This window comes from Aquirufa beregesia, from assembly GCF_011090385.1.
Classification (GTDB): Bacteria; Bacteroidota; Bacteroidia; order Cytophagales; family Spirosomataceae; genus Aquirufa; species Aquirufa beregesia.
Map to the genome: position 1 here is coordinate 1 of NZ_SEWW01000008.1, position 115,343 is coordinate 115,343.

The 115,343-nt window shown below is 39.2% G+C and carries 98 protein-coding genes and 1 tRNA gene; 44 read left to right on the plus strand and 55 right to left on the minus strand.

The features are described 5' to 3' along the window. From EWU23_RS11335 to EWU23_RS11345, 3 genes are all read right to left on the minus strand, one after another. Positions 1-2,773, minus strand: a 2,773-nt coding sequence (locus EWU23_RS11335) for a beta strand repeat-containing protein (protein ID WP_166232253.1), incomplete at its 3' end; no start/stop codon positions are given. A 183-nt stretch (positions 2,774-2,956) separates the two neighbouring features. Then, a complete protein-coding gene (locus EWU23_RS11340; RefSeq protein ID WP_166232255.1) occupies positions 2,957-4,162 on the minus strand; it encodes a helix-turn-helix domain-containing protein in 1,206 nt (401 codons plus the stop codon). A gap of 596 nt (positions 4,163-4,758) precedes the next feature. Next, positions 4,759-6,138 (minus strand): 3-oxoacid CoA-transferase, encoded by a 1,380-nt coding sequence (locus tag EWU23_RS11345; protein WP_166232257.1) that lies wholly within the window; start codon positions 6,136-6,138, stop codon positions 4,759-4,761. A gap of 322 nt (positions 6,139-6,460) precedes the next feature. Between EWU23_RS11345 and eat the strand changes: the two genes are divergently transcribed. The 10 genes from eat (at position 6,461) to EWU23_RS11395 (ending at position 18,813) form a co-directional block, all read left to right on the plus strand. Further along, positions 6,461-7,786, plus strand: coding sequence for an ethanolamine permease (gene eat, locus EWU23_RS11350; RefSeq protein ID WP_166232259.1), 1,326 nt, complete (start codon positions 6,461-6,463; stop codon positions 7,784-7,786). A 15-nt stretch (positions 7,787-7,801) separates the two neighbouring features. After that, positions 7,802-9,157, plus strand: a complete 1,356-nt coding sequence (locus EWU23_RS11355; RefSeq protein ID WP_166232261.1) for a glutamine synthetase family protein — start codon at positions 7,802-7,804, stop codon at positions 9,155-9,157. A gap of 21 nt (positions 9,158-9,178) precedes the next feature. After that, on the plus strand, positions 9,179-10,324 hold the full coding sequence (locus EWU23_RS11360; protein ID WP_166232263.1) for an iron-containing alcohol dehydrogenase: 1,146 nt from the start codon (positions 9,179-9,181) through the stop codon (positions 10,322-10,324). Positions 10,325-10,327: 3 nt separating this feature from the next. Next, positions 10,328-11,041, plus strand: coding sequence for a gamma-glutamyl-gamma-aminobutyrate hydrolase family protein (locus tag EWU23_RS11365; RefSeq protein ID WP_166232265.1), 714 nt, complete (start codon positions 10,328-10,330; stop codon positions 11,039-11,041). 3 nt (positions 11,042-11,044) lie between these two features. Next, a complete protein-coding gene (locus tag EWU23_RS11370) occupies positions 11,045-12,412 on the plus strand; it encodes an aldehyde dehydrogenase family protein (RefSeq protein ID WP_166232267.1) in 1,368 nt (455 codons plus the stop codon). Positions 12,413-12,443: 31 nt separating this feature from the next. Next, the gene (locus EWU23_RS11375) at positions 12,444-14,456 is read left to right on the plus strand and encodes a beta-L-arabinofuranosidase domain-containing protein (protein WP_166232269.1); all 2,013 of its coding nucleotides are present in this window, start codon (positions 12,444-12,446) and stop codon (positions 14,454-14,456) included. Positions 14,457-14,660: 204 nt separating this feature from the next. Next, the gene (locus EWU23_RS11380) at positions 14,661-15,704 is read left to right on the plus strand and encodes an NAD(P)-dependent alcohol dehydrogenase (RefSeq protein ID WP_166232271.1); all 1,044 of its coding nucleotides are present in this window, start codon (positions 14,661-14,663) and stop codon (positions 15,702-15,704) included. Positions 15,705-15,795: 91 nt separating this feature from the next. After that, positions 15,796-16,875: an efflux RND transporter periplasmic adaptor subunit gene (locus tag EWU23_RS11385; protein WP_166232273.1), complete on the plus strand. Its 1,080-nt coding sequence runs from the start codon at positions 15,796-15,798 to the stop codon at positions 16,873-16,875. Further along, a complete protein-coding gene (locus EWU23_RS11390; protein WP_166232275.1) occupies positions 16,872-18,131 on the plus strand; it encodes an ABC transporter permease in 1,260 nt (419 codons plus the stop codon). Before EWU23_RS11385 ends, EWU23_RS11390 begins: the two co-directional genes overlap by 4 nt. A 1-nt stretch (position 18,132) precedes the next feature. Beyond that, positions 18,133-18,813, plus strand: a complete 681-nt coding sequence (locus EWU23_RS11395; protein WP_166232277.1) for an ABC transporter ATP-binding protein — start codon at positions 18,133-18,135, stop codon at positions 18,811-18,813. Here the strand turns inward: EWU23_RS11395 and EWU23_RS11400 are convergent, their stop codons facing one another. From EWU23_RS11400 to EWU23_RS11420, 5 genes are read right to left on the minus strand one after another with little or no spacing between them, the layout of a single operon-like run. Beyond that, positions 18,814-19,863 (minus strand): acyltransferase, encoded by a 1,050-nt coding sequence (locus EWU23_RS11400; protein WP_166232279.1) that lies wholly within the window; start codon positions 19,861-19,863, stop codon positions 18,814-18,816. Then, entirely contained in the window at positions 19,850-21,979 is a 2,130-nt protein-coding gene (locus tag EWU23_RS11405) for a xanthine dehydrogenase family protein molybdopterin-binding subunit (RefSeq protein ID WP_166232281.1), read from the minus strand. Before EWU23_RS11405 ends, EWU23_RS11400 begins: the two co-directional genes overlap by 14 nt. 2 nt (positions 21,980-21,981) lie before the next feature. Further along, positions 21,982-22,467, minus strand: coding sequence for a (2Fe-2S)-binding protein (locus tag EWU23_RS11410; RefSeq protein WP_166232283.1), 486 nt, complete (start codon positions 22,465-22,467; stop codon positions 21,982-21,984). Positions 22,468-22,498: 31 nt separating this feature from the next. After that, on the minus strand, positions 22,499-25,582 hold the full coding sequence (locus tag EWU23_RS11415) for a 3-keto-disaccharide hydrolase (protein WP_166232285.1): 3,084 nt from the start codon (positions 25,580-25,582) through the stop codon (positions 22,499-22,501). A gap of 5 nt (positions 25,583-25,587) precedes the next feature. Further along, on the minus strand, positions 25,588-26,844 hold the full coding sequence (locus tag EWU23_RS11420) for a Gfo/Idh/MocA family oxidoreductase (RefSeq protein ID WP_205753169.1): 1,257 nt from the start codon (positions 26,842-26,844) through the stop codon (positions 25,588-25,590). 396 nt (positions 26,845-27,240) lie between these two features. On the opposite strand from EWU23_RS11420, the gene EWU23_RS14095 reads away from it, so the two are divergent. Continuing rightward, positions 27,241-27,585 (plus strand): cupin domain-containing protein, encoded by a 345-nt coding sequence (locus EWU23_RS14095; RefSeq protein ID WP_235942209.1) that lies wholly within the window; start codon positions 27,241-27,243, stop codon positions 27,583-27,585. A gap of 15 nt (positions 27,586-27,600) precedes the next feature. Further along, positions 27,601-27,849: a hypothetical protein gene (locus EWU23_RS14100; protein WP_235942210.1), complete on the plus strand. Its 249-nt coding sequence runs from the start codon at positions 27,601-27,603 to the stop codon at positions 27,847-27,849. A gap of 128 nt (positions 27,850-27,977) precedes the next feature. Here the strand turns inward: EWU23_RS14100 and EWU23_RS11430 are convergent, their stop codons facing one another. From EWU23_RS11430 to EWU23_RS11465, 8 genes are all read right to left on the minus strand, one after another. Beyond that, on the minus strand, positions 27,978-28,529 hold the full coding sequence (locus tag EWU23_RS11430; RefSeq protein ID WP_166232287.1) for a LutC/YkgG family protein: 552 nt from the start codon (positions 28,527-28,529) through the stop codon (positions 27,978-27,980). Next, positions 28,526-29,893 (minus strand): lactate utilization protein B, encoded by a 1,368-nt coding sequence (locus EWU23_RS11435; RefSeq protein ID WP_166232289.1) that lies wholly within the window; start codon positions 29,891-29,893, stop codon positions 28,526-28,528. Before EWU23_RS11435 ends, EWU23_RS11430 begins: the two co-directional genes overlap by 4 nt. Next, positions 29,880-30,596 carry a (Fe-S)-binding protein gene (locus EWU23_RS11440; RefSeq protein WP_166232291.1) on the minus strand — a complete coding sequence of 239 codons (717 nt, stop codon included), beginning with the start codon at positions 30,594-30,596 and terminating at the stop codon, positions 29,880-29,882. Before EWU23_RS11440 ends, EWU23_RS11435 begins: the two co-directional genes overlap by 14 nt. Beyond that, on the minus strand, positions 30,587-31,978 hold the full coding sequence (locus EWU23_RS11445) for an FGGY-family carbohydrate kinase (RefSeq protein ID WP_166232293.1): 1,392 nt from the start codon (positions 31,976-31,978) through the stop codon (positions 30,587-30,589). The genes EWU23_RS11440 and EWU23_RS11445 overlap by 10 nt, the downstream gene beginning before the upstream one ends. 1 nt (position 31,979) lies before the next feature. After that, positions 31,980-33,251: a TIM barrel protein gene (locus EWU23_RS11450; RefSeq protein WP_166232295.1), complete on the minus strand. Its 1,272-nt coding sequence runs from the start codon at positions 33,249-33,251 to the stop codon at positions 31,980-31,982. Positions 33,252-33,266: 15 nt separating this feature from the next. Continuing rightward, positions 33,267-35,390, minus strand: coding sequence for a bifunctional aldolase/short-chain dehydrogenase (locus EWU23_RS11455; RefSeq protein WP_166232297.1), 2,124 nt, complete (start codon positions 35,388-35,390; stop codon positions 33,267-33,269). Positions 35,391-35,465: 75 nt separating this feature from the next. After that, a complete protein-coding gene (locus tag EWU23_RS11460; protein WP_166232299.1) occupies positions 35,466-36,800 on the minus strand; it encodes an amidohydrolase in 1,335 nt (444 codons plus the stop codon). 129 nt (positions 36,801-36,929) lie between these two features. Further along, complete coding sequence (locus EWU23_RS11465) at positions 36,930-37,853, minus strand: sugar phosphate isomerase/epimerase family protein (RefSeq protein WP_166232301.1); 924 nt, start codon at positions 37,851-37,853, stop codon at positions 36,930-36,932. Positions 37,854-38,004: 151 nt separating this feature from the next. Here EWU23_RS11465 and EWU23_RS11470 point away from each other — a divergent pair, with 151 nt between their 5' ends. Next, the gene (locus tag EWU23_RS11470; protein ID WP_235942211.1) at positions 38,005-39,240 is read left to right on the plus strand and encodes a replication-associated recombination protein A; all 1,236 of its coding nucleotides are present in this window, start codon (positions 38,005-38,007) and stop codon (positions 39,238-39,240) included. Here EWU23_RS11470 and EWU23_RS11475 read toward each other — a convergent pair. Both EWU23_RS11475 and moaC read right to left on the minus strand, forming a co-directional pair. Then, positions 39,237-39,896, minus strand: coding sequence for a thiamine diphosphokinase (locus EWU23_RS11475; RefSeq protein ID WP_166232305.1), 660 nt, complete (start codon positions 39,894-39,896; stop codon positions 39,237-39,239). The genes EWU23_RS11470 and EWU23_RS11475 overlap by 4 nt on opposite strands. 1 nt (position 39,897) lies before the next feature. Then, positions 39,898-40,371, minus strand: coding sequence for a cyclic pyranopterin monophosphate synthase MoaC (moaC, locus tag EWU23_RS11480; RefSeq protein ID WP_166232307.1), 474 nt, complete (start codon positions 40,369-40,371; stop codon positions 39,898-39,900). A gap of 88 nt (positions 40,372-40,459) precedes the next feature. On the opposite strand from moaC, the gene EWU23_RS11485 reads away from it, so the two are divergent. Genes EWU23_RS11485 through EWU23_RS11495 form a run of 3 tightly spaced genes read left to right on the plus strand, consistent with a single transcriptional unit; the run spans position 40,460 to position 43,642 of the window. Next, positions 40,460-41,617, plus strand: a complete 1,158-nt coding sequence (locus tag EWU23_RS11485; protein WP_166232309.1) for a molybdopterin molybdotransferase MoeA — start codon at positions 40,460-40,462, stop codon at positions 41,615-41,617. A 2-nt stretch (positions 41,618-41,619) separates the two neighbouring features. After that, positions 41,620-42,642 carry a dipeptide epimerase gene (locus EWU23_RS11490; RefSeq protein WP_166232311.1) on the plus strand — a complete coding sequence of 341 codons (1,023 nt, stop codon included), beginning with the start codon at positions 41,620-41,622 and terminating at the stop codon, positions 42,640-42,642. Next, positions 42,635-43,642, plus strand: a complete 1,008-nt coding sequence (locus tag EWU23_RS11495; RefSeq protein ID WP_166232313.1) for a pyridoxal phosphate-dependent aminotransferase family protein — start codon at positions 42,635-42,637, stop codon at positions 43,640-43,642. The genes EWU23_RS11490 and EWU23_RS11495 overlap by 8 nt, the downstream gene beginning before the upstream one ends. Positions 43,643-43,655: 13 nt before the next feature. Here the strand turns inward: EWU23_RS11495 and lgt are convergent, their stop codons facing one another. Together lgt and EWU23_RS11505 are read right to left on the minus strand one after the other, a co-directional pair. After that, entirely contained in the window at positions 43,656-44,486 is an 831-nt protein-coding gene (gene lgt / locus EWU23_RS11500) for a prolipoprotein diacylglyceryl transferase (protein ID WP_205753170.1), read from the minus strand. Positions 44,487-44,563: 77 nt separating this feature from the next. Further along, the gene (locus tag EWU23_RS11505; protein WP_166232315.1) at positions 44,564-44,707 is read right to left on the minus strand and encodes a hypothetical protein; all 144 of its coding nucleotides are present in this window, start codon (positions 44,705-44,707) and stop codon (positions 44,564-44,566) included. Between the two features lie 204 nt (positions 44,708-44,911). Here EWU23_RS11505 and EWU23_RS11510 point away from each other — a divergent pair, with 204 nt between their 5' ends. From EWU23_RS11510 to EWU23_RS11550, 9 genes are all read left to right on the plus strand, one after another. After that, on the plus strand, positions 44,912-46,084 hold the full coding sequence (locus EWU23_RS11510) for a PepSY domain-containing protein (RefSeq protein WP_166232317.1): 1,173 nt from the start codon (positions 44,912-44,914) through the stop codon (positions 46,082-46,084). 63 nt (positions 46,085-46,147) lie between these two features. Beyond that, positions 46,148-46,720 (plus strand): hypothetical protein, encoded by a 573-nt coding sequence (locus EWU23_RS11515; RefSeq protein ID WP_166232319.1) that lies wholly within the window; start codon positions 46,148-46,150, stop codon positions 46,718-46,720. Between the two features lie 198 nt (positions 46,721-46,918). Then, positions 46,919-47,665 carry an NIPSNAP family protein gene (locus EWU23_RS11520; RefSeq protein ID WP_166232321.1) on the plus strand — a complete coding sequence of 249 codons (747 nt, stop codon included), beginning with the start codon at positions 46,919-46,921 and terminating at the stop codon, positions 47,663-47,665. A gap of 49 nt (positions 47,666-47,714) precedes the next feature. Continuing rightward, positions 47,715-48,659 carry a glycoside hydrolase family protein gene (locus tag EWU23_RS11525; protein WP_166232323.1) on the plus strand — a complete coding sequence of 315 codons (945 nt, stop codon included), beginning with the start codon at positions 47,715-47,717 and terminating at the stop codon, positions 48,657-48,659. Beyond that, on the plus strand, positions 48,659-49,696 hold the full coding sequence (locus EWU23_RS11530; RefSeq protein ID WP_166232325.1) for a glycosyltransferase family 2 protein: 1,038 nt from the start codon (positions 48,659-48,661) through the stop codon (positions 49,694-49,696). Before EWU23_RS11525 ends, EWU23_RS11530 begins: the two co-directional genes overlap by 1 nt. Positions 49,697-49,771: 75 nt before the next feature. Further along, positions 49,772-52,825 carry a PVC-type heme-binding CxxCH protein gene (locus EWU23_RS11535; RefSeq protein ID WP_166232327.1) on the plus strand — a complete coding sequence of 1,018 codons (3,054 nt, stop codon included), beginning with the start codon at positions 49,772-49,774 and terminating at the stop codon, positions 52,823-52,825. Between the two features lie 3 nt (positions 52,826-52,828). Next, positions 52,829-53,758 carry a hydroxypyruvate isomerase family protein gene (locus tag EWU23_RS11540; RefSeq protein ID WP_166232329.1) on the plus strand — a complete coding sequence of 310 codons (930 nt, stop codon included), beginning with the start codon at positions 52,829-52,831 and terminating at the stop codon, positions 53,756-53,758. 63 nt (positions 53,759-53,821) lie between these two features. Further along, on the plus strand, positions 53,822-54,109 hold the full coding sequence (locus tag EWU23_RS11545) for an autorepressor SdpR family transcription factor (protein WP_166232331.1): 288 nt from the start codon (positions 53,822-53,824) through the stop codon (positions 54,107-54,109). Positions 54,110-54,165: 56 nt separating this feature from the next. Then, a complete protein-coding gene (locus tag EWU23_RS11550; protein ID WP_166232333.1) occupies positions 54,166-54,723 on the plus strand; it encodes a hypothetical protein in 558 nt (185 codons plus the stop codon). Here EWU23_RS11550 and EWU23_RS11555 read toward each other — a convergent pair. Genes EWU23_RS11555 through EWU23_RS11565 form a run of 3 tightly spaced genes read right to left on the minus strand, consistent with a single transcriptional unit; the run spans position 54,720 to position 57,568 of the window. Then, complete coding sequence (locus EWU23_RS11555; RefSeq protein ID WP_166232336.1) at positions 54,720-55,985, minus strand: MFS transporter; 1,266 nt, start codon at positions 55,983-55,985, stop codon at positions 54,720-54,722. The genes EWU23_RS11550 and EWU23_RS11555 overlap by 4 nt on opposite strands. Continuing rightward, complete coding sequence (locus tag EWU23_RS11560; protein WP_166232338.1) at positions 55,966-56,757, minus strand: hypothetical protein; 792 nt, start codon at positions 56,755-56,757, stop codon at positions 55,966-55,968. Before EWU23_RS11560 ends, EWU23_RS11555 begins: the two co-directional genes overlap by 20 nt. Next, entirely contained in the window at positions 56,744-57,568 is an 825-nt protein-coding gene (locus tag EWU23_RS11565; protein ID WP_166232340.1) for an MOSC domain-containing protein, read from the minus strand. Before EWU23_RS11565 ends, EWU23_RS11560 begins: the two co-directional genes overlap by 14 nt. A 118-nt stretch (positions 57,569-57,686) precedes the next feature. Here EWU23_RS11565 and EWU23_RS11570 point away from each other — a divergent pair, with 118 nt between their 5' ends. Further along, positions 57,687-59,006, plus strand: coding sequence for a TolC family protein (locus EWU23_RS11570; RefSeq protein ID WP_166232342.1), 1,320 nt, complete (start codon positions 57,687-57,689; stop codon positions 59,004-59,006). Here EWU23_RS11570 and EWU23_RS11575 read toward each other — a convergent pair. Next, positions 58,977-60,788 carry an ABC transporter ATP-binding protein gene (locus EWU23_RS11575; protein WP_166232344.1) on the minus strand — a complete coding sequence of 604 codons (1,812 nt, stop codon included), beginning with the start codon at positions 60,786-60,788 and terminating at the stop codon, positions 58,977-58,979. The two genes, EWU23_RS11570 and EWU23_RS11575, sit on opposite strands and share 30 nt — an antisense overlap. A 90-nt stretch (positions 60,789-60,878) precedes the next feature. Between EWU23_RS11575 and nusB the strand changes: the two genes are divergently transcribed. The 6 genes from nusB to EWU23_RS11605 are packed head-to-tail and all read left to right on the plus strand — an operon-like array spanning position 60,879 to position 66,353. Then, entirely contained in the window at positions 60,879-62,042 is a 1,164-nt protein-coding gene (gene nusB, locus EWU23_RS11580; protein ID WP_205753171.1) for a transcription antitermination factor NusB, read from the plus strand. 1 nt (position 62,043) lies between these two features. Continuing rightward, on the plus strand, positions 62,044-62,343 hold the full coding sequence (locus EWU23_RS11585; protein WP_109323430.1) for a YtxH domain-containing protein: 300 nt from the start codon (positions 62,044-62,046) through the stop codon (positions 62,341-62,343). Between the two features lies 1 nt (position 62,344). Further along, positions 62,345-62,782, plus strand: coding sequence for a DUF1573 domain-containing protein (locus EWU23_RS11590; RefSeq protein ID WP_166232348.1), 438 nt, complete (start codon positions 62,345-62,347; stop codon positions 62,780-62,782). 17 nt (positions 62,783-62,799) lie between these two features. Then, positions 62,800-63,090: a preprotein translocase subunit YajC gene (gene yajC / locus EWU23_RS11595; protein WP_166232350.1), complete on the plus strand. Its 291-nt coding sequence runs from the start codon at positions 62,800-62,802 to the stop codon at positions 63,088-63,090. 4 nt (positions 63,091-63,094) lie between these two features. Beyond that, positions 63,095-64,516, plus strand: coding sequence for a dephospho-CoA kinase (gene coaE / locus EWU23_RS11600; protein ID WP_166232352.1), 1,422 nt, complete (start codon positions 63,095-63,097; stop codon positions 64,514-64,516). Between the two features lie 40 nt (positions 64,517-64,556). Continuing rightward, the gene (locus EWU23_RS11605; protein ID WP_166232354.1) at positions 64,557-66,353 is read left to right on the plus strand and encodes a DNA polymerase III subunit gamma/tau; all 1,797 of its coding nucleotides are present in this window, start codon (positions 64,557-64,559) and stop codon (positions 66,351-66,353) included. Here the strand turns inward: EWU23_RS11605 and EWU23_RS11610 are convergent. The 13 genes from EWU23_RS11610 to EWU23_RS11670 form a co-directional block, all read right to left on the minus strand. Continuing rightward, the gene (locus EWU23_RS11610) at positions 66,350-66,655 is read right to left on the minus strand and encodes a helix-turn-helix domain-containing protein (protein ID WP_166232356.1); all 306 of its coding nucleotides are present in this window, start codon (positions 66,653-66,655) and stop codon (positions 66,350-66,352) included. The genes EWU23_RS11605 and EWU23_RS11610 overlap by 4 nt on opposite strands. A 155-nt stretch (positions 66,656-66,810) precedes the next feature. Continuing rightward, the gene (locus tag EWU23_RS11615; RefSeq protein ID WP_166232358.1) at positions 66,811-67,347 is read right to left on the minus strand and encodes a DUF1697 domain-containing protein; all 537 of its coding nucleotides are present in this window, start codon (positions 67,345-67,347) and stop codon (positions 66,811-66,813) included. Positions 67,348-67,734: 387 nt separating this feature from the next. Continuing rightward, positions 67,735-68,169 (minus strand): nuclear transport factor 2 family protein, encoded by a 435-nt coding sequence (locus EWU23_RS11620; protein WP_166232360.1) that lies wholly within the window; start codon positions 68,167-68,169, stop codon positions 67,735-67,737. A gap of 47 nt (positions 68,170-68,216) precedes the next feature. After that, complete coding sequence (locus EWU23_RS11625) at positions 68,217-69,476, minus strand: glutamate-5-semialdehyde dehydrogenase (protein WP_166232362.1); 1,260 nt, start codon at positions 69,474-69,476, stop codon at positions 68,217-68,219. A 13-nt stretch (positions 69,477-69,489) separates the two neighbouring features. Next, a complete protein-coding gene (locus EWU23_RS11630; RefSeq protein ID WP_166232364.1) occupies positions 69,490-72,552 on the minus strand; it encodes a BamA/TamA family outer membrane protein in 3,063 nt (1,020 codons plus the stop codon). Between the two features lie 48 nt (positions 72,553-72,600). Beyond that, positions 72,601-73,641 (minus strand): NAD(P)/FAD-dependent oxidoreductase, encoded by a 1,041-nt coding sequence (locus EWU23_RS11635; RefSeq protein ID WP_166232366.1) that lies wholly within the window; start codon positions 73,639-73,641, stop codon positions 72,601-72,603. After that, positions 73,628-74,314 (minus strand): (d)CMP kinase, encoded by a 687-nt coding sequence (gene cmk, locus EWU23_RS11640; RefSeq protein WP_166232370.1) that lies wholly within the window; start codon positions 74,312-74,314, stop codon positions 73,628-73,630. The genes EWU23_RS11635 and cmk overlap by 14 nt, the downstream gene beginning before the upstream one ends. After that, positions 74,307-75,029, minus strand: a complete 723-nt coding sequence (locus EWU23_RS11645) for an alpha/beta fold hydrolase (protein WP_166232372.1) — start codon at positions 75,027-75,029, stop codon at positions 74,307-74,309. The genes cmk and EWU23_RS11645 overlap by 8 nt, the downstream gene beginning before the upstream one ends. Before the next feature lies 1 nt (position 75,030). Then, a complete protein-coding gene (locus EWU23_RS11650; protein ID WP_166232374.1) occupies positions 75,031-75,555 on the minus strand; it encodes a hypothetical protein in 525 nt (174 codons plus the stop codon). A 2-nt stretch (positions 75,556-75,557) separates the two neighbouring features. After that, complete coding sequence (gene clpX / locus EWU23_RS11655) at positions 75,558-76,811, minus strand: ATP-dependent Clp protease ATP-binding subunit ClpX (RefSeq protein WP_166232376.1); 1,254 nt, start codon at positions 76,809-76,811, stop codon at positions 75,558-75,560. Positions 76,812-76,813: 2 nt separating this feature from the next. Further along, a complete protein-coding gene (locus EWU23_RS11660; protein ID WP_109323446.1) occupies positions 76,814-77,521 on the minus strand; it encodes a ClpP family protease in 708 nt (235 codons plus the stop codon). 141 nt (positions 77,522-77,662) lie between these two features. After that, positions 77,663-79,003, minus strand: coding sequence for a trigger factor (locus EWU23_RS11665; protein ID WP_166232378.1), 1,341 nt, complete (start codon positions 79,001-79,003; stop codon positions 77,663-77,665). 67 nt (positions 79,004-79,070) lie between these two features. Continuing rightward, positions 79,071-79,155: transfer RNA gene (locus tag EWU23_RS11670), tRNA-Leu, on the minus strand. A 303-nt stretch (positions 79,156-79,458) separates the two neighbouring features. Here EWU23_RS11670 and EWU23_RS11675 point away from each other — a divergent pair. After that, positions 79,459-81,150, plus strand: a complete 1,692-nt coding sequence (locus EWU23_RS11675; RefSeq protein ID WP_166232380.1) for a sodium:solute symporter — start codon at positions 79,459-79,461, stop codon at positions 81,148-81,150. Here EWU23_RS11675 and EWU23_RS11680 read toward each other — a convergent pair. Both EWU23_RS11680 and EWU23_RS11685 read right to left on the minus strand, forming a co-directional pair. Beyond that, positions 81,134-81,709 carry a peptidylprolyl isomerase gene (locus EWU23_RS11680; protein ID WP_166232382.1) on the minus strand — a complete coding sequence of 192 codons (576 nt, stop codon included), beginning with the start codon at positions 81,707-81,709 and terminating at the stop codon, positions 81,134-81,136. The genes EWU23_RS11675 and EWU23_RS11680 overlap by 17 nt on opposite strands. A gap of 46 nt (positions 81,710-81,755) precedes the next feature. Continuing rightward, complete coding sequence (locus tag EWU23_RS11685; protein WP_166232384.1) at positions 81,756-82,967, minus strand: MFS transporter; 1,212 nt, start codon at positions 82,965-82,967, stop codon at positions 81,756-81,758. Between the two features lie 270 nt (positions 82,968-83,237). On the opposite strand from EWU23_RS11685, the gene EWU23_RS11690 reads away from it, so the two are divergent. From EWU23_RS11690 to EWU23_RS11700, 3 genes are read left to right on the plus strand one after another with little or no spacing between them, the layout of a single operon-like run. After that, positions 83,238-84,377: a Gfo/Idh/MocA family protein gene (locus EWU23_RS11690; protein WP_166232483.1), complete on the plus strand. Its 1,140-nt coding sequence runs from the start codon at positions 83,238-83,240 to the stop codon at positions 84,375-84,377. Between the two features lie 11 nt (positions 84,378-84,388). Next, positions 84,389-85,534, plus strand: a complete 1,146-nt coding sequence (locus tag EWU23_RS11695) for a Gfo/Idh/MocA family protein (RefSeq protein ID WP_166232386.1) — start codon at positions 84,389-84,391, stop codon at positions 85,532-85,534. A gap of 5 nt (positions 85,535-85,539) precedes the next feature. Next, a complete protein-coding gene (locus tag EWU23_RS11700; RefSeq protein ID WP_166232388.1) occupies positions 85,540-86,592 on the plus strand; it encodes a sugar phosphate isomerase/epimerase family protein in 1,053 nt (350 codons plus the stop codon). Between the two features lie 245 nt (positions 86,593-86,837). Here the strand turns inward: EWU23_RS11700 and dnaG are convergent, their stop codons facing one another. From dnaG to kduD, 8 genes are all read right to left on the minus strand, one after another. Beyond that, positions 86,838-88,802 (minus strand): DNA primase, encoded by a 1,965-nt coding sequence (gene dnaG, locus EWU23_RS11705; RefSeq protein WP_166232390.1) that lies wholly within the window; start codon positions 88,800-88,802, stop codon positions 86,838-86,840. Positions 88,803-88,806: 4 nt separating this feature from the next. Next, a complete protein-coding gene (locus EWU23_RS11710; RefSeq protein WP_166232393.1) occupies positions 88,807-90,045 on the minus strand; it encodes a NupC/NupG family nucleoside CNT transporter in 1,239 nt (412 codons plus the stop codon). A 23-nt stretch (positions 90,046-90,068) separates the two neighbouring features. Next, on the minus strand, positions 90,069-92,357 hold the full coding sequence (ppk1, locus tag EWU23_RS11715) for a polyphosphate kinase 1 (protein ID WP_166232395.1): 2,289 nt from the start codon (positions 92,355-92,357) through the stop codon (positions 90,069-90,071). Positions 92,358-92,364: 7 nt separating this feature from the next. Beyond that, on the minus strand, positions 92,365-92,577 hold the full coding sequence (locus tag EWU23_RS11720) for a hypothetical protein (protein WP_166232397.1): 213 nt from the start codon (positions 92,575-92,577) through the stop codon (positions 92,365-92,367). 4 nt (positions 92,578-92,581) lie between these two features. Next, complete coding sequence (gyrB, locus tag EWU23_RS11725) at positions 92,582-94,549, minus strand: DNA topoisomerase (ATP-hydrolyzing) subunit B (protein ID WP_166232399.1); 1,968 nt, start codon at positions 94,547-94,549, stop codon at positions 92,582-92,584. 140 nt (positions 94,550-94,689) lie between these two features. Next, complete coding sequence (gene purH, locus EWU23_RS11730) at positions 94,690-96,210, minus strand: bifunctional phosphoribosylaminoimidazolecarboxamide formyltransferase/IMP cyclohydrolase (protein ID WP_166232401.1); 1,521 nt, start codon at positions 96,208-96,210, stop codon at positions 94,690-94,692. Between the two features lie 181 nt (positions 96,211-96,391). Beyond that, the gene (locus EWU23_RS11735; protein WP_166232403.1) at positions 96,392-97,564 is read right to left on the minus strand and encodes a glycoside hydrolase family 88 protein; all 1,173 of its coding nucleotides are present in this window, start codon (positions 97,562-97,564) and stop codon (positions 96,392-96,394) included. 90 nt (positions 97,565-97,654) lie between these two features. Beyond that, the gene (gene kduD / locus EWU23_RS11740; RefSeq protein ID WP_166232405.1) at positions 97,655-98,410 is read right to left on the minus strand and encodes a 2-dehydro-3-deoxy-D-gluconate 5-dehydrogenase KduD; all 756 of its coding nucleotides are present in this window, start codon (positions 98,408-98,410) and stop codon (positions 97,655-97,657) included. Positions 98,411-98,593: 183 nt separating this feature from the next. Here kduD and EWU23_RS11745 point away from each other — a divergent pair, with 183 nt between their 5' ends. Beyond that, entirely contained in the window at positions 98,594-98,806 is a 213-nt protein-coding gene (locus tag EWU23_RS11745; RefSeq protein WP_166232407.1) for a DUF2188 domain-containing protein, read from the plus strand. 2 nt (positions 98,807-98,808) lie between these two features. Next, positions 98,809-99,429: a hypothetical protein gene (locus tag EWU23_RS11750; RefSeq protein WP_166232409.1), complete on the plus strand. Its 621-nt coding sequence runs from the start codon at positions 98,809-98,811 to the stop codon at positions 99,427-99,429. Positions 99,430-99,462: 33 nt separating this feature from the next. On the opposite strand, the gene EWU23_RS11755 is transcribed toward EWU23_RS11750, so the two are convergent. Then, on the minus strand, positions 99,463-100,308 hold the full coding sequence (locus tag EWU23_RS11755; RefSeq protein WP_166232411.1) for a helix-turn-helix transcriptional regulator: 846 nt from the start codon (positions 100,306-100,308) through the stop codon (positions 99,463-99,465). Between the two features lie 131 nt (positions 100,309-100,439). Between EWU23_RS11755 and EWU23_RS11760 the strand changes: the two genes are divergently transcribed. After that, on the plus strand, positions 100,440-101,420 hold the full coding sequence (locus EWU23_RS11760; RefSeq protein ID WP_235942212.1) for a phytanoyl-CoA dioxygenase family protein: 981 nt from the start codon (positions 100,440-100,442) through the stop codon (positions 101,418-101,420). Here the strand turns inward: EWU23_RS11760 and EWU23_RS11765 are convergent. Further along, entirely contained in the window at positions 101,408-102,754 is a 1,347-nt protein-coding gene (locus tag EWU23_RS11765) for a glycoside hydrolase family 88/105 protein (protein ID WP_166232413.1), read from the minus strand. The genes EWU23_RS11760 and EWU23_RS11765 overlap by 13 nt on opposite strands. Before the next feature lie 127 nt (positions 102,755-102,881). Beyond that, positions 102,882-105,728, minus strand: coding sequence for a PQQ-dependent sugar dehydrogenase (locus EWU23_RS11770; protein ID WP_166232415.1), 2,847 nt, complete (start codon positions 105,726-105,728; stop codon positions 102,882-102,884). A gap of 168 nt (positions 105,729-105,896) precedes the next feature. Between EWU23_RS11770 and EWU23_RS11775 the strand changes: the two genes are divergently transcribed. Next, positions 105,897-106,322 carry a YybH family protein gene (locus EWU23_RS11775; RefSeq protein ID WP_166232417.1) on the plus strand — a complete coding sequence of 142 codons (426 nt, stop codon included), beginning with the start codon at positions 105,897-105,899 and terminating at the stop codon, positions 106,320-106,322. Here the strand turns inward: EWU23_RS11775 and EWU23_RS11780 are convergent. From EWU23_RS11780 to EWU23_RS11795, 4 genes are all read right to left on the minus strand, one after another. Next, entirely contained in the window at positions 106,303-106,917 is a 615-nt protein-coding gene (locus tag EWU23_RS11780; RefSeq protein ID WP_166232419.1) for a low molecular weight phosphatase family protein, read from the minus strand. The genes EWU23_RS11775 and EWU23_RS11780 overlap by 20 nt on opposite strands. A 70-nt stretch (positions 106,918-106,987) precedes the next feature. Beyond that, the gene (locus tag EWU23_RS11785) at positions 106,988-107,845 is read right to left on the minus strand and encodes a diacylglycerol/lipid kinase family protein (protein WP_166232421.1); all 858 of its coding nucleotides are present in this window, start codon (positions 107,843-107,845) and stop codon (positions 106,988-106,990) included. Between the two features lie 9 nt (positions 107,846-107,854). After that, a complete protein-coding gene (locus EWU23_RS11790) occupies positions 107,855-108,283 on the minus strand; it encodes a CBS domain-containing protein (RefSeq protein ID WP_166232423.1) in 429 nt (142 codons plus the stop codon). 109 nt (positions 108,284-108,392) lie between these two features. Further along, entirely contained in the window at positions 108,393-109,127 is a 735-nt protein-coding gene (locus EWU23_RS11795; RefSeq protein ID WP_166232425.1) for a dioxygenase family protein, read from the minus strand. A gap of 163 nt (positions 109,128-109,290) precedes the next feature. Between EWU23_RS11795 and EWU23_RS11800 the strand changes: the two genes are divergently transcribed. The 4 genes from EWU23_RS11800 (at position 109,291) to EWU23_RS11815 (ending at position 114,288) form a co-directional block, all read left to right on the plus strand. Continuing rightward, positions 109,291-110,007 (plus strand): SDR family oxidoreductase, encoded by a 717-nt coding sequence (locus EWU23_RS11800; protein ID WP_166232427.1) that lies wholly within the window; start codon positions 109,291-109,293, stop codon positions 110,005-110,007. A gap of 79 nt (positions 110,008-110,086) precedes the next feature. After that, entirely contained in the window at positions 110,087-111,403 is a 1,317-nt protein-coding gene (locus EWU23_RS11805; protein ID WP_166232429.1) for an MFS transporter, read from the plus strand. After that, positions 111,400-112,350, plus strand: a complete 951-nt coding sequence (locus tag EWU23_RS11810; RefSeq protein WP_166232431.1) for a carbohydrate kinase family protein — start codon at positions 111,400-111,402, stop codon at positions 112,348-112,350. The genes EWU23_RS11805 and EWU23_RS11810 overlap by 4 nt, the downstream gene beginning before the upstream one ends. A gap of 6 nt (positions 112,351-112,356) precedes the next feature. After that, a complete protein-coding gene (locus tag EWU23_RS11815; RefSeq protein ID WP_166232433.1) occupies positions 112,357-114,288 on the plus strand; it encodes an amylosucrase in 1,932 nt (643 codons plus the stop codon). Between the two features lie 16 nt (positions 114,289-114,304). On the opposite strand, the gene EWU23_RS11820 is transcribed toward EWU23_RS11815, so the two are convergent. Beyond that, a complete protein-coding gene (locus EWU23_RS11820) occupies positions 114,305-115,195 on the minus strand; it encodes a sugar phosphate isomerase/epimerase family protein (RefSeq protein WP_166232435.1) in 891 nt (296 codons plus the stop codon). Positions 115,196-115,343: the final 148 nt, after the last annotated feature.

Here is a 115,343-nt window from a genome sequence, read left to right on the forward strand (position 1 = left end):
TCAAGCCTAAGCTTGTCAAGTTCGCTACTCCACTCGTAAAGTCGCCTGCTTGATTCAACACGTTGTTCACTCCTGAGCCTAAACCTGTGATTGCTCCAGTTAACGTGCTCGTTACTGTTACATTATTCGTATTGGCAGCAAAAGTTGTGACCGTATTGCCATAGGCATCTTGGGCTGTCAAGGTATTCGTTCCAGTAAAGGCTGTGCCGTTAATCTGTGGACTCGTTAAGCTAACAGTTAACTTGTCAAAAGCTGCTGCACTCACTATGACACTTAAATTATCCCCGCCAGTTGAACTGATGGAACCATCAGTCACTGAAACTGTAGCCGATTCAGCCTTGTACAAAGACATAGGCACAGAAGAAGCCACCCCATTGGTGAATGTAATTACCGTTCCTGTTCCAAAATTAATGTCAGCCGCATTTTTATCAGTAACAGTAGGATTAGTCGCTGGGTTAGTAGAAATATTAGCTCCAGAAAAAGTCAAAGATTTATCACCTGTATACGATGTGGCTACGTTACCACTAACATCATAAGCCGTTAAGGTAATATTTTGACTACTTCCTGCAGTTTGAGTACCCGTACCTGTTATAATTAGCTTAGTCGCTACTCCAGGATTCACCACAATAGACCCACTGGTTATGGCAGTTCCTGAAGCAGGAGTAAATGTAAATGTTCCCGTTCCACTGGTACCCGTATAAATCATACCTTGGGTTGTCAAATCTGCCACCCCACTGGCAAAATCTCCTACTTGATTCAATACATTATTAGCCCCTGAACCTAAACCACTTACGGTACCTCCTAAGGAATTGGTCACCGTAACATTATTGGTAGAAGCATTGAAACTGGTTACCGTATTTCCATAGGCATCCAAAGCCGTTAAGGTATTGGTTCCAGTAAAAGCAACCCCATTGGTTTGAGGAGTGGCTATACTGCTGCCCAACTTGGTCATGGTAGACGGGCTGACGACAATCGACAATCTATCTGCACCAGCTGCTGATAAGGTACCATCAGTAACAGCTATCAATGCAGTTTCCGCATCATATAACTTTAAGGTCGTAGTGGCAACACCAGATGCAAAACTATCTGCGGTAGTTGAACCAAAAGCTATATCGGCCGCCGAACTATTTGCTGCTGTTGGAGCTGTTACTGGGGCTGTTGAACTAGTCGCTCCTGAATACGTTAAATTTTTAGCGCCTGTGTAGGCTGTAGCTGTATTTCCGTAGGTATCTTGGGCCGTAATAGTAATCGTTTGACTTCCTCCTGCTGTTTGAGTACCTGTTCCCGTTACTACTAATTTGGTGGCGGTACCAGGTGTTACCGTTAAAGTAGCCGTTTCTATGACATACCAACCAACGGCATTTTTCAATTCACAATTAAAAACAGTTGACCCATCATTCGTATCAGAAACAGTTACTGCCGCTTTTCCCGTATTACCACCAGAACCAGCGGTAGTACCCGGGTTTGTTCCTGTAATGGTAGCCGTTCCAGAAGTTGAACTAAAGGTTGCTGTGATTCCATTAACGTTGGTACCTCCTGTATTTTTAGATTGTGCTGTTAAGGTTGTAGTTACACCTGCACCTCTACTTGTATTTGATAAAACCAACGTTGACCCCACCCCAATGGCTGCAGAAAATGTTTGTACAGTAGTACCTTCACTACCATTAGCGAAGGTATAGGCTGTACTTGCTAATAAGTTTGTGGTTGAATTAGGTAATTCCAATAAATACCCCGCTGTACCAGTACCACCCGTTAAAAAACCCATAACCGAGTTGGCAGGCGTAGCTGCCGTCATCTGGTAATTGATTGTACCTGTAATGGATGTTACTCCATTCCAAAATTTAGCCGAAATTGACCCCGTAGCAACATTCCAGGCATTTGCAATAGTAGCCGTTTCCAATCGTAAAGGTGTATTGGTCGATTTCGCCGCCCCAGTTGTCCAGGTTGTTCCACCGCCTGAAGCCGTAGTCGCAGGCCAAGCTTCTAATAAGTACACCCCTGCATCTTCTACAAAGATATTTTTTCCAGCAATAATAATCTTGTTGTGGTCATTACGTACCAAAACAGTTTCGACGTACCTTTCGGTAACGTCTAATTTCAATACCCGCACAGCAAATAAATCCCCCTCATCACCCGGCGAATCATCTAAACCATTTAAATAATCATCAATGGCATGACCATATTCTTGAAATAATAAAGAAATCATTTGAGAATCCGTGGCTTCTGGGTACAAAAAGTTACCCTGCCCTTCCGAATACTCTTTATTCATATAAATGCGTGGACGACCGTCTGGACCGATAGAACTATAACTGGCCATGGCACCATGCATGTTTTCCCATTTCACAAATTGAATAGGCACATACAATCCATTGCCTAAAACCAAATTTTTCAAGGCTTCTGCTTTCTCATCAAAAGAAGCATCCATCTGCTTACGCTTGCCTGGAAAAAATGCAAATAATTGATCGCGATAATTAGCCTGTGTGAAAAATGACCTCAAATGAAAATCAACACCATTTTTTGCTTTCGATACTCTTTTCCTGACCAAGGTATAATCTAGACTATCTGCTTGATCAACAAATATGTCTTGAGCATAAGGCATGAAAGCAGCATTAGAATAAGAAGCAGAAACTGGCGAAAAGTTACGCTGGGCAATTAAATCAACATGACTAAAGAATAAAAATAGGCCAATAAAGATCCCTAAGGCAGATTTACCTTTTAACGAAGTTTTTTCAGAACAAAGTAGAAAAAGAATTTTAGTAATTCTTTGTAGCATAAATTTAAATAATAGAACACAAACACACTAGATGAAGACTTTCCTATATTCTTTCTTCTAATGTAATTCGGTATAGGTCTGATGAATAATAAAACACTAATGAATAACCGCAATTAAACACTTTAAAGTTACTTATAATTTTTGAGCAGGACACATAAAAAAATACATAACATGTTCTCAATTTTAAATTCCACTCTTCATATCTTTCAAATATTCAGAAGGAGTTTTCCCTGTATTGTATTTAAACGCTTTAACAAAATTAGATCTTGACAAAAAACCAGAAGAATGTGCTAAGGCCTCTAATGTGTTCTGTTGAGCTCTTCCCGATTGAATCAAGATGATAATATGCTTAACCCTCAACTCATTTTTCCAATCATTAAAACTCACTCCCAAATGATTGTTAAAATAATAAGATAATTGATAATAAGGTATTTTAGTATCCTCAGCGATCATAGATAAAGAAAATCTACTTCTCAAATAAGGTTCATCTACACAATATTTAGCTATTTGATGACCAATTTCCTCTAAACGGAAATAAGGAACTTCATAGGCCGTAGAAACCACAGCTCGTTTCACCGGAGGAGCAAATGTAGACAATACTAAATCGCTCTGAGCACGAGATGTGCTGTGTTTTTTCTTTTTATATTGTGGACTAAACAATACATATGGAATAAATAAAATGGACAAATTCTGTAAGGAATAAACCCAATATTTAATATCAAAACAAATTTGCAAAACCAAAGGACCCAACAAGTTCTGTTGTGACTTCCTAAGCTCAATAGTATTTATCAGTACTAAAAGAGAGGCTGTATTCAGCAAAATATACAACACTATTATTAAAGCAATCCAAAGAATACTTACTTTATGTGTCACAAAGTAATTCTTTATCCTGCAACGTTTATACAAATAAAAACCCGCATACAAGAAATACCCAATGGTAAATATGGGCCTAATCATGGACTGAACAAAAGTGGGGACAAACAAATATTTTGCATCATACAATGCCTCAGAATGTTCTGCTATTTTGTGAGCCAAAATCAACTTCTCGTCAAAAGAAGAAAATAAATGAGGTAAAATATTGAGGAAAAATACCCCTGCAACCACAGCATGTAACCAATCCCCCGGAACTAGCCTCTCCCTACCAATAATAACCTTAACGAATAGAAAGAAAACGGGGCCCATTAGGAAATATAAAGGGCTAAAATTAATAGCAAACAAAGAAATCATGAATTCTGAACGAGGCGTACTAGTCACATCATGAACGATACCAAATACACTCGTTAAGAAGTAAAAAATGGCTAAAAGTATCTTAGCATAAGCCTTGCCCTCTCGATAAATGTAGAGCAGAAGCGCAACGACCAATCCTAAAAAAGAGAGATTTAGTATCATGAAAAATTATAGAACACGGAACAGTTTTAATATTTTTTTTAGAACACGGAACAGCCTATTTGAAAGACTTATTACAAAAGTAGGATGAAAAAATTTAAATACAAGAACTTTTAAACTATTTTTTGTTCTCAATTTCAAATTAACTACCCATATATATAATTTTTCAACTATTAAATATAATATTTTCAAACAAGTATTATATTTTCAAAAAACAGGAGAAAAATAATTTAAACTTTATTTTACAAAATTTTAAAAAAAACAATCCAATTTCGGCATTATAAGAGACAAAAAAACATATATCCCTTTCATTGACTACAACGATATAGGATGTATTTTTTCCAAATTCAATCCCAATGAATATCAAACGAACTTCTCATTTCATAAAAACTCGCCTAAATTCTAAGCCCTGAGAATCGCGTATTTAAAAACAAACTGAACATTCATTCGAAATAGCAAAATCTCAAGCGCATCAAATTATGACCAAAACTAGAATAGTTTGCAGATTCCCTTACTTACTTTCTATTTTTGATTATCGTAAATAATTAAATATTTAACTAAATAAACAATAAACTAACAGGTTTCTGTAAGTTCCTGAATCACAGAATGATATCCATTTCTCTTATCTCACCCCGAATAATTAACTCAGCCTCAGTAGCCGATTGAATTTGCTCCACACTTATACCCGGTGCGCGCTCTACCAACAAAAAGCCTCCTTCCTGCAATATATCAATGACGGCTAAATCCGTCACCACCCGACGAACACAAGCCTTTCCCGTTAAAGGCAAATCACAGGATTTCAATAGCTTAGATCGACCGCTTTTGCTTTGATGTAACATCGCCACAATGATATTCGGTGCAGACGCCACTAAATCCATGGCTCCCCCCATTCCCTTGACTTGTTTACCCGGAATTTTCCAATTGGCTAAATCTCCTTTTTCTGACACTTCCATACCTCCTAAAATCGTCACGTCTATATGTGCCCCACGAATCATAGCAAAACTATCCACTGAACTAAATAAAGATGCTCCTGGGATCATCGAAATGGTCTGTTTCCCCGCATTAATCAATTCTGGATCTACCTGATCTTCATCAGGAAATGGCCCTATGCCTAATAAACCATTTTCCGACTGCAGAATTACCCGCATACCCTTCGGAATGTAATTGGCTACCATAGTCGGAATTCCAATCCCCAAATTGACATAGTCTCCATCCTTAATTTCTAATGCCAAACGCTTGGCAATGATTTCTTTTTGAGAATCCTGAACTGATAAATGAACTAAATCCTTGGTCGTGGTGCGATGTTCAATTCTTTTTTGATAATCTTTTCCCTGAAAAATCCGCTGCACATAAATACCTGATACATGTATCTCATCAGGATCCAATGCACCTAATGGAAGTAATTCTTCCACTTCCGCAACGGTAATTTTCCCAGCTTGAGCCATCATAGGATTGAAATTTCTGGCCGTACCATGGAAAATCAAATTGCCTTCCAAGTCTCCTTTCCATGCTTTCACGAGCGCAAAATCAGCTGATAGCGCCTCTTCCATCAAATAATCTTTCCCTTGAAATGTTCGTATTTCTTTGCCTACAGCTACCTCTGTACCTACACCAGCAGGAGTAAAAAAGGCGGGGATACCTGCCCCCGCAGCGCGAATTCGCTCAGCCAAAGTTCCTTGTGGAACTAGTTTCACTTCCAAATCCCCTGATAAAAGCTGTTCTTCAAATACCTCATTTTCCCCAATAAAGGAGGAAATCATGCATTTTATTTGTTTGTTCTTCAATAATATTCCTAAACCAAAATCATCTACGCCTGCCTCATTGGATATACAAGTCAAACCCTTGACACCTTTATTGCTTAGCTCAGATATGGCATTTTCAGGAATACCAGCTAGACCAAAACCTCCAACCATAATCGTAGCTCCTGATGGAACATCAAACAATGCCGATTGCGCATCTTTAAACACTTTATTCTTCATACCTACCGAGTTTAAGCTACAATACTAAAGAATAAAGCTTATGATAAAAATGAAAAACCAAGGTTTTGACCCCTTCAATGGGAGACATTCATCAGGTTTTGTAATCCCAAAATCTGCTTCACGCCGCAAACGCTGTCAAGGTTCTAAACCTTGACAGCGTTAAACATTCCTGCGTGAAACGATTTTCCATTCATATAAATTGTCCAACAAATTGATAATGAAACGGGCAAATAAACATCCTAGAAGCAAATTTGTATTTTGAGCTTTGGACATATTTTTTTAACTTAAAGTCTTATTACTTATTGCCTCTAAAACCTTTATAATGAACCCAGAAAAGGAACCTGGATTAAAAAGAACCTTAAGCCCACTCATGTTGTGGGGACTAGGTGTCGGATATGTCATATCAGGCATGTATTTTGGATGGAATCTTGGACTAGAAAAAGGAGGAACGCTGGGTCTTGGACTAGCTACCCTATTGATCATTCTATTATATACCACATTTACTTTTTCTTATACCGAACTAGCCTGTGCTATACCTAAAGCTGGTGGAGGTTTTGACTATGCGGGTAGAGCTTTAGGACCAACCTGGGGATTTGTGGCTGGAATGGCCCAAACCATTGAATTCATCTTTGCCCCTCCTGCCATCGCATTCGCTATTGGGGCATATTTCAATTTGTTTTTCCCTCAAATACCCATCATTAGCATTGCCATTGCCTCGTATTTTTTGTTTACCGCACTCAATGCTTATGGGGTCAAAGCAGCTGCCATTTTTGAATTAACCATCACCATACTAGCTGTGGGAGAATTATTGCTTTTCGCAGGGATAACCTTACCAGCCTTTGAATTAAAACACCTTCAAAGTAATCCTCTACCCCATGGCTGGTCTGGTTTTTTTGCAGCCATCCCTTTTGCCATTTGGTTCTTTTTAGGGATCGAAGGAGTTGCTAATGTGGCCGAAGAAGCCATCAATCCTCAAAAAACTATATTAATAGGTTTTGGATCCGCTATTTTGACCCTAGTACTTCTTTGTATGTTAACCTTTTTTAGTTCCATTGGTGTCAATGGATGGGAATCCATTGTCTATCAAGCAGATGGCTCCTTATCAGACTCTCCCCTTCCTTTGGCATTAAAGCACGTAGTAGGTGACAGTAATCTATTGTATCATTTATTGATTTCGGTGGGCCTATTTGGCTTAATTGCATCCTTTAATGGCATCATTTTAGCTGCTGGACGGTCAACCTATGAATTAGGCAAAGTCAAAGCTGCCCCTCCTTTTCTTGGTCGTGTTCATTCCAAATTCCAAACGCCTGCTAATGCCTTAGTAGTCAATATGTCTTTAGGTATTCTAGCACTTTTAACCGGAAAAACGGCTGAAATAATCACCATTTCTGTGTTTGGGGCCTTGACTCTTTACCTTATCTCTATGGTTTCTATTTTAGCGCTTAGACGTAATGAACCCGAACTCGAAAGACCTTTCAAAACCCCCTTTTTCCCCTATTTCCCGTGGATTGCGCTCATCATAGCAGGCATATCCATGATCTCCATGATGTATTACAATCCCATTCAAGCGGGCATTTATTTCCTGATTTTACTAGGCACCAGTATCATATATCGATTTTTTGGCCCTAAATTGACCCATAAACCCTAATTTTCAATTTAGAAAATGACCTCTACCGAATTAAACAACTATTTATCTGCCCATCCTACCTCGAAAGTAAAAATTGCTTTCACGGATATCGATGGGATTTTGCGTGGCAAATACATTTCCACCGAAAAATTCTTATCCATTCTTGAAAAAGGTACCACATTCTGCGATGTCGTTTTTGGCTGGGACGCTGCGGACGTATTGTATAGCCAAGGCAAAAAAACAGGCTGGCATACCGGTTTCCCTGATACTCCGGCTCAATTGGATTTAAGTACTTTTCGACAAATCCCTTGGGAAAACAACCTACCCTTTGTACTGGGAGATTTTCTAGAACAAGATGGAGCACCTTCAACGGTTTGCCCTCGACAATTATTGAAAAAAATCATCTCAGAAGCTCAGGCCTTACATTTTACGCCCATATTTGCGCAAGAATTTGAATGGTTCAATTTTGCTGAAACGCCTGATTCTGCCCAAGATAAGAATTACAAAAACCTGAAACCCTTAAGTCCAGGTATGTTTGGATATTCAGTTTTGAGAACCACGCTGAATAATCCTTTTTTCGATGATTTATTTGAATATCTCAAAGCCTTCAATGTTCCCATAGAAGGTCTACATACTGAAACGGGGCCTGGTACCTATGAAGCGGCTATTGCTCACTCAGGTGCCTTAGAAGCTGCCGACAGAGCCGTTTTATTCAAAACTGCCGTTAAGGAAATTGCTTATAAACATCAAATCATGGCCACTTTTATGGCCAAAATTGATGAAAACTTACCCGGCTGTGGCGGTCACGTTCATCAAAGTCTGTGGGATGCCGAAGGCAAAACGAATCTCTTTTACGATGCCCAAGACCCCTATCATTTAAGTAAAACGGCTAAACATTATTTGGCAGGAATCCTGCATTGTTTACCCCATATTTTACCCATGTTTGCCCCCACCATCAATAGCTATAAAAGGCTAGTGGAAGGCGCCTGGGCTCCAACCACCCTTACATGGGGACTAGACAATAGGACTGTAGCTTTACGTGTGTTAAGTGCAGGAGCCAGCTCGGCCCGCATAGAAACCCGTGTCATAGGGGCAGATGTCAATCCTTATTTAGCCATTGCTGCCTGTTTAGGTGCTGGATTATATGGCATTAAACATCAATTAGACCTGCAAGAACCTACCACAGGAAATGGTTATTTAGATTATTCCCATGGAAGTATCCCGCATACCTTAATTGACGCAACCAAAAACATGCAGCAATCAGCCGTAGCAAATGAAATCTTTGGCCAAGAATTTGTGGAGCATTTTACCATGACAAGAACCTGGGAATGGCAACAGCATTTAAAGTCTGTAACCGACTGGGAATACAAACGTTATTTCGAAATCATTTAATCAAGCCTATATTTTAAACACATGTCTTCATCCATTATACAGTATAATTTCCCTACAACCATCCGTTTTGGTGCAGGAGCCATCAACGAAGTAGCCGATTATTTAATAAAAAATGATCTCAAAAAGCCTTTGGTTGTAACAGACCCTGTGGTGGCTAGTTTGGATTTTTTCAAATCCTTTATTCAATCGCTTGAAAAGAAAAACATCTCGGTAGAAGTCTTTTCTCAAATTCATAAAAACCCGGTAAAATCCGACGTTTACTTAGGTGTAGATTCCTATGATGCCAACCAAAGAGATTCCATCATTGGAATCGGTGGTGGAGCTGCTATGGACGTGGCGAGAGCCATGGTATTACGAGTAAACCACCGCGAAGACCTATTTAAATACGATGATTTGATTGGTGGAGATATCTATGTCACCAACGACGTTCCTCACTTTATAACGATTCCAACCACCGCTGGAACAGGTTCAGAAGTGGGCCGAAGTGCCATCATTGCCGATGACATCACACATCAAAAAAAGATTCTATTTTCCCCTAAATTATTGGCTAAAACAATTTTTGCTGATCCCATGTTGACCATGGATTTACCCCCAACCGTGACAGCAGCAACAGGCATGGATGCCTTAACGCATAATTTGGAGGCTTATGTGGCTAAAATGTCGCATCCGCTGTGTGAAGGAATCGCTTTAGAAGGAATTTCTTTGATTGCTAAATCCATGGAAAAGGCGGTTAAAAGCCCCGACATTGAATCCAAAAGCAATATGCTCATAGCTTCCTTAATGGGCGCTGTAGCCTTTCAAAAAGGTTTAGGAGTGGTTCACTCCTTAGCTCATCCGATGTCTTCATTATTGGATACCCATCATGGATTGGCCAATGCGGTCAACCTACCCTATGGTATGAAATTTAACATTGCTGGTTTTGAGGAAAAATTCCGTCGCATCGCTCGTACTTTGGAAATCAAAGATGAAAGTGGAGAAGGTGTCGTAAATTTCTTATTTGACTTGAATAATCGAATTGGAATCCCTCATAAATTACGTGAAGTGGGTGTAAAAGAAGAGCATGTAGAGACCTTAGCAGATTTAGCCATTGCCGACTTTGCTCATCCCAACAATCCAAAACCGGTTAGTCGAGAAGATTTTAAAAACCTGTATTTAGAAGCTTTGTAAGTCATGAAAATCCGTTTGGGCATCAGTTTTAGTAGTACTAATTTCCAAAATTACCGCAAATGGTTTGATCCAGAAGTCCATGCCGGGAAAGTAGAGCTACTGGAACTGAATGCTGACTCTAGTACGCTTTCTGATTTTGAATCATGCGATGCTTTTGTTCTGAGTGGTGGATGTGATATAGATACCGAACTCTACCAAGGAGAAGTTAATTATCCACATAAACCTGAGGAATTCGAAACCGAAAGAGATCATTTTGAAGCATCAATTTATCTGTTTGCTAAAGAACATCAAAAACCTCTTTTGGGGATTTGTCGAGGTATGCAATTAGTCCAAATAGTAGAAGGAGGAAAACTCATTCAAGACTTGGGAGAAGAAACTAATTTGATTCATAAAAAAGCGGGAAATACTGACCGAAAACATAGCATTCACATAAGCGATGGAAGTCTTTTAGCGTCCATTAGTCAGCAATCCTCAGGAGAAGTCAATTCAGCCCATCATCAGGCAGTAGATCCTACTCAATTAGGAAAAAACCTACTTATTTCAGCTTGGTCCACGGATAACCATAGCCCAGAGGCATTGGAATACCAAAATAAAGAAAACCTAGCTTTTATGCTCTGCGTGCAATGGCATCCAGAACGTATGGAAGAAAAGGAGAAAAGCCCTTTCTCCGAAAACATAAAACAAACATTTTTAGCCGCGATTATTCATTCATCATAACCTATGCAAGTTATTAACCCCGCCACCGAACAAGTTATTCAGGAATTAACTGAAGATAGCACAACTACTTTACAACAAAAATTATCCCAATTACAAAAAGGTCAAATTACTTGGGCTGCCAAACCCTTATCTGAGCGAATTGAAATCATTTTGAAATTCGCAGCCCTTTTAGAGGATAATCGAGAAGAATTAGCCGCTATTTTAAGTTCAGAAGTGGGAAAGCCACTACAACAGTCTCGCAACGAAATCAATGGCGCGAGAGGACGAATTCAATGGCTTTGTGATCATGCTACGACCTATCTAAAGGAGGAAATCATGTCGGATGGATCGGGCATGCAAGAAAAAATCGTCTATGAACCCTTAGGTGTCATCTGCAATATTTCCGCTTGGAATTACCCATATTTAGTAGGAACCAATGTATTTGTTCCTGCGCTTTTAGCTGGCAATGCCGTGATGTATAAACCATCTGAATATGCTAGTTTAACGGGTTTGTCCATAGCCCATTATTTCCATCAAGCTGGAGTCCCTGAAGATGTATTCCAAATAGCCATTGGGGCAGGCTCTGTAGGTGCTAGTCTCTTGGACATGCCTTTTAATGGCTACTATTTCACAGGATCGTATCAAACGGGTCAAAAAATTTATAGCCAAGTAGCCCCTAAAATGGTTCCTGTACAATGTGAATTAGGGGGTAAAGATCCATTATACATCACCGATGAAGTTCAAGACATCGCAGGAATTGCCGCAGGTACCGCCGATGGCGCATTTTATAATAATGGGCAAAGCTGCTGTTCGGTCGAACGAATTTATGTGCATGAAAAAGTTTATGACGCTTATGTGTCCGAATTTGTGAAAGAAGTAAAATCATGGAAAATGGGTGCTCCTACGGAAGATGGCGTTTATTTAGGTCCTCTTTCCAGAAAAGCACAAATTTCTGTTTTGGAACATCAAGTGAAGCAAGCAGTAGATTTAGGCGCAACAATACTAACTGGAGGAAAAGCGGTTTCAGGTACAGGTTATTATTTTGAACCCACCGTTTTAGTGAATGTCAACCACCAAATGGATGTCATGAAGGAAGAGTCTTTTGGCCCGATCATTGGCATACAAAAAGTCAAAGATGATGCAGAAGCGATAGCTTTGATGAAGGATACCGCTTATGGCCTTACCTCATCTGTATACAGTGTAAATTCAACTAGAGCGAATCAAATTTTAGCTCAAATGGATTCAGGTACTGCCTATTGGAATTGCTGCGACAGAGTAAGTGCTGCCTTACCATGGAGTGGACGCAAACATTCGGGCTTTGGTGCTACCCTATCGCATCAAGGGATTCGTGCATTTACCAAGACAAAAAGTTATCATTTGCGACAGCCTTAGCAAGTCTTTTGACCCACAAAACCTATGAACTATGAAAATTTTCCGGTTTTTCGCTAGTCTACTTATTATTGGTGGCCTTCAAGGCACATTAATGGCCCAGAAATCGGCTCTAAATCCTTTGGCATATGAAGAGATTCCCTTGGGACAAATTCACCCGACTGGTTGGTTAAAGCAACAAGTGGATATCATGGTTAAAAACTCCACAGGGCATTTGGATGAAAATCATAAGAAAATTAAAACGGATAACGGTTGGTTAGGAGGCAAAGGCGATGATTGGGAAGAAACACCTTATTGGCTGGATGGAGCCTTACCTGCAGCTTATTTAAGCGGCGATTCAGTCTTAATTAAAAAAGTACTGAACTATGTCAACTGGACCTTATCACATCAGCGACCTTCTGGATTCTTTGGTCCCTACAGTAAATACGAAAAAGAAACAGGTAAAATGGCCGAAACGGGTGACCAAGCAGCGGATTGGTGGCCGAGAATGATCATGCTGAAAATATTGCAACAATATTATCAGGTAAGTCATGATCCTCGGGTCATTCCTTTCATGACCCATTATTTCCAATTTCAACTCAAGAATTTAAAAAATACACCGCTGGTTAAATACACCGAATGGGCACAGTCTAGAGGTGGAGATAACCTGATGGTGGTTTATTGGCTATACCGACAAACCAAGTCCCCTTTTCTCTTGGAATTAGGTGATTTAATCTATTCCCAAACCACCAATTGGACTGATTTATTAGGAAAAAGGGATTGGGCTATTCAGGCAGCGTACCAACAAAACGACCAACGCTGGATGGACCGACATGCCGTAAATGTAGGGATGGGAATCAAATTGCCCGCCATATATTCCCAATCGAAGAAAAATCCTTATTATTTGAAAGCATTAAAAACAGGCTTCCGAGATTTAATGACCTTACATGGTTTGCCTCATGGCATGTTTTCTGGCGATGAAGATTTACATGGAAACGACCCCATTCAAGGAACCGAATTATGTGCCACCACGGAAACCATGTTTTCTCTGGAACAAGTCATATCCATTACAGGGGATACCGAATACATGGATGCCTTAGAACGCATGACATTCAATGCTTTACCTGCCCAAATCACCGAAGATTTTAATGGGAAACAGTACTTTGGTATGGCCAATCAAGTCGAGGTAAAAAGAGGCGTCTATAGCTTTTCCCTACCATTTTGGAGAGGTATGAACAATGTTTACGGCCCATATAGTGGATACACTTGTTGTACCGCCAATATGCACCAAGCTTGGCCAAAGTATATATCGCACTTATGGTATGGAACTCCCGAAGGTGGCTTTGCAGCACTGGTATATGGCCCCAATAAACTAGCATCAACCTTGGCCTCAGGAGTCAAAGTAGAAATTGAAGAAAAGACCAATTATCCATTTGAAGATCAAATCCTGTTCATCATTAAGCCTGCAAAAAAACAATCTTTCCCTTTAGAATTTAGAATTCCTTCTTGGTGTGAAGAAGCAATTTTACTCCTCAATGGACAAGAATTGTTAAGAGAAAAAGGAGGAAAAATAGCTAAAATCACTCGAGCATGGAATCATGGCGACCAAATTACCTTGCAATTACCTACCAAAATTCGGACTCAAAACTGGGGGAAAAATTCTAGATCGGTAGAATATGGTCCACTCATCTTTGCCCTTAAAATTCAAGAAGATTTCCAAAAAAATGTTCACCCTCAAGAAGGAGAGTATGTTGAAATATTACCTAAAAGCAACTGGAACTATGCCGTTTTAAAGAAATTTGTGGATAAGCCCACTGAAAATGCTGAACTAATCAAGAAATCCTTCCCTGCCAACTTTCTCTGGAACCAAGCGAGTGCCCCTATGGAAATCGTATTGGAAGGCAAAAAATTACCTGATTGGAAAACAAATGCGGGCGTGGCTCACCAACCTGTAACCACGCGAAATGGAGATTATTTAGGGCCCACCGAGGAAAAGATCGAAAAAATCACCTTAATCCCTTTTGGGTTTACGCGATTGAGAATTGTGGCATTTCCTGTAGTGAAATAAAAAAATCAAGCTCTTGATTTTATGAAAAAGCAGGATAAGCCTTTGGCCATTTCCCCCTAGATTTGTACCACTCAGCTTCAATTAGCTTTGTCAATTAGCTTTGTCAATTAGCTTTGTCAAATTTTGAAAATTTGACAAAGCTTACAAAAAGCTTACAAAAAACTTAGAAAGTTTAATTCATTACCCCTTTAAAACAAAAATGCTATGAATCCAGTAAAAAGTTATGGTGCAATCAACAAAGATTCGGCCATTGCTCCTATGCAAATTGAACGAAGAGCATTAGGCGCTCATGATGTTTCCATTGATATTTTATACTGTGGTGTTTGTCACTCAGATATCCACATGGCCCGTTCCGAATGGGGGCCTTCTGTATATCCTATTGTACCTGGTCATGAAATTGTCGGTATTGTCAAAGCCGTAGGTTCAGCCGTGACTCAATTTACAGTAGGGCAAACTGCCGGTGTGGGAGTGTTTGTGGACTCTTGTCGGACTTGCCCTTCTTGTCAAGGTGGTCAAGAACAATATTGTGATAACAACTTCACTCCTACTTACAATGGTTTCGAACGAGATGGAAAAACCCCCACTTTTGGTGGCTATTCTTCCAACATAGTCGTGGATGAAAAATACACCTTACATATCCCATTTACAAAACATTTAGATCAAGTAGCTCCTTTACTTTGCGCAGGAATCACCACCTATTCTCCACTTAAATTTGCTGGCGTAGGCAAAGGCCATAAAGTAGCCGTTTTAGGTTTAGGTGGACTTGGACATATGGGCGTAAAATTTGCCGTTGCCATGGGTGCGGAAGTGACCATGTTGAGTACCTCCCCTTCCAAAGAAGCCGATGCCAAAAGATTGGGGGCTCATCATTTTGTGCTGTCGACAGACAAAGAACAAATGAAAAAATTGAGCAATCATTTTGACTTTATCCTGAATACGGTAGCCGCGCATCACGACATGAATGCATTTCTTCACCTTTTGAAATTAGAGGGTAAAATGCTGATTGTAGGTATTCCGCCTGAGGACCACCGAATTGCTGCGGCTAGCTTAATATCCAAAAGAAGAAGTATCATCGGTTCCAACATTGGGGGAATTGCTGAAACGCAAGAAATGCTTAATTACTGTGCGGAACACAATATCCTATCGGACGTGGAATTGATCCCCATGAATCAAATCAATGAAGCATATGAGCGAATCATTAAGTCGGATGTCAAATATCGATTTGTGATCGATATGAAGTCAATTTAATCTCGAATCCAAAAAAAGAGCTTAACCACCTAAGCTCTTTTTTTATGATGATTCTCATATAATAGCCAACAACTATTTAGTAAATTGTGGCATGAAATGGATTTATCTATCAGTTTTCATTCTTAGCCTAAGTGCTTGTAAGAGTAAAAGCGAAACTACACATCCGAGTGAAGGGCCAATTTCCGAGTCAGTTTATGCCTCTGGAACATTGAAAAGCCAAGATCAATACCAAGCCTTTGCACCTGTCAGTGGCATTGTAGACCGCGTATTTGTTCAAGAAGGTGACAGTGTCAAAATCGGGGATCCTATCCTGTCTATTTCTCATGTAACCCAGCAATTGAACCAAGAAAATGCAGCTTTAGCAGCCAATTTTGCTGATGCTACGAATAATCAAAGTAAGATTCATGATGCCCAATTATTTGTTGATTTAGCCAAAAATAAATGGAGAACAGACTCCACCTTTTTGGTTCGCCAGAGGACCTTATGGAAACAACAGATTGGGACCCAAGTAGAATTAGAACAAAGAGAACTGGCTTATGAAAACTCCAAAACAGCCTACTTGTCATCCATTTTAAAATTGAAGGATTTAAAACGTCAAATTCAATTTAATGCCAATCAATCGATCAAAAATCTTTCCATTTCAAAACAATTAAGTGCCGACTTCACTTTGAGGAGTAAAGTGAATGGCATCGTGTACGATTTATTAAAATTAAAGGGGGAGATTGTGAGTACTCAAACGCCTTTGGCTATTGTAGGAAATCCCTCCCAATTCATTTTGGAAATGCAAGTAGATGAAGACGATATTTTCAAAGTTAAGGTGGGTTTACCTGTATTATTGACGCTCGATGCCTATAAAGGACAGGTTTTTGAAGCTTCTGTAAGTAAGATTTATCCCATCATGAATGAAAGGAGTAAGACATTTTTAGTGGAGGCCTTATTCACTCAAAAACCTGCCACCTTGTTTCCCAATGTCACTTTTGAAGCCAATATCATTCTGTTCAAAAAAGAAAAAGCCTTATTAATTCCTAGAAATTATCTCATTAAAGATAGTTTGGTCATTAAAGCTTCAGGAGATACCATACTTGTGAAAACGGGTTTAAAAGATTTCAAAAAAGTGGAAATTATCCGTGGGCTAAGTGCTCAGGATGAAATCAAAATGCCTGGCAAATGAATTTTAAACTAATTCAAAATATTGCCATTTCTCTACTTTTAGCTCGTTGGAGACAAACCTTGGTGGCCGCAATTGGCGTTACATTCAGTATCACCATGTTCATCACGTTATTAAGCTTTATGTCGGGCCTGAATGATTTATTAGATGGCCTCATACTCAATCGTACACCTCATGTGAGATTGTACAAAGAAATCAAAGCTTCAGATTACCAACCTGTAGACATACAATCTAAAAAGACCAAGCAATATAATTTCATTCGGTCCATCAAACCCAAATCAGAAAGATTAGAGATTCAAAACAGTGCAGCCATCATTAAAAATTTAAAGACTGATTCGAGAGTTCTAGGAGTGGCTCCAAAAGTTACGGCTCAAGTTTTCTATAATGTAGGGGTGATCGAAATCACAGGAGTCATCAATGGCATTGATCCTGAAGCAGAAAACAAGCTCTTTTTCTTCAATGATTATGTGACGGAAGGGAATTTCATGGACCTCAAGAACATTCCCAATAGTATCATTTTAGGTAAAGGAGCCGCCGAAAAAATGCTAGCCCAAATTGGGGATGTTGTTCAAATAACCTCGAGTAAAGGCGAGCGTCTCTCTCTGAAAGTGGTTGGATTTTTTCAATCTGGTTTACAGGATATTGATAATATCCAAAGCTATGCATCCATTTCAACCACCCAGAAACTGTTAGGGGAATCCAATAATTACATTACCGACTTACAAGTTAAATTAAACGATATTCTCATGGCCCCAGATGTGGCAAAAGAATACCAAAGGGTGTATGAAATTCAGGCCATTGATATACAAACGGCCAATTCACAATTTGAAACGGGAAGCTCTGTCAGAAGTCTGATTTCCTATGCGGTAGGAGTAACCTTACTGATTGTCGCTGGCTTTGGCATTTATAACATCTTGAATATGATGATTTATGAAAAAATGGACTCCATTGCCATTTTAAAAGCCATCGGATTTTCTGGGAAAGATGTGAATCGCATTTTCATTTTAATTGCCTTGAGTATTGGGGTCTTTGGAGGTTTTTTAGGGCTTTTGGGCGGATTTGGTCTATCAGCCATCATCGATCAAATTCCATTCAATACTAGTTCCTTACCTACCGTACAAACATATCCCATCAATTATAATCCCAGCTACTACCTGATTGGGAGTATATTTGCCATCATCACGACTTATCTAGCTGGTTATTTCCCTTCTAGGAAAGCCAGTAAAATAGACCCTGTCATCATCATTAGAGGAAAGTAGCATGAGCCAAATCATTTTAGAAGCGCAGGGAATCAGTAAAAGCTTTCATGATCCAGTGACGATACCGGTGCTAAAGAATATATCCTTCACACTAAATCAAGGTGAATTTGTTTCCATTATTGGAAAATCAGGTTGCGGGAAATCCACTTTATTGTACATCCTTTCCACCATGGATACCGATTATGAAGGAAACTTAATCATTAATCAAGTGTCCATGCAAGGGAAAGATGAAGGAGAATTGGCCATTGTTCGAAATGAAAAAATAGGCTTTGTATTTCAATTTCACTATTTACTCAATGAGTTTTCTGTGCTAGAAAATGTGATGTTGCCCGGTCAAAAATTGGGCAAATATTCCCCCAATGAAATCAAAGAAAAGGCCTATCAAAAATTGAAAATTTTAGGAATCGAAAATGAAGCCCTAAAAAGCCCTAATCAATTATCCGGAGGTCAAAAACAACGTGTAGCCATTGCTAGGGCCCTTATCAATGACCCATTGATCATCATGGGTGATGAACCTACGGGGAATTTGGACAAAAAAAACAGTGAAATTGTATTCGATATTTTCAAAGAATTGGCAGAAGTATACGGTCAATCTTTGTTAATTGTTACCCACGACAATGAATTTGCTTCACGTACACAGCGCATCATTGAAATGCAAGACGGCTCCATCATCCGCATGTAATTAACCCGAGACCTTGGCTCCCCCTGGAATTTTTCTGAGTAGCCACACAATAGACCCTGAAATCAACAAACAGCTAAAAGCCGTCAGGGGTATACCTAAACTTGGATGCACCAATTTATAATGTATCCCGATTTTAGCGATGTAAAATAAGACCAAAATATGGACTAAATATATCCCATAGCTATGGGAGCTAATCCATTCTCTCAAAGGAATCAAGACACGAATCTCAAAAGGGAAATACTTACATAGTAAGAATAAGCCTGCCGTTGAAAGAACTACAGAAGGCGAAAAATTGGCATACAACAATCCATAAAACTTCCCATCTCTTAGGGATAATTGATAGGTCCCTATCAGTGTCCATGCCGTACCCAAAACAAATAAGACCATTGCCCAAATCCGGATTTGATTTAGGTTTTCAAAGTCTTTATGACGCAAATAATAACCCAACACCAAATAACCCAAATAGCCAGTAAAATACGGCAATGGCACGGGTGAATCTAAAACGGGGAAATGAGGATTATTGAAAATGATGGTCAAAATCCAAATACCCAAAAAATACTGGATTTGTCGTTCCGAGGCCTGTCGAACCCAAGAACTAATGATCGGAATAAACAAATACAAGCCCATGACCATATACACATACCAAAAGTGATAGGAGCCACCCGTAAAATATTGTTGACCTATCCAGCGAATTAGCTCCTCCAATGAATGGAAGGCTTTACCCCGCAATCGAACAGCCCAATTGAAATACACAAAAAAGATATTCCAAAATAAGAAGGGTACTACAATCCTTTGAAATGATTTAGAAACAAATGACCCATAAGGCTCCTCTTTTCCCAGAACCAAGGCACCTGTTAGCATCACAAAAATGGGTACAGCAAAGCGCATGCAGCCATTATAGACATTGGCATTCCACCATAAAGCATCAGGAACTTTATGAAAACTCAGCAGCAAATTAGCTGCTGAGTGTATCAAAATCACTGCGAGAATCGCAATGACACGTAAATTAGTTAACCAAATTATGGGGCCATTGGCCTTAGAGATTTGCATTATCAGGACCTGCAAAAGGTTGACGATACAAGCGTTTCTTGGTAGCTGCAAATAAGGCATTGGCAACTGCACCACCCGTTGGAGGTAAAGCAGGCTCACCCAAGCCGGTAGGTGCTATTCCATTATTCACAAAATGAGCCTCCACGGTTGGGATTTCATTTCCACGAATCAATTTATACGTATCGAAATTCTTTTGCTGAGGAACGCCTTTATCAAAACTCAATTTGCTAAACATGGCATGTCCATACCCGTCAATAATACCGCCTATCACTTGATTTTCAGCACCCGAACGGTTAATAACCTCACCGCAATCAGTAACTGCAATAACATGGGTCACCTTGGCCTCTCCATCCACCATTTTGGCTTCCGCTATTTGAGCTACATAAGATAAATGAGAGAAATATACACTAAATCCTTGATGCACATTGGCTCCTTTTTTGCCCCATTTGGCCTTCTCTGCCACTTGTTTGATCACTTCAATGAAACGATCTGGCTCGTAGGTAATCTTTCCAACGGGGTTTGTTTTCACTTTTTGTAACCAATCCAAACGCATTTGAATAGGATCTTTTCCTGCTGCCATAGCCACTTCATCTAAGAACGACTGTTCTGCCGAGGCCAAAAAATTGGTAATGGGCGCACGCCAAGGTCCCGTGGTAATGGCTGAATTATAATTAAATGATTCAATCAACACGTTTTCGATAGCACCTACTGGAAAATTATCCTGACGAGTACTATTACCGGCATTCAAACCTACCCCACGTAAATAGAAGGCTATCATCTCGCCTTTATCATTTAAACCTGCTTTAAAGTGATATCTAACAGCTGGTCGATAAATACCTCCAGTCATATCATCTTCACGCGTCCACATCACTTTAACAGGCATTTTAATGATACTGGAAAGTTCTGCTGCTTCTAGCGCATAGTCGTTATTTAATCGACGACCAAAACCACCTCCCATTTTAGTCAATTCCACCTGAACTGTATTTTCAGGTACGCCTAATAAAGTAGCTACAGCTTTTTGGGCCGATTGAGGAACTTGAGTTGGACCCGCTAATAAGACTGAACCTGGACGAACATCTGCAAAGAAGTTCATCGGTTCCATGGGTGTATGCGACAAGAAGGGACATTCGTACGTGGCTTCAATCACCTTCGCAGCTTTAGCTATGGCGGCATGAAAATCGCCATCTTTACGTTCTACCTTCGCCTTGTCGGTTTTCATCCCCTCATCAAACCATTTCTGATGCGTACTATCACTTTCTAAATTGCTGGTATCAGAATAAGAACAAACGAGTTTCTTTCTGGCTTGTATGACCTCCCAAGTAGATTTTCCTACGACAGCCACTTTATTTTTGAAAGATACTACATCAATGATTCCAGGCATCTTTTTTACCTCAGCCGCATCAAAGGACACCAAAGTAGAACCAAAAGCTGCTAGGCGAACTATTTGAGCTACCACCATACCAGACTTTTGGGTATCTAAACCAAATTGTGGTTTTCCAGTCAGTACTTTATAATTATCTACTCCCTTAACAAAACTACCAATTAATTGATAATCGGCCCGACTCTTAAAACTCACCTCTGCTGGAACAGTCAGCTTAGAAGCCGCATCTACCAAAGCACCATAGGCTAATTTTTGACCTTTGTTTGGGCCTATAACAAATCCTTTGGAAGTCTTACAAGTACTCGCATCTACACCCCATTGCTGAGCTGCAGCTTGAATTAACATGTGTCTGGCAGTAGCTCCTGCTTTACGCAAACGCTCCCATGAATGTTTCAAGGCCCCACTACCTCCCGTCAATTGACGTTCGAATAATTGGGTATCTAAATTTGCTTGACGCACTTCTACTTGTTTCCAATCTACATCTAGTTCTTCTGCGACAACAATAGGAAATGCCGTTTTGATACCTTGGCCAATTTCTGGATTGGGAGAATACAGAATTACTTTTCCTGTACTTTCAATGGATAAAAAAGCATTGAAACGATTGGTATCCAATACCGGATTCATCTGTTGCATGATGCCCGAATTGGCCTTCGATTCAAACCAATCAAATCCTAATGAAAAAACGCCACCCATTAGGGCCGTTTTCTGAATAAATGATCTTCTCGTCGTTTTCATCTTTATTTCTTTTTAGAAGAGTTGGATGCAGAAGCTATTTCAGAAGCACGTTTCACTGCATTGTGAATGCGGTGGTAGGTACCACAGCGACAAATATTCCCCGACATACCAGCCACAATATCATCATGGCTAGGTTTCGGGTTTTTCTTCAATAAGGCTGCCGCAGTCATAATTTGACCGGCTTGGCAATAGCCACATTGAGGGACATCTAGTTCATCCCAAGCTACTTGAACTGGGTGTTCCGCTTTTTCATGTAAACCTTCAATCGTCGTCACAGCTGATTTACCCACTGCAGAAACAGGTAAAACACAAGAACGCATCGGTTCTCCATCAATCCAGACGGTACAAGCGCCACATTGGGCAATACCACAACCATACTTGGTTCCTACCAGAGATAAGTGATCCCTCAGAACCCATAGCAAAGGTGTATTGGAATCCACTTCCACTTTCACCTTTTTACGATTAATCAGTAATTCGATCGACTCCATTGTTGATTGGTTTAAAAAGATAAACGAAATTCTATTTACGTTTTTTTGATTTTGTTTCTACAGGAACAAGCTCTCTTACTCGAATGTTTCGGAATTTCAATTCATTTCCATGACCTAAAAATCCGATATGTCCCTTGGGATTAAATAACCCTGGATGTTCCTTATGATCAGGAATACCACCTTTGGTAGCTTCTGCAATATCTCCATCCAAAATCACTTCCCCATTCAAAATCACTTTGATGTGGTTTCCTTCAGCAATAACTTCTTGTTGATTCCACTCACCCACAGGTTTTAAGAATCCCTTCTTCGCAGGAATAATTCCATATACAGATCCATGATATTGGTAAGGTTGTAAATTGGCATAAACCTGAGCTGTATTATCCAAAATTTGTAATTCCATACCTACATAAGCGGCATCTCCTGTTAGAGGGGCACGAATTCCCAATCCATTATTAGCACCTGGGGTTAATTGGAAGTCAAACTTAAAATGGAAATTGGCATATTCATTTTTAGTGAACAAATTACCCTTTCCTCCACGCTTAGGATAAATCACCAAATTACCGTTTTCAGGTACATAATCAGTGGTATTTCCTGTCCATTTAAATAAAGAGGAACCATCAAACAATAGCTCAAATCCTTGCGCCTTCTCTTCTTCTGAAAGTGTCTGCAAGGCTTGAGGTGCTAATTCTTTGACATAAATATTTCGGTAAACAATGTGATTACCATGGGCTTGTAATTCAATGGCATCTTTCACAAAGATGGGGATTTTACGATCCCAGTAGTTTTCTAAAATAGTGTTATCTACCACTAATTCCCCATTCAAATAAACCGTAACACGTTCTCCCACCATTTTAATGTAGAACGTATTCCAATCTTCTATCGGATTATCCGCTAATTTTAATGGATTTTTAGCATTGATTTGATTGTTATACAATCCTCCTGAACCTACATTGGCTCCTACATTAACGCGGGCGATATCCCAGATTTGAACTTGTGGAGCACCACGTAAATAAATACCAGCATCACCATCTTTTTCGATTTTCCAATCGACATACATTTCAAAATCTTGATAATCTTTAACGGAACATAAATTATCTCCATGACCAGTAAAATGCAATTGATCTTCTTTGGCATACCATCCTGTACGCATGTTTTCGTCGGCTTTCACTTGCTTGATGGCTAAGCTATCGGCTGACATGGCACGGCGTTTTACGGGATTTCCCACTAAACCTTTCCAACCTGACAAATCCTTACCATTAAACATGGAATAAAATCCTACTTTATTTCCTAAAGCATCGATGGCCTTTTGAGCAGAAGCACGTAAATCTGCTGATGAAATAAATGGCATGGCTTCTAAAACCCAGGCCTTGGTCATTTGACTTTGCAATTCTGGATTTCCAACAAATAAATTAGCTAATCCATCAGCCGCTACTGAACGAGCATTGGCTTCTTGTAAACCAATTTGCAAGGTTCTCATAGCTGATAAACTTGGGCAACGGCCCAAACCTCTAAATACCAAAGCGCGAGTATCCATATCTTGGGTTAAATCCAAGGCATTCCGATAACGTAAGATTTGTTGAGTGACATTCTGAGTCGCTTTGCCATTACTCTTTACATAGGCTTTAATGGCTTCCAAATTCTTGGATTTTTTCACTAAGTCACCCAACCAAACCAATGATTCTGCTTCTGAAACAAAAGGAATCCAGTTTAATTGATTTTTTGCTTTCACCGCATAGCCATTCACTTTGCTAGCCACCGTAGGATCTAGTTTTTGAATTTGTGTTATGCTGCTTTGTAAATGCTTTACTTCACTTTCTGAACTAGCATTGGAAAGTTTTTGAGCAATAATATCAAAATCAGCAGCGCTAACCCATCTAAATAATACTTGATAAGCTGCGGCACGAGTTGCCTCATTGGATTGTACGGCATTCCAAACATGTGATTTGATGGCAGGCCATTGACGGTAAGAAGCATAAATCAACAAGATAGTTTGTTGGGAAGCACTTAACTGCGAGTAGGAAGCCAGGCTTTTTTCAAAGAAGCTATTGGCAGCTAAATTACTTGCTACCTCACCTACGGCAATACCATCTACTTCAGTATTAGCAGCTGTAGCCCAAACCTTGGCTAAACCAGTAGTTCCTTGAATTTTCAAACGAGCTATCGAAGCAGCTGTTCTTAATCCTGCATTTTTAGATGTTTCTGCTACTGTCACTTGAGATAAAGCCCAAGCTACTTTGGCATTCCCAGCAGCCTGAACAAAAGATGTTTTCTTTGCATCGGACCACTTAGCAAAAGCAGCTGCTATCTGACTAGCATCAGTGGCTTTAGCATGTTTAATGAGATTTTTGACTAAATAAGCTTCCACTTCATGATTAGAAGTTTTCGCAAATGCACCTATTAAATAAGCCACGGGAGTTTTAGACTTGGATAAAAGCACCTCACTGACCTTGATTTGAGAACCCGCTGGCCAAGTAGTTACGTTTAAAGAACCAAGACCATTAGCATCTTTCGAAGCTTTAACAAATGCCAAATAGGATTCCAAAGCCTGTGTAGGCTCGTACGCACCATTGGCTTTAGCAGCTTGTTCTTTTAAGATTTTACTGGCATTGGGCGAACCTAAAGCAGCTATGGCTTTTAAAATTAATTGATTCGTACGCTGATCGGATGACGGCCATAAAGCTTCAATAGCTGAACCAGCGGCTTTATAGTTGATGTCTGTCAAGGCCTGAATCATATCTTTTTGATAAGCCGCATTGCCTTTTTGCAAGGTTCCTAACAAAGCCTTACCTACTTGGTCTTGACCAAAAGGTGCCAGTTTAACCAATAAACGAGCAGCAGGACCTGCCAGGTGATTCTTTTGTAAAAAAGGAATAATCACCGAAATAGATTCCCCACGAGCGATAGGTTGCAATGCCAACATGGCGATGGCTTGCGTATTGACATCATTGGATTCTTGAATGATTTTCAAATTCGCTTGTACACGAGCCGCACGATCAGCCTCATTGGTTCCTGTCTTAACGGAGATTGGTGCTGACTGCTTTTGTGCTAGGATTGTCCCTTGCGAAAGTGCCGCAATCAGCAATAAATTAAGTATTGAAGTAGTATATTTTTTCATTGTTATTACATAGTAAATGGTGCACGCATTGGTTGGTTAATCAAACGATTAGCCTCTTCATCTCCAACAAACTCTTGTTTAACGGGATCAAATTTCAGGTTTCTGTTCAAACGCATGGCGATTAAACCCATATTGACTATGGTGCAAGAACGGTGACCATTTTGATCGTTTAAGGCAAAAGTCTTTCTTCCTTTAACAGCATCCACAAAATCGGTCTGCTGTGCTGGAGGTTCTGGAAATTCAGCCAATTTGCGCTCTAAATCAGGTATATCTGTTTTAAATCCGCGGAATACTTTTCCCTTAGGACCTTCGATATAGGCTACATTTTCATCTCTACCTTCACCATCCAAAACGATTTGACAACCATCGGCAAACGTGTAGGTAATCCGACGGAATGTACCCACCGCATCAGCATCTTGTACTGGGGCATCTACTTCTACATAAATAGGGCTAGTATCATCTTTGCCTAATAAATATTGAACGGGATCAATATAGTGTTGACCCATATCACCTAAAGCTCCTCCATCATAATCCCAATATCCACGGAATGTCTGATGTGTACGGTGCACGTTATAAGGTTTGTACGGAGCTGGCCCTAACCACATATCATAATCCAATTCAGCAGGAACAGGCTGTTGAGTCAAACCCGTTTTACCTACCCAATAGAATTTCCAATCAAAACCAGTATGTCTAGAAATGGTCACTTTTAAAGGCCATCCCAATAAACCAGAATCAACTAATTTCTTGATAGGTTTGATGGTGGTATTCATCCCATAGAAATTACCTTCAAAGCGGAACCAGGTATTTAAACGAAAGATTCGACCGTGCTGCTGCACTGCCTCTGTCAATCTTTTTCCTTCACCAATGGTACGAGTCATAGGTTTTTCACACCAAACATCTTTACCTGCCTTGATAGCATCAGCAGCAATAATTCCATGCCAGTGAGGCGGTGTAGCCACGTGAACAATATCCACTTCTGGCAATTGAATTAATTCGCGGTAATCACTAAAGGATTTAACTCCTTTCTCTACCTCATTTAAACCTAATTGTAGGTTCTTTTTGTCCACATCACATAAGGCCACTACGCGTGTCCCTGCATAAGGAATATGTCCACGTCCCATTCCACCAGTACCCACAATGGCCTTGGTCAATTGATCACTAGGGGCTAAATAACCCTTACCTAATACATGGCGAGGAACAATACTAAAAGCGGCAAATCCTAATGCGGATTGCCCGATAAATTTTCTCCGAGAGACTTTCATATGATAAATAAGCTTATTGGGACAAGATAGAAAAAAAAAAGCTTTTTGTTGGGCTTTGCTGTCATGGATTTATCTATTGGGTAGAATTTTAATCCTGTTCAATGTGAAGCACATAAACGTTGATAAAAAATATCAATTTTCTGAAAAGAAGTTACTGAATTCGTATGGAATAAATCTTGTAAATATCAATAAACGAATCAAATAATGGCGAAAAAAATCGTTGACCGAAGGGCCTTTGCTTCGAAAGTTAATCATCACCCAACGCTGTCAAGGTTTCGAACCTTGACAGCGTTTAGCATTCGATCAACAAATCTCTAACCATCTGACAACAAATACATTACACTAGTATTTGAAAAATGTCTATTTTTGAGAAAAGTGCTCTATAAACCCTCTATCATGAACAGACATGAATTTCTACTAAAATCAGGAATGCTAGCTGCATTTACTGGTATCCCCCATTCTTTTACAGATACAGGCTCCATTTCTACTGATCCAATTAAATCTTTTTTACTACCTCCTTTACCTCCATTGGACCATAAAGGATCTATGGATATACGTGTTCGAGTAAAATCATCCATGACTCAAGGTCTCTATTCCAACGTAGAATGTGCAGTTGCTCCTAAAACCATGGGGCCCGCTCCGCATTTTCATAAAGAATTAGATGAATTAATGTTTGTTTTAGAAGGCACAGCCAGTGTTATTGTTGGTGACGATGTTGTCCAAATTCAAGCTGGAGGCTAGCATTTAAGACCTCGTATGATTGAGCATACCTTTTGGAATGCCGGCGACAAACCTTTGTTATTTTACGATATGTATTTTAACCAACCTTTTGATGAGTATCTTGAACGAGTATTCCATCAACTAACAGCGGAAAATGGATATGCCAATGGCTCTGAGGCAAAGAATAATGAAATGAGAGTCTTGCGTGAAAAATTCAGCCTGATGGATGCCCCCAATGCTGTAGCTAAGCGCTTAGAAATTATTAAAAAATATAACCTTAAATAATTGAGAGGCCAATTTTATTATCAAAAAATAGATAAAATAAAGTAGAAAAAAATTCGTTGACCGAAGTACCTTTGCTTCGAAATTCGATCATCACCCAACGCTGTCAAGGTTCGGAACCTTGCCAGCGTTTAGCATTCGGTCAACACCACCACCAAACTCCTAGCACCATGAGCTCCAATCACTAAAGATTGCTCAATGTCTGCCGTTTTGGATGGTCCAGATAAAAAGACACCAAAGCCCGTTTGCTTATCACCCAAACGGATATATGCTTCCTGTAATGTGGGTAAAAGATTATTTTGAGATAAATAAATCACTAAATGCTGGCAAATAAAAGGTGCCACCCGATGGGGTAGATTAGAGTCATCCAACCAAATTGCCCCATTTTCAGCTACCCCAAAATCACCCTCTATTTCCAATACATCGATATCCGCTAAACTTAATCCATCTGCTAGCGGGTTTAAATGTACTCGCTCCATGTTGGGAAAATGTTTATCCAATGCTGGGCTGGCATCTGCTGCTTCTTTCACTTGAATGACTGTGGTACTAACTACCTGCATGGAATAAAGAAAGTCCGCCAGGGTATCTTCCCCAATCACTTGAGCAGTAAATGCCCCTGGATAAGCCTTAGCAGGCACTTTTACTTCTTGCAAGGCCTTGATTATTTCTTCCCGACTGCTCATAATCGATTCGATTTATACCATTCCTGAAAACTTTGTTTGGGCGGTGCAGGCATTTCCCTTTGCTTGTACCAAGGATTCAATCCATTGTTCACTAAAAAAGGAAACCAATTCATCACTTTTCTTCCCATTCCTCCCGCCATTCTAAAAATGGTAGGGTTTGCCATCATCCACGCCATAAATTTCATACCCAACACTTTACCCGCAGGCGCCAATCCTTCCTTCATTAAATCTTGTCTCCAAAACCACAATTGTTCATGGATATTGATTTTGACCGGACAAACATTGGAGCAACTTCCACATAAGGTACTGGCAAATGGCAAATCGACATTCGCTTTTTTATCAAAATTGGGAGCTAAAATGGACCCAATAGGTCCCGCCACTGGCTGGTGATAACTGTGTCCACCGCTTCTCCGATATACTGGACAGGTATTGAAACAAGCAGCACAACGAATGCACTTTAACGAATTTCTAAATTCGTCTCGGGCTAATTGTCTAGATCGACCATTATCCACTAATACTATATGCATTTCTTGGCCTGCCCGCGGTTTGGCAAAATGACTGGAATAAGTTGTAATCAATTGACCGGTTGCACTTCGTGCCAACAAACGAAGAAAAACACCCAAATCCTGTCGCTTAGGAATAATCTTTTCAATCCCCATGCAGGCAATATGCACATCAGATAAATGCGCCCCCATGTCAGCATTCCCTTCATTGGTACATACCACAAATTCACCCGTTTCAGCTACCGCAAAATTGACTCCAGTAATGGCTACTTTAGCTTCCAAAAACTTCTCTCTCAAGTGAATTCTAGCTGCCTCAGTTAAAAATTGTGGATCCTTATTGCCCTTAGGCGTTCCTAAATGTTGATGAAAAGTTTCACCGACATCCTCCTTTTTCAAGTGAATGGCGGGTAATACTATATGACTAGGTACCTCTTTTCTAAACTGAACAATGCGCTCTCCTAAATCCGTATCTACTACATCTATCCCCCGCTGTTCTAAATAGGCATTCAAATGACATTCCTCGGTCAACATCGACTTGCTTTTCACCAAGGCCTTGTCCCCATGTTTTTGAATAATGGAATACACAATTTCATTATGTTCATGTGCATCCTTGGCCCAATGAACTTGAACGCCATTCGCTTGTGCATTGGCCTCAAACTCCAATAGATATTGAGGCAAATTACTGAGCATATGCTCTTTAATCTGGGATGCCTGCTCGCGCAAGGCCTCCCACTCAGGTAGTAATTTACTTGCCTTATCCCGTTTGGCTCTGACAAACCACAAGGTATCATCATGCCAATCCGTTCTTTCTTGATTGGCTATGAATTTCTCAGAAGCTTCCGCGTGACTAAGCATGTGCATTCAATATTTCGACAATGTGTTTTACTCCTACATTTGATGCTGAACGTTTCAGAATCCCTTCCATATGCATTAAACAAGAAGTATCAGCTCCAACAATGTATTCCACCTCATTGGCCTGATGTTCCTGTATTCGATCTTGTCCCATTTTGACGGAGACAGCTTCTTCTGTCACACAAAATGTACCGCCAAATCCACAACATTCATCTTGTCGCTCTGGATATTTCCACTCACAACCTTCCACCAAATCCAATAAATAAGTCAATTTAGAAAAGGGCTTTTCATTCAACTCTGTCATGGAGGAAATACGTAATCCTCGTTGACCATGACAACTTTGATGTAAACCTACCTTATGCGGAAAATAAGCGGGTAAAGATTTTACTTTCAAGACATCCACCAAAAATTCACAGATTTCATAGACTGAAGCCCGGATTTTGGCATCGGGATGATGTTCTTTCAAATGTAACACACAAGAACCTGAAGGTCCTACGATATAATCAAAACCCGAAAAATTTGTTTCAAAATTGGTATCACAGCCCCCTGTAATATGCGCAAATCCTGAATTAGCCATGGGCTGACCACAGCATGTTTGTTGAGCAGGAACAGTGACCTCACATCCTAATTTCTCCAACAATTCTAAACTAGCAATAGCTACTTGCGGATAAAATTGATCAATGTAACAAGGAACAAATAAGGCTACTCGCATGCTTCATATCTTTTTAGGCTTACCAAATTAATGGGTATTTCTTGATCATTCCATGTTGAATGAATAGCTAGCGCAGCCCCCAAGGAACTGGCTTGTGCTACTTCTGCTCCAAATATGGCCACCTTAGGAAAAGCATAAGCCAATAAGTGCATATAAATATCATTCTTACTAAATCCGCCGTCTACCAAAATTCTGTCAACTGGTGATGAGTCCAACAAGAGGCGTAAAGAATAAATCTGCTGAACGACCAAATCTACCATAAACTGCTGATATGCCTGTTCAAAACTTTCAAAAATGCCCAAATCTCTAGCATCAAAACCTGAATTGGCTAAAAACGCCGCGTTGGCCTCTTGCAGAGAAGGCATATGGTGTGCTATTTGATGGCTCAAAAGTGCATTCAAATGCGTTGAGTATGGTACCGTCAAATGTGCTTTTTTATCTACGTCAAAATGAGCTTGCAATCTTTTCAATTGAATTTCATGTTCATTCCCAGCAAACAATCTGGCGGCCTTGACTGGCTTGCCATTGTATTGTAAAAATGACAAGACATCATTTTTCAATTCTACTGGTGTCAAAGGTTGTGCATTGAATGGATGCATAGAAATACACCATGTTCCCGTAGATAACAACAAAAATGGCTCCTTAAATTGAATCAGATATGGAATCAAGGCAGAAGAAGAATCATGTAAACCTACCCCAACAGGTAAATCCGATGAACTCATCGAAAAGGTTTGATTAGCCAACACCGTAACTGGCAACAAAGGTCTTAATCCTTCCTTTTCTACCCATTCATGATAACGCTGATGATCAAAGTCCCACAAATGCGTATGACATCCAACAGAGGTTAATTCTGTATAAAATTGATGGGTAAACAAACTAGACAAATAATTTGGCCAATGTAATACCCAGCGTATTCCCATATCTTGATTTTTGGTGGCTTTCGCCATCCAATACGCCATCATGCCCGAATTCAAACTCCCCAAAATAGGCGATGCTGTGGCTCGAGCAACTTCAGATTCTCCGCCATAACGAGCATAAAATGAAGCAGCTAAGTCGACAGGAAATGGTTTCAAATAGTTATATAAAGGCAAAACAGCTTTTCCTTCCGCATTCACAAATACGACGGTAGCTCCGTAACCAGAAAAATTTAAGGCTAAAATCTCGAATCGAGAATCTTGCTGTACGTCGGCAAAAGAAGCTAAAACCCACGATTGAACTGCAGCCAAATCTTCACCCATGAATCCATCTTCATCTGGAATCTCGGCGAAATTTTGACTTTTCTCCAATACAATCTGGTAATTTTTATCCCAAAGGAATAACTTCTTATTGGTTTTGCCAATATCAAAAATTGCAATAACGGGAAGTTTCTCCACCACTGACATCTTATAATCCCGTAGCTTGGGTTTTGGCGCCTCTTTGTTGAATCAATTGATTTCTAATACCTAATTCGCGGAATAAAGCCAAAGGATCTAAGGCTCCCCCTAATTCTAATCTAGCTTGTGCCACCAATGAACGAACATCCGTACGGAAAGCTGTTTGCAAAATCTCCTGACAAACCACCACATCATTAGCATTTCTAGCCGCTTCTAAAGCCTGACGATCCACCAATAATGCCTGAGCATAAGCCATTTGAATAGCTTCCACTGATTGTAACAAATCTTCTAATGGATCTTTCACATTATGTGAAGCATCAATCATCCAACCTAAATCTTGAGCATGATTCATTCCTTTGGCATCCATTCCATCCACTAATTCATTGAAAATCAAGAATAACTGATATGGCTTGATAGAGCCAGCGGTCAAATCATCATCTCCGTATTTGGAATCATTGAAGTGAAAACCACCCAATTTACCTTCCATCAACAATAAAGAAACAATTTGCTCGATATTGGCATTCGGCAAATGATGGCCTAAATCCACTAAAGTATAAGCTTTTTCGCCCAATTTGTTCACCATGGAGTAAGATTGGCCCCAATCTCCTACCGTAGTAGAATAGAAATTAGGTTCGTAAGCTTTGTATTCTAAAAACAACTTCCAATCACTTGGTAAAGCGGCATATATTTCTTTTAAACTATCAACTGTACGTTCATATGCCTTTCTAAAATTCAACTGGCCAGGGAAACAGGATCCGTCAGATAACCAAACGGTTAATGATTTAGAACCTAATTCAATACCTTGTTGAATCACCTCAATATTATGCTGAACGGCTTGCTTTCTTACCGCTGCATCCACGTGTTGCAATGAACCAAATTTATAGCTCAATGCTTGATTCGCTTGATCCTGAAAAGTATTTGAATTGACTGCATCAAAGGCTAAACCATGCTGCGCAGCTAAGGCTTTAATCGCTGTTGGATTGGTAGTACTATCCCATGGAATATGCAAGGAAATGGCACCTGAAGTTTGGTTCAATGCATGTAATAAACCCACATCAGAAATTTTTTCTTCTAAATTCCTCGGCTCTCCTCCTCCTGAAAAACGACCAAATCGCGTCCCACCTGTGCCCAAGGCCCAAGATGGAATCGCGATCTGAAAATCTTTCAATTTGGATATCAAATCAGATGGAATGGCTACCTCTGAATTAATAAAAGCATATCTTCTTTCGTGCGCCGCCAAACGAAGCGCATTGTGGTCATGTAATTTTTCTCCAACAAACATGTAATTCTCTCCGATTTAACGTAAAAATCCTGCTGCTACTCCTCCGTCAACATTCAATGCATTTCCGGTAGATTTATGCAACAATCCGCCAACAAATGCATAACATGCATTGGCAATATCTTCTGGTAAAATAGATTGGTTCAATAAAGTACGCTTTGCATAGAAAGCAGGCAATTCTTCTACTTTAATTCCGTATGCCTTAGCACGTCCTTCTGCCCAACCTCCGGCCCAAATATTAGAATCAGCAATCACCGCATCTGGATTCACTGTATTCACTCGAATGCGATCTGGTCCTAATTCAGCAGCCAATAAACGCGTCATGTGAGCCTGTGCTGCCTTAGCCGAACCATAACCTGCGTTATTTGGCCCTGCCACAAAGGCATTTTTAGAAACGATATTAACAATATCTCCTCCTAAGTTTTGCTTGCGCATAATAGCCACAGCTGCTTGGCTAACCAAGAATTGGCCTTTTACTAAAATATCAAATAAGCGATCCCAATCTTGTTGAGTATGCTCTAAAATACCTTTTGAAATACTGATACCTGCATTGTTTACAATCACATCCACTCCACCAAAAGCTAAACAAGCTTCTCCCATCGCATTTTCAATGGATTCTTGACTGGTAACATCGGCTAAAACGGTAGATACTGAATCTTTACCAAATAAGGCCGTAAATTCTTTCTTTGCCTCCTCCATGCGCTCAGCATTCACGTCGTTAATCACCACGCAAGCACCTTCTTGAGCCATTTTCTTGGCAATAGCCTTTCCAATTCCACCAGCTGAACCTGTCACAAATACCACACGGCCTGACATGCTCTTTGGTTTTGGCATACGCTGTAATTTCGCTTCTTCTAATAACCAATATTCAATATCGAATGCCTCTTGGCGTGGTAAAGAAGTATATTTTGAAATAGCCTCCGCTCCACGCATCACATTGATGGCATTGGTATAAAATTCTGCCGCTACACGAGCCGTTTGCTTATCTTTAGCAAAGGTAAACATCCCAACTCCTGGATATAAAATAACCACCGGGTTTGGATCACGCATAGCTGGGCTGTTCGGACGAGCACAAGTCGCATGGTATTCTGCATACATCACACGATATGCCTCAAACAATGGCTGAATTTGCACCTTAATTCCGTCAACATCCGATAAATCTTGATCTGGTTTCAAATTCAATACCAATGGGGAAATTTTGGTACGTAAAAAGTGGTCAGGACAAGAAGTTCCTAATGGAGCCAATACATCTAAATCATTCGAATTAATGAATTGAAGTACACGCTCATCATCTGAGAAATGTCCAATCATCTGTACATAAGATGAACAAAAACCTCTCAACACGGGAGCAATAGCTTTCGCTTGAGAAATACGCTTATCTGTGTCTAAAGAAGTTATTTTAGGACCTCCAAATACAGGTCTAGTCTTGCCTTCATTTTGTTTGATGTATTCTGCACACTTTTCAATGACGTCCAATGTGTTTAAATAACAATCATATGAGGTATCTGCCCAAGTAAACAATCCATGTGAACCTAACATGATACCACGCAATTGAATCCCATTGGCTGCTGCCTCTTGCAAGCAAGCTCGCAATTGCAGACCTAAGTCAAATCCCGGACGCTGCCAACCAACCCAACCAATCTGTCCTCCGAATAATTCTTCTGTGATTTTCTTGCCATCCTTAGCTGCTGCTATCGCAATAGCCGCATCAGGATGCAAGTGATCAATATGTTTGAATGGCAAAAAACCATGCAATGGAGTATCAATAGACGGTGCTTTAGATGCTAAATCAAAAATGCAATGGTTAAACAATTCCACCATTTCATCTTCATGCTCTAAACCACGATACACATTTTCTAAACTCAATAAACGATCCAAATACAAGGCTGCACATCCTGATTTTTTCAAAGTACCGATGTCTCCACCAGAACCCTTAATCCACATCACTTCTGTTTCTTGTCCTGTTAAAGGATCTTTATCTTTTATTTTTACCGAAGTGTTACCACCTCCATAATTTGTAATTCTTAAATCTGCTCCAAGAATATTGGATCTGTAAATAAATAAATCTACCTCGTTTCCAGATAAAGACGCTGCTTTTGAATCCTCCCATAGGTAGGATACATGCTGATAATTTTGGGACATATCTCCGTTTTTTTCAGTAAAATTAAATCTTGTCAAGTTAAAACCGTCCTAGTCTTTATAAGGACAGTCCTATTTTTATTTCTTACTCTTTTTTGCCATAGGTATGGCTTGCTCAAAATAATCGACCACTAAATGGCTCAATGCTTTCACTCCAAGCTGAAATCCAGACTCATCTATCTGAAAATCAGGAGTATGATGACTTGCCACCGGTACGCTCAGCTTATCCAAAGGTCTTCCTCCCAAAAAGAAAAAGAATCCAGGGATTTTTTCTTGAAAAAAACTAAAATCTTCTGCACCCGTATGAGCAGGCTTTAAAAGCACCTTCTCTCGGCCATTCAATTCTATAAGCGAAGGAAGCATTTTATCTACTAAGTTGACATCATTGATGGTCGCTGGATAACCTGTACTTATGTGTACATCAGCCACGGCTCCTCCACTTTTAGCAATGTTGGTCGCAATGTCTGTAATACGTTGATGCACTAATTTTCTTTGCTCAGTTCCAAAAGTCCTAATCGTTCCAATCATACTCGCACTTTCAGGAATAATGTTATATCGAATACCACTATGAATAGCTCCTACCGTCACAATGGCTGGATCTTCAGGTAAATTAACGTTACGACTAACGATTGTTTGTAAACCCAAAATGATTTGAGAAGAAATGACAATAGGGTCTATCCCTTGCCATGGATACGCTCCATGAGCTTGCTTTCCTTTGACTTGAATATCCAATTCATCTACTGCAGCCATGGTGGCTCCCGGACGATACTGTATGGTTCCAGTTGCAGCTTCCGCCATAATATGCAATCCAAAAATGGCGTCAACTTTAGGATTTTCTAACACCCCTTCCTGAACCATTAATTCTGCACCTGATACGATTTTCTCTCCCCTTGCTCCATATACTCCTTCCTCTGCCGGTTGAAAAATAAATTTCACGGTACCTGCTAAATTGGCTTTTTCAGAAGCCAAAATTTCTGCCACGGACATCAAAATAGCCATGTGGCTATCATGCCCGCAGGCATGCATTATTCCCGTTTTCTGACCATTGTATTCGGTAGTTACCGTCGACTTAAAAGGCAGTTCTCCTCGTTCTGTCACTGGTAAACCATCCATATCAGCTCGTAAAGCTACTACAGGCCCTGGCTTTGCCCCTTTCAAAATTCCCACTACTCCTGTTTTAGCCACTTTTTCCTGTACTTCTATTCCCAAAGACCTCAAATGCGCCGCTATGATGCCTGATGTACGTATTTCATTATTTCCTAATTCAGGATGTTCATGAAAATCCCTTCTCCAAGAAATGGTTTTCGACTCCATCGCTTTCGCTTTTTGATTGATGATGGGCTTAAGTGAAGCTTGTGAAAAGGCCAATGGACCCATGAGTAATAAGGCAGGTAAAGAAATAAATGCTTTCATATCCGTGTTATTTTATAGCAAACAAAAGGAAAGAGCAGAGCTCTTTCCTTGACAAATTAGTGGATGCAATATACAAAAAATCAAATCTTAAGATAGCTTCATTATTTCTAAGCCATTTAGCTCAGCATATTAAGAGACGTATCCCCACTTCTTCATGATTTCTAAATCTTCCTTCACGCAATCAATAGGTTTTTTACCTTGATATGATTCTTGCTCAATGATAAAATGCTTGGTTCCACCTTTCTTTTCTCCCAATTTCACCATATCCAAAACGGAAATAATTCCTGTACCTAAAATCGTACTTTCATATTTTTCACCATGACCTGGAGCTGCAGCAATCTCATCTTTTACGTGCATGGATACAAAACGACCCGGATATTTCTTCAATATATCAGCTGGAATACCTCCTCCATTAATCATATTACCTATGTCTAATTGCTGAGCGACTAATTTCGAATCCGTGTTTTCCATAATTAAATCAAACAAAGTAACACCATCCAATTTCTCTGAAAATTCAAAATCATGGTTGTGATACCCAAAACGCATACCCGATTTTTGGCATAACTCACCCGACTTATTAAACACATCCATATAGGTTTTGAATAGGCTAGAGGATGTACGAATCAACTTATCCAAAGAAGGACTGATCACAATCTCTTGTCCACATACCGCTGCATCTTCTACGGTATATTTCCACAAATCGGTAAATTCCTTTTTCGACTCATCCCAATGTTGTTTACCCATCACGGTATGACCACTCGGCATTTTCATACCTAATCCGTCCAATCTCTTTCTAAATTCTTGGGCCGACCAGCCATAAAATTTACGGTTCACATAATTAGCATGCTCTACGTATTTGTAGCCCATTTCTGCCAATTTCGTTAAAGTACCCATAGGGTCTGCTTTCATGTCCTCCCGAATGGAATACAATTGAACACCTACTATTTTTTTGGCTTTGGCATTGGCTAAGGCCTCCCATGTCGATGAAGTAAAGGCTGCTGCTCCTAAAGCAATAGCTCCTTTCTGTAAAAATGATCTACGCGATGAATTCATAATTATTTAGATTTATTTATCTTTCAAAATTAGAATTCTAAATGAATTATTTATCCTTTTCTGAGATTATTTATCCTGATTCACCAAAAGCCCATCTCGGGTTTAGTTAAAAAGCGTAACTTCGAATTCTATGCAACCGCTCGCCGAACGAATGCGTCCTTCCCTATTGGAGGACTATATTGGACAAGAACATTTGATGGGATCTCAAGGTCCACTTCGAAGGGCTATTGATGCCGGACATTTACCTTCTTGTATCCTGTGGGGGCCTCCGGGCGTCGGTAAGACAACCCTAGCCGTATTATTAGCTACCGCCTTAAAAAGAACCATTTATACACTTTCTGCGGTATCTTCAGGGGTAAAAGAGGTGCGAGAAACCTTGGATCTAGCTAAGAAAAATAGGATGTTCGACGTGAATTCACCCATTCTTTTTATTGATGAGATTCACCGTTTTTCTAAATCCCAACAAGATTCTTTGCTCGGTGCAGTAGAAAAAGGAATTGTTACCTTGATTGGAGCTACAACAGAAAATCCTTCATTTGAAGTGATTTCCGCTTTGCTTTCTCGTTGCCAGGTTTATGTACTTCAACCACTGCTAGAAAGCCACATGGTTCAGATGCTGGAAAAAGCCCTACTAGTTGACCCACTTTTCAAAGGCAAACAAATCACCCTTCAAGAGACCGACGCTCTGTACCATTTTTCAGGAGGAGATGGCAGAAAGTTGTACAATTTGTTTGAATTACTGGTGAGTTCAGCTAATTCCAATGCATTGACCATCACCAATGCTTTAGTAACAGAAAGGTTACAAAAAAATCTAGCTCTGTATGATAAAGATGGGGAGCAACATTACGACATCATTTCAGCATTCATTAAATCCATTCGTGGCTCAGACGCCAATGCGGCTATTTATTGGTTGGCCAGAATGCTTCAAGGTGGAGAATCCTTGGAATTTATCGGTCGACGATTACTAATTTTAGCCTCAGAGGACATTGGTTTAGCTAATCCCAATGCGCTTTTATTAGCACAGGCCTGTTTTGATTCCATCCGTGTCATTGGAAATCCAGAATCACGCATTATACTCTCACAAACGGTTATTTATTTAGCCAATTCCCCAAAAAGCAATTCAGCCTATTTGGCCATTGATGAAGCCTTAGCTTTTGTCGAAAAAACCGGCAATTTACCCGTTCCCTTGCATTTAAGAAATGCCCCTACCAAACTCATGAAGGAGTTGAATTACGGGGCTGATTATAAATATCCGCACAATTACCCCGGACATTGGGTGGCTCAAAGCTATATGCCAGAAATGGATGGAAATCCCACCTTTTATCAGCCTGCCAATAATCCTGCGGAGGACAAAATGCGTTCAAAAAATGCTACTAAAGAAGATTAATCGTGGCACTCCATCAAGAGTAATTGTCCGCTTTCGTAGGTGATTTTCACCATTCCATCGGCTTTTGTCACATTGCTAGAGCCTGTACGAAAACCAATACAAAGGTCCAAGCGATCCAATTCATATAATAATCCTGAACTGGATATTTGTTTCGCCTCCGCCATGGGCATAAGTGAGATGGAGGTTCCTTCTGGATACCACTTTTCAAAAACAGGCGGCAATAAATAACTCACAGAATAATCGTCAATCATGACTATTTTCAACTCTCGGCCATACTTAGCCATAGAATGAAAATTATTGAGGGTATGGTCCATCCGTTTTCCAGTAGCCCAAACCACATTCACACTAGGATAACCTTCTTCCATCAAATAGTCAAATGCCTTTTCTAAATCCGTCTTGTCTTGGTCTGGCGTATGAATTTTTTTCAATGGATAATCATCATAATTATTCCCCGAACTAAACGACCGATCAAAATCTCCTAACCAAACATCTACTTTAATGCCCAATTCAAGCACCCGCTCTAGGGCTCCATCCAAGACAATAACCGTAGGAGACCACTCAAGCAACTGCTCCAACATATCGATGGAACAAGCCTCTCCATTCGCAATGATTAAGGCGGGTTCTTGCTTATCTCGGATGATATGATGTGAGGACATATTAGGCTTGGAAGTCTGATTTACCACCGGATTTCGACAATAATTTGGTTTCTCGAATAACCAAACCCTTGGAAACAGATTTACACATGTCGTAAATGGTTAAGGCTGCAACACTGGCTCCCACTAAAGCTTCCATTTCTACACCTGTTTTGGCATGTAGTCGACAAGTACAGGTGATGATGATCTCTTCCGCTTGAACATCCATGTCAAAAGTACAAGCGTCTAAACCTAAAGGATGACAAAGCGGTATTAAATCTCCAGTTCTCTTCGCTGCCATTGTACCAGCTATAATGGCCGTTTGCAAAATACTACCCTTTTTATTTTGCCAGCCTGCTGCTTCAAAATGCTGGATGAGATCAGCCCCTAAATACACAATAGATTGAGCTTTTGCTTCTCTAGTCGTACTATTTTTAGCTCCTACATCCACCATTCCAGGTTGATTTTGTGAGTCCAAATGTGAAAATTCTGCTGCCATATTGATGCTTATTGAAAACAAAAATACATCTATTGAGTCATTTCAGCGATTTTTTTAGAAATTTATAGATTAAGCCCAAGGAAAAGATATGTTAAAGCCTCAAGAAGCATTTCAAATTTTACAAGAAATCCCTGTTCCTAGACAAAAAGTCCATCAAGTCCTCATCCAATGTTTGGGAGGGATATTGCTGGAAGATGTATTGGCAGATCGAGACTTCCCTCCTTTTGACCGCGTGATGATGGATGGTATTGCTATTGGAAATGTGGAAATCAGAGAATGGAAATGGGAAGGGATAGTTTTTGCAGGTGAAGCTCAAAAAACACTAGTACATCCAAATGGGGCTTGGGAAATTATGACGGGGTCCCCTCTTCCTAAAAATGCCGTGGCTGTTGTCAAGGTGGAAGACCTTGAGTTTTTTGAAAAAGAGGGAGAGAAGTGGGTTTCCTGCAAAAATGAAAGCATTGAAAAAGGTAATTTTATTCACCAAAAGGGGATTGATATACTTCAAGGACACGTTATTTTAAAAAAAGGTACCCGATTAAAAGCCAATCATATTGCCATTGCTGCCAGTGTCGGTTATTCCAAATTATGGATTGAAAGTCTGGGAGAAATCCATGTTTTTTCAACAGGAGATGAATTAGTTTCCATAGAATCAACACCCTTAGATCATCAAATCAGAAGCTCCAATTCCATCATGATGCAATCTGCTTTGCAGCATATGGGTATACCATCTTATCATCTGCATTTGCCCGATGAACCCAGTATCATTCATCAAGCAATAAAGTTTAGTTTGGAAAAAAGCGATATCCTATTGCTGTCTGGTGGAGTTTCCGCAGGTAAAAAAGACTATATTCCAAGTATTTTAAAGGACTTAGGCTTTGAAGCCAAATTCCATAAAATTGCCCAAAAACCAGGCAAACCCCTTTGGGTAGGAAGTCGAGATGACGGAAAAGTTATTTTTGCTTTTCCAGGAAATCCCATCTCTACCTTAGTGTGTTTTTCTATTTATTTTTTATCTTGGTTACAAGATCAACGAACTCCTTTTCCTCAAGTTAAAATTACTGGACTGCCAGCCCCATTAGCTAATGTAGATCATTGGATTCCAATACAGTGGACGAGTGAGCATGCTGCTGAAATCTTGAAACACAATGGTTCTGGCGACTTAGTTCATTGGCAACATGCCGATGCCCTAGCTTGGCAAAAAGCGAATGATACGAGTGAAGAATTAATCTATTTTCCTTTGTAGCTATGGAATTGCACATACATACTTTTGACTTGCCTTTGAAGCATACCTTCACCATCACGCATGAATCTAGGGATGTGCAACCGACACTCATTGTGGAGTTAACCTGGCATGGAAAAAGTGGATATGGAGAGGCGACAGAAACACCCTATTATGGTGTCACCATGGAGAAAATGATTTCTCAGTTGGAAAGTATTCGTAGCTTTTTGCCCAGTGATATACTCCCCCACCCCAATGATTTCTGGAAAATGATGTCCAAAACCTTGTTGGATGATCATCCTTTTGCCTTATGTGCTTTGGATGTGGCTTATTGGGATTTATGGGGCAAAACACATGATAAGGCCTTATTCCAATTATGGGGTTTAGACATTTCACATAATCCCATTACAGATTATACCATCGGCATGGATACCTTGGATGTGATGGTGGCTAAAATGAAAGAAATGCCTTTTCCTTTGTATAAAATTAAATTAGGGACTCATCAGGATATTGAAATCATTGAAGCACTTCGAAAAGAAACAGATGCTGTATTCCGGGTGGATGCCAATACCGCATGGACCGTCGAACAAACCTTGGAATTTGCTCCTAAATTAAAAGCCTTGGGAGTGGAATTCATTGAGCAGCCGTTGAAAGCAGACAATTGGGAAGGTATGAAACGCTTGAAAAAGGAATCTGCTCTACCAATCATTGCCGATGAAAGTTGCATTACGGAATCTGATGTATCTCAATGTGCTGAATATTTCCATGGGATTAACATCAAACTGATGAAATGTGGGGGTATTACACCGGCTTTACGTATGATTCAACAAGGTCGAAATTTAGGTTTAAAAATCATGGTGGGTTGCATGACGGAATCTACCATTGGTTGCTCGGCCATTGCCCAATTGCTCCCACTATTGGATTATGTAGATATGGATGGATGTTTATTGGTAGAAGATAAAATTTCACAAGGTATACGCATCGATTTTGGCCATGTCATCTATGCCAAAGAAGGAGGAACTGGAGCAAAATTGATTCAACATGGCTAATTTTACTCATTTTGCTGATTCCATTCCCGGGAGAATCATATACATAGAGGGAAAGCCTTTTCGTTGGTTAGGAGGAACCAATTATTTAGGAATTGGAGAACATTCTCTATTTAATGAAAAACTGAAAAAAGGGATTGAATTATTTCCTCAAAACTGGGGTAGTTCCCGAAGAAATAATATTCAGTTTGCTGTTTGGGATGATTTAGAACAAGCTTTGGCGGAAAAATTTGGGCATGAAGCGGCGGCCCTTTGTTCATCTGGTTTTGCTGCAGGTCAGATTGCCCTGCAACATTTGCTCAAACAATTCCCTCAAGCTACTTATTTCATTGCCCCACACAGTCATCCAGCTATCACCACTTTTCTTCATACTCCTTGGGAAGGAACTCGTGAGTCTTGGATTCAAGCTAGCTTATGGGGGAATGCTAACATCTTAGGGACTGATGGAATCAGAACTCCTTTTGTTGAATTATTTGATTTTGAATGGACAAAACAACTCCTACCAGATCAATATCTTTTGGTAGATGAATCACATCGAATAGGTGTTCAGGATATTCAAATAACCAGTTCGGCTCAAATTATCCAAACAGCCTCCCTATCTAAAGCCTACGGAATTCCAGCAGGTATTATTCTTGGCCCCAAAGACCAGATTGAAGAAATCAAAAAAGATCCTATCTGGATTGGAAGTTCCCCCCCCAATTTGGCTTTTTGTTATGCCTGCTTGCATGCCCAAAAAGCCTATGAAGAACAAAGAGAGAGGCTAAGGGAAAATATGAATATCTTTCAATCCCAGTTGGCAGGTTCACCCATTATTTGGGCTCCAGGTCATCCTTCCTTTTGCACAGATAATGAAAACATCATTCAACGATTAGAAGCTCATGGGTTTAAAATGAATCAATTTTCCTACCCCAAATGGAATGATCCAGCCATAGGTAGGGCCTCGATTCATGCAACATTAAAAAAAGCTGACCTAGTGGAATTAAGTCAGCTTCTTCAAGAATAATTACCTTATTATTTCAAAGGGCCTGCTTTTTTTTGGCATAAAGTAATACCGCCACCCCAAATAGCATGGCGGGAATCGACAAGATTTGACCCATATTTAAGGTCATATAATTTTCAAATTCACTCTGATTTTCTTTCAAAAATTCATAGAAAAAACGTAGGGCGAACAATATAATCATGAACCATCCAGTAATGAGGCCTTCAGGTGTTTTCTCCTTTTTCTTGGACCAAAACCACATGATGACGAAAAATAACACCAAACAGGAAAGAGCCTCATAAAGTTGAGATGGATGCCTAGCTAATACGTCAGCATTACCCATGGAATTAAATTCAGTATCTCGATAAAACTTGAATCCCCAAGGTAATTGAGTGGGTTTTCCTACAATTTCTGAATTCATTAAGTTACCCATACGGATAAAAAATCCACCTAGCGCTACCGTGGGTACGACTCGGTCTGTTACATATAAATAAGATTGACCAGGATATTTTCTAGTATATAAATAAAATGCTGTAAAAAGCCCGATTCCCGCTCCATGTGATGCCAATCCTGAATAAGGAGGAATAATCATTTGAGTAAAAAACCGAATGGGATCTGCTTGTAATAAAGGGAATTCATAGAAGAAATAATGACCTACTCGGGCACCAATCACCGTGGCAAGCATGGCATAAATCAATAAATGATCTGCTTGCTCAGTAGGTCTACCTTCTTTCTTGAAAATATAGCTTAATACCTGGAAGCCAGCTAAAAAAGCCATAGCAAAACAAAGTCCGTACCAACGAACTGGAAAACCGAAAAGTTCAAATATGGTTGGATCGGGATTCCAATCAATAAACGATAAAATCATGGGATTGACGTTAAATATAGCAATCCAAATTTAAGACAAAATTTAGGATAATTGCCAAACGTCGAAGATGCTACAAATTATTTTTGTACTCTAGGAATCACTAAACTTACTGCCTTCTTTAACACTTTAGCAGGAAATAAACGATGTGGAAAACCTAAAGCAAAAGAATCCGAGGCGAAAAGAACTCCTAAAATTAATAGAACAACTAGTTTCTTTTTCATATATTAATTTATTGATAGGCAAATGTAGCAAACATATAGTACTTTGCAATACAAGGTACTATAATTATTTATTTAATTGTGATGATTGGTAGTCAAGATGCGCCCATTGGTCGATTGGTTGCATGAGTGTACCGAAACATCTCATATTTTTGATACGAAAACGAAATCACTCTCCGTTTAACTGTCAAAATAAAATTTAATCATATGAAAAACCCATTGCTTACATTCGCCCTAGTAGCCTCTATTGGCCTAGCAAGTTGCTCTAAAGAAGATGCATTAAATCCTACATCGGATGCCACTGGCTTTGTTAGTCAGAATTTCATTCCAACTGCTGTTAAAACAACTGTTTCAAACACCTATCCCTCTGCGCAAGTAGATTATTACGTATTGCAAAGTAATTCATTGTATGGTGCCAACATTGTAGTAAGTAATACCGAATCACAAGTGGTATTAAACAAAAGCGGAGAAATCAAAGAAGCATTTACTCGTATTACGGAAGCTGAATTACCTGCAGCAATTACTAGCTACTTAAAAGAAAAATATGCTGGTTATACCTTCATTCATGCAGGTAAAAAGACTTCTAGTACTCCTATCACTTACCGGGTTGAGATTAAAGTTGAAGCTACTGTATATTCCATTTTGTTTGATGAAACAGGGGCGATGATCTCCACTATTGAAGGTAAAAAAGGAGAAAAAGGAGGAAAAGGCATGGGAGCGGCAGTAAGTCATTTGGCTTTAACGGAACTTCCTGCTGCAGTTCAAGCGACCATTACAGGATATACTTTCAAAAATGCGGTAATGCGTTTAGATGGAAATGGGGTTGCTACATACCATATTCACGCTGAAAAGGATGGTAAAGTCTGGGATTTTAAAATAGATGCCACTGGAAAAATTCTTTCAAGCGAAGAAGAAAGTAAAGATGATATCAAAATAACGAAAACTGAAATCACCACACTTCCACAAGGCATCATCGATTATTTAAATAAAAATGCGGCTGGTTGGACATTGAAAAATGCCATTTCGATTCAAAAAGACAATGTTATTATTCACTACCATGTAGTGGTAAGCGTTGGAGGAAATTCACAAACTTATATGTTTGATAAAGATTTCAATTATGTAGCCAATGCAGGCAAAGGCCCCAAAGACAATCCAAATCCAGCCAACTTCACAGTAGCAGAAATCACAAAAGATCAAATCCCTTCCACAGCAATATCTTACTTAGATAAAACGTATGCTGGTTGGGCATTGACCAAAGCTGTATCTGTCAGCAAAGATGGATCTGCTTATGAAATTGAAGTAATCATTACGCTTGCAGATAAAAAGTATAAAGTTGAATTTGACCTCTCTGGAAATTTCAAGAGTGCTCATAAACTTTAATTATTAGGTTGATTGTTTAAAAAGGCTTGCTCTCGCAAGCCTTTTTTTGTTATTTCGAGTGATATGCAAGAAATTGAGCCTTCCTATCAATGGGAATCCATATACAATGCTTCCCATGACCCTAAATCTCCATTTTACGGGAGAACATATTCCAATACCGAATATGTCCATACGATTTATAGTTATTACATTCATCCACTATGGGATGAAATCGATTCAGAAACACTCTATTGTAAGATTCTTTTCACCGATTACTCCTTACAGTTTACCATTATTGAATTGATGGGAGAATGGAACGACACCTTGCACAATGATATCATGTTATTTAAACGAGGAGTCATAGACCATTTATTAGCAGCTGGAATCAAATACTTCATCCTTGTGGGTGAAAATGTCTTTAATTTTCATGGTTCCTGGGAGGATGATTACTATGCTGAATGGTTTGAAGAAGTGGAAGATGGATGGATTGCCGGACTTTGCTTTCCTGAATTCATTGAAAAAGAATGGAATAAATACAAAATCGATTATTACATCAATTTTGGAGGAACCTTGCAAATCCCAAATTGGCGAACTGCCAAACCTGAAATGCTTTTTATGGTAGTCCATAAAATCCTTTCGAACCGACTAGGTAGCTAAAATCCAAGCACTTGATTAAAATAATCAGAAAGCAGGATAAAAAACTTGTTTCAAATCATACCTTTGCCTCAAGATTAATCTAAGTTAATTTGTCAAGTATTAACTTAGATTTGTCAACTCTTGAAGAGTTGACAAATCTGAGAGCTAAACTATTAACAAAAACAAACACATTACAACCATTTTACCCCAAAATTACCTATGAAAAAATTATTTACTCTCCTCCTATTATTCGTCTCCATTCAGATGATTGCGAAAAAACCTGACAGCCGTTATTACGAATTACGTGTTTACTATTGCCACCCAGGCAGATTAGATGCGTTAATCCAACGTTTTACTAACCATACCACCAAAATTTTCGAAAAACATGGTATGACTAATGTGGGTTATTGGATTCCCAATAACAATGAAAAAAATGCACTTTACTACATTTTATCCTACCCTAACCAAGTAGAACGTGATAGCTCTTGGAAGCGTTTTGGACGTGATCCAGAATGGAAAGAAGTAGCTAGAAAATCAGAAGAAACGGGTAAAATTGTCGCCAAGGTTGAAAGTACGTTCATGATGGCAACGGATTTTAGTCCAAAAATCAAGCCTTCTTCAAAGAGTGCTGACCGGGCCATCGAACTAAGAACTTATACGGCTACGCCTCATAATATTGACAATGTCTTAGCGAGATTCAGAAATCATACCACCAAATTATTCAAAAAACATGGTATGACGAACATTGCTTATTTTAAGACCATCGAGAAAGATCCCAATGTTCAGCCTCGTTTAGTCTACCTATTAGCTCACGACAGTGAAGCTGCGGGTAAAGCTTCTTTCGATGAATTCAGAAAAGATCCTAATTGGATTAAAGCACGTGACGAATCAGAAAAAAATGGAAAAATTGTCGACAAAGTAGAATCTATCTACATGCATCCAACGACATTTTCAACTATCCGATAAAGCTTTGTATCTTTGTTGTCCCGAAATTTCGGGACAACAAAGAAAAATTATGCGTTGGAATAAACAAGGATTACTCTTTTGTCCAGACAGCCAATCTGAGTGGAATCAAAAAAAATATGCACATGTCGTATGTGCTGACACAAATTATTCGGATCGAATCCGATTATACTACTCTGCCCGCGATTCCAAAGGGCGTTGTCAAGCTTCCTTTATTGATTTAGATTCCAATAATTTATCTAATATCCTGTATGTTCATCCCGAGCCAATTTTAGCATTAGGGGCTCCTGGAACCTTTGATGATTGTGGAATCATGCCTACTTGGTTTCTGCAAAACGGTGAAGAAAAATGGTTATATTATATTGGTTGGACGGTTAGAAATACCATTCCCTACCACAATGCCCTAGGTTTAGCCTCATCTACGGACGGCATACATTATACCAAAAAATTCCACGGGCCTATCATCAGCACCACGGCCACTGAACCTTTTTTCAATGGCTCGGCCTGTTTTCTTTTTGACCAGGGTAAATACAAAGTCTGGTATTTAAATTGTACACATTGGCTTCCTGATGGAAATTTAATGGAGCCTTGCTACCATATTAAATATGCTGAATCTGTGGATGGCATCAACTGGGACAGAAAAGGACAAGTAGCCATCGATTACCAAGATGAAGTAGAAGGAGGTATCTCCAGACCAACGGTTTTAATTGAAAATGGTATTTACAAAATGTGGTTTTCAGCGCGTGCCTGTACTGATTACAGAACCAATCGTGCACGATCCTATCGGATTTATTATGCGGAATCAACCGATGGAATCCATTGGAAAAGACAAGACGGATTAGCAGGTATTGATGTAAGCAACAATGAGCAAGATTGGGATTATGAAATGATTGAATACCCTTTAGTTATTCGTCATCAAGAAAAAACCATCTTGTTTTATAATGGAAATCATTTCGGTCAAAGCGGTGTAGGTTATGCCATTTTAGAAGAAAAATAATGGATTTTAGCTACTTGAATCATCATCTTTATCGTAATCCTCAAACGGCCAAACAACCTAAGGTTTCCGTTTGCCTAATTACCTATAAGCATGAGCATTACATCCAGACTTGTTTAGACAACATTCTGCAACAAAAAACGGATTTTGAATTTGAAATCATCATTGGAGAGGATCACTCACCTGATCAAACTGCTTCCATCATCCAATCCTATGCAGACCTATATCCTGAGAAAATTAAAGCTTATATACGACCAGAAAATGTAGGAGCAAAGGTCAATTTTCTACATTGCTTTTTTGATTGCCAAGGGGAGTATATCGTACATATTGAAGGAGATGATTATTGGACATCTCCAGATAAACTCCAAAAACAAGTCGATTTTTTAGATAACCATCCAGAAGCCTCTGCTTGTTTTCATAATGCCCAAATCATTTATGAAGATGGCACTGAAAGAGAACCCTCCCTCATTAATCCCATCGACCAAGCTCCTTGGATTAATTCAACCGATTTATTAAAAGAACGAGAAGCATGGTTCATGGCTACTGCCAGTGTCATGATGCGAAAAAAGCTAGTCAAGACCTTACCCGATTGGTTTTTTCATTCCAAAAGTGGGGATATTCCACTGTACGTCATTCTAGCGGAAGAAGGATCTATCGCCTATTTACCAGAAACCATGTCCGTTTATCGAAAAAATGAAGGCGGCATGAGTTATACAGATAGTAATAAATCCGCTACATTTATATACAACCGTATATTCATGTATTCTAAAATCAATGAATATACCCATTCAAAATACCAAGATTTAATCCAACCCATCCTCTTTGAATATCATTTACTTTTAACGAGGATTACAGAGAATGAAAAGTCATTCCTTAAAAGATGTTATTATTTATGGAAAGCATCAGCTCATTCTCCTCAAAAGCTCCATGTAGAAGATTGGAAAAGACTGTTTAAAGAACATGTTTTTACGGCTGATTCCTTTTTAGCCTATTTAGCCTTTCGTAAAAAAATGAATCGATTTTTAGGAATTCGGTCATAAATCAGGATAAGTCCATTAGGATTTTACAGGGTTTTAATTGAAATTTATAGGTATCCTACGGAAAAATATATACTTATGAATTGGACATCTTCTAAAAAGCCTTTTTTATTGACGGCATTGTCTCTTTTTGCCTTATTATTTGCTTCTTCATTTTATAAAAACCAATCTTCCCGCTGGGGACAGGTTTTATTGGATTCCTTAACTGAGTCACAAAAAAGACAAACAGAAAATGCTTTAAAAGGATTAAAAATACATCCTGAATTAGAAATCACCTTGTTCGCATCCGAACCGATGCTACAAAATCCTACCAACATAGATGTAGATGCTCAAGGTCGTATTTGGGTAGTAGAGGCCTACAATTACCGTCCTAACATCAATGGAAACCCAACTAATCCACAAGGTGACCGGGTCTTGATTCTAGAAGATACCAATGGAGATGGAAAAGCCGATTCAAGAAAAATATTCTACCAATCTCCCGAATTAAATGCCCCTCTGGGCATTGCGGTACTTGATTCTATGGTCATTGTTTCTCAAAGTCCGTATATCTGGAAAATGTTTGATGATAATCGCGATGGAAAAGCTGATCGTAAAGAAGTGATGTTTCAAGGGATTGGAGGCGAGCAACATGATCATGGCGCTCATGCCTTTACTTTTGGTCCAGATGGAAAACTGTATTTCAACTTTGGCAATGAAGGAGGACAATTATTGGACGCTCAAGGAAAAGCCGTTTTAGATCAAGATGGTGACCCGATTGGTCCTAAAAAATACAAACAAGGCATGGTGTTCCGCTGCAATGTGGACGGTTCACAAGTGGAAGTGTTAGGTCATAATTTCAGAAATAACTACGAAGTAGCAGTGGATTCCTATGGTGGACTGTGGCAATCGGATAATGATGATGATGGCAATAAAGGGGTACGCATTAATTTCGTCATGGAACATGGAAACTATGGGTATCGGGATGAGATGAGCGATGCTGGTTGGTCAGCCAATCGTACAAATATTGAACCGGAAATTCCAAGAAGACATTGGCACTTAAATGACCCAGGAGTAGTTCCCAATTTATTGCAAACAGGCTCAGGTTCCCCTACCGGAATGATTTTATATGAAGGCAATTTATTACCTAAGGCATTCCAAAATCAAATGATTCACTGCGATGCAGGTCCTAATGTGGTTCGCAGCTATCCTGTTAAAGCTCAAGGTGCTGGCTTTGAAGCTAGTGTTTTACCTTTGGTAGAAGGAGTAAATGATCAATGGTTTAGACCCGCTGATGTAACTACAGCTCCCGATGGATCTGTGTTTATTGCCGACTGGTATGACCCAGGCGTGGGTGGGCATCAAGCAGGTGACCAAACAAAAGGTAGAATTTATCGAGTAGCTCCCAAAGGTCATGCTTACCAAGTGAAGGCCATGCCGATTAATACGCCAGAAAACGCTATTCTTGCCTTAGAAAATCCTAATTTAGCACAAAGGTATTTGGCATTTAAAAAATTAATGAGTTGGGGTAAATCAGCCGAAGCTGCCTTAGAAAAATCCTACCAAAACAATTCAAATCCACGCATGAAAGCGCGTGCTTTCTGGGCATTGATGAAAACAAGTCAAGCGCAGAAATACTTACATTTAGCTGCTAAAGATGGATTGGCCGACATACGTATGATGGCTATTCGTCAGGCGAAAAGAACTCCATTCAGTCAATGGAAAGACTGGGCTGCCGTGTGGGTGAAGGATGAAAACCCACAGGTGCGTCGAGAATTAGCGATTGCTTTACGTCATATCAATGACCCCCAGGCAGATGCTCTTTGGGCACAATTAGCCCAACAACATACAGGTCAAGACCGTTGGTATTTGGAAGCCCTGGGTATTGGAGCTGATGGTCTTTGGAACTCCCGATTGAATACCTATTTGGCTCTTTCCGTTAATCCTTCTTCGGCAGCATTCCAAGATGTGGTTTGGAGATCCAGAACAGAAAATGCTCTTCCTTATATCTTTACTGTATTAAAAAGCAATCAAGCTCTGGCCCAAAAACTTCGTTATTTCAGAGCTCTTGACTTCATTCCTAGTGATAAAAAATCAAGTATGTTAATTGATTTGATTTCTACAAACTTCCAAGGACAAACTGAGGCTCAGTTAATTGGATTACGACATATCAATCCAACATTTATCGCTTCCAATGCTGATGCGAAGAAAGTATTACGCGATCTACTACCTAAAACCTCCGAAGTGGAATACTTAGAGTTGGTCGAGAAATACGAACTTGCTGAAGAGAAAGATAAGATATTACACATGATTTTGACTGGAAAACAAAGTAGAAAAGCTGGATCTATCATGTATAAATTGAATGGTGGGGCTGCCTTGATAGCCAAAACCTTCCAAACAGGTAATGAAGATCAACAAAAAGCCATCGTTGAGTCCATTCGCTGGATTGGCCAACCTAGCACTTTGTCGCTGTTATATGATGCCATGAATCAAAAAAACCTTTCCATGAGCATTAGAAAAGAAGCTGCCAGAAGTTTGGGAAACTCAGCCAATGGAGAAAACTACGTGCTAGATATCTTAAAAAATAAAAAAGTAAATGCTGAATTTATTCCTTCGGTGGTAGAAAGTGTGAGTAGAACTTGGAGAAAGGCTGTTCGCATGGAAGCCAATTCCTATTTAGGAGGAAATATCCAAAACACCAAAACAAAGCATCCTGATTTGAATACCCTCTTGGGACAAAAAGGAAATGCCCAAGCGGGTATTAAAGTATTTGTTGACCAATGCTCCATGTGTCACCAAGTATATCAAGAAGGTATCGATTTTGGACCGAAATTAACAGAAATTGGCTCTAAATTATCCAAGGATGGTATGTTCGTTTCTATCATGCACCCCAATGCAGGGATCAATTTCGGATTTGAAACCTATGAAATATTGACCAAGTCGGGAGAGACCTATCAAGGAATCATTAGTTCCAAGAATGAAACCGATATCATATTAAAATTACCAGGTGGTATGGTACAAAATTTCAAAACCTCTGCCTTAAAATCAGTCAAACAATTACCTAATTCCATGATGCCTGAAGGATTGGCTGATGCCATGAGCACCACGGATTTAGTCAACCTTGTCGAATATTTAACTACATTAAAAAAGAAATAACCTATGGATCGTCGTTCCTTTGCCCAAATGATGGGCGGAAGTCTTTTGGGAGCAGGTATTACGCATACCCAACCTACTTTAGCTAGTAATTCTAATCAATTACATACTTTAGCAGCAGAGCCTGCTTTTAGCTTAAAATATGCACCTCATTTTGGTATGTTTAAAAATCATGCTGGTCCAGATGAGATAGACCAATTGAAATTCATGCATGAGATGGGTTTCCGTGCCTTGGAAGACAATGACATGATGGGCAAAAGTCCCGAGCTACAAGCAAAAATTGGTGAGACTTTGACCAAACTAGGTATGACGATGGGGGTATTTGTGGTCAAGTTTGATGGTTTTTTTGATACCCAACACATGACTACAGGTAAAAAAGAAGCAACAGAAATGTTCGTAAAAGCCTGTAAAACAGCCGTGGAAACAGCTAAGCGCTGCAATGCCAAATGGATGACCGTTGTACCAGGAAACTTCAACCGTAAACTACCTCTAGGTCTTCAAACGGGCCACGTGATTGATAATCTAAAACGTGGAGCTGAGATTTTTGAACCCCACAATCTAACCATGGTGTTAGAACCATTAAGTGATAATCCTGATTTATTCCTTCGTTATTCCGACCAATCCTACATGATTTGTCGAGCTGTAGGAAGCCCTGCGTGCAAGATCTTGTTTGATATGTACCACATGCAACGCAATGAAGGTAACATGATAGCCAATATGGATTTATGCTGGGAAGAAATCGCCTATTTACAGATTGGAGATAATCCTGGTAGAAAAGAACCTACCACAGGGGAAGTGAATCACGCCAATATATTCAAGCATCTAAGAAAGAAAGGATATACGGGAGTATTGGGCATGGAACATGGTAATTTCTATCCAGGCAAAGACGGAGAAGTGAAATTGATTGAAGCGTACCGTAAGGAAGACAGAGGATAATTCCATAGATAATTTGGAATACTACCTTTATATTTAAATATTTGTTTAATTATTTAAGATATTATGGATATTGTATTCAAAGCTATCAATGATCCAACTAGAAGAGAAATACTTCGCTTTTTGACTCATGGCCCACAAAATGCAGGGACTATCGCCCAGCAATTTAACATGACCAAGCCTAGTATTTCTCATCACTTGGATTTATTGAAACAAGCCCAGTTGGTCGATTTCAGCAAAAAAGGACAATTCTTAGTCTATACTCTCAATAAGTCGGGCTTCGAATCCATACATGCTTGGTTTCAGCCCTTTACTCTATTTTTTGAATTGCCTAAGCCTAAAATCCGACTTTAAATTAGGTTTGACATAAGCCAATCTTTCCTTAATTTCGTTTTCAAATTGCCAATCCTATGAATCATTCACTTCCAGCATCATTATCTTTTCTTCGTTCAGAACTTCCCTCCCATTGGGTTGGACTTGGAGTAATCCAATTACCTAAGCGTAATTTCTTCCAATCCATCGGAGATTTTTTTGCAGAGAAATCGGGTAAGCAACGAATTTCTTTTGTGGTTGTGAATGAAGAATCCTTAAAAACACTTCATTATCAGGGATCTAGCTTGATAGCATCAGAATTCATTGATATTCACAATTTAGATCACTTCTATTTCTCCGAAGGAAATACATCGGATGGTTTAGTGTCTTTATTCAATTGTGAGGCTAGCATCGTGGTATCCAAAAACAAAAAAGGCGATTTGAAACTAAAGGATTATTTTCTCAAAATTATGCCCGCTCTATTAGGCGAAAATGCTGAGCCGATTCGTAAAATAGAAGATATTCAGTGGGCTCAAGAAAGCAAAAAGCATATTGCAGATGTCTTAAAACATTGGCCTGAACACATCAAAGAGAGAAAAGATAAAGAAGAAGCCGAAGAAAAAGCTAGATTAGCCCAAGAAGCGCATATAGGTTAATCGGCGGATTCGACTTTTTTTGCCACTTGTAGTTTCAGCAAATCTTTCGAATTCAATGCTACCAAGCTAACAATCACTAAGGTAGCAGTAGCTCCTACCAAAACCGACGGAACCGTTCCCATCAGTTTGGCCATGACTCCAGATTCAAAAGCCCCTAGTTCATTGGAAGAACTGACAAAAATCCCATTGACAGAAGAAACCCTTCCCCTCATCTCATCAGGTGTATAAAATCGTAAGACGGTTTGTCGAATGACTACACTCACCGAATCAAAAGCTCCAGTAAAAAATAGTGCCCCCACCGAAATCCAAAAATTGGTCGATATGCCAAATACCATGGTGGCAAGTCCAAACCCTGCTATAGCAATCAATAAATTTCTCCATGCTTTCTCTAGCGGTGGAAAATAAATCATGAAGGCCATGGATAATAAAGCCCCAATGGAAGGTGCTGCGCGTAAAACACCCAATCCTTCTGCCCCTACTTTCAATATATCTTCCGCAAAAATGGGTAAAATAGCAATGACACCACCGAATAAAACCGAAAATAAGTCCAATGAAATGGCATACAAGATGATCTTCGTTTTAAATACATAAACAATACCTTCTTTCAGGCTATGCCAAATGGATTCATGAGTAACTGCTTTAGGAGGAATAGGTCTTTTCTTAATAAAAAACAAACAGGTCATCACACCCAACAAAAACACAATCACCGTTTCTAAAGAACCTGCCAAGCCCAAATAGGCATATAAAAAACCTGCCATTCCTGGACCTAAAATAGCACCCAATTGCCAAAAGGAGCTATTCCATGTAGCGGCATTTGCAAACACCTCTTTAGGTACTAAAAACGGATTTAAAGAAGAAGCGGCTGGACTAAAAAAACCTTTGGCCAAGCCAATCAGAAAAATGACAAAATAAATAGTATATATATGAAAATCAGGACTTTGTGAGTCTAATTGAAGGCTAGAATAGAGCAACAAAAAAGAGCCAAAAATGATGACAGACAAAGAAATTTGCATGATCTTTACCTTATCTCGATTATCAGCATAATGTCCCCCAAAGAGCGCCAAAGAGATGTACGGAATCACTTCCGCCAAACCGATTAAACCCAAGGCCAAAGGATTGTGGGTAATCTTATAAATTTCATAAGAAACAATCACTTCCTGCATCAAAAGCGCCATGGTAAATAAAGTATTACCTACAATAAAGGCTCTAAACTCAGGAAATTTCAATGCGCTGTAAGCGTCCTTATTTTGAAAAAAACTCATAGGCGAAGTACAGTATGGGGCTACAATAAGCTAGTTCTCCCCAAATACGAGATACCAGCTTATTTTTTGAAAAGTAATGAATCCAACTTTGTATGGCAAATGTAATGGCAAATGGGAGAAAAGCGATTTTTTCATCGAAGTAAAATAGCGTCCCTAAAAGTAGTGACAAAAAAAGCCCCTCCACTCCTAGTAATACCCATTTCCAACGATGTACGGATTTCAATGGACCCTCTTCTTCCCATTCCCATAACGTATACATACCTAAATTTTGCAATACTAGAAGAAACATCAAAGCAGCTACTAACAGCGTCCATAAAGTCAGGGGTATTCGATACCAAGTACTAGCCCCTACGCCTAAGGTGTAAATCAAGGCGGTCATAAATTCCTTGGATGCAATGCGATTAAATGCTCCATAAAACCAAAATATCCAATAAATCAGCATCAAGGAACATAATCCCAAGCCAAAATAAATCAAACGGGGCGCTAAATATGTGATACTAAAACCTCCCAACAGAAGTAAAACAAACAAGATTATCTGTAAGGTGAACACATGCTGAGCTTGAAACAAATGTCGTTCATCTTGATAAATTCCTTTTTTTCGATCGATCATCCGGTCTATTAAATAAATGCCCCAAACAGCACAAGCCAAAGATATCTGTTCTGGCAAACTAGGCATTTCCTTCAAAAAAATCTCATGGAGGAGAGCTTGAAAAGCTAAAGTGCCCCAAACTACGTCTAAACTTAAAAAGTGGGCTATTTTAATATACCGCATCTTGTTGAACTTGAACGCTGATTCGATCCCCAACAGCCAACTTGCCTAGCATTTGTGGCACGAATTGCTGACCAAAATATACCTTATTACCCATCTTTCGAATCTGGGAAAGTGCGCCTAACACATCCTTGTTGATCGTTCCTTGCTGTGGATGTACTGTAATCAATTGACAGCGCGCACAGGGTTTAGCACCAAATAATTGAACATCCCCTATTTGTATTTGCTTCCAGCTATCTTCTTCAAATGCCTCTGCACCAGAGACAATGATGTTGGGGCGAAAACGTAAGCGATCGACGGATTCACCCATTTGATTATCTAAAGCTTTGAAAGATGCTTCTGAACAAAGTAAAATAGGTAGCGCGTCAGCAAAGGAACTTTCTTTGGATAAGGATGTATGGTATTTTTCCTTCATAAAACGTGGGGATGCCGCTGTCAAATGCACTAAAAATACCTTTTCATTCAACAATTGACTAAACCATTCAGACCAAGCATCTAACACGATGCGAGCCTCAACAAGATCATCCCATATTTCAACGGACATCAATTCCCCTAGTTCAATCGAAGCACATAGACATTTGTTCTGGCCCGTTTTCTTATCCACTACCAAAAAACCATCAGGATGGACACTTAATTGAAATCGGGTTAAATCCGGACGAGTACGCTGGGTGATAAACTTTCCATGCTCATCTACCAACATATATCGGCGATCTCCAGCTAGGCCTTGAATTTCTACATGAGCTTCCTTCATAGCCAGAGCTCCTAAAGATTTTATGGGATAAATGTATAGGTGGGTGATTTCTAAAGTAGGCATAAAACAAAAATAGCTAAAAACATCTCAAAATAGCTATGGGTACTTGTGTGGTTTATGTAGCGAAAAATGCTTCAAAATCACTATGTTTGTTAATTATATATGCCAAATAGATTACCTTATGAAGATATCAGGCCTAAGCATTAGCCTCCTAGTTGCATTTTCTGTGAGTATATTTACATCTCAAGCACAGAAAAACTTGAGTTTAGAAGATGCGATTCAACAAGGACTACAAAACCACTATTCAATACAAGTTGCGAAGAAAAGAGAAAAACAAGCTCTGAATGACAATACATTAGGGAATGCAGGGTTTCTACCTACCATTACAGGTAATTTCAACAAAAACTACACTATTTCTGGCTTAGATCAAGAGTTTTTTGGTGGGGTACGTGCTCCCTTAGTTCAGTCAGGAGTAAACTCCAATTCATCCAATACAGGGGTTGCCATGGTCTGGACTTTGTATGACGGAAAAGGCATGTTTGTTTTAAGAGATCGATTTAAAGAATTACAAAATTTAGGCACTAAGCAAACTGAAGCTACTATTGAGAACTTAATAGCCTTAATCAGCGCATCTTATTATGATATCATCCGTCAGGATTTACGTGTTAATAACTTCAGAAAAGGATTAGAGATTTCTAATGACCGTTTGAAACTAGCCAAGGATCGTTTTGAAGTGGGGCAAGGTTCAAAAGTTGATTTTTATTCGGCTCAGGTTGATTACAATGAAGACAAAGCGCTTTTATTAGCCCAAGAACAATCTTTTTTAAGTACTAAAATCAATTTCAACACACTGTTGGTTAGAGATCATATGATTGATTTTGATGTGGTTTCAGCCATTGAATTATTGCCCAAATTAAAATTGGAAGAATTAAAAAATCAAGCCTTACAGCAGAATCCCAATTTGATTACGGCTTTATTAAACAAAAAAGTAGCTGATTTGGATATCAAAAATCTGCAAAGTCAACAACAGCCGGTCATCGATCTAGTAGCAGGTTATAACTACAATACGGTCAATAACGGGGCTGGTTTTGGTGTGTCTAAAGGTAGTAGTGATGTGATGAACTATGGTATTCGTGCCTCCATCAATATTTTTGACGGGAGTAACCAAAAGCGTCGTATTCAAAACGCCAAAATCAATGCTGAAATAGCTGATTTACAAGTTGCAGACTTGAAAAACACCTTGGTTTCCAACATTGAAAAAGCCTATGTCAATTATGAAAATGCCTTGAATTTAATCAATCTGGAAACAGAAAATTATGGTATCGCCAAGCAAAACATCGACATTGCTTTTGATCGATTTAAAGTCGGCATTGCCACTTCTTACGAATTAAGAGAAGTACAAAGAAATGCCGTGGCTGCCGAGACTAGATTAATTGAAGCAAAATTTGCAGCTAAAACGGCTGAGATTGAGTTAATTCGTTTGAGTGGAAACTTGCTCTAAATCTTGCTTTTCTTGATTTAATTGTTGCTGATACAACTCGTAATAACTACCCTTCTTTTTCATTAAAGTAGTATGGGGTCCCTGTTCCACAATACGACCTTCATGCAAGACAAATATCCTTTTCGCTAATTTAGCAGATGAGACACGGTGTGAAATGATCACACAGGTTTTACCTTCCATGATGTGTTTCAAATGATTTAAAATCTTATGTTCGGTGTGCGTGTCGACAGCTGATAAACAATCATCCAAAACCAACATGCCTGGATTTTTGGCCAAAGCTCTAGCCAAAGAAACTCGTTGTTTTTGTCCACCCGATAGGGTAACTCCTCTCTCTCCCAAAATGGTATCAAAACGATCTGGGAATTCCATGATGTTTTCGTACACATCGGCATATTTGGCAGCTTGCTCTAAATCTGCCTGACTCAAGTCGGCTTGACCAAAACGAATATTCTCCGCAATACTGGTAGAAAACAAAAAGACATCCTGCGGCACAAAACCCAAATTGGAACGAACCAATTCCATATCCCAATCTTTCAGTTCAATCCCATCCAATAATATCCGACCAGCCGAAGGATCATAAAAACGAGCCATCAAGGCTGCAATGGTACTCTTACCAGATCCAGTAGTTCCTAATAAAGCTACCGATTCTCCAGGTTCTATTTCTAGCTGAATATCACGTAAAACAGGACGATCCGTACCTGGATAGGTAAAATCAACATGTTCAAATGTCCAACGTCCATGTATCTTTTGTCGAATTTGTTTGCCCGTCAATAACTCGGATTTCACTTGCAAAAATTCATTGATTCGTCCTTGAGAGGCTGCTGCTCGTTGAATTTGAGAACTAGTCCATCCTAAAGCCGTCACGGGCCATGTCAGCATGAATACATACATGATAAACTCCGTAATATTCCCAATAGAAATTCTTCCTGCCATCACTTCTTGAGAGCCGACATACACGACTAAAAGTGTGGAAAAACCCACCAACAGTGAAATCAAGGGGGTAAACAAAGAATCCACCTTCACCAAGTCGAGGGATTTCTTCCGGTAATGGGCCGAGGCATCAGCGAAAGATTGAACGGATTCTTTTTCTCGGACAAATGACTTCAATACGCGAATACCAGAAAAGGCCTCTTGAGCAAAGGTAGAGATCGTGGAAAGACCCGCTTGAATCTCTTCCGACTTCCGCAAAACGAGGGAATTTACATAATAAATACTAACAGAAAGTATGGGTAGCGGCAATAAGACATACCACATCAAGGTTTGATTGACATGCCACATATAATAAATCACTAATACAAATACACAAATCAGGTTTAGACCATACATCATACTGGGTCCAACGTACATGCGTACCTTACTGACATCCTCGGATATGCGAGCCATTAAATCACCCGTATTCTGCTTTCTGTAAAATGATAAAGGTAAAGTTTGATAATGCTCATAAATTTCATTTTTCATATCGTATTCGATATGCCGCGACATCACGATAAGCGTTTGACGAACCATAAACAAAAAGACCCCTTTGATCAGTGCCATCAAGATAATTAAGCCCCCATAGAAAAATAAAGTAGCGGCAAAAACCTCATAAAACGCTCCTTGAAGTGAAAACTGCTTAAATAAAAAATATACGTGGATGGTCTCTGTCACTAAATCCAAGGCATATCGCACGAGTTGAGCAGGAACTACACCAAAAAAGTTCGAACAAAAGGTAAAGAGGATGCCCAGGAATAGCAGCCATTTATACTTCCAAAAATATTTATTGAGGTGACTTAGTGCGCCCATGCTTAATTTACTTCTAACAAAGATAGAATCTTTATCAATTAAAATCCTTAATTTTGTGTTTCAAACAACAAGAACGCTCTTTATTTTCGGATGGTAAACAGGAGATTACTTCGGGTGAAAGCATTTCAGCAACTGTATGCTTACAACACGCAAGAACGTGCCCAATATCAATTGGCATTTGACGAATTAGCTGTCATTTTTCAGCCAGATTTATCACTCATGGTAGCAAAGGAGGAACAAGCTCCTCGACTGGAAGGCCTTAAAAAATTGGCCGAAATCCAATTAAACGAGTTTTTCCAAGAAATTCCAAGTGAGGAAAGCATACCACCGGAATCCATGGCCGCGGCTAAGTCCGTTTACCGAACTTATCAAAACAATACCAAAAAAATTGCGGAGAAGTTAAAAAAGGACATGGTTAAGGAAGTAGAGTCTATCTACAAACAATACCTGAAAATCCTCTTTTACTTGCAACATCTCTCGAATATTGCCGTTTGGGATGAAAATCGACGTTTATTAGAGAATCCCATCAAGACTTCTCAATTGAGCAAAAATAAGGTCTTGGCCATCATGCCAAAATGGAAAGCTTTGCAACAAGCTTTTGAAGATCAGCACATTGGATGGTCTGAAGATGAGGAGAATAGAATTAAAAAATTATTCTTAGATGTAATTCTTCTGGATCAAGCTTTTGTCGACTACCTTCCCAAGGCAGGAAAAAGCTTTGAAGATGATATCGAAATGATTCGATATATTTTAAAAACATTTATTCTAAAACACTCGAGTATGACCGAGTATTTTGAAGAAAAAGATTTAAATTGGCATCTTAATAAGGATGTAGTTAAAAGTTTGTCGACAAAAACATTTAAGGTGGATGCCTTAGAAGATTTGAGTCTACAACCCTTAGCTCTTCAGTGGGAAGATGATCAATTATTCTTCGAAGAGTTGTTTGAAAGTACCATCCAAAATGACAAAGATTTAGTTCTTTGGATTGGTGATCAAACAAAAAATTGGGAGTCTGATCGTTTGGCCATGGCTGATTTTATTTTATTAAAAATGGCCTTAACTGAAATGATTAAATTTTCCAGCATACCGGTTAAAGTAAGTATTAACGAGTACATTGAATTAGCAAAAAATTACTCTACACCCAAATCGGGGCAATTCATCAACGGTATCCTAGATGTGATTTCTCTGAGATTGATTCACGAAAAAATAATTACTAAATCAGGTCGAGGATTAATCGACATAGCTAGCAAATAATATGAGTAGATCATCAAAATCCTTTTGGGCATTTGTCGTAGGAGCTGCCACAGGTGCTATTATTGGAATTTTATATGCCCCAGATAAAGGTGAGAACACCCGTAATAAATTGTATTTTCAGTTAAACAAATACAGAGAGCAATTGAAACAATTGATCAATGATATTGTAGAAGGCAAGGAAGTACCTGAAACATTAGCTAAATCAGAAGGTAAAAAGGTAGTAAATGACACTAAAGTTAAAGCTGAAAAGTTGTTAGAGGATGTGGAAAAAATGATGAGTCAGATTAAAGCTAAGCCTTAACATGAAGTATTTCATTGCCTTATGCTTTTTATGTCTCTTATCTTGTACCAACAAACAAAAAGAGGCTAGAAATTCAACGGAAGAATCCATTCCTATGGAATTGAGACCTTCAGTGGAAAAGCATCCTGTCATGAAATTTGACCAGCCCGTAGTTTACCTAGGGAAAATTACTGAAGGCGATAGTATCTCGTATACCTTTCATTTCAAAAATGAAGGAAATATGCCTTTAAAGATTTTAACAGTGAATGCTTCTTGTGGATGTACTACCCCGAAATGGAGCAAAGAATTAGTTATGCCTGGAAAAAAAGGCTTCATCAAAGTAAGTTTTGATTCTAAAGGCAAAGAAGGTAAAGTACAAAAAACCGTTACCGCCTATTGTAATACGATGCCGTCCGACAATATGGTAGCATTTAAAGTAGAAATTGACAGAAAAAAATAATTAATAAACGAACAACTATGGCTAACAATCCTCAAATCATGCAAATCCTCCTTTTCGGTGGAATCTTTGTCGTGTTTTATTTTTTCATGATTCGTCCGCAACAAAAAAAGGCGAAAGAAGCGAAAAAATTTATTGATGAATTAAAAACAGGTGATAAAGTAGTAACCATTGGCGGAGTACATGGAACAGTGGTTTCCATTCGTGAAAAAACTTTGGTAGTAGAGATTGACTCTAGCAAAGGTGTTCGCGTGGTTTTTGAAAAATCAGCTGTTTCAAAAGATGCTTCTTCTCGCTTAACAGAAGAGTAAACCTATGGAAAAAAGCCTTCGACCTCTTTTAGGTATCACAGGCGGTATGGGATCCGGCAAATCAATCATTTGTCGGATTTTTGCTTGTCTAGGCATTCCCATTTTTGAAGCCGACAAGGTAGCCCACCAATTGATTGAAAGCAATCCAATCATTCAACAAAAACTCATTGGCATATTTGGCCCTGAAAGCTTTGATGCTCAAGGTGCTTATAATCGAGTCTTCATTCGAAGCAGAGTTAAAAATAACCCCGATTTATTAGCTGCTTTAAACCACATCATTCACCCTGCTGTTCGAGAGGCGCTTCAGCAATGGGCTCAGATCCCTAGCTCTGCTCCCTTCAAATTGTATGAGGCAGCCCTATTGACGAATAAAAACAAACCAGACTATATACACCACTTAATTGCCGTGGAATGCCCCATGAATGAGCGCATCGAACGATTACAAAAACGAAACCATTTAACCTTTGAAGACAACATGAAACTTTTACAAAACCAACCAAGTTCAGAGCAATATACGGAAGGAGCTGACTTGGTTATCCATAATGGCAAAAACGACCGCGTTTGGCCACAAGTAGAGGCCATTTTCAAACGCTTATCCATCATCTTGATTGCCTTATTACTTTTCAGTCAAACAAGCATAGGGCAGATTAAAGCCATGACTTTCAATATCCGCATGGATACCAAATCAGATGGTATTAATCAATGGTCCAATCGCAAGGACCACTGCGCTGAATTAGTCAAATATCATCAAGCTGATATTATAGGCATGCAGGAAGCTTTTATTCATCAAATTAAAGATTTTGCTGAAAGATTACCGGGCTTTGCCTGGTTTGGACGGGGACGTGACGACGGAAAAGAGGAAGGTGAATTTTCTCCCTTGTTTTACAATACCAAGAAATTCAAAATTCTGGAACAAAAGACATTTTGGTTATCGGATTCTTGCGACAAAGTAGGTTTTGGCTGGGATGCGGCCTGCCGACGTGTCGTAACCTGGGGGCATTTTCAAGATTTGAAAACAAAAAAGAAATTCTATGTTTTCAATACCCACTTTGACCATTTGGGCAAAGTAGCCCGCAGAGAAAGTGCCAAATTAGTATTGGCTAAAATCAAAGAAATCGCGAAAAACAACCCTGTTATTTTATTAGGAGATTTTAATGCCAAGCCAGATGATGAACCTATTCAAATCTTGGTAGACCCTAAGAACCCTGACCGATTAACGAATTCCGAAAGCATCAGCCAAAAGGGACATTATGGTCCTAAAAACTCATTCAATGCCTTCAAAGAAGAAAGAGAAAACAGTCAAATCGATTATATTTTCGTGAAAAATGGAGTTCGTTGTGAACAACATGCCACCCATACAGAGACATGGTCAAATCGTTATCCTACGGACCATTTCCCTGTCAGTGCCACCCTCCTAATCCCTTAAATCGATTTGGGTTTTATGACCTCAAATTGTAACTTGCAGTATGGAAAATTTTATTGTTTCTGCTCGAAAATACCGTCCTACCCAGTTTGATTCTGTGGTAGGTCAAAGCCACATTACCACGACACTGAAGAATGCCATCAAGTCGAATCACTTGGCTCAGGCTTTTTTATTTTGTGGGCCTAGAGGGGTGGGTAAAACCACTTGTGCGCGTATTTTAGCCAAAACAATTAACTGTGAAAATCAAAGTCCCGATGGTGAAGCCTGTGGAACTTGTTCTTCCTGCCAGTCTTTCCAAGAAAATACCTCGCTGACCATACATGAGCTCGATGCCGCATCGAATAACTCGGTGGATGATATCCGAAGCTTAATAGACCAAGTTCGTTATCCTCCTCAAAATGGACGTTACAAGGTCTACATCATTGATGAGGTTCACATGCTTTCTGCTCAAGCTTTCAATGCCTTTTTGAAAACATTGGAAGAACCTCCCTCCTATGCCATTTTTATCTTGGCTACAACGGAAAAACATAAAATCTTACCCACCATTTTGTCGCGCTGTCAAATCTTTGATTTTAACCGCATCAAATGGCAAGATATGGCCATGCACTTGGCATCCATTGCCGAAAAGGAGCATATCTCGGCCGAACCCGCAGCTTTGGAATTGATTTCCATCAAAGCCGATGGGGGTTTACGCGATGCTTTGTCGATGTTTGATTTAAATGTCACCTTTTCTACCGACAATACCCTGCGCCATAAAGCTGTCTTAGATAATTTACATATTCTAGATAGCGACTATTATTTTAGTCTGACGGATCACTTAGTAGACCAAAACCATACGGCCGTTCTTTTACTTATAGAAGAAATCATGCGAAAAGGTTTTGATGGAATGCAGTTCATTTCAGGGCTCATGGAGCATTTGCGTTTATTATTATATGCCAAAGATCCTAAGACCTTAGCGCTAATGGAAATGAGTGATGAGACCAAGGCTAAGTTTAAAAAACAGGCGGAATTAACATCTACCTCGTTTTTACTCTCCGCCATGAATATATGTGCGCAATGTGAAGTAAATTATAAAAGTGCCAAGAATCCAAGATTGCATTTGGATTTGAGTTTACTGAAAATCAACTACTTAAATTCAGTATTCAAGCCTAAGCAAGCACCTGTGGTGGAGGACAGTGCTGGAAAAAAGCTTGAGGCTTCGGCCAATCCACCAGTTGAAAATAATGTTGCACAAGTACTAAATACTCCTGTAAAGCAAGAAGCCCCTGAACAGGAAGTCCCAACTCCATCCGTAGAAATGAAGGAGGAAAAAATGGAATCTCCTGAAAACATCCAAGCTAGTCCTGCTCCTAGCCGACCAAGTATTCAGTCTACGGGTTTGCGAAGTGCCAAAAAACTAGTAGAGACCAAACAGGCTGAACAAAAGGAAGCCACTTTGCTGACAAGCAGTGCCACAGGAGCAGAGAACAAATCATTTCAAATAGAAGATATTAGTCGGGAATGGGTCCGAATAGCTAAGGCCTATGAAGCCAATCAGGACATCAATAAATTTGTCATGATGAATCGGCCAATTGAACTAATAGGTACGGTATTACATCTAAAAGTAGAAAACGAATTACAAATTCAGCAGTTTAATGAAGCCATTCGGATGGAGGTATTAAACCAACTGCGCTCTTCACTACACAATTTTGATATTGACATTGAGCTAGACATCCTTATTCAAGAAAAAAGCGACAAAAAAGTATTGTACACCCAATCTGACAAATACGAATACCTTTCTGAGAAACATCCCATTCTAGTAGAAATGAAACAAAGGATGGGCTTGGATTATGAATTTTAAAAATCAATGGATATGTGAAGTTGACCACCTAGACCTACTTCTACAATCTTTTTCAAGGTAAACAATCGGACTTCTTTCACATCATTTTCAATTTTAGAAATATACGATTTAGTAGTACCTACTTTCATGGCCAATTCTTCTTGGGTTAATCCCTGATTTTTTCTGGCTTCTTTAAGTATATGTTCCAATTTGAAATATTGAAAACCCACATCGAAATCATATCTTGAAATATCATCTGGATTTCCAGTATTTAATTCCACCAACTGTTCCAAATTCACAAATTCACTCTTATTCGCTTTCATAGAATTCTCCGTTTTTATTTATTTCACTTTCACTGAACATTTCAACAAAAGAAAATAAATAATATGTCAAATTACTGCAGGAAATGAATGAACATAATAATTATCAAGTAACTGATAATTTAAATAGGTGGAATTTACAAGCTTTAAAAGGTTACCTAAAACATATCAGATAAAGTCAACATCGTCTTCCAATTTCGCGTAGTAGCAGAAACCTTGAGTTTATTCTCTAAGAAATTATTGCTCAACTTCGCATTTCCATACCCCTTAGGTACATACAAATAAACGGCCTGGCCAATGAGTTGATATGTCTCCTCCTGAAAAACAAAACTAGACAATTTCTCTACGTTTTCAGACAATGGCACGGTCGCCAATAAACTCACGTATAATTTGGCTTCATCTAAATTTTCCAGAGCTAGAAATGGATTTTTAGCCACAATTTGATTCCAAACCTGGGCATCAAAAACTTGAACATCTACCTCAAATCCAAATCGTTCTAGAATGGCTGATTGAATCTTTTCAATGAGTTCTTTTTCAGAAAAACGCTGGTCTTGAAAAATCACATTCCCACTTTGAATATAGGTTTGAACAGCTTCAAATCCTAGTGATTCAAACATGGCTTTTAGCTCCACCATTTTGATCATCTTCTGACCAGACACATTGATTCCTCTCAGCAAGGCAATATAAGTAGTCATTAAAATTGAATTAGATATCCACAAAAAAATAAATAATATTGCTAATTTGACTCACCATTAATTATCATATAACCAACCACTAAATTGAAATGAAAAGTAAATTCAACTGTCCACATTGCCAAAAACCTCAAAACTTAAAGTATTTATTATACATTCATAAAGTAATAAAATGGGAATGCCCCAATTGTAACAAGGAAATTACTCCTAAAAAACTATCTGCTGTGGCAAGTATATTAATAGGAATAAGCTTTTACATAACTTGTTATGTGCCTTTGATCATATTTAAATGGAATATTACGAATTCAATTCTATTAGGCGTAATTAGTGGCCTTTTTACCTATTTCATGACACTCGTATTTTATTACTTTACCAAAGAAATCGAATAAATTAAAAATTATCATAATATGTGAAATCCTGGACAATCTTACCGTTTTCAATGCGGAAAATGACAGCTATTGGCAATTCAAATTTCTTTTGATCGGCTCCTGTACCTGTGGAAACAAACTCCACGGCCACGTGCTTATCCCCAGAGGGATAGACATTCTCCACCTGATCATGCACATCCGGAAACTGCTGTTCTAAGCCCGAATACTCCTGCACAAACTGGGCTTTGGTCTTTTTAATCACCTTCATCTCGGAAGTTGGATCTTTAAACTCAGCTGAATCAGCATACATCTCCGATAAAGCCTTCCAATCATGCTGATTAAATAAGGTAAAATACTTGTCAATCAGCGCCTTGTTCCTTTCTTCCATAGTAGGAGAAGAACTTTGGCATGCCGTAAAAAACAGGCTGAACACAAGTAGAACTAGTATTTGTTTCATAGAACATTCATTAGAGTGAATTATTAATCCATCAGAACACGATCAGTTTACTCCCTCACATGCCCATTCCCCACTAGCACCCATTTTTCTGTCACCAATTTCTCCAGAGCAAAAGGCCCCCTAGCATGCAATTTCTGGGTTGAAATACCAATCTCAGCCCCTAATTCAAATACACTCCCATCGGTAAATCGGGTGGATGCATTCCAATAAACAGCTGCCGCATCAATGGCTTGTAAAAAGTAATTCGCCTCTTCTGCATCTTCCGAAATAATGGCTTCCGAATGACGAGAAGAATAATTCGAAATATGTAAAATGGCCTCTTCTGTACTATCCACCACTTTAATGGAACAAGCAAAATCCAAAAACTCTCGACCAAAATCCTCCTCGCTAGCCTCGAATAAATAAGGATATGCCTGTGCCTTTAACAGGGCATAAGAACGAGGATCGGCATGAATCTTGACGTGATATTGAATAAAATCATCCTGAATCAAACTTAAAAAGCGAGATAATTTACTCGCATGTATGACAATGGTATCCAATGAATTACAAACGGATGGTCGGGTTACTTTGGCATTGACCACTACCGGTACCGCTTTAGCCAAATCTGCTGTCTCGGCCACGTAAGTATGGCAAACTCCCGCACCTGTCTCAATGGTAGGCACCAATGATTCTCTACGCACTCGCTGAATTAAAGCATCAGAACCTCTTGGTATGATGACATCAATGTATTTTATTGCCGTCAATAAGGTGCTCACATGAGCACGATCCGTAGGCAATAAGCGTACTAAATCTTTCGAAAACCCATTTTTTTCCAAGGCTTGGTGAATCAAGGAAACCAAAAATGAATTACTATTCCAAGCATCCGTTCCACCCCTCAATACGGCAGCGTTTCCTGAGCGAATACATAAGGCTGCCACATCAATGGTGACATTGGGTCTAGATTCATAAATTACTCCCACCACACCCAAAGGCACAGCCAGCTTCCGTAAATGTAAACCATTCTTCAGCTGTTTCTCTAAAATAACCTGTCCAGAGGGATCAGGCAATAACATGATATCCCGTAAACTGTCTGCCAACGATTGGATGCGCTCTTCTGTTAACAACAAACGATCACGCATGGGATTATTGGCATCATAATTTGCCAAATCTTGGGCATTCGCTTGAATGATCCCCAATTTGTTTTCTTCCAACAATAAGGCTAAATCAGATAGAATGGTATTTTTCTGATCACTGCTTGCCATGGCCAGCGAGATGGCGGCATGTCGGGTAGCGGCTAAGGAAGCTAATAGTTCACTCGTATTTTCCATGAATTAATGTAGGCTAAAAATCGTAACCAAATGACAAATAGGTTACTGGTGCTTTAATTTCTTTATTATCCATACCAAAGGCATAATCCAATTTAATGAAATAGCCCAACAAGTACGCTCTTGCCCCCAAACCATATCCCACTAAGAATGGATTTCTAAAATCCGTAACCGTAGCTAAAAATGGATTAGTATTTCCACCATAGGTATTGGTATTAAATCCATTGGTTCTGGCAAATGGATTAGATCCAGTCCAGGCGCTTCCTATGTCGGTAAAGCCAGCAAATTGAAATGAATTCATGAATCTAGATTTGGAAAAATCTGGACCCATGAGGGATTTCAAAGGGACACGTAATTCTAAATTCAACAAAATATGACTTTGTCCCGACAATTTATTGATATTAAATCCACGTAAAGGGCTAGCCACATCACTCATAAATACATCACGCTGCGCTATACCTGCCGTACCCATAGGGTTCTCTTTATTTCTTCCTTCGCGCTGAATAAACAACCAATTATCGACGCCCCCTAACATGGTTTGTGGAGCGGCTGAACCCAGGGCATTGGAAGCTGATAAACGAGCAGCTAAAATAAAGCTATTGGTCAACTTCAAATACCGACGCATATCCAAGCGGATACGACTAAAATTTTGAGCTAAAGCTAAGCCTGTTTGATACTCAGCAGAAAGATTCATCCTAAATCCTGTTCGTAGATTTTCATCCAAATACACCGTATTATCAAAGGTATATTCCAATTTGGCACCAGCATAAGTTGCCAAGTTTTCCGGCGTAGTCAGACTATATTGATCAATAGCCCGATTGGAACTAAAAGATCCAGTAAAACTAACTTTGCTCAACAGATTAAACGGATAAACTCCTTTTACCTCGATTCGGTTATACCGTACTTTTTGAGAAAAACTTTCATTTTCTTGATCCAGTACCTTTCTATCAAAACGAACAAACCAATCTACTTTATTGGCTAAATAGCCATATTCAGCCCACAAATCAGCATTACGCAAATTGGAAGTCACAAATATCCCTGTCCTCACCAAATGATTCTCCAAAAGATCATTCATCTTCACTTCAAAAGAATAACCCAAACCTCGAATGGGATCCACCATGAAATTCCCTTCTGATTTGTTGACCACAAAAGAATTTTGATAATCCACGGGCCCCAATAATTTACCCGGATCTTTTCTTAATCGTTGACTTTGCTGCCTTAATTCAATCCTAGCTCGTCGCTGATCTGCCCGACGAAGCAATGGTTTCTCAAGACTATCTTTCGAAGTCAAAGTAGCCGGATCTGCGGTAGATATTTCATTGAATTGTGGATACCAACGACTTTGACCCGCACTAACTAGTGAGCTAACAGGATAGGTACTAATCATTTGCGTTAACATGTCATTTTGCCGAACGACCAATTGATCTTGGGTCCATTCAGCTGATCTCCATGGACCTGAACGTGCCCCATTTTGATAAAAAGTAGTATCTGCCCAGCGTAAACTAATCAAATTAGTCCCTGATGTTTCTTCACTTAAAAAGTTCCAAACGGAATCAGACACTTGTCTAATATTGTGTATGTAACCACGATGAGCAAAAATACGGTTTGGGTTGGATGGATCATCCGCTTTCCAATGATATAAGGAATAGATACCGTCCTTGGATACGGATGCTTTCCAGGTTGAATCCACATATTTCTCGGTGATATAGGCCACATCGTTACCATTATTCCACCAATGGGCTTCTATTTCATCATTGGCGTCCTGGGTCACTGCCGTATAACGATTCCGCCTCAAATCATAAATTCCTACATCGACCTGGCCATTTCTTAATGCCCTAACCAACATCCGCTGACCATTAGAGGCTATCTCAAAATCCAAGCAATTTAAATCCACCAATTTCTTTTTAGATTCCACCCGGAGGCTAAACTTATTCGCTGTCAGGGCAGAATATGTTTGCAAATAGGAATTCCCCTCAGCACTATAAAGAATGGATAATACGTTGGATTTACCCCATGACAACAAAGGGCCACGATCTGTAGATATTCTTTCTGAATCTTTTAAACCAGTTTGAAAAATACTTTGTGATTTTTGATTACTCAAATTCATCAAATTCACTTGAAACTTCCCTGATTCTCCTAGTACATAGGCTAACCATTTACCATCTGGACTTATTTTAAAATCTCCTAGTATTTGATCATTTAGCATATCCACCGATGTCAAATTTCTCAATCCATTCAAGGCAACCGTATTCACCTCTTCTTGTTTGGACTGATGCATATAATACTCAAACCATTCTCTCAAAAATTTACTGAAAGGCTTTTTGATGGTACTGGAAATACTGGATTGCTCATTTCGAATGATTCGAGTCAAGTTCAAGATATTGCTAACTGGCTGCTTACCATAGGTCTTAACCAAGTATGCCCAAATAGAATGTCCCAACCAAACGGATTCCTTTCCCTGAGCTAAATTAGGTTTGCGAACACGATTATTCACCACTACTTGGTACATAAATTGGTTCATTTCAGGAGAATCACCCTCGGCAATGTAGGCCGCAATTCCTTCTGAAAACCACTCAGGAACTGACAATAAGAGTGAGTTTTGAAGCGCATCTTTAATACTTCCACCAAAAAGCATGTCGTTCACATACACTTTAGTTACCTCCCTAACCAATTCCTTTTTATACTTAGAGGCATTCTGTTGAAAAGCAATTTCAACTTTGAACTCGGCAAAGTTTTCCGCCTTAGCTTCTTCCGCATTATCTAAACTAATTCCCGTATTGGATTGTATCCAATCTTGATGTGAAGGATAAACAAAGAGTTTTATTTTATTGAATGGACTATACCCCAAGATATCGGTGATTCTGGGAAATTCAGATTCCAAAATTTGAATGGTATTTCTGGCTAAGGCTTCATTTTTACCGAAATAATAGACTTCAAAATTTTGACTGGTAAAAAACTTCCAAACAAATTTTTGATACTGAATTCGGGTTTTATCGAATTTCTTTTGACTTGGATAGAAATCTTGCCCAGATAGCATGAAGGAAAAAAGCAGCAAAAATAATAGCAATATTCTTTTCATCCTGTTTTCAGATTAATAGGCAATTTCAATAAAACCAAATTTAATGATTTATGTGGAAAATAAATGGTAAAATCGACGAATTGATGCTTCCGAATTTATCTGTCCCTCCGCTTTCCATTCAGCTAACCATTGGTGGGCAAAATAGGGACTCAAAGAAACTCCTTTGGAACCAAATCCATTGAATATGGCTAAGGGTAAATGAGGGTGAAAACCAACCAATGGCCTACGGTCTTGGGTGGCTGGCCTGACTCCTGTAGACATCTCTATTTCCTCATAGGAATTTAAGCCCAATGATTTTAGTTTATTTCTCAAATCCAATTGGGCCGATATACTAGGCTGATTAGAAAAATCATCCCATCGGTAGGTTGCCCCTACTTTAAATTCATGATTACCTAAGGGTAATAGGAAGCCATTTTTATTTAGAATATATTCCTGAGAGGGCTCCAGTGAACTAATTTTCATCAATTCTCCTTTGGCAGGTAAAAAATTCAAATGCCCAAAAAACGGATTATTCTGCTGGGCATGATAGCCTTCACAAAATATGACACAGGCATAAGTCTGTTTTTGAAAAGAAACCACATCTCCTGAAATTTTCAAATCAGTTGCTGGATGAATGGCTATTTCCTGATATATGTTTTTTGTTTGAAAATAACTTTTAGAGCATCTCAACAAGCTATCCACATCTAACCATCCTGCCTTTTCTACCCAAACTCCCTCATCTGTCCACCGAAGGTATTCATTATCTATCCCCTCTTTTCTTTCTAAAAGCCAACTTTTCATTTCCTCATTGGCATAGGGCCTAAACAAGGGCATCGGATGAAAAAATGAGCTGGATAAGGTTTTCTCTAGAGCAGTATAAAATGGAAACAGATATGAAAAAAGCTCATCCACTAGCCAAGATTTCTCTAATTTCCGACCAGTAACAGGGTTAAAAATCCCTCCTGCCGCATAAGATGAAGTGAAAAAGGTTTTGGGAGCATCGACCAAGTAAAAAGGCACACCTGCTTGATCCAAGGTATGAGCTAGTATGGTTCCAGCCAAACCTTGCCCAATGATTAAAACAGGAAGCGAATGCTTATTTTTTAGCATGTTGAACTCGTCGAACTTGTTCTAAAACAAAAGCTACTTGTTCATCCATGGATTTGTAAGATGTATCTAAATCAATGGCGTCATCGGCACGTTTTAGTGGCCCCTCACTTCTATTGGAATCAATTTCGTCCCGTATTTTTAAATTCTCTACAATCTGCTCAATGGGCAGATCCTCTCCTTTTTGCATTAATTCCAATTTTCTTCTTTGCGCCCTAATCTTAGGATCAGCCGTCATGAAAATTTTCACTTCAGCATCAGGAAAAACCACGGTCCCAACATCTCTACCATCCATCACAACTCCTTTCTTCTTCCCCATTTTTTGTTGCTGCGCTACCATGGCATGGCGCACCGTAGGAATAGCACTTACTTGACTCACGATATCAGAAATGTACATTTTCCGAATTTCATTCTCCACATTTTCACCATTCAAAAAGGTATCTGAGGCTTGCCTTTCTGGATTAAATTCAAAAGTAATGTGCAGCTCTTCCAAAGCCTTTTCTACAGCACGTATATTAAAACAATCCACCTGATTGCGATGAAAATAGAGAGCTACAGCTCGGTACATGGCCCCTGTATCCACAAAAGCATAATGCAATTGGGCTGCTACACGTTTGGCAGTTGTACTTTTTCCACAAGAAGAAAAGCCATCAAGGGCAATGATAATTTTAGACATGAACGGAGTTTAAAAACGAAATAATGGCCAAATATACCTCTTTGGGAGCTTCATAAGCGGCTTGATGGCCTGCCTGAAGTATTCGCACTACATAATGAAGAGAAGAAAGTGCCACCGCTTTTTCCACATCTTCCAGAGGAACTAATGCATCTAACTCACCGTGAATAAATAAAAAGGGAATCTGTGTTGATGCCAATAAGTCCAATCCTGCCGGTCGGTCGCGCATGGCTTTAGAAGCTGCCACCAAACCTGAGGCGGGTAATTCCTGATATCGGTCAATTAAGCTTTTGATGACCTCAGAATTTTGTTGAACAAAATCCGGTGAAAATAAATTGGGAACAAATGGCCCAATGAAGGCTTTTGTTCCCAATTTATGTAAAAACTCAATCGTTTTATTCCGGTTCAATTTCTTTTCCTGAGAATCCGACATGGCTGTTGAATTCAACATGACCACGGCTTTCACTTGTTCAGGAAATAAACTGGCTAATGCTAGGGCAATATAACCACCCATCGAATGCCCAATGAGATACCAAGCTTGATCCTTAGGTAATTGTAAGGCAATTTTTTGAGCGTATTCCGACATACTTGAACAATCCTCCCAGCTAGCATAATCAGGCATAATTACTGGAAATGGCCAAGTATATGCGGGTATGAAATCATCCCAAACACGGTGATCTTCACCAAATCCGTGTAAACAGACGATGATTCCTGTCATATTAAAACGTATGCAAAAGGCCTAAGAGTACAAATATCAAACCAATGAAAGCAGAAACGGCTCCAATGGCTCCCAATCCAAAAATGGAAAGAATGATACCTATAATCAATAAAATAACCCCAATTTTCACTTTGGAATCCCAAGATGAAGGACTGGATGCTTGTTTTTGTTTCTTTGCTTGAACTTTATATTCCTTAATTTGGGCTTTAAGCTGAGCTTTGAACACTTTTTTATGTTGAATCAACTCCTTTTTCTCCATGTGTTTCATGGATTTAACTCCCTGATGTAAGGAATTCAATTCTGTTACTAGCTTTGCTTCTTCGGGTGTGCTGGCTACTACTGGTACAATTTCTTCACTTAGTTGATTGGATTGACTAACTATTAAGCTAGGTTCTTCTTCTTTCACTGGACTAACAATGGCCTTAGTAGAAGGCTGAGCTTGCTGGTAAACAGCAAAATACGCTCCTTTATGTGAACAAGAAGCAATGAATAAAGTAAGGACGAGAACGATTAGATTGTTTTTCATAATTAGGCTACAACTTTCATTTGATGGAACACTGTTTTTTCGAATTTCAATTTAGCATAAGCTAAGTCCACTTCAAAATTTGAAATGTCCGTTTGAGAAGGAATATCAAACATGGCATCTGTCATGATGGCTTCCATAATGGATCTCAAACCACGCGCACCCAATTTATATTGCATGGCTTGTTCCACCATGTAACTTAAAGCCTCTTCTGTAAAAGTCAACTTTACCCCTTCCATCTCAAACAATTTTTCATATTGTTTGACCAAGGCATTTTTAGGCTTTGTCAAAATGGCTAATAAAGCCACTTGATCCAATGGATTAAGGTAAGTAATCACAGGCAGTCGACCTAATAATTCAGGAATTAAACCAAATGATTTCAAATCTTGGGCGGTCACATATTTCATGATTTGATCTTTCTCAAAGGAATCATGGAAGGTATCGTCCCCAGAAAATCCAATTGGACGGGCATTTAAACGTTTAGAGATATGTCGACCAATACCATCAAAAGCACCCCCGCAAATGAATAGGATATTCTCTGTATTCACGGCAATCATTTTTTGATCGGGATGTTTTCTTCCTCCTTGAGGTGGTACATTGACGATGGAGCCTTCTAGCAATTTTAACAAAGCTTGTTGAACACCTTCACCCGATACATCACGAGTAATGGATGGATTATCTGATTTGCGCGCAATCTTGTCGATCTCATCAATGAAAACTATGCCACATTCTGCTTTAGCCACATCGTAATTAGCGGCTTGCAAGAGACGAGTCAAAATGGTTTCCACATCCTCTCCCACATAACCTGCTTCTGTAATGACAGTAGCATCGGCAATACAAAAAGGTACTTGAAGTTTCTGCGCCAAGGTGCGGGCCAAATAGGTTTTACCCGTCCCTGTTTCTCCCACCATAAGGATGTTTGATTTCTCAATTTTCACATCCTGCTCATTACTAGGCTGCATCAAGCGCTTGTAATGGTTATACACCGCTACCGAAAGATGTTTTTTAGCTTCTTCCTGACCGATGACATAGAGATCCAAATGTTCCTTTAAGTCTTTAGGCTTAACTAATTCAAATTGCTGCTTTGTATTCTTTTTATTGACTACTGGAGCCCCTAATTCTTCTTTAATGACCTCGTAGCCTTGTTGCAAACATTGATCACATATGTGTCCATCGATACCGGACAACAAAATTCCGACCTCCGATTTATTTCGGCCACAAAATGAGCAATTAGTATTATTCTTTTTGGGATTTGCCATCCTTACACATTACGGGTTAAAATTTCATCAATTAAACCATATTCTTTGGCTTCTGCCGCTTTCATCCAATAATCACGATCGGAATCACGCTCAATTTCTTCAAATGTTTTACCTGAATGCTTGGCCAAAATATCGTACAATTCCTGACGGATTTTAACGATTTCACGGGCTGTGATTTCAATATCGCGGCTTTGACCTTGTGCCCCACCAGAAGGTTGGTGTATCATCACACGCGCATGCTCCAAAGCAGAGCGTTTTCCGGCAGCACCTCCTGCTAATAATACCGCACCCATGGAAGCGGCTAAAGAGGTACATACGGTTGCTACTTCTGGACGGATGTAATTCATGGTATCATAGATACCTAAACCGGCATACACAGATCCACCGGGACTATTGATATACATTACTATGTCCTTTTTGGCATCGGTAGATTCCATAAATAATAATTGAGCCACAATGATATTGGCCATATAATCATCAACAGGTACACCCATGAAAATAATACGGTCCATAATCAAACGTGAAAACACGTCGATTTGAGCGAAACGCATTGGACGCTCTTCAATGATATATTGGGTCATGTCGTCAATACGGTGATTCACTTGGCTACCCATTTGATTCATGTATTGATCAACCGCTAAACCGTTTAAGCCTTTATGGTGTACCGCATATTTGCGAAACTCGTCTCCTGATAATTCCTTGGGATACATAATTTTTAGTTTAAGATTCAAATTTAAAATAAATGTCGGATTAATTGCGAGCAATTAGCTGGTAAACCAAATTTTGAAATGCTTAGTTCACACAAAACCCCGTAAAAACGGGGTTTTGAAAATTCCAACAAATATCCTGTACTATAAAGCTGCAGCGATTTCTTTGAATTTATCCACATCGATTTTAGAAACCTTGTGTGGGATTTTTTCTACAATCACAGAAGATACTTTATCCGCAAAAGCTTGATTATATAAATTCATGAAATTGTCTGACTTCGATTTATCACTCAAATAACCCATGGCTATTTTTTCAATCATTTCTTCGATACCCGGTTGGTCAGCCGACAAATAACCGCCAAATTGTTGACGTACCATGTCTTTCGCTTTTTCTACCACTTCCGCATATTCTACTTTCACTTCAAATTTCTCAGCAATTTCATTTTTGATTAAGTTCCAACGGATATCCTTTTTCACATTATCAAAATCTTGATCAATTTGCTCCGGTGTAAATTTATCTTCATTGATACGTACTAACCAGTTACGCAAAAATGCCTCAGGCAAATCTATTTTCACTTGATCTAACAACGCTTTTTCTGCATCAATACGCAATAAGTAATTAGCTTCACGCTTGTAGTTATCTTGTACAATTTCAATCAGTTGCTCACGGAAACTAGCTTCATCTGTAGCTTTACCTGCACCCAACACTTTATCGAAAAATGCTTGATCCAAGCTCGCTGGAACCGAACGAGTGATATCTTCTACGACATATGAAACCTCACCAGTCAAATCACCTACTTCTTCTTCCTTCTTGCCTGTAGCTAATGCCAAAGATTTGGCATCATTGAATACTTTATCAATAGCAAACTTTAGGGTATCTCCTACTTTCGCTCCTATGAAAATCTTTTTCGATTTATCATTGATCGAATGCAAAGGAATAGCTGATTTCTCCACCCAGTCTCCTTGAGTGAAAGTTCCAAAAACCAAATCCCGATCTTCTACCGATTCTGGATGAGTCTGCTCTCCGAATTGCTTCTTCAAGTTCTCAATCGTTTCTTCGATTTCTTTTTTATCTGCTTTGATTTCGTAAGAATTAACTGTTTTAATTTTATCTAAATCAACAGAAAACTCTCCGTGAAAACCTAAATCATAATGGAAGGTAAATTCCGTATCTTTTTCCCAGTCGATAGCATCTGCTTCTTCTACTGCAGGCATAGGCTCTCCAACAAGGTTCAATTTATTTTCTTTAATATAATCACTTACCGCATGACCTAATAAATGATTGATCTCTTCCACTAAAATGGATTGTCCAGCCAATTTTTTGATTAATGGCATAGGCACCATACCCGGACGAAAACCTTTGATGCTCGCCTTTTTACGATAATCTTTTAATTTAGCTTCTACTTTTTCTTGGTAATCAGCAGCTGAAACGACAACGGTCAAACGACCTTCTAAATCATTTGAATGGTTGAGCGAAATATTCATATGGAAGTATTTAAATTTTTTAATTAAAAAAAGCCCCCAATACCTTTTGGTCTTGAGGGCTTGCCGATGGTACGGGCGGAGGGACTCGAACCCCCATGCCTCGCGGCGCCAGATCCTAAGTCTGGTATGTCTACCAATTCCACCACGCCCGCTTGCATTTGGAGGTGCAAAGGTAATTAGCAAAATTAAGTATTCCAAAACACTTGAAGAATTTATATTCAGTCACTCTTTTTCGTCTCAGGATTTAAAAAAGAAATCGCAAAATTTAACAGCTTTTAAGATTAAATGTGATTATTGTAAGGTTTTCTAAGCTATTTTTAGAAATTCAATTCAACCATGAAACAAGAAACACCTCACCATCACACCCATTGGAAAGTTTGGTATATCGTACTTGGCCTATTCGTTGTATTCATCGTTCTATTTTTTATGATTTTTAGCGCCATATTCCAATAAACATGCATCAATTAGACTGGATAGTTTTACTATTGACCATTGGAGGAATTGTGCTCTATGGAAGTTGGAAAGGAAGAGAAGCTAAACACTCCTTGAAAGGCTTTTTATTAGCTGATCGAGAGCTCCCTTGGTACCACATTCTATTATCTGTGATGGCTACTCAGGCCTCAGCCATTACTTTTTTATCGGTTCCAGGACAAGCCTATACCGATGGGATGCGTTTTGTGCAGTTTTATTTGGGTTTGCCCATTGCCATGATTGTGCTGTCTGTCACCTTCATTCCTCAGTATTATCAATTAAAGATATTTACCGCATACCAGTTCCTTGAAGAACGGTTTGATTCCAAAACGCGTATTTTGACCAGTTTCTTATTTCTGATTCCTCGGGCACTTTCTACCGGGGTCACCATTGCCGCTCCTTCCATTATTCTATCTACTTTATTAGGATGGGATTTAACCTGGACCAATTGCGTCACAGCAGCCGTGGTAACCTTTTATTGTATATTTGGAGGGTCCAAAACCATCTCCTACACACAACTATTACAAATGGGAGTGGTCTTAGCTGGCATGGTCATTGCTGCCATTTACATCATTCAGGCCTTACCTCAAGAAATCGGCATGAAGGAATCCTTGCAGCTGGCGGGAAAAATGGGTAAAATCAATTTAATCGATTGGAAATTTGATATCAATAACCGATATACCATTTGGTCGGGTATCATTGGGGGATTCTTTTTACAACTCTCCTATTTTGGCACGGATCAAAGTCAAGTAGGGCGTTATTTAACTGGGCAAACTGCTAATGAAAGCAAGAAAGGGCTATTACTGAACGGTTTCCTAAAAATCCCGATGCAATTTTTCATCTTACTCGTCGGTATTTTAGTCTTTGTTTTTTATCAATTCAATCAGGCACCGCTCTTTTTTAATAAGACGACCGAGCTGAGTTGGAATACAGCCAAGGGACATGAAGTCATTGACCAAGAAAACAAACAGATTTTCACTCAGAAAAAACAAACGGAAAGTGCATTAATTCAGGCAATATCTCAAGAAGAAACAGCCAAGATACCTGTATTAAAATCTCAAATCATGGATCTGCATGAGAAGCAGGTTAAGGTCAAAGAGAAAGCGGTTGAATTATTAAAGTCGCAAGACCTCAAAGCGGAAAGTCAAGATACCAATTATATCTTCCTCCGCTTTATCGTCGATCATTTACCTATTGGCTTGGTTGGATTTCTAATAGCGATGATTTTATTAGCCTCCATGGGCTCGATGGCTTCTGCTTTTGGTTCATTAACTTCCACCGTAATGGTGGATATTTACCAGCGATTCATCAATCCCCATGCCAGCAATGAGCATTATTGGTGGTCTTCCAAATTAGTCACCTTGGCCTGGGGCATTTTCTGTTTGGTGGTGGCCCAATTTTCAGTTAATATGGGTAGCTTAATTGAAGTGGTCAATATCTTAGGTTCGTGGTTTTATGGCACCATTTTAGGGGTATTCTTATGTGCCTTTTACTTACCAAAAACGCAGGGAACTCAGGTATTTTGGGCTGCTTTAATCGCTGAAGCATTTGTGATATATGCTTGGAAAATCGACTTAATGGCTTTTTTATGGCTGAATGTACTGGGTTGTGTATTGGTGGTGACTTTAGCTTTCCTATTCCAAGGTATCAGTCGGCTATCTAAGGCAAAACCTTGATGTCGAATTTTACGGGAATGACAGGTATTTCGTCATAAGACTTGGCATTAAATATGGCATCAACCACCTCCATACCTTTGGTTACTTTACCAAATACCACATATTTTTTGTAAAACCTTGCTGCTTGTTCTGTATCGGTTACGATAAAAAATTCACTAGGAGAGGATGCTTGTTCGGGGTTTCCCTCATCATAACGAGCCATGGCTAAACTTCCTCGTACAGGCTTTAATTCGTCGATGTATTCCGCAGGCACTAAATAATTCAATCGATCGCGATATTCTCCTCCTCCTTGAATTCCTGTGACATAAACTATTCTATAAAAATATCGATCTTCAAAATAACCCGTCTTTACTAATCGTATGAAATTCAGTCGGTGCAATGGGGTCCGTGCATCCAATTCCATCTCAAAGTCCCCAAGGCGGGTACTGACTAGTACTTTATTTTCAGTCCATTGATCAGCATCTTTTTGCAAAGATTCCTTCACATGTACAGGGTCCAAATTCCAATTGCTTTGACAGGAAAAGAGGCAAATGGCAAAAAGTAAAATAAGTATACGCATAAAAAAAGGGGGCCTAAAGCCCCCTAATTTAATTCAAATATCTGGTTTATGCAGAATGGTTCACTTTCTTTCCAAAGAAGTATAATCCAATAAAGGCTACAATTAAGATAGCAGGGAAAATCAACATATTAGAAAGAGTAGCTTGTCCAGCAGCTAAATCAGCTGCGTCACCTACTAAACCTGTGGCTTCAGCAGTTACTTTGTTTTCTTGAATCCAAGCACCAATAATGGGTTGGAACATAGAAGAAGAGAACATACCAATACCGCCAAGAATAGATAATCCTAATGCACCCGTTTGAGGCATAGTCTCACTCACATATCCTAACATGTTTGGCCAGAAGTAGCAAATACCTAAGGCAAAGAATACAGCAGCTACGTATAACATAGAACCGTCCATGGTAGACATCATGTATAAGCCAATCACACCAAAGATGGCAGACCCTAATAAAACACCTACTGTATTTAATTTATGAATGATTGGACCTGCGAAATAACGACCAACGGCCATTAAACCCGTTACAAGAGCTAAAATCAACATAGGACTAGCACCTGCTTTTGCTAAGATTGGGCCAACCCATTGCTGAGGACCAAATTCAGAAATAGCCGTTAAAGCCATACAAGCCGCCATAAATAAATACAATGGATTTAACATAGCTTTGAAACTATCCAAAGCATTCTCAGCACCTGCACGTGGTTTAGGGAAAGCCTGCCCGTAGAATAATACGGCATAGATAGCGGTAGGGATCAAAATAACCCAAATTTGCGCTTGCCAAGGCATAGACGCATCCGTCATAAATTTAGAAATCAATGAACCAATCACAATACCACCTGGGAACCACATGTGAAAACGATTCAATTTGCTGTTGAAATCCAATCCTGAATAAGAATCGGCAATCATAGGATTACAAGCTGCTTCGGTACAACCGTTACCTAAACCAATCAATAGAGTTGAAATCAACAAAGTATCATAACCTGTGGCATAAATAGTTAATAAAATACCAATGGTGTGAGCAATCAAAGCAATTTGCATGATCAATTTAGGTCCAATAGCTGAATAGAAAACCCCACCAAGGATCATGGATATCGGGAAACCTAAGAACCACATTTGGTTGATATGTCCTAATTGGACAGTATCTAAGCTTAATTCTGCTCCTAACTGCGTTAGAATTCCTGCTCTAATGCTAAAAGAGAAGGCCGTCGTGATAAGCGCAAAACAGCTAGCATAAAACAGACGATTTGCATTAATGGTTTGACTCATAGTTGTTTAGATTTAGTTAAAGGGTGAAACAACGTTTTTTCTTGAAAAATTAAAAATTAACATTAGAAAAATCATGTCAAAAAAACGAAAAGATTTTCAAAGTTTCCTATTAAATTGAAAATATTTTTAATATTTCATTAATTCTACAGCGCTTTTGGCTCAAATTAGTATATTTAGAGTCAATTTTTTAAAAAAATCTAAATCAATATAGATATGATTCAGGGAGGATCTTCCACACAGGCTAAAAACCGTCAAGGCAGAAAAATCCGAATGGGGATGATTGGTGGTAGCTTAGAAGCATTTATAGGTGCCGTACACCGCCGTGGTTCTCAATTAGACGGGGAAATAGAATTAGTATGCGGAGCGTTCAGCTCAAGTGCAGAAAAATCCAAGGCAACTGGTGCAGCATTGTACTTAAACCCTAGCCGGGTATACGGATCATATGAAGAAATGATTCTTAAGGAAAAAGCTTTGCCAGAAGGAGAACGTATGGATTTTGTGTCCATTGTTACGCCCAATCACTTGCATTTTCCAACGGCCAAAATGGCTTTAGAAAATGGTTTTCACGTCGTTTGTGATAAGCCGGCAACATTAAACCTAGCCGAGGCTAAGGAATTAAAGAAAGTCATAGATGCATCAGGCTTGATTTTTGCTTTAACCCATAATTATACCGGATATCCGATGATTAAGGAAGCGAAGCATTTGGTAGATTCTGGGGAATTAGGCGAAATACGAAAAGTGATTGTGGAATATCCACAAGGTTGGTTAATCGACCTAGTGGAGGCAACTGGTCAAAAACAAGCGGCATGGAGAACAGATCCGGCGCGTTGTGGAGCAGCTGGGGCTGTAGGAGACATTGGTACTCATGCTGAAAACCTGGCTAAATACATCACAGGCTTACATATTGATGAATTATGTGCCGACTTAACCATCTTTGTTGATGGCCGTCAATTGGATGATGATGGTAACATTTTAATTCATTATAATAATGGCGCAAGAGGCGTTTTGCATTGCAGTCAAATTTGTAATGGAGAAGAAAATGACTTAAACATCCGTGTTTATGGCTCAAAAGCGGGAATCGTTTGGCATCAAATGGATCCCAATACCCTGATAATCAAGTCGAGAGACGGTGGTAGCAGAACAATACGTACTAATGTGGGTAATCTGTCTGCCCAAGCGCAAGCACATACGCGTCAACCAGCAGGACATCCGGAAGGATACGTAGAAACCTTTGCAAATATTTACCGTAATTTCGCTTTTGCCCTTCGTGCACGTTGGGAAGGTAAAGACCAAGATCCTTTGTACGATTTCCCAGGAATCGATGAAGGGATAAACGGGATGGCATTCATAGAAAATGTGGTTAGATCATCCAGAGATAATACAAATAAGTGGACCAAATTTGAAATTTAATATAGAATAACATGACAAAAATTAAAGTTGGAATCGTAGGAACAGGCTTTATTGGACCTGCTCATATTGAGGCATTAAGACGATTACCGAATGTGGAGGTAGCTGCACTTTGTGAAGTTACCATTGAATTAGCAGAAGCTAAGGCCAAACAATTAGGGATTCCTCGTTGGTATACATTTGATGAATTAATGAAACAAGATGACATCGAATGCGTACACATTTGTACACCTAACTTCTTACACTATTCTCAGTCGAAGGCTGCTTTATTAGCTGGCAAACATGTGGTTTGCGAAAAACCATTAGCTAAGGACCTACATGAGGCAGAAGAATTAGTGGAATTAGCGGCTAAATCAGGTAAAGTTAATGCAGTACACTTCAATTTGCGCTACTATCCTTTGGTACGTCAAATGAAAACCATGCGTGAAAAAGGTGATTTAGGTGAGGTTTATTCTATCATTGGTTCTTATTTACAAGATTGGTTGTTTTATGCAACGGATTACAACTGGCGATTAGAACCCGATAAATCAGGCGATTCACGAGCTATTGCTGATATTGGTTCCCATTTAATGGATATCATTGAATACATCACAGGTCTAAAGACGGTAGAGGTGATGGCTGATTTTAATACGGTACACCCTACACGTAAGAAGCCATTGAAAGCTATTGAGACTTATTCTGGCAAAATGCTTCAACCTGAGGATTATGCTGATGTCAATATTACGACGGAAGATCATGCCAACGTGTTATTACGTTTTGACAATGGCAACCGTGGATCTATTACGGTATCCCAAGTTTCGGCTGGACGTAAAAATCAATTGAAATTAGAGATTTCTGGTTCTAAGAAAACCTTTGCTTGGAATTCAGAAGCTCCCAATGAAGTATGGTTAGGTAATAGAGAGCAAGCTAATCAGGTTTTAATGCGTGATCCGTCTTTGGCATATCCTGAAGCTTCAGCGATTATGACTTTCCCTGGAGGACATAATGAAGGATTCCCTGATACCTCTAAGCAGTTATTTAAGGAAGTTTATGCGGCCATTGAGCAAGGTAAACAACCAGAGAAGCCAAGCTATCCAACCTTTGCGGACGGATACCGTGAATTATTAATTTGTGAAAAAATTCTTGAAAGTACCCGCAAGCAAGCGTGGGTTAAAATTTAATAACTATGCAAACCATCAAAGGACCTGCTATCTTTTTAGCCCAATTTTTGGGTGATGAGGCTCCATTTAATACATTAGACGGAATTACCACCTGGGCTGCAGGATTGGGTTATAAAGGAGTTCAAATTCCTTCTTGGGATCCTCGCTGCATCGATTTACAAAAAGCGGCGGAATCAAAAACCTATTGTGATGAATTGAAAGGCATGCTTGCAGCTAAAGGCTTGCAAATCACTGAACTTTCTACACACTTACAAGGACAATTAGTAGCAGTGAACCCTGCTTATGACATCATGTTTGATGGATTTGCTCCAGATGCTGTGAAAGGCAATCCAAAGGCCAGAACAGAATGGGCGATTCAACAATTAATGTATGCGGCTAAAGCATCTGAAAACTTAGGTTTGACTGCGCATGCGACTTTTTCCGGTGCCTTAATGTGGCATACCGTTTATCCTTGGCCTCAGCGTCCTGCAGGATTAGTCGAACAAGGTTTTGCGGAATTGGCTCGTCGCTGGACACCTATTTTGAATAAATTTGATGAATGCGGTGTAGATCTTTGTTATGAAATTCACCCAGGTGAAGACTTGCATGATGGAGTTTCCTATGAAATGTTCTTGGATGCAGTAAAAGGTCATAAACGTGCCAATTTATTATATGATCCATCCCACTTTGTATTACAAGCTTTGGATTATAAACAATACATTGATTTCTATCATGAGCGCATCAAAATGTTCCATGTGAAAGATGCTGAGTTTAACCCAACAGGCAAACAAGGTGTTTATGGAGGATATCAATCTTGGGTAAACCGAGCTGGTAGATTCCGTTCATTGGGAGATGGCCAAGTGGATTTCAAAAGTATCTTTTCCAAATTAACTCAATACGGATATGACGGTTGGGCTGTTTTAGAATGGGAATGCTGCATTAAAGATCCAGTACAAGGCGCAACAGAAGGCGCACCGTTCATTGCTAATCACATCATCAAAGCCACTGAAAAAGTATTTGATGATTTTGCAGGTGGTGGCGCTGATGAAGAATTCAATAAGCGTGTATTAGGATTATAGGAATATAGCTATTCATGCTTTTACCAGCTTTTTTGCTTAAACGCTGTCAAGGTTCCAAACCTTGACAGCGTTGTAAAAGCATGAACGATTTAAAAAGGAATAAAATTATCTTATTCCAAGAATTACCAATTAACTGATTTCTTCAGCTAATTATCAATCCAATAAAGTCTTTTTTGATTAAAATTCCCTAGCTTTCGGCAAGGCTGTCAGCGTTTGGAACGCTGCCAGCCTTAGGGGAAAATCAGCTATTTTTCGATCACTGTTCCCAATTCTTGGGAAATGTTTTTCTGAATTTCCTTATAATGTATGAAATCCAACAATAGTGCATTCATGGCTTCAGCATCTCCCTGAAAAGATTCCATTTTCTCTAATGTCTCATGCAAATATTGATCATTATAAACTTTACGTAATCGTAAGACGTTTTTAAATGCCAAATCCTCTAGCATCTCATCTTCCAACTTCACACGAATATCATGCTTATCTTTCCAAACATCGGATAAGCTATGCTTGCCTGCGCTGATGTCTATAGCAAACTTTTGGATATCTTCATTTTGATGATGTAAATAAAACTCAGGTGCTGGGAACTGATGCTGGTTAAATTCCATTTTGCAAATCTCCAATATCTCTTCAAATAATGGGGTTTGAAAATGTGTTCCTTCCAACTCTTCAATCAAATACTGCATGAGTGTAACACCTGGAGCTTTCAATGGACTAATCTCCAAATGACCAAAACTAACGAGTAAGCGTATGCATTCTGACTCTTGGTAATAGGCTAAATTGGCTTGAGTTTCTGTAGCAATTTGCCCCGTAGGTTCAATGATTTCCTGAATCTCTTGCCACTGTTGATTCGAAATAGATTCCGAAGCATTGGCTCCTGCTCCACCCCGCTGCTTCAGATTTTTTAAATGAATTTTATTTAATTCAGCCAACAAGACATCTTCATCCAAACGCATCAGCGATGCTGTTTTCTGAACAAATAAACTTCGCTGAATGGCATCAGGTATCTTGGAGATACTTTGAACCATTTCCTTGATCAATTCAGCTCGCTTAAAAGGATCATCTCCAGCCTCCTTTAAAAACAAATTAGCCTGGAAGGAAATAATGTCCTTAGATTCTGATTTGATGTATTCCAAAAATGCCTCAAAACCCACTTTTCTGACAAAGCTATCTGGATCTTGACCTTCCGGAAAAACAACTAAATTAACTTGTAATCCTTCCTCCAGAATCAAATCCATCCCACGCAAGGCTGCCTTGATCCCAGCGGAATCCCCATCGTATAATACGGTTACATGTTGGGTAAATCGACCAATCAATCGAATTTGCTCCACCGTCAATGAAGTTCCAGAAGAAGCTACTACATTCTTAATTCCTGCTTGGTGCAAAGAAATAACATCCGTATACCCCTCCACTAAGTAACAAATGTCCTTAGCTCGAATTTCATTTTTAGCCTGTGAAATACCATATAAGGTGGCCGATTTATGGTAAACCTCTGTCTCAGGTGAATTCAGGTATTTAGCTTGATTTTTGGCATCCGATTTTAAGATTCGAGCACCAAAGGCAATTACTTTACCTGCTACACTATGAATGGGAAAGATAACTCGATTGCGAAAACGGTCATAAACCTTACCTTCTTCGTTCTTTTGAGTCACTAAGCCCGCTTTTTCAATGATTTCCTGACTGAATCCTTGTTTGATGGCTGTTTTATAAAATACATCCCAAGCTTCTGGACTATAGCCTAAATCAAAGGTTTGCAAGGTTGTATCTGAAAATCCTCGCTCTTTGAAATAAGGAATCGCAATGGATTTCCCTTCGGGTGTTTCAACTAACTGTTTCTTGAAAAATTCTTTGGCATATTCCAAAATGATTAACAAACTCTCCCGCTCATTCTGACGAACGATTTGATCATCTGTTAATTCTTCTTCTTGAATGTCTATGCCGTATTTTTTGGCCAAATGCCGTAATGCCTCTCCATATCCCAAGCCCTCAATATCCATGATGAACCGGACAGAATCTCCTGCTTTACCACAACCAAAACATTTGTAGATTCCTTTACTTGGCGAAATGGAAAAAGAAGGAGTCTTTTCCCCATGAAATGGACAACATGCCCAATAATTCGCACCTTTCTTCTTCACTGTCACATAATCTCCCACCACGTCTGCTACTGCAGCCGCTTGTTTGATTCGTTCGACGGTTTCAGGATCAATGCGCATAAAATTATAATAATAAACCCGCTAATGTTGCTGATAAATAACTAGCTAATGTGCCAGCAATTAAGGCTTTAAAACCTAATTTGGCTAAATCACTTCTACGAGAAGGGGCTAATTCTCCAATTCCCCCAATTTGAATGGCAACTGAACTAAAATTAGCAAATCCGCACAAGGCAAAGCTGGTAATTGCGATGGTTTTAGGGTCTAGCGTATCTTTCACCTTCATCATATCTAAATAAGCTACAAACTCATTCACCACCATCTTTTTCCCCATTAAAGCTCCTGCTACTTCTATATCCGCAGAAGGGACTCCCATCGCAAAGGCAAAAACGGAAAAGACCTTCCCTAAAAGTAAATTCATGGATAATGTTGGCATGCCAATCCAATTTCCTATATGTCCTAATCCTAAATCCACCAAGGCAATCAAAGCAATAAAACCAATTAACATAGCTATTACATTCAAACCTACCTTCAATCCTTCGCTTGCGCCCGCTGCGATGGCATCCACTAAATTGGCATGCGATTTTTGTTTTTCTAATTTTACGGCTCCTTCCGTTTCTGATTTCTCGGTTTCAGGAAAAATTATTTTGGATATCACCAGCGCCCCAGGTGCCGCCATTAAACTAGCCGCTAATAAATAAGCTGCAGGTACACCTAAAGAAATATATACCGCCATAACCCCTCCCGCAATACAAGCAAAACTACCTGTCATGGAAGCCATTAACTCACTGTTCGTCATGTTTTTCAAATAAGGCTTAATCATGATCTGAGCTTCAACTTGGCCTACAAAAGTGGATGCCACATTGGACAAAGCTTCTGCTCCACTAACACCCATTAACCAGTGCACCACCTTACCAATAGCTGCAACTACTCGTTGCAATATTCCCAAGTAATAAAACATATTCACCAATACCGCCACAAAAATGATGGTTGGGACTACTTTAAAAAAGAAGATGTAATCGTTTCCTGAACCAAAAGCGCGTGACATTAAGTCGCGGTTCACCAATGATCCAAACACGAATTGAGCGCCTTTATCAGCTTGCCCTAATAAAGTATTGATGGAATCACCCAACCATTGGAAGATTGCCTGACCTGTATCCGTTTTAAGAATGAATACAGCTAAAAATATTTGTAAAAGCAAACCAACACCCACTGTACGGTAATTAATCGCTTTCCGGTTATTTGACATTAAAAATGCAACTCCCAGAATTAAAACAATCCCCAATAGCCCCGTAAATCTTTCCATAATATATTGATGTTCGTGTATGCCTAATTTTTACCTTCCAATGTAACTGTAAATTGATCAAATGGCAATTGACTGACCAAATCATCTTCTTTTATTTCATAAAATGCCTGATGGATATTGAATGGGTCATTACTTTCCACTTTCCAGTATGAACCGTCTTCTTGCATTTCATACGAATTAACGGTATCTCTTAAATTCCATAACAAAATGGTAATGGCCATGTTCTTTGCTCTTGGATTGACCAATTCAAATAAAGACTCTATTCGGCGGTCAAAACTACGCACCATTACATCTGCCGAACCACCATATACTTTAGGCTCTCCGGCATTGTGAAAATAAAATATACGCGTATGTTCCAAATAATTACCCACAATGGATTTGATGTAAATATTTTCCGATAAACCATTTCTTTGGGGTCTCAAACAACAAATTCCTCGAACAATTAGTAATATAGGTACACCTACTTGGGAGGCTTCATACAATAACTCCATGGTTTGAGTATCTTGCAATGAATTGATTTTCAGGCATATACTAGATGGTAAACCATTCTGATGATTTACCATTTCCGTCCGAATCATTTCCAACAATCGATTTCGCATATCGCGTGGAGCGGTAATCAAATGCTCATAATGCGTCGGCATGGAATGCCCGGTTATAACATTGAAAAACTCAGAAATATCTTGGGTAATCCGACTATCCGTAGTTAATAATCCAATATCCGTATACAGCTTGGCTGTATCTTCATTGTAATTTCCTGAAGAAAGATGCGCATAACTCATCACATAATATCCTTCATTACGAATGACTTGTAATAATTTGGTATGCGTTTTTAAACCAGGAATACCATAGATAACAAAACATCCAGCCTTTTGTAATTTAGTGGCTTCTCGGATATTGTTTTCTTCATCAAAACGAGCTTTAACCTCAAACAATACAGAAACGTGTTTTCCTTGTTCGGCCGCCCGCAACAAAGCATGTGAAATTCGAGAATTTTTCGAAATACGGTACAACGTAATTTTGATTGCCAATACATTCGGATCATCTGCCGCCTGATCGAGTAATTGAACCACCGGATCAAAATTATTATACGGGTGATGAAGTAAAATATCCCCCCTTTTCATGGTCTCAAAAATATCATCAATCTTCACTGATTTGAGTCCTAAAGCTGGGACAACAGGAGGATTTGCGGCCATTTTCACCTTGAATTCTGGGTGTTTTACTATTTGCCAAAATGCGGTAAAATCTAAAATGGACGACTTAATGAAAATATCTGATTTCTCTAATGACCAGCGTTTCAACATTTCTTCCAACAGAAATTCGGAATGCTCCTTCTCCACCTCTACGCGCGTCACACGACCCAAACGGCGATCTTTAATTTTCTTTTTAATCTCATCCACAAAATCGATTTCAGCATCTTCATGCTCCACCACATCAAAATCACCATTCCGGGTAATTCGGAATAAGGTAGTAGACTCAATTTCTACATTACGATACAGAACTTGTAAGTGATGACGGATCAATTGTTCAATCGGTAAGAAAAGAATTTTATCGTCTCTTTCAATCACATAAAAACGGGCCAAATTCAAAGGAATTTGAACAAAAGAAATCTTTTTATCTTTTTCTGACTTATGCTTTCCATGTACCTTTTTATCGGAAGCACCTATGGTCACTACCCCAAAAATCAAGGTTTTAGCCAATAAACTTGGGAAAGTATGGGTATGGTCAAAGACCATGGGAGTTAACATGGGATAAATGGTACGGTGGAAATACGTTTCCACTTCTTGCATTTCTTCCGATGTTAGATCATCCAAATTAGCCAGCAACAGACCATTCTCAGGAAAAAGAGGTAGTATTTCCTCAACAAACAGGCGGTGTTTCTCCTGACTAAACTCTTGAGCAGAAGCAATCAAGGTTTGTTTGAATGGTACTTCTCTCAAACCAGAATAATCCGTCCTCTCTTTTCCAAAATCAATGTAATTATACAAGGACCCAATGCGAATCGTAAAAAACTCATCCAAATTGGAAGCTGTAATAGCTAAGAATTTTAAACGATCAAATAAGGTTCGTTGATCATCTCTCGCCTGATCTAAAACTCGCTCATCAAACTTTAACCAAGACAAATCCCTGGAGATAAATTTCGACTTTGCAATGATGTCCTTCGACTTTTGCATCGCCTTCTCAATTTTCCACGAAGAATCCTTAGGAGCGACCAAATTGATCTTCCAATTCTTAGGCTTTAGTAATGACAAAAGATTCCCTGTGGAGGAATCTTTTGTATCGCTATGTTTGACTGCTTTATTCGAATGATCCATTGTTTATTTAGGCATTTGAATGTTTAATTGCTTCGTAATCTGAACCCAAGCGGCCTACTTCGTGAAGTAGATATCGTTGAAGCTCAACATTAAAAACTTTCTTTTCCTCTTCATCTAAACTCGCATAAAAGTCCTTCAATTCCTGATTGATGGTCTTTTTCTCCGCTTGGTCAGCCGCATTGATGGATCTGACGTGATACGATTTAAAATCAAACTGCATACTACTAAACGTCTACTTTTGCGTATTTAGCATTTTTTTCAATGAAATCCCTACGAGGAGCTACTTCATCTCCCATCAACATAGAGAACAACAAATCTGCCTCTATGGCGGAATCGATGGTCACCTGTTTCAAGGTTCTAGATTCAGGATTCATGGTTGTTTCCCATAATTGCTCGGCATTCATCTCTCCCAAACCCTTATAACGCTGTACTCCCACATTATCTTCTTTACCACCTCCAGCTAATTCCTGAATGGCTTGATCACGTTGATTTTCAGTCCATACATAACGCACATTTTGTCCTTTTTTAACTTGATATAAAGGAGGCTGCGCAATATAGATGTAGCCATTATCTACCAATGGACGCATATAGCGGAAGAAGAATGTTAAAATCAACGTACGAATGTGGCTTCCATCCACATCGGCATCGGTCATGATGATGATTTTGTGATAACGTAATTTATCAATATTCAAGGCCTTCTCATCTCCATCCTTACCAAAAAAGACTCCCAAAGCGGTCATCATATTCTTGATCTCCTCATTCTCATAGATTCGGTATTCTTGCGCTTTTTCTACGTTCAAAATTTTACCACGCAATGGCAAAATGGCTTGAAAGGCACGATTACGTCCTTGCTTAGCTGTTCCACCCGCTGAATCTCCCTCGACCAGGTATAACTCACAAACTTCAGGATCTGAATCGGAACAGTCGGCTAGTTTACCAGGCAAAGAATTAGAACCTAACACTGTTTTTCTTTGAACCATTTCACGAGCCTTACGAGCCGCATGTCTCGCTTGAGCCGCTAAAATAACCTTAGCCACAATTAGACGAGCCTCTTTAGGGTGTTCTTCCAACCAAGACTCTAACATGTCTGACATAGCCGAAGAAACAGCTCCAGACACCTCTCCATTACCTAATTTGGTTTTGGTTTGACCTTCAAATTGAGGCTCTGCTACTTTCACAGAGATAACGGCTGTTAGACCCTCTCTAAAATCGTCCCCTGCAATATCTATCTTTAGCTTTTCTAAGGCTCCTGATTTATCTGCATAATTTTTCAAAGTACGAGTTAAGGCTCCTCTAAAACCAGCTACGTGTGTACCTCCTTCTATGGTATTGATGTTGTTTACATAAGAAACCACATTTTCAGAATAGGATGTATTATACAACATAGCTACTTGAACCGGAACACCATTTTTATCACCCTCCATATAAATAGGCTCAGCAAATAATGGCTCACGGGTAGCATCTAAATAGGATACGAACTCGCGTAAACCGCCTTCCGAGAAAAACTCTTCTGATTTGGCTACGCCATTCTCATCTAAATCACGTAAATCCGTTAAAAACACGCGAATACCGGCATTTAAAAAGGATAATTCACGCAAACGACCAGCTACCGTCTCATATTTGTATTCGGTAACGGTGAAGATGCTTTCATCTGGCTTAAACAAAACCGAAGTACCTGTTTTATCTGTAGTGCCCACTTCCTTTACTGGATACTGCGGCACACCGATTTTATATTCTTGTTGGAAAACCTTTCCTTCTCTTTGAACGGTAACTTTCAAATCCGTCGACAAAGCATTCACACAGGATACACCTACCCCGTGAAGACCTCCAGAAACTTTGTAAGTATCTTTATCAAATTTACCTCCAGCGTGAAGCACCGTCATAACCACTTCCAAAGCAGAACGCTTCTCCTTGGTGTGCATACCCGTTGGGATACCCCGACCATTATCTTCAACCAAGATTGAATTATCGGTATTGATGGTCACCTTAATCAAATCACAATGACCTGCTAAAGCCTCATCAATGGAGTTGTCTACCACCTCCCAAATCAAGTGATGTAGACCTTTAAATCCGGTATCACCGATGTACATGGAAGGACGCTTACGAACCGCCTCTAAACCTTCTAAAACTTGGATATTATCTGCACCGTAATTTGCTCTATCTAGAGCCGCCGAATCTTGTGCTTCTGACATAATGATGTGTAAAAGGGTTAAATGAAGAACTCCCTCATTGCATAGGGCAGTCCTCTAAAAATTCTAGAATTAATTTTTTAAAAATAAGGATTTTTTCCCTGAAAAACTAGTAATTCCTCAGGGAAAAAATGCACAGAATCTTAATGTTTGAAATGACGAATTCCTGTCATGACCATGGCCATTTGATGGGCATCACAGAAATTGATGGAATCTTGATCCTTGATAGATCCTCCTGGCTGAGTCACGGCTACTACGCCTGCTTGACTAGCAATCTCTACACAATCTGGGAATGGGAAAAAGGCATCAGATGCCATCACAGCACCTTGCAAATCAAAGCCAAATTCTTTGGCCTTTTCTATCGCTTGTTTTAAAGCATCCACACGAGATGTTTGGCCTACTCCTGAAGCCAGTAACTGACCTTCCTTGGCTAAAACAATGGTATTGGATTTGGTATGCTTACAAATCTTCAAAGCAAATGCTAAGGCTCTTTTTTGTTCTTCCGTAGGTGCTAAGGCAGTCACTGTTTTAAAATCCGCGACACCTTCCATCACTAAATCTTTATCTTGCTCCAAAACCCCATTCAATAATGTCTTGAACATCACCTTAGGGAATTCTACTTGATTTCTTTTTAGAAGAATGCGATTCTTCTTCGTTTTTAATATCTCTAATGCCTCCTCAGAAAAGGATGGAGCAATTAAAATTTCACAGAATAAAGGATTGATGGATTCCGCTGCAGCTTTATCCACTTCCTGATTGGTTGCCAATACCCCTCCAAATGCCGAAACGGGGTCGCAAGCCAAAGCCTTATCATAGGCTTCTTTCACCGAATTGCCTGTTGCCACGCCGCAAGCATTCATGTGTTTAATAATAACAAAGGCTGTTTCTTCAAACTCATCCAACAAGGATAAACAAGCATCCACATCCACTAAGTTGTTATAAGACAACTCTTTCCCATGCAATTTGTCAAACAATGCAGCTATATCTCCATAAAACTTACCTTGCTGGTGAGGATTTTCTCCATAACGTAAGGTATGAGAAGGCAATGCCGTATAATTGGCTAAATTGGCGGTTTCTCCAGCGAAATAACGCTGAATAGCTCCATCATAATGCGAGGATACCGTAAAAGCCTTTTGAGCAAAACTTCTTCTTTGTTCCAACGTTGTACCTGCTCCATTCACATCAAAAATGGAAGATACCTCCGCATATTGATCTCTCGAAGATACAATTAGCACATCAGCAAAGTTTTTTGCTGCACCACGAATCAAAGAAATACCACCAATGTCTATTTTTTCAATAATGTCTTCATCAGATGCACCAGAAGCAACTGTTTCTTCAAAGGGATACAAATCCACCATGACCAAATCCAACGCTGGAATTTCATATTGCTTAGCTACTTCCACATCGGAAGCATGGTCTCTACGGTACAAAATACCACCAAAAACTTTGGGATGTAAGGTTTTAACACGACCTCCAAAAATGGAAGGGTAGCCTGTTAAATCCTCTACTGCAATGACCGGAATACCTAATTCTTCGATAAATGATTGAGTTCCACCGGTAGAATACAAGGTCACTCCTTCTTCATGAAGTTTTTGAATGATAGGTGCTAAACCATCTTTGTAATAAACAGAAATTAAGGCTGATTGAATTTTTTTAATCGACATGGGGCTTGGAAATAAATGAAGCCACAAAGGTACGAATTAAAACAAAAATCGACTAATGAAAATGTGAGTGATTATTTAGGGAAATGGTTCCTATATGTAGAGAAAAATCAATAGACCATCCTTAAGGTATAAAAAGGAATCCATGAAAATCATGGATTCCCCGAATTCATTTCTCTTAGATTTACTTTTTACTTTTCTTATTCAGAGCCGCATAGCGCAAAAGGCCTTCTAAATAATAGTAATCAGCATAAACCAAGGGCACATCAATTTCAGAGTTTAATGATTTTGCCCCTACACAATGCTTGATCAGAAAATTATTATTCTCTCCCAAAGCGGCCCGATAAGCTGGACTCGACAAAGCACTTAACATGGTCACAGCGTCTTGGCAATAACGTTTACCCTTAGCTCCTGAATAAGTACTCAACTCAAACAAGGCTGAAGCGGTAATAGCCCCTGCAGAAGCGTCTCGCTCTTCATGGGGAATATTGGGAGCATAAAAATCCCAATAAGGTATTTTATCTGCGGGTAAATTGGGGTGATTCAAATAGAAATCGGCGATTTTTTGAGCAAAATCCAAGTACTTTTTATTCTTGGTTTCACGGTACATGGTGGTAAAGCCATAAATAGCCCAAGCGTGGCCTCTAGTCCAGGTGGACTCGTCTTGATAACCTTGATGCTGTTTCTTGGCTAAGACCTTTCCTTCTTCATCATATAAAATAACGTGATAGCTAGAATAATCGGGGCGAAAATGGTGTTTGATGGTATTTTCAGCATGGGTGATGGCTATATCATGAAATCGCTGATCACCTGTTTCTCTGGAAGCCCAAAATAACAAGTCCAAGTTCATCATATTATCAATAATCACAGGGTATTTAAATCCACCTTTAAAGCTATTCCAAGATTTAATGAGTCCCACTTTTGGATCAAATCGGGTTGCTAAAGATTTAGCTGACTGAATTAAAACCTGTTTAGCTTGTGGATCTTTGGTTAAGCGCAATTGATTTCCGAAGGAATCAAACATCATAAATCCTAAATCATGCGTACCAGTATTGTACTGCTCTTTCTTGACGGCTGCAGTCCAAAGTCGGGCTGCTTTCTCCCACTGAGGATCTTTGGTTTTCTCGTATAAAAACCAGAGACTACCAGGAAAAAAACCGGAGCACCACCAACTAGAAGGCATATTTCGATAGGTTCCATCTGGCCGAGCTGAATGAACCGTGGTGCTGGTATCTGGGTGATCCGCCAGCATGCGTTGGTATTGTTGACCTGCCAAAGCAAACTGCTTGTTGACATCCATTTTCTGAGCAAAAAGCCCTGTACTGAGGAAGCACAAAATTAAATAAACATGTTTCATAGGTTTGTAATTTGTTTCAAAGATGTTAGCTATCAAATTTATGCCCCATCATTTATAACTTATAATTTATCATTTATCATTTACAATTTATCACCTACCCATCCATCCTCCATCGACAGTCAGGATTGTTCCATGCACATAATTAGATGCCTCTGAAGCCAAAAACACCAAAGGCCCTTTAAAATCATTAGGATTCCCCCATCTTCCAGCAGGGATCCGACTTAAAATAGAAGTACTCCGATCTGGATCATCCCGTAGTGCGGCGGTATTATCGGTTGCGATATATCCTGGAGCAATAGCATTGACATTGATTCCTTTAGATGCCCACTCGTTGGCCAAGGCCATGGTCAACCTGGCAATTCCTCCCTTACTAGCCGCATAACCTGGCACATTAATTCCTCCTTGAAAACTCAGTAAGGAAGCGGTAAAAATAATTTTACCAGAGCCTTGTTTCAACATGATGCGACCAATCTCCCGACTCAAAATAAACTGTGAAGTTAAATTCACTTCTAACACTTCATCCCAATATTCATCGGAGTGCTCTGCCGCAGGATCACGTAAAATCGTTCCTGCATTATTGACTAATATGTCAATTCTAGGAAAATCATAGCTGACATTTTTGATGAGCTGATACAAAGATTCTCGATTGGAAAAATCGGCTTGATAGGCTTTGAATTTTCGTCCCAGTGAAAGGATTTCTTTCTCGATTTCAGATCCTTGTAATTCCAAATTAGCTGATACACCAATAATATCGGCACCAGCTTCTGCCAAACCTATGGCCATAGCTTTACCTATACCTCGTTTACATCCAGTTACTAAAGCTACTTTTCCACTTAAATCAAACATCTTGGTTTCAATTTTACATTCAAAAGCTGAATCTTGGATAAAATTACTCAAAGTACTAAAATACGTCTTAAAAAGGATTTTAATCGCTTTTCATCAATCAATTGATATTTATTCAAAACTTGATTTAGCGCAAGTTTTTTAAAAATCAAAAGTTGCAATTTTAAATTTCAAATTGACAACAATATGACAAAAAAATCGAATCATGTAGTTCCTACGCTTTCAGGAGGTTGGTCAGTTAAAAAATTAGGCACTTCCAAGGCAATTAGAAATTTCGATAGCCAAGAAAAAGCCATCGAGTACGGGCAAAAGCTAAGTCAAAATCAAAAAACAGATTTTTACATCCATAAAAAGAATGGCATGGTAGAGAACAAATACTCCTTTAGTGCCAATAAATAATAATGGATTTTGAAAAGAATATTTTCATTAATTGTCCATTTGATGAAACATTTAAAAACGATTTGTTAAAGCCTATTATTTACATTGTTTTAAAGAACGGTTTCAATCCTAGACTTTCTCTTGAAGTATCCGATTCTGGACAATCTCGGCTTTTAAAAATAACTGAAATTATTAAGCACTGTAAATTTAGTATTCATGACCTATCAAAAGTAAAATCAACAAAAGCAAATGAATTTGCTAGAATGAATATGCCTTTTGAACTCGGCATTGATTATGGCCTAAGAAACTCTGAAGTGAAACCACTGGGTGAAAAACATTTTTTGATTCTAGAGGCAAAAAAGCATGATTATATGAAGGCTTTATCAGACATAAATGGTCTTGATACAAAAGCCCATAAAAATGAAACAAAAGAGCTTTTCAAATGCCTATATTCTTGGTTTAGTGAAACATTAAGAATAAATAAACAAGATCCACCCAAGAAAACATTTGATGACTTTATGCAATTCAATTCTTGGCTATTTGATGAAAAGTTAAATCGATTTCAAAATGAAATTATAGCTTTGGACTACATTCAAAACATCACGATCCCAGAATACATTCAGGAAATAAAAGATCAATTTTAATTCAGTTGAAAGAATCTTAATTTTCAAAAAAAACTATTTAAGAATCTTCTTCCTATATTGATTCGGGCTTTCTCCAATGGTCCTGGTAAAAATTTTAGTAAAATACGACAATGACTCAAATCCACAGGCAAAAGCAATATCGCCTATACTTTGATCCTGTACTAACATTTTCTTTGCTTGGGTGATGCGATATTGATTCACATAATGGCTAAAGGTGAGTTGCGTTTTTGATTTAAAATACCGACAAAAGGCTTCTTTCGACAAATGACATTTCTCGGCTATTTCATCCAATGGAATAGATTCCATATAGTGATTTTCAACCCATTCCTTCACGATTTTCCAACGCTGCTGATTCTTTTGTGAAGGATTTTCCCAGGTCGCCATTTCATTCAAATAAATGGGTTTCATTTCCTTAGCCAACACTTGAAAAATCGACAAAATCTCAATAAACTGTTCAAAATGCGAATACTCAGGTAAAGCTATCAAACGCTGACCCAATTCCACTTTCCTGTCTCCTTCAAAAACGATTCCCGTTTTTGCCCTTTCAAATAATTCCTTGATTGCATGCAATTCCGGTACTTCTGCCCAAGTCCTCCCCAAAAAATCTTCCTTCATCTGAACCACTATTTTACGGTAGGGTACTTTCAACCCATAATCAAAATTTAAATGAGGAATGTGCGGACCTATAAACACTAAATCACTTTGTTGGTATTGACTCACATGACTTCCTACCCTTCTAGGGCCTGCCTCCGCTTCGATATAAAGTAATTCATATTCTGGATGAGAATGCCATAAATAAAAATCTTGCAAATGGGGAGTCTGCAAAATCCGAAATGAACTTTCCTCCTGGATTTGTATCGCTTCAAACTGAACCTTCATTTTAACCAAATTGATAATTTAATCTCTATACTACACAATAAATATCAATATTGTTATAAAAGTGGTTAATTCTATCTTAAAAATAGAAATTGACTCTTGCTAATTTGCATCATTCAAATTTCAAACAAAACATGAATACAAGGAACACCCAACACACCACGATGGCAACCATGAATGCTCATTTAAACATACCTGGTAACCCATCTCTTGCGAAAAGTAGTATCAGTCAATTGAATGATGGAAACTCAGCAAAATCTCTGAGAGCATTAAGCGAAGAGGAATTTAAATTCTGGAAACGTGAAGGCTATATCGTGGTAAAAAATGCTATCTCCAAAGAACAAGCTGCTCAAACGGCACAAGCCATTTGGGAATTTGAAGAAAAAGACCCCAATGATGCAAGCTCTTGGTATACTCCACCTAGAGCAGATATGCAAATGAGGGAACTAATTGGTTCAGGAATGGTAGAAATGTACAATCATCCTTTGCTTTGGGCAAATCGACAAAGCCAACGAGTTTATGATGCTTTTGTGGATGTATGGGGAACAGATGATTTATGGGTGACCATAGATCGATGTAATCTCAATTTTCCAGTTCAACCAGATAAACCATTTAAAGGATTCATTCATTGGGATTATGATCCAGAAACAAAACCCGTGAATGTACAAGGAGTGTTGGCTTTAGTAGACCAAACAGACGAAAACATGGGAGGCTTTCAATGCATTCCCGAGTTGTACCGCACATATGATACTTGGAAATTAAGTCAACCCGAAGATCGTGATCGATTTAAGCCCGACACCACCAGATTCCAACTCACCAAAATTAAAATGGAAGCAGGAGATTTACTTATTTTTAATAGCCTGTTGGCTCATGGAATCAGACCTAATCTAACCCAAGATAAAGTACGTGTTGCTCAATATATTTCCATGATGCCGGCAGAACCCGATAACCAAGCTTTACTTGATTGGCGAATTAATTCATGGAAAAACAAAATTGCGCCAGAAGGTTATGCTTTTCCAGGAGACCCAAGAGGGAAGGAAAAGACACAGCCAGTAGCTGAGCTAAACGAGCTTGGAAAAAAACTGCTGGGCTTCGGATCTAACTACCTCAAATGAATAGCAGAATCTTTGATCTCAAACGAATGATTTTTCATCATTTCCCACATGGCCGCCCCTGCTAATAATACTGGGCCATACCCATGCGCTGCAAAAGGTGATATCGGTCGATTGAAATAAAAAGCAGGATCCCAAGCCAATCCTGTACCCACACAAGTTCCATCTACTTGTCCTTGTGCATTGACTTTAGAGGCTGTAGCTTGCCAACCTAAAATGGCGGCTGGCCCATAAGTTCGAGGATCCAACCAACCTTGGTTTACTCCTTTAGCTAAGACATAGGTATAAATAGCCGTCGCTGAAGTTTCCAAATAAGAATCATTCCGATCAATCAATTGATGCCAAAAACCAGTACCATCTTGATGCGCCATTAAGCCTTTCAAATGCTTTTTTAATTGACTTAATAAAGCTGGGCGGGCAGGATGATTCGCAGGCAAAAACTCCAATAATTCTGCATTGGTCAACAAGGCCCAACCGTTAGCTCTAGCCCAATGAAATTCGGGATGCTCCTCCGATCCTTCAAGATAACCATGCATAAACAAACCTAAACTAGGATTGAACATACGTTTTTGATAGGATTCAAACTGAAATACCGCTTCATTAAAACAATTCACATTCACCGAATCCTTACCTAACTGTAATAAGGCTGGAATAGCCATATATAAATCATCTAACCAAATGGTATTGGGCAATGGACGCATACGAGCCAAGGTCTTATCGGGTAATCGATGTTCTTCTTTTAAGATAAAGTTCAATGCCTTTTGGGTAATTAAAGAATCATCTCCATCGAATCCAGCACGTTTTGCTTTTAAAAAAGCCATGGACATCGCTCCAATATCATCCAATGCTTTTGGATTAATTAAACCACTCAACACATGAGATTTAGTGGGATTTTGCTGCGTATATTGATAGGCCTTGGGTAAAGTCTCAAGGATAAATTTCAATCGCTTAAATACAAACTCTTTGTATTTGGCATCACCACTAACCTTTTCTAAGGCCAACATACCATGGTATGTTACTCCAAACTCATAAGAAACAGGTCTAAAATCCCCTTTGGCAAAGACTAATTGATCAGAATAAATTTGGTATGGATTCCAACCTTCTCCAGAAGCTTTATGAATCAAATTGGCAGGTGTAGCCTTTTCCAAATACGTATAAACCTTATCCACCGTTGCTTTGATTTGTCCTTCATTAGGAACGACATAGGGTGTAGGATAATCGGGTTGAAGGGCATGCAAAGGGGCATTAGCATCAGAAGCTGCCGTAATATTTTTTTGTGCTAAACCAGGAATGATGTAGGAAACGAATGCTCCCAAAATCAAGATTACTTTTTTCATATTCAATAATTTACACATGGAATAAAGACCGATGGCCCACAAATCTACGCATTAACAAACAAAAAAAAGGAGTTTTCTTCCGCTGTGAACGTGTAGAAAACTCCTTTTATATGGATTTATTGTGAGCTTATTGCTTCACTTCTATTCCTGAAATCTGCACGACAATTTGTTGGGGTGCTGTTTGAGGATTAACTGCTACAAAATAGATATCGTGTGAACCACTTACGGCCTGAATATCTACTTTAACTGGAGCCGGACCACCCATTCTTCTCTGCCCACCACCTTGACCAGCTGGTGCCCCAGCTGCTGGAGCTGTAGTAGGAGTTCCCAAAGGTGCACCTTTCTGTTGTGAATTAGCTGCTGCTGGAGGAGGACCAAAACCAGTAGCCTGAGAAACAGCAATTGGTGTTGTTTTTCCAATTAAGGTTCCAGTTGGTGAATCCAAACGAATTTCAATGACCCCACCAGTAGCATTGGTACGTGCTTGTGCCGAAGCTGAAATTTCCATGGATTTAATTCCAGTCAAATCCAATTGCCTATACGCAATGTAAGGATTTTGTCCCACCATGTTGGTAGCACGTGCTGGAGTAATCAATTGTTGAATTCCAAAACGCAAATCAGCTTTCTCTGGATCTAAAGACGGATGACGTAATAGCAACCATTTCTCCGATTGTGCAGGAGAAATCTTATTATTTCCCTTGTCTAAATAAGTGGCCCGTACCACAAATACTCCTTTAGAACCTACATTCTCTTTCGGGATAACAGCATCAATTTCACCAGCCAATGGAATGTTATTGTTGGCTTTTTTATCCCCTAAACTCAAGATATAAGTAACCATGGATTTAGCATCCGCTTTGGAAATCTGTGGGTGAGCACTCATGGCATGTTCTCCCCAAACTCCCATTCCACCAGCAACCACTTTAGTTGCCAATTGATCCACCACATTTTGTCCCTTGTATTTAGCAGCCACTTCTTGGTAGCTAGGTCCAACTGAACGTACATTTAAAATATGACATGATTTACAATCACTTTGATTGATTAATTTCAAACCAGCAGAAGCAAATAAATCACTGTCTGCTTTACGGTGACTTTGAGACATCTCAATTGGATCATATCCTGAAGCAATGTAGTCTACCGTAGCAGCTACTGATTCTGGGGCAATCCCTTTTCCTAAAACTCCGTCTTCTTTATCTTCTACCTGAATTTGGTATGCCAATTTTTGACCTGGGAAATAGAATGATTTATTACCACTTGGAACTACAATGTCCACTTTAGGAGATTCATTACCTACCTGAACTTCCAAAGAAGCAGTATTACTCAAACCTTTAGGGTCTGTAGCTTTCAAACTAACTTGGTATTTTCCTGATTGACTTAATGCTAATTCTGGAGATTCACCTGTCAAGGTTTGTACCACTTTACCCTGTTTTTTAACAGTCCAAGTATAGGTCAATTTATCACCATCATAATCTTTCGTTCCTTCTGCAGACAATTTTGTTTTGAACGGTGCTGCACCACTTAATTTGCCAGCACTCACTTCCACAGATGGTTTTCTATTTCCTCCTTGGTATTCGATCTTCACTAATCTAGCATTATCATTCCCTTTGAACCAAGCAGAACCATATTCTAAGACATATAAATCTCCATCTGGACTAAACTTCATGTCAATAGCACTACCAAAACTTTGATTAGGCAAGAAACGCTCCATGGATTTATAGTTACCATTTTCGTCTAAAGTAACTGACATAATCCATCCGCGCATAAACTCCACGATCAACCATTTTCCTTCATAATACGAAGGGAATGCGCGTTTTGAGGTGATAGGAAAATCAGAACGATGATAAACAGGACCACCAGTTGCACTTCTACCAGAAGCTCCTACTAATGGGAACTCTTCCGAAGTACCGTATGGATACCAAATAAATGCTTTTTGAGCAGTAGGCAATTCCTTTAAACCATCGTTGTTAGGAGATTCATTCAAAGGTTTAACTGGATTAAAACGAGGTCCTGAAGTAGAATTCTCAAAATTATAATCGGCATAGGCTTTGTTGTCTCCAATAAAATAGGGCCATCCAAAAAATCCTGGACCCTTAGCTTGGTTAAATTCATCATACCCTCGGGGTCCTCTATCTGAATCAACAGATGCATCAGGGCCTACCTCTCCCCAATAGATATAACCTGTTTTAGAATCTATACTAACTCTCCAAGGGTTACGATGTCCCATCGTGTAGATTTCAGGACGTGTCTTGGGAGTTCCAACTGGAAATAAGTTTCCTTTGGGAATCGTATATGATCCATCTTTCTCTGGATGAATACGTAAAATTTTTCCTAATAAATTATTAGTATTAGCCGCTCCACGTTGATCATCCCAATAAGCTTGTCCGGCACGCTCATCAATAGGGGCATATCCATCTGAATTACTGTTACTGGTATTGTTACCTACGGTCAAGAATAAATTTCCAGATTTATCAAAAGCCATGCCCCCACCTGTATGACAACATTCCTCACGCTGAGTAGGCACTTCTAAAATAACTTTTTGCTGGTCTACTAATAATTCCTCGCCTTTCAACTCCATACGCACTAAAATGTGCTTACTTTCAGTTGGATGAGCATAATATACATACAACCAATGGTTCACTTTAAAATTAGGGTCCACTGCAATACCCATTAAGCCTTCTTCAGCTTCACGAACCATACCCACACGGTTCTTGTATTTTGTATTGACAACAATGTGCCCTATGACTTTCGTTTCTTTGGTGCTAGGATTGTATTGTTTTACATCCCCTTTTCTTTCTACAAATAAAATGCGACCATCTGGTAAAAAAACCATTTCCATAGGTTCATCTAATTTTTCCATTAATACAGACTTAACGAATCTATTTTCATCAGGAGCCTGTGCATTTCCTTGGAATGACCAAAGAGCAACGCAAGAGAGCATTAAAAGGCGCGTTAACCTGCCCATTGTAAAGTGTTTCATATATGTAAGGTTGTTCATTTTACAAAAATGATACAATAAGTCGAATGAAAAAAATGCATATATGCTTTTGCTACCAATACGCACTATTTGTCGACAAAGGCTGAAATAGCTATAAAAATCATCATAAATCCTGAAAAAAATCCCTAATTTTCAAAAAACCAGATTCACATGATGGGTAAAATATGTTTACTTTTCTTGCTTTCATTCAGCAGTTTGGCTCAAACAAATTCAGATGAAGCTTCCATCCGAGCCATTTTAGCTACACAGAATAAATTATGGAATCAAGGTGATATTTCAGGCTTTATGGCTTATTATCACCATTCGACAGATTTAAAATTTATCAGTAAAAATGGAATAACCCAAGGCTGGGATGCCACCTTAGCTCGATATCAAAAAAGCTATCCCAATCAGGAAGCCATGGGGCAATTGAGCTTTGATATTTTGGAAGTGGACGTGACGGCTTCTAAAACGGCTTGGGTTATTGGAAAATGGAATTTAGTTAGACCCAAATTAGGAGATGTTGGCGGGCATTTTACTTTACTCTTGAAAAAAATCAAGGGGAAATGGCTCATTTTCAGAGATCATACGAGCTAAGAATTTCAAAGGCATAAAACAATTCTGAGGCTATTTGGGCAGAACGCTCGTCGTATTGAAATGCCTCCTCCAGACTATCATCATACATTTTTGGATCCTCGTATCTTAAAGGAATCCTGACTGAAGCCCCTGAAATGTAAGGGCAATTTTCGTCGGCATGAGCACATGTCATCACCGCAGCAAATTGCTGATGTGGATTGATGGGATTATCGTAAATTTTAGAAAAAGCTATCATAGGTTGGGCATCTTCTGTATGAAAAATAACATATACAGGATTAGCATGTCCTCGTTTGATGACCTGAAAACCAAAGCGTTGCATAGAAGCCACAGCCCGCTCATTACAAGCCGTTTCCTCCACTCCTCCCGAATACGCTTGCAAAGGAATACCAAAAAAATCGGCGGCCGTTTGTGCCCAAATCTGAGAAAATTGACTCCTCCTAGAATTGTGTGTACAAATAAAATTTAATCGCAAAGGCTTTCCTTGTTGTAAACAATCCTTCATATAGGCCACCAATACAGCAATCTGTTCTTTTCTCTCTGCTGAAATTGGTCGTTCACGAATGGTTTGAATTTTTGCCTCTAAAGCTGGATACATGGTAAATTAAATTTTATTGTATCGCAATATTACGATAAATATAAGGGTTGAAAAACAGATGAATGAATATTTAAGGAACGATGACATGAAAATGACCAGGCAAGACATGAAACTCAAAACGATTTGAGACTATTAATTCACCATCTATTTGGGCTTTCAGCTTCCGCTCAGACAGTATGGTAACTTGCTTAGCTTGTTGAAAATGTAGAAATGAAATATGTTCATGTTTGCCTTGTTGGATCTTCGGCAAATACCATATTCGTTTAAAAATAGATAAAGGTTCACAAAGCAATATATCCAATTGGTTATCCCAGATAGATGCATTGGGGATAAAATGAAAGCCTCCTCCCGCTCTAGAAGAATTAAAAACCATGCATAAAAAAACACGGCGCTCTATCCATTCGCTGCCTAAACTCATGCGAATGGGAAATGACCGAAAGGTGAAAATCTGAGGTATGGCCGCCAAAAAATAGCCAATTAATCCACCAATGGCTCGTATGGCATTCATGGACTCCAAGACCTCTCCTTCCAAACCCATGCCCACTCCATTTAAAAACAATTGACCATTGCACATTCCCGCATCTACGGCCCGACTTTTTTCAGACAAGATGATGTTTAAATGAGCCTCCTTAGTGACATCTCCATACAATTTCCAATAAAAATCATTTCCTGTGCCCCCTTTGAAAAAGGCAATGGGAAGATGGCAGTTAGGATAAGCATTTGCAAAATAATTGTAGGTCCCATCCCCACCCAGCACCCAAATTTGATTAAAACCATCTAAATTTGGAGGCCAATCTTGAAAAAACATGACCACGCGTAGCGTACCTTGAGTCTTTAATTCGACTTGTTCCTCCACCCAATGCGCATACGTTCTAGTTCTTTTGGAACAAAAAGGATTAATCAAAAATGCGATATGACTTATCTCCACACCCAATCCTTACATTTGTATGTAATTTTTTAGATGCTCAATCGTATCCAAATGGTCTTGGATAGTAGCTGTAATCAAATCATTGACAGAGATAATTCCTGCAAAATGACCATTTTCTAAAACAGGTAAATAACGTATGTTTTTTTCTGATACGATAATCATACACATCTCGAGCGTTGTTTCTCGGTTGATATGGGGTAAATCCGTGGACATAATTTCCTTGACAGAGGCATCAATCGAACTTTTGCCTAGTAAAATCACCTTGCGAGCATAGTCCCTTTCGGTCATGATACCCAAATATTGGTTTCCTTCCATCACAACCACAGAACCAATGTTTTGATCTTGCATAATTTTTAATGCTTCAATCACATGCGTATCAGGTCCTACGGTAATCGTATCCCTTTTTCTTTGCGATAAAATGTCGTTGACTTTTTTCATAGCTTTAATTTTGTGTTGGAATAATTTAAATTAATACAAAAATATTACAAACAAAAAGCTTTGAACATAAAAAAAGAGGCAGAAGCCTCTTTTCCATCTAGGAACAAATCTAAACGGCTATAAAAATCGTATGATTTAAATCATACCCTCCTGATGCATTGGACTTTACACTAGCCAACTCATTAGACAAAGAGTCCTTAATAATGGAATCCGTGGTGTTTTTAGTCGAATTTTGCCCATGAGCTTTATATAAATCTGTAGTATACACAGCCGTATTGATTTCCTCTGGAAAAGCAATTTGCGTGGTTAATTTCAATACGTTATTTACATAAATTTGGGCATGTATGTGAGTCACACGACCTTGATACCAACCTGGATAAATGGTGGTGAATTTAGCGATACCATTGGCATCAGTGCTAGCAATTCCACGACAGAAGGTTTTCGCCGTATTGTCTTGAGTGCCTAAATAACCCGTATTTGTATAACCAGAATAATAACCATCTTTATCACAATGCCAAACATCCACGCGTGCATTGGGTAATAAAGCACAGTTAGCGCTCACGTTTTTAATGGCAATGACCATGTTCAATGGGATTCCCGTTTTACCTTCGGTGATATCCGCATGAGTAATCGTAGCATCCCGCTTATTGTATAATGGGTAAGGGCCATCCGTTTCAATATCACCTACTTTACAGGTGCTGGATGAACTACTAGAAGAAGAATTATTACTTGAACTTAAGGTACTGGATGGACTCAGCGTTTCTTCTGATTTACAAGCTACCATGGCAACAGGCCCCATCAATACGGAGGCACCTGCTTTTAATAAAAAATCTTTCCTTTTCAATGTATCATCAATTTAGGGTGGTGTAGAACTATGTTTAAATTAAAGGAATGATTCTTGAAATATGTTCAGCAATCGTTAAATACCGAAAACAAAAAGTCGAAATCAATAATTATGTCGATATCCATATCAGCTCAATTCCTTATCTTAGAAAAAAAATAGAACCATGTCACAAAAACCACTTGTTGCCATCATCACTGGTGCCTCTAAAGGAATAGGAAAAGCCCTCGCCTTATTATTAGCAGAACACAACTTCCAATTAGGTCTCATTGCTAGAAGTAAAGGCGAATTAAAGGATCTGGCGGAGAGTATTGCAGAAATTGGGCACCGCCCTTTGTATTTTGTGGGGGACGTCGCTGATGAAAGCTTTGTAAATTATGCCGTGGAAAAGACAGCACACACCTTCCAAGGGATTGATTTTCTCATCAATAATGCTGGTTCCGGTGTTTTTGGGCCAACAGAAAGCTATACCGTAGAAAATTGGGATCAAATATATAATACCAATGTCAAGGGGACATTTCTTTTCTCGAAAGCAGTATTAGCCAGTATGAAAGCTGCTAAAAAAGGACATATCATTTCCATTGCTTCCGATGTCGCTAAACGCGTTTTTGATGGTGGTTCCTTATATTGCTCATCTAAATATGCCCAACATGCCTTTACAGAAGCCCTTAGAAAAGAAGTGAGAAAGGATGGAATAAAAGTTTCTACGGTATATTCAGGATTGGTGGATACCATGTTTCATCCAGAACCTCAAGGAGACCAAAGTCATCAAGCCTGGTTGACATGTGAGAATATGGCTGATAGCATCTATTTTATCATGAATCAACCTCCACATGTAGTAATCGATGAGTTAATGGTTCACCCCTTATCCCAAGAATATTAAATTTTAATTCAATTATTTCCATAAAAAAGCAGGTTTTATACATGGTATTATTTATATTTATTTTTGCAATAAATACATTATGCCCCTAGTAAAACCTAGTTTAAGCTTCCAACAAATCATTAACATGAATGTTGGATTTTTTGGAATTCAATACAGTTTTGGATTACAGCAAACGGCCGTTGGACCACTTTACAGCTTTTTAGGAGCACATGAAGGAGAGCTTCCTCTCTTGTTCCTAGCTGGCCCAGTCACTGGATTACTTATTCAACCCATTATTGGAGCATTAAGTGACAAGACCTGGCACCCCAAATATGGCCGCAGAAAACCCTTCTTTTTAATTGGCGCTATTGCCTGCAGTCTTTGTTTATTTGCTTTTCCATTTAGTCGGAGCTTATGGATGGCTGCCGGCTTATTGTGGATTTTGGATGCAGCAAATAATACGGCCATGGAGCCTTATCGGGCATTCATTGCGGATAAATTACCGAGTGAGCAATTGGCCACAGGTTTTCTCACCCAGAGTTTTTTCACGGGTCTGGGAATCACCTTAGCCAATGTTTCCTTATTTGTATTTCAAAGCTTCATCAAAGGGCAAAGTGAAGTCGGGATACCATATTGGGTATATGGATCCTTCTTTGTGGGCAGCTTTTGCTCCATCACCTCCGTCCTATGGTCAGTGGTAAAAACACCAGAGATTCCACCATCTGACGAAGAATTAATTCACATGCGTGCCCAAAAACGCAATTTCTTAGATCCTTTTTTTGAGATCTTTGAGGCCATTGGTGATATGCCCCGTGTCATGTGGCAACTCGCCTTAGTTTATTTATTCCAATGGTATGCCCTATTCATTTACTGGCAATATGTTCCATTAAGCATCGCGCGCTCCGTTTGGAATACCAGCTCGGAGGAAAACATCCAACTATATGAAGAAGCCGCAGCATGGACTGGTTTAGTCAATGGTTTTTATAATGTCATCACCTTTTTATCTGCCTTTTTCTTAGTGGGCCTAGCCAAAAAATTTGGGCCAAAATGGGTACACATTGTATGTCTTCTAGCCGCTACCGTATCCTTGCTCATTTTACCCACCATTCATGATAAATATTTATTGTTTGCTCCCATGATAGGTTTTGGGGTGGCCTGGGCCAGCATGATGGGCGTTCCTTACTTATTAGTCGTTGAAAGTTTACCTAAGGAACGTTATGGCGTTTACATGGGTATCATCAACATGATGATTGTGATTCCTATGATTATCCAGACCTTAAGTTTTGGCGCTATCTTTGAAAAGATATTAGGTTCCGACCCAAGGAATGCTATTTCCTTCGCAGGAGCTTTGCTGGCTGTAGCCGCCATAGCCACAGCTTTTATACCTACGAATGAATCTAAAATGTCCCAATCATGAGTGTACTCTGTATCGGTGAAGCCCTGATAGATATGATATGTACCGATAAAGGATCTACTTTATCGGCTGGTGAAAATTTTCTTAAAAAACCGGGAGGAGCTCCCACCAATGTAGCAGCCGCTATAGCAGCATTGGGTGGAGAAGTCTATTTAAGTGCCAAGGTGGGGAATGATCCATTTGGCAAACAATTACAAGAAGTCATGAATAGCTTTGGGGTAAATACCCAACATGTTCATTTGGACGATCAATACTTTACCACCTTTGCCTTTGTTTCCTTAATGTTGGATGGAGAAAGGGACTTTGTCTTTAACCGAGGAGCAGATGCCCAATTAAGCATTGATGACATAAAGTCCATCGATTTAAGCCAACAACATATCATCCACTTTGGATCGGCAACTGCTTTTTTAGATGGTCAACTGAAAGACGCTTATTATCAATTATTGAAAGAAGCTAAAGCGATCGGTAAAGTCATCAGTTTTGACCCTAATTATAGACATCTTTTGTTTGCTGATAAACAAGAAAGTTTCATTCAACAATCCATCATTTTTCTCCAGCAGGCCGACTTCGTAAAGCTGAGCGATGAGGAAGCTATGCTGATAACCCGCACTACTACTCTGGCTGAGGCTACCGAAAGACTACTCCATATTTGTCCAGGGGTATTTGCCATCACCTTAGGAAAAGAAGGAACGCTATTAGGTTTGTCAGGTAAAACTTGGACCATTTCGAGCATCCCCATCCAACCGACGGACACTACGGGTGCAGGGGATGCCTTTGTGGGTGCGGTTCTGTATCAATTAGATCAATTTCAGGTCAAAGACCTTGTTCAATTGAGTCCGGCAGAATGGACAAAAATCATTCTTAATGCCAATAAAGCAGGAGCCCGCACCTGTGAATACATGGGAGCTATGGAAGCTTTCCGTCATTTAAATTCAGCTATTTTTAATTAAGTAAACGTGTATAATCCTACATTACAACCCTTCATTGATTCAGTAAGTCAGTCGAAAAAATTAAGCAAATCGACTCAAGATTACTATTTTCTACATCGTTTAATTGCCAATATAGATGATATACATACGCTATTTGCGGGTATATATGGGCATTTACCCCAGGCAAGAGATATGTTTGGGCAATTGATTCAAGTCCTTTTTCAAGCACATCTGGATAGAAGCCCCTCACTAAAAAACAGGGACGAGGCCAAAGAGAAAAAAGGGAAATGGTTTTTGAGCAATGAAATAACGGGTATGAGCCTGTATGTAAATCGCTTTGCTGGGAATATTGAAGGATTAGGAAATAAATTAACTTATTTAGAAGATTTAGGGGTCAACTTACTGCATTTGATGCCCTTATTTAAAAGTCCTGAAGGAGAAAGTGATGGAGGTTATGCGGTGGAAGACTTTCGTGTAATTGAAAATAAACTGGGAACTATTGAGGATTTAAAAAGGCTTCAAGCTCATTTATTAGAAAAAGATATGTACTTGATGATTGACATGGTACTCAATCATACTTCGCATCACCATGAATGGGCTAAAAAAGCCAAATCGGGTAATCGTGAATTTCAAGATTATTATTATTTCTATGATGATCGTACTATTCCTGATCAAATGGAAAATACGATGCCCGAAATTTTTCCAGAAAGTTCTCCTGGCAGTTTCACCTTTCAAGATTCTGTACAAAAATGGGTAATGACCGTGTTTCATCAATACCAATGGGATTTAAATTATAGTAATCCTAAAGTCTTGATAGAAATGCTGGACAACTTGCTTTTTTATGGCAATTTGGGTGTGGATATTGTCCGTATCGATGCACCCGCTTTCATTTGGAAACAAATGGGTACTAGCTGCCAAAATTTACCTGAAGCGCATTCTTTACTTCAATTGATAAAATTATGTACGGAAGTGGCCACACCAGGTATGGCCATTTTAGGAGAAGCGATTGTGGCTCCTGCTCAAATCATGGAATATTTTGGAAAAGACCGCTATACCACGCATGAATGTGATTTTGCCTATAATGCTACTCATATGGCATTACAATGGGATACTTTAGCGACAGGAGATACAAGAATTATGCTAGAAGCTCAGCACGAGCTAGCAAAAAAACCTTTAGGTAGCTCGTGGATTACCTATACCCGCTGTCATGATGATATTGGCCTGGGATATGACGACTACATGATTGCCAATGTTGGATTTACTCCTTATTTACATCGCTTTTATTTAAAAAATTATTACGGAGGTATACAAGCTGATTCTCCTGCAGCTGGAGCTCTTTTTGCGATTAACCCCAAAACCCAAGATGCCCGTATATCGGGCTCCTTAGCTTCTTTATGTGGTTTAGAAAAAGCGCTAGCAGCCAAAGACCCTAGATGGATTGAAGAATCCATTCAAAAAATTCTTTTGATGGAGGCGCACTGCCTATTCTTAGGTGGCATTCCCATGTTATTTTATGGGGATGAGGCCGCTTATACAAACGATTATTCTTACCTCCAAGACCCTAGTAAAAGTTATGATAACCGTTGGATGCATCGTCCCATCATTCATTGGGAAAAAAATGCGCTGGTAAAGAAAAAAGGAACGGTGGAAAATAAGGTCTATGCGTCTCTGAAAGAATTAATTGCTTTGCGCAAAAAACTAAAGGTTGTTGCCGACTTAAAAAATCTGGAATGGCTTCCTTGCACCAATAAATCCATTGTGGGATATGTTCGCTATATAGGTAATGAGCGTGTCTATTTCTTGTTCAATTTCTCATCTTTGGAACAAATAATCCCCGTGCATGCCATAGAACCAAACAAACAAAATAAAAACTGCCTTTGGTCCAAGAAACAAGTTTCTTTAGAAAAAGGCAGTTTAGGTTTTCAACCGTACCAGTTTTATATCTTGGCGGATTCTTAGGGGATTTTTAGGTATTTTATAAAATTTTATCCAAAGCACTTTTACCTAAACGGATGCTTTCAAATGCATCTTTCGGCATATCATGCTCTAGGAAGAAATGTTGTAAGCCTCCTATGGAAGCTGCTTTGAAAATAGGTTCGTAATTCACGATACCTTGTCCTACAGGAACTATATTTTTGAAATCTGCATCAAAATCTTTGATGTGGCAAAGTGGGAAACGACCAGGTTGCTTTTTGAATAATTCAATAATGTTCTCTCCAGCTTTGGTAGCCCAGCCTAAATCCAACTCAAATTTTAATAAATCGGAAGAAATTTGAGTTGAAAATACATCAAAAGCTCTTTGTCCATCGATTACTTTAAATTCAGCATCGTGGTTATGGTAACAAAAGGTAAGTCCAGCTTTCTTAGCTAATTCAGCTGATTTCCCTAATGTATCTACCGCTTCGGAAACTTCAGATTTAGACTCAATCGGGATGTTGGCACATACTAGATAGCTTAAACCCGCCTCAGCCACATTATCCACAATCTGACTAGCATCCGTTTTTAATGTTAAGAACTTAGGCATCTTGCTCACATCAAAACCAGGACGAGGTTTCAAAGGAGCTCCCATCACATGGTGAGAAACCCAATTCAAACCCAAATTATTGGTCAATGATTTGAATTCCTTGCCAGTATAGCCATAAAACATAGGCTTAAAACTAAAGGCAGATTCTAATTCCTGAATTCCCAAATCAGCTACTTTCTTCAAATTTCCTGGTACATCTTGATCAATAACATTGAACAAAGTAAATAATTGAAGACCCAAAGGTTTAGAAGTCAACATGCTATCCACATTAGCTGCTTTGGACAAAAATAAAGAGGAGGCTAACAAGGTACTTGATTGCTGAATAAACTGTCTTCTTTTCATGATTTTTGGGTTTTATTTCCACAATTATAATGTATTGTTTTGATACAATAAAATTTATTTCGCATGAATTTACGATATAAGACCCGAATGGAAGTTTGAAGGGAGAAAACCCGACAGCCCCCTTACTATTTATCCCTCTTTCTTTATA

Coding starts and splice junctions, on each gene's coding strand:
- EWU23_RS11575 (WP_166232344.1), bottom strand. CDS start 60,788: ATGGGCGCACTAAGTCACCTCAATAAATATTTTTGGAAGTATAAATGG.
- EWU23_RS11780 (WP_166232419.1), bottom strand. CDS start 106,917: ATGTATCCAGCTTTAGAGGCAAAAATTCAAACCATTCGTGAACGACCA.
- gyrB (WP_166232399.1), bottom strand. CDS start 94,549: ATGTCAGAAGCACAAGATTCGGCGGCTCTAGATAGAGCAAATTACGGT.
- coaE (WP_166232352.1), top strand. CDS start 63,095: ATGGAAAAAAGCCTTCGACCTCTTTTAGGTATCACAGGCGGTATGGGA.
- EWU23_RS11450 (WP_166232295.1), bottom strand. CDS start 33,251: ATGTTTGTTGGAGAAAAATTACATGACCACAATGCGCTTCGTTTGGCG.
- EWU23_RS11435 (WP_166232289.1), bottom strand. CDS start 29,893: ATGCACATGCTTAGTCACGCGGAAGCTTCTGAGAAATTCATAGCCAAT.
- EWU23_RS11755 (WP_166232411.1), bottom strand. CDS start 100,308: ATGAAGGTTCAGTTTGAAGCGATACAAATCCAGGAGGAAAGTTCATTT.
- EWU23_RS11545 (WP_166232331.1), top strand. CDS start 53,822: ATGGATATTGTATTCAAAGCTATCAATGATCCAACTAGAAGAGAAATA.
- EWU23_RS11765 (WP_166232413.1), bottom strand. CDS start 102,754: ATGAAAAAAGTAATCTTGATTTTGGGAGCATTCGTTTCCTACATCATT.
- moaC (WP_166232307.1), bottom strand. CDS start 40,371: ATGGCAGCAGAATTTTCACATTTGGACTCACAAAATCAACCTGGAATG.
- EWU23_RS11410 (WP_166232283.1), bottom strand. CDS start 22,467: ATGGAGTCGATCGAATTACTGATTAATCGTAAAAAGGTGAAAGTGGAA.
- EWU23_RS11490 (WP_166232311.1), top strand. CDS start 41,620: ATGGAATTGCACATACATACTTTTGACTTGCCTTTGAAGCATACCTTC.
- EWU23_RS11805 (WP_166232429.1), top strand. CDS start 110,087: ATGCCCCTAGTAAAACCTAGTTTAAGCTTCCAACAAATCATTAACATG.
- EWU23_RS11355 (WP_166232261.1), top strand. CDS start 7,802: ATGACCTCTACCGAATTAAACAACTATTTATCTGCCCATCCTACCTCG.
- EWU23_RS11720 (WP_166232397.1), bottom strand. CDS start 92,577: ATGCAGTTTGATTTTAAATCGTATCACGTCAGATCCATCAATGCGGCT.
- EWU23_RS11400 (WP_166232279.1), bottom strand. CDS start 19,863: ATGCAAATCTCTAAGGCCAATGGCCCCATAATTTGGTTAACTAATTTA.
- EWU23_RS11700 (WP_166232388.1), top strand. CDS start 85,540: ATGCAAACCATCAAAGGACCTGCTATCTTTTTAGCCCAATTTTTGGGT.
- EWU23_RS11745 (WP_166232407.1), top strand. CDS start 98,594: ATGACAAAAAAATCGAATCATGTAGTTCCTACGCTTTCAGGAGGTTGG.
- EWU23_RS11800 (WP_166232427.1), top strand. CDS start 109,291: ATGTCACAAAAACCACTTGTTGCCATCATCACTGGTGCCTCTAAAGGA.
- cmk (WP_166232370.1), bottom strand. CDS start 74,314: ATGTCTAAAATTATCATTGCCCTTGATGGCTTTTCTTCTTGTGGAAAA.
- EWU23_RS11535 (WP_166232327.1), top strand. CDS start 49,772: ATGAATTGGACATCTTCTAAAAAGCCTTTTTTATTGACGGCATTGTCT.
- EWU23_RS11385 (WP_166232273.1), top strand. CDS start 15,796: ATGAAATGGATTTATCTATCAGTTTTCATTCTTAGCCTAAGTGCTTGT.
- EWU23_RS11475 (WP_166232305.1), bottom strand. CDS start 39,896: ATGTCCTCACATCATATCATCCGAGATAAGCAAGAACCCGCCTTAATC.
- EWU23_RS11570 (WP_166232342.1), top strand. CDS start 57,687: ATGAAGATATCAGGCCTAAGCATTAGCCTCCTAGTTGCATTTTCTGTG.
- EWU23_RS11550 (WP_166232333.1), top strand. CDS start 54,166: ATGAATCATTCACTTCCAGCATCATTATCTTTTCTTCGTTCAGAACTT.
- EWU23_RS11455 (WP_166232297.1), bottom strand. CDS start 35,390: ATGTCCCAAAATTATCAGCATGTATCCTACCTATGGGAGGATTCAAAA.
- EWU23_RS11420 (WP_205753169.1), bottom strand. CDS start 26,844: ATGAAAGTCTCTCGGAGAAAATTTATCGGGCAATCCGCATTAGGATTT.
- EWU23_RS11585 (WP_109323430.1), top strand. CDS start 62,044: ATGAGTAGATCATCAAAATCCTTTTGGGCATTTGTCGTAGGAGCTGCC.
- EWU23_RS11735 (WP_166232403.1), bottom strand. CDS start 97,564: ATGAAACATGTTTATTTAATTTTGTGCTTCCTCAGTACAGGGCTTTTT.
- EWU23_RS11395 (WP_166232277.1), top strand. CDS start 18,133: ATGAGCCAAATCATTTTAGAAGCGCAGGGAATCAGTAAAAGCTTTCAT.
- EWU23_RS11510 (WP_166232317.1), top strand. CDS start 44,912: ATGAAAAACCCATTGCTTACATTCGCCCTAGTAGCCTCTATTGGCCTA.
- EWU23_RS11630 (WP_166232364.1), bottom strand. CDS start 72,552: ATGAAAAGAATATTGCTATTATTTTTGCTGCTTTTTTCCTTCATGCTA.
- lgt (WP_205753170.1), bottom strand. CDS start 44,486: ATGATTTTATCGTTTATTGATTGGAATCCCGATCCAACCATATTTGAA.
- EWU23_RS11645 (WP_166232372.1), bottom strand. CDS start 75,029: ATGACAGGAATCATCGTCTGTTTACACGGATTTGGTGAAGATCACCGT.
- EWU23_RS11415 (WP_166232285.1), bottom strand. CDS start 25,582: ATGAAAAAATATACTACTTCAATACTTAATTTATTGCTGATTGCGGCA.
- dnaG (WP_166232390.1), bottom strand. CDS start 88,802: ATGCGCATTGATCCTGAAACCGTCGAACGAATCAAACAAGCGGCTGCA.
- kduD (WP_166232405.1), bottom strand. CDS start 98,410: ATGTTTGATTTAAGTGGAAAAGTAGCTTTAGTAACTGGATGTAAACGA.
- EWU23_RS11540 (WP_166232329.1), top strand. CDS start 52,829: ATGGATCGTCGTTCCTTTGCCCAAATGATGGGCGGAAGTCTTTTGGGA.
- EWU23_RS11460 (WP_166232299.1), bottom strand. CDS start 36,800: ATGAAAGCATTTATTTCTTTACCTGCCTTATTACTCATGGGTCCATTG.
- EWU23_RS11495 (WP_166232313.1), top strand. CDS start 42,635: ATGGCTAATTTTACTCATTTTGCTGATTCCATTCCCGGGAGAATCATA.
- yajC (WP_166232350.1), top strand. CDS start 62,800: ATGGCTAACAATCCTCAAATCATGCAAATCCTCCTTTTCGGTGGAATC.
- EWU23_RS11530 (WP_166232325.1), top strand. CDS start 48,659: ATGGATTTTAGCTACTTGAATCATCATCTTTATCGTAATCCTCAAACG.
- ppk1 (WP_166232395.1), bottom strand. CDS start 92,357: ATGGATCATTCGAATAAAGCAGTCAAACATAGCGATACAAAAGATTCC.
- EWU23_RS11790 (WP_166232423.1), bottom strand. CDS start 108,283: ATGAAAAAAGTCAACGACATTTTATCGCAAAGAAAAAGGGATACGATT.
- EWU23_RS11685 (WP_166232384.1), bottom strand. CDS start 82,967: ATGAGTCAAACCATTAATGCAAATCGTCTGTTTTATGCTAGCTGTTTT.
- EWU23_RS11470 (WP_235942211.1), top strand. CDS start 38,005: ATGCGTCCTTCCCTATTGGAGGACTATATTGGACAAGAACATTTGATG.
- EWU23_RS11750 (WP_166232409.1), top strand. CDS start 98,809: ATGGATTTTGAAAAGAATATTTTCATTAATTGTCCATTTGATGAAACA.
- EWU23_RS11610 (WP_166232356.1), bottom strand. CDS start 66,655: ATGAAAGCGAATAAGAGTGAATTTGTGAATTTGGAACAGTTGGTGGAA.
- EWU23_RS11390 (WP_166232275.1), top strand. CDS start 16,872: ATGAATTTTAAACTAATTCAAAATATTGCCATTTCTCTACTTTTAGCT.
- eat (WP_166232259.1), top strand. CDS start 6,461: ATGAACCCAGAAAAGGAACCTGGATTAAAAAGAACCTTAAGCCCACTC.
- EWU23_RS11565 (WP_166232340.1), bottom strand. CDS start 57,568: ATGCCTACTTTAGAAATCACCCACCTATACATTTATCCCATAAAATCT.
- EWU23_RS11520 (WP_166232321.1), top strand. CDS start 46,919: ATGAAAAAATTATTTACTCTCCTCCTATTATTCGTCTCCATTCAGATG.
- EWU23_RS11560 (WP_166232338.1), bottom strand. CDS start 56,757: ATGCGGTATATTAAAATAGCCCACTTTTTAAGTTTAGACGTAGTTTGG.
- EWU23_RS11605 (WP_166232354.1), top strand. CDS start 64,557: ATGGAAAATTTTATTGTTTCTGCTCGAAAATACCGTCCTACCCAGTTT.
- EWU23_RS11710 (WP_166232393.1), bottom strand. CDS start 90,045: ATGGAAAGATTTACGGGGCTATTGGGGATTGTTTTAATTCTGGGAGTT.
- EWU23_RS11515 (WP_166232319.1), top strand. CDS start 46,148: ATGCAAGAAATTGAGCCTTCCTATCAATGGGAATCCATATACAATGCT.
- EWU23_RS11555 (WP_166232336.1), bottom strand. CDS start 55,985: ATGAGTTTTTTTCAAAATAAGGACGCTTACAGCGCATTGAAATTTCCT.
- EWU23_RS11650 (WP_166232374.1), bottom strand. CDS start 75,555: ATGAAAAACAATCTAATCGTTCTCGTCCTTACTTTATTCATTGCTTCT.
- nusB (WP_205753171.1), top strand. CDS start 60,879: ATGGTAAACAGGAGATTACTTCGGGTGAAAGCATTTCAGCAACTGTAT.
- EWU23_RS11505 (WP_166232315.1), bottom strand. CDS start 44,707: ATGAAAAAGAAACTAGTTGTTCTATTAATTTTAGGAGTTCTTTTCGCC.
- EWU23_RS11680 (WP_166232382.1), bottom strand. CDS start 81,709: ATGCGTATACTTATTTTACTTTTTGCCATTTGCCTCTTTTCCTGTCAA.
- EWU23_RS11375 (WP_166232269.1), top strand. CDS start 12,444: ATGAAAATTTTCCGGTTTTTCGCTAGTCTACTTATTATTGGTGGCCTT.
- EWU23_RS11590 (WP_166232348.1), top strand. CDS start 62,345: ATGAAGTATTTCATTGCCTTATGCTTTTTATGTCTCTTATCTTGTACC.
- EWU23_RS11675 (WP_166232380.1), top strand. CDS start 79,459: ATGCATCAATTAGACTGGATAGTTTTACTATTGACCATTGGAGGAATT.
- EWU23_RS11430 (WP_166232287.1), bottom strand. CDS start 28,529: ATGAGCAGTCGGGAAGAAATAATCAAGGCCTTGCAAGAAGTAAAAGTG.
- clpX (WP_166232376.1), bottom strand. CDS start 76,811: ATGGCAAATCCCAAAAAGAATAATACTAATTGCTCATTTTGTGGCCGA.
- EWU23_RS11370 (WP_166232267.1), top strand. CDS start 11,045: ATGCAAGTTATTAACCCCGCCACCGAACAAGTTATTCAGGAATTAACT.
- EWU23_RS11340 (WP_166232255.1), bottom strand. CDS start 4,162: ATGATACTAAATCTCTCTTTTTTAGGATTGGTCGTTGCGCTTCTGCTC.
- EWU23_RS11695 (WP_166232386.1), top strand. CDS start 84,389: ATGACAAAAATTAAAGTTGGAATCGTAGGAACAGGCTTTATTGGACCT.
- EWU23_RS14095 (WP_235942209.1), top strand. CDS start 27,241: ATGAACAGACATGAATTTCTACTAAAATCAGGAATGCTAGCTGCATTT.
- EWU23_RS11345 (WP_166232257.1), bottom strand. CDS start 6,138: ATGAAGAATAAAGTGTTTAAAGATGCGCAATCGGCATTGTTTGATGTT.
- EWU23_RS11635 (WP_166232366.1), bottom strand. CDS start 73,641: ATGCTAAAAAATAAGCATTCGCTTCCTGTTTTAATCATTGGGCAAGGT.
- EWU23_RS11810 (WP_166232431.1), top strand. CDS start 111,400: ATGAGTGTACTCTGTATCGGTGAAGCCCTGATAGATATGATATGTACC.
- EWU23_RS11360 (WP_166232263.1), top strand. CDS start 9,179: ATGTCTTCATCCATTATACAGTATAATTTCCCTACAACCATCCGTTTT.
- EWU23_RS11445 (WP_166232293.1), bottom strand. CDS start 31,978: ATGTCAGTGGTGGAGAAACTTCCCGTTATTGCAATTTTTGATATTGGC.
- EWU23_RS11760 (WP_235942212.1), top strand. CDS start 100,440: ATGAATACAAGGAACACCCAACACACCACGATGGCAACCATGAATGCT.
- EWU23_RS11820 (WP_166232435.1), bottom strand. CDS start 115,195: ATGAAAAGAAGACAGTTTATTCAGCAATCAAGTACCTTGTTAGCCTCC.
- EWU23_RS11465 (WP_166232301.1), bottom strand. CDS start 37,853: ATGAATTCATCGCGTAGATCATTTTTACAGAAAGGAGCTATTGCTTTA.
- EWU23_RS11665 (WP_166232378.1), bottom strand. CDS start 79,003: ATGAATATTTCGCTCAACCATTCAAATGATTTAGAAGGTCGTTTGACC.
- EWU23_RS14100 (WP_235942210.1), top strand. CDS start 27,601: ATGATTGAGCATACCTTTTGGAATGCCGGCGACAAACCTTTGTTATTT.
- EWU23_RS11615 (WP_166232358.1), bottom strand. CDS start 67,347: ATGACTACTTATATTGCCTTGCTGAGAGGAATCAATGTGTCTGGTCAG.
- EWU23_RS11625 (WP_166232362.1), bottom strand. CDS start 69,476: ATGGAAAATACGAGTGAACTATTAGCTTCCTTAGCCGCTACCCGACAT.
- EWU23_RS11525 (WP_166232323.1), top strand. CDS start 47,715: ATGCGTTGGAATAAACAAGGATTACTCTTTTGTCCAGACAGCCAATCT.
- EWU23_RS11660 (WP_109323446.1), bottom strand. CDS start 77,521: ATGTATCCCAAGGAATTATCAGGAGACGAGTTTCGCAAATATGCGGTA.
- EWU23_RS11620 (WP_166232360.1), bottom strand. CDS start 68,169: ATGAAACAAATACTAGTTCTACTTGTGTTCAGCCTGTTTTTTACGGCA.
- EWU23_RS11485 (WP_166232309.1), top strand. CDS start 40,460: ATGTTAAAGCCTCAAGAAGCATTTCAAATTTTACAAGAAATCCCTGTT.
- EWU23_RS11440 (WP_166232291.1), bottom strand. CDS start 30,596: ATGCGAGTAGCCTTATTTGTTCCTTGTTACATTGATCAATTTTATCCG.
- EWU23_RS11380 (WP_166232271.1), top strand. CDS start 14,661: ATGAATCCAGTAAAAAGTTATGGTGCAATCAACAAAGATTCGGCCATT.
- EWU23_RS11775 (WP_166232417.1), top strand. CDS start 105,897: ATGATGGGTAAAATATGTTTACTTTTCTTGCTTTCATTCAGCAGTTTG.
- EWU23_RS11365 (WP_166232265.1), top strand. CDS start 10,328: ATGAAAATCCGTTTGGGCATCAGTTTTAGTAGTACTAATTTCCAAAAT.
- EWU23_RS11405 (WP_166232281.1), bottom strand. CDS start 21,979: ATGAAAACGACGAGAAGATCATTTATTCAGAAAACGGCCCTAATGGGT.
- EWU23_RS11770 (WP_166232415.1), bottom strand. CDS start 105,728: ATGAAACACTTTACAATGGGCAGGTTAACGCGCCTTTTAATGCTCTCT.
- purH (WP_166232401.1), bottom strand. CDS start 96,210: ATGTCGATTAAAAAAATTCAATCAGCCTTAATTTCTGTTTATTACAAA.
- EWU23_RS11690 (WP_166232483.1), top strand. CDS start 83,238: ATGGGGATGATTGGTGGTAGCTTAGAAGCATTTATAGGTGCCGTACAC.